Origin of the sequence: Halobacillus salinus (assembly GCF_004684905.1) — a bacterium.
GTDB lineage: Bacteria > Bacillota > Bacilli > Bacillales > Halobacillaceae > Halobacillus > Halobacillus salinus.
The window spans coordinates 288,358-378,093 of sequence record NZ_SRJC01000002.1 but is presented as its reverse complement, the minus strand read 5'-3'; the positions used below and the strand labels follow the sequence as shown (position 1 = coordinate 378,093).

The window sequence follows — 89,736 nt, the reverse complement described above, 5'->3', positions numbered from 1 at the left end:
TTAAGGAACTTTGTGGAGAATCTGTATCCAAATCCTTCGTTTCTTCCTTAACGGAGAAGCTTGATCCCATTGTGCGTCAGTGGGCGGAACGCCCTTTAAATACAGGATACTACCCCTATATTTTCGTTGATGCTCTTTATATTAAAGTCAGAGAACACCACAAAGTAGTGTCCAAAGCGATGTATATTGCGACAGCCATTAATACGAAACACGAACGAGAAGTATTAGGTATGAAAGTCGACCATGAAGAAAGCTATGAAGCTTGGAAGGAATTCTTTGAAAGACTAAAAGGAAGAGGTCTTCAATCGCCAAAACTTATTATATCCGACGCTCACTCCGGATTAAAAAAGGCGATTCAAAAGGAGTTCGTAGGTACCTCTTGGCAACGCTGCACGGTTCACTTCAAAAAGAACTTGATTCAATCCATGCCGAAAAAAGATATGGGAGAAGTGAAACGGGACTTGAAGAGAATCTTTGATTCAGTCTCTCCTGAAGACGCTAGAGAGTCCAAAGAAAAATTCATTACGCAATATAGTGATAATACTAAATTAGACAAAACCATCCGTAAATTAGAAGATGGATTTGATGATGCGATCCAGTACATGACAGAGCCGAAAGATTACCATGTGTACATTCGAAGTACGAATTCCTTAGAAAGATTAAACCAAGAAATCAGACGCCGAGAACGTGTGATTCGCATATTCCCTAACACCCAATCAGCCTTTCGTTTACTAGGGGCTGTACTGATGGATTACGCGGATATGTTAAAACTCAAACGACCTCTCTTCGTAAACAAGAAACCAGGTGGAAATTGATTTATCGGAGGAAAGGGCCCTTTCCTCCGATAAATCAAAACTATCTTCACAACGATATAGGTAATTTCATTGTGGATATCAATTTACACAAGATTGCGGACTTGACTTTCCGTTGCTGCTGAAACGTCGAAATCCCCGGCAGAATGCGACGAATGCGTCTTCCATTGCTGCTGAAACGTCGAAATACTCAGGTGAATGCGACGAACGCGACATCCATGGCCGTTCAAACGTCGGAATACCCGATTGAATGCGACGAACCCCCCTCCAATTAACCCTCAAACGTCGAAATACCTAGCCAATTTCGACGTTACGCCCACCTAAAATGCCTCAAACGTCGATAACGCCCCCCTACCATCATGTTTTATTTTTCCTCTACTTGGCTATACATTTTGTGAGAGTTCAATTTAAGGAGGAAGCCTCTTATGAAATCGTTGGAAAATGCCCTTAAGCATAGAGTAGGACTTGGCACAGCGCCCCTTGGGAATATGTTTCGTGACGTACCGGAAGAAGAAGCACGTGAAGTCATCCAAACCGCATGGGATCAAGGCGTGCGTTATTTTGATACGGCTCCGTTCTATGGTGCTGGACTCGCTGAGATGCGTGTAGGGAATGTGCTTTCCGCTTACAACCGGGATGATTATGTCTTGAGTACAAAGGTGGGGCGCTATATGGAAGAAGAGGCGGAAGACAAAGAAGGACTCTTCGAACATGGGCGTAACAATAAAGTCATTACCGATTACTCTGCTGATGCAACGAAGCGTTCCATCGAACAGAGTCTGGAACGTCTGCAGACGGACCGGCTTGATATCGTATTCGTCCACGACTTGTCTCCTGATTTTCATGGGGATGAATGGGTCGGTAAGTTTGAAGAAGCACGTACCGGTGCGTTCCGCGTCTTGTCCCAGCTTAGAGAAGAAGGCGTTATTAAAGGATGGGGACTTGGAGTCAATACGACGGAACCGATTGAGAATGCGATGAAGTTAGAGGAAAACCGCCCTGATATCAATTTATCTGCAACACAGTACACCTTACTTCAACATGAACATGCTCTGGAGCGGATGATGCCGATGGCAGAAGAGCAGGACGTGGATATTGTGATTGGAAGTCCTTACAATTCCGGTGCTCTATTCGGTGGCGATCACTTCAATTATGCGCCAGCTAGCTCTGAAATCATCGGACGTGTAAATCAGTTGAAAGAAATCGCTGATAAGTACGATGTTCATTTGAAAGCAGCGGCGCTACAATTTTCTACGGCTCACCCTGCGGTGAAGTCGGTAATTCCTGGCTCGACGAGACCGGATAGAATCAAAGAAGACCTTGAGATGATCCAGAAAGATATACCGAAAGAGTTTTGGGATGAGTTAATCAATCGAGGCTTTGTGTCTGCGTCAGCACCACTTCCTATATAAAAAAAGCGCGCTCCCTGCTATGGTAGGGAGCGCCTTTTTTATCAAATATTGATTAGAGGGAAGAGCTGGACTTCGATATCCTCTACATACGTTTTCTTGAAATGGCTTCTCTCACTTTTTTCGTCGCTTCTTGAGATTGCTCTTTGCGTTTCACACTATAATTCACAAAAAGAGAATCGATGATGGAGAGAGCTGCAATCCTTGAGGCAAGCGATTCTGAACGGTATTCCGTCTCCTGAGCTACGGTGTATAAGCTGACATCTACCAATTTAGTCAGCGGTGACTTGGCAAAGTTGGTGATGGCAATTGTTCTTGCTCCATTCTTCTTCGCTTCTTCCGCGATATCGAGCATATCTTTATTCGCCCCAGTGTGAGAGATAATAACGCACACATCTTTCTCTTGTAATTGGGTAGCCGTCATTAATTGGAGGTGGGAGTCCTGATAAGCGTGTGCTTCTACCCCTGTACGGATGAACTTATGTTGAGCATCCTGGGCGAGAACACCAGATCCGCCGCCTCCATAGAAGAAGATGCGCTTCGCTTCGACCAGATATTCCATCACCTTATCAATGGTCTCTCTGCTTTGAATCTCACGAGTGGACTCTAATGCTCTAATGTTTGCTTGAAAAATTTTTTCAGTGATTTCTAAATCATTATCCTCTGGAGTAATCGTCTCATGGATGTCTTCGATCGGGTTGGTCGTCTCTGATGCCAAAGCAATCTTCATTGCCTGAAAGCCTTTAAAGCCGAGCCGTTTACAGAATCTGAACACGGTGGCCTCTGCGATCGTGAGGTCATCTGCGATTTGGTTGATGGTGTAATGCACCATTTCTTCCCGGTTTTCAATGATATAATCAGCGATTAGCTTTTCCTTCTCGCTGAAATGATTATAGGATGAGCGGATACGACTAATGACATGTTTTGCTGGCGCTTCTATCATTCTTTTCCTCCTATTTTTTCATATATTTTAATTATAAACGAAAAAAAATTTTATGAAAGCGCTTGTAATAAAAAATAATTCTTGTATAATCGAAATTACAGAAAAATAATTTCATAGTTTTCCGACAAAAGGAGGCTGGTCGGTGGGAGTGAGCTTCATTGGACGAGCTAAGCAATGATCCGGTAGCTTGAATAAGAACACTCACGGACAAGACGTAAACACAGTTGTTGGTCATTATGATTTTTGAAAGCGTTTAACATGGGGAGCGAGAGAAAGTTCTTCGAAACGGTTTCCTAGGTCATGCTTTTGTGGAGTAGTAAAAATAATTAATAAAAGGAGTTTTAAAATGAAAAAGATTTTAGCACTTGTATGTTCTGTTCTATTAATCAGTGTACTTGCGGCATGTTCTGGGAACGATTCCGCATCCGGTAACAGCGGCGACGAAGAAAGCGGTTCCAACGGAGAGTCCAAAGTTATTAAAGCGGGAATCGGACTTAACCAAGATCACCCACAGTATAAAGGTCTACTGAAGTTTAAAGAGATTGTTGAAGAAAAGACAGATGGCGCCATTACGGTTGATACATACCACAGCGGTCAACTTGGTGATGACCGTTCGATGATGGAAGCTCTTCAACTAGGTACGCAGGAAGTCGTTATTCCATCTACTGCACCTGTTGCAAACTTTGTGAAAGAATTCAGCGTATTTGATATTCCATTCTTGTTCCCGAACGAAGAGGTAGCCGATAAAGTACTAGCTGGTGAAACGGCACAAGGATTATTGACTAAGCTTGAAGATCAGAACCTTGTTGGACTAGCTTACTGGGAAAATGGATTCCGTGATTTGACAAACAGTAAACGTGCAGTAGCTTCTATGGAAGACATGGAAGGTTTGAAGATCCGTACAATGGAAAACGACTTGCACCTTGATGCTTTCAAAAAGTTAGGCGCAAACCCGACTCCAATGGCATTCACTGAATTGTTCACAGCCTTGCAGCAAGGAACAGTAGACGGACAAGAAAACCCATATGCAACGATCTACTTGCAAAAGTTCTATGAAGTTCAAAACCATGTTTCCAACACTCACCATATTTACAGCCCATTCGTATTCATGATGAGTAAATCTTTCTATGATGGTTTGACAGAAGAACAACAAACGATTGTACGCGAAGCTGCTGTAGAAGCAGGGGAGCATGAGCGTAAGCTGAACCGTGAAGCGAACGCGAAGTATCTAGAAGATCTTCAAGAAGAAGGTATGACGTACACAGAAATCACTCCAGAAGCTCGTCAAGAAATGGTAGATGCTGTTCAACCAGTTATCGATGAATATAAGAGCAAAATTGGGGAAGATACTGTAGATGCGATCTACAAAGAAATTGAAGAAGCAAAATAAGTTTAGGAGCGTTGCGGGGATCACCCAGATCACCCGCAACGTCTTTCTACATAATAAGAGGAATTGCTGAGGTGACATTATGAACATCGTACGAGCGATAGATCGTAGACTTGAAGAAGTATTACTCGTCCTTTTTTCCAGTATTATGGTCAGCGTTATTTTTCTTCAAGTGGTGATGCGTGTATCAGGAAACTCTTTATCCTGGTCGGAGGAACTAGCCCGATATTGTTTCATTTGGCTTGTTTATATCGGAATCAGTTATGGCGTGAAGAAGCAGCGTCATATCAAGGTAGACGTCGGTCTTATGTTATTAAAAGGGAAAGGAAAGCTAGCCCTTGCTATTATTGCGAATCTATTATTCTTAGTATTCAGTCTCTACGTCGTGGTAAAGGGGTATGGCATTGCCAGTCAGTTGCTTAGCTTCGGACAGCAGTCGCCTGCTTTGCATATTCCGATGGGGCTGGTGTATTTAGCTACTCCGATTGGATTCGGTCTGACAACGATTCGTCTGATTCAGAACTTATACAAACAGTTTAATATGATGATAGGTAAACAGCCACTGGATGTGGAAAATGAACGAGAGCAATTGCACTCGCAGGAAGGAGAGGATCAATCATGACATCGTTAGTACTATTTGGATCGTTTGCTATCCTCTTACTTCTCAGTGTACCAATCGGAATTGCGTTAGGACTGGCTACGATGGTAACCATTTTCTACTCCGGAACTATCCCGATTGAATTCCTGATGAAAGAGCTCGTCACATCTGTCGATTCGTTCCCTCTGATGGCTGTCCCATTCTTCATCCTTGCCGGAGAGATTATGGGAAAAGGCGGCATATCCGAACGACTCTTTAATTTCGCCAATGCGCTTGTCGGGAATAAAACCGGTGGTTTCGCTATGGCGACGATTGTAACGTGTATGTTTTTCGCAGCGATTTCAGGATCTGGTCCTGCAACTGTTGCAGCTATTGGTGGAATTATGATCCCAGCCATGGTTAGACAAGGGTATGACAAAAAGTTTGCAACGGCAACCGTTGCCGCTGCAGGTTCTATTGGAGTCATTATTCCTCCGAGTATACCGATGGTCATTTATGGTGTTGTAGGCAGCGCATCCATCGGAGATATGTTTATAGCGGGAATCATCCCAGGGCTAATTGTTGGAGCTGCACTTATGATCTGGGCTTATCTTTATTCTAGAAAAAACAACTACAAAGGTTCCGGTGAAAAATCAACATTAGCTGATGTCGGAAAGACTTTCTGGGAGGCTAAATGGGCACTTGTCATCCCCGTCATCATTTTAGGTGGGATTTACGGAGGGATCTTTACTCCAACAGAAGCTGCTGTTATTGCGGTAGTGTATGGATTGATCGCCGGGCTCTTGCTATATCGTGAATTGAAAGTGAAGGACCTTCCGAAAGTATTGGCTGATTCTGCGCTAACAACCGCAACCGTATTGATCATTGTCGGTTCGGCCACAGCTTTCGGGCGACTACTTACTATTGAGCAAATTCCTGCTCAAGTCGCAAACTTCTTACTATCCATTTCTGATAATCAAATCGTAATTATTCTATTGATTACGCTATTATTGCTTGTAGTAGGTTGCTTCATGGATACGCTTGCTGCGATTATCATCTTGACACCAATCTTACTACCGATTGCTACAAATATCGGGTACGACCCTATTCACTTCGGAATCATCATGGTCGTCAACTTGGCGATTGGATTCATTACTCCACCACTCGGAGTAAACTTGTTTGTGGGATCTGGTATTTCTGGTCTCTCGATTGAGAAGCTCTCCAAAGCAATTATTCCGTACTTCCTTGCGATGATCTTTGCTTTATTGATGATCACCTTTATTCCTGAACTATCGCTATGGCTTATTAGCTTTACGGATTAAGGTTGTACGTTCGTTTGTCAGTGAATCCCTTGCTTCAGGCAAGGGGTTTTTCATTCCACTTGGTAAAGGAAAGGAATCATTATGGCTGTTTTTATTCAAGTCGTGTTTCCCGTTTTATTGATTTTTGGTGCGGGATTCGTCATTCAAAAAATTGCTAAACTAGATATCAAATCAATCTCAACAATCGCTTTATATGTGATGCTTCCATGCTTAGTATTTGAAACCTTTTACGAAGCGGACTTAGACGGAGAATACTTGACCATGATTGTATTCTCGGGTCTGCTGCTAGCGAGCATTTTGCTAATTAACAAAGTCGTAGCAAAAGTGAAAAAATATGATATGAGTATGGAAAGTGGACTAATCTTATCGACAGCTTTTATGAATTCTGGTAATTACGGTGCGCCGATTATTCTCTTTGCCTTCGGAGAGGAAGGTTTCGTGTATTCTGTGTCCTTCCTTGTGCTTCAGGCGATCATCATGAACTTTTTTGGTGTCTACTATGCCGCCAGAGGGAGTTCTGGTTTGAAGATGGCGGTTGCTGCTGTCCTGAAGATGCCACCGACTTACGCTGTATTGGTCGCATTAGTCATGAACGTTGCATCTGTCCCGATGCCGGAAAACTTAATGAATAGTGTCAGCCTGCTCGCTCAAGCCACGATTCCAATGGTGATGGTCGTACTTGGCATGCAGCTCGCTGATATTAAGTTGAAGCAGTTTGATTGGTCCAAGATTACCTATGCAACGAGTGTCAGGCTGATCGCCTCTCCACTTATCGCTTTTGGACTAACGCTTATTCTGCCAATGAGTCCGTTGATGGCGAGCGTGCTGATCGTTTCCGCTGCAATGCCGTCAGCAGCCACTACAACCATTTTTGCTGTCCAATTCAAGTCTAAGCCAGACCTTGTATCAAGCATCACGTTGGTGACGACGCTCTTCAGTGTCATTACCATCCCAATCCTGTTGTCCATATTCATTTAACCACGAGGAGGTAGAGTCATGGATGCTATTCGAAAAAATGTAACCGTGCATCTCGATGAGAAACAAACGATAATTGAACTGTCTGGTATCGTCCAACGTTACGATGCAGAGATTTTAATTAAAAAAGAAGTGCAAGGCAGCTGGTACGAAGTAAACCTTAAAAGTCTATTGGGGCTGATTAACCTTCAACTGCAAAACGGAGACGTGATCCTCTTAGAAAGTAAAGGGAAGGATCAGCAACAAGCCATAGAAGAAATCGAGTCATATTTCAGTAAGTAAGCCCGATACTCATAGAGCCCCCCACCTTATATAAGGTGGGGGGCTCTATTCTAGTATTTAATCATTCAAGTAACTGACTAATCGTCTCCATTGATAGTCCACAATGTTTATTTTCAGCAACCTTTTGAAGAGAAGAACAGTTGATAAAACAATAATGAAATAGAACACGACGTTCAGCATGAAAGCTGAACCGTCAATCTCACGGTATGCCCTTAGATCCATCGAGAACCGGTGAGGGAGAGGGGGATCGGATGTAGTTGCCCCCGTTGTAATGAATGTGATGGGCTCTCCATAGCGAAGCCCTTCTTCTCTTGCTGTCTCTAGAAACTCCTTGAATGCTTGGCGATCTTCTACATAAACACCACCAGTAATAGTGCTTCCGATATTGAGAAAGAAAGCTAGAATCAAGGACCATACGTATTTCTTCATAAAAACCTCTTTCTTGGGACAGATGTCACGTCCCCTTGTCCCGGTATCTTTAAAACATTCGCTCTTGTGAGGTCAAATACTCTTCATAGATCCGGTACAGAACTCCCATTCCTAGCATCGTCGCGAGCACCGAACTGCCTCCGTAACTGATCAAGAGAAGCGGAATACCGGTGATCGGCATGACGCCAATGGTCATACTGATATTTTGGAAGGCATGTACAGATAGCATGATCAAAAAGCCGAAGCAGAAGTAAGAGCCATAAGAATCAATCGAGCTCATCTGTAAGCCGAGCGTCATCATCCGGTAAATAAGATAGAAATAAACGAGAATCAGAAAGGAGCAACCGATAAACCCGAAGCTTTCTCCGACGATGGCGAATATGAAATCGGTCTGTGCTTCTGGGATGTACACTTGAAGGTCTCCGATCCCTTTTCCTAAAAGCTGTCCAGACCCGATCGCCGTTAGTGATTTCGATACTTGATAGCTCTCATCGCTTTGCTGCTCGCCACCTGAGAGCCACGTCTCTAACCGGTCGACCTGGTACTGGTCAATCGGAAGCGCAGTCGTTGCAAGTTCTGTATATTGGACAGCCGCAAACATCAGACCGGCAGCGACTCCGATAAATAGTAGCGCGGTCAAGGATATCAGCTTCCAGTTGATCCCTGAGAAAATGACGGTAGCGCCGAGAATGACGAGGTAGACGACAGACGTTCCGAAGTCCGGCTGCTGCATGATCAGGATGACGGGAATTGCGGTGACGGCTACTAGCTTGAATAGTAAGTATAGATCTGTCTTGAAGGTGTGTTTCTGGAATTTCTTTTTATGATTTACGATCGTAGCTGCTAAGTACATGATGGTCGTGATCTTGGTGAATTCAGAAGGCTGCAAAGAGAAGCCGGGAAGGGTGAACCAACTTTTGGCACCGTTCACTGGTTCTGCAATACTAGCAGGACTGACTAGTAGTACTGCTAGTAGAGCGATTCCGAATAAATAGGCTGGCAGACTCAGTTTATAAAGCTGATGCAGATCGAAAAATCGAATGCCAACCAGGATGGCAGTCCCGGCAGTAAACCAAACGGCTTGTTTGAAAGCGAAGCCGTCATGTCCTTGAGAGAGCTGTTCCATGTTGTACAGTGATGCGATGCTGATCCCCATGAAAAATAACAACACAAGAATCAGGTCTGTTGGGACGCGGCTGTTTGTCGTATCCATCATAAGTTCTCATTCCTTTATTACCCTTCAATCATCTTTACATAGGGAATTTCTTTGTTATCGACGATTGCTATGTAGAGGCGGGTATCCGTTTCATAGATTTTTGTGCCAACAGGTAGTTGACTGGCTGTAAAACTCTCAAACTCCTCTTCATCAGTACGCTGCTTTTTTATCTCTCCGAGCTGTTCTCCTAATGTGTATTCTAACCCCTCTGCCCATTGAGCTCCTTCTACATTGGAGTACACGACCCCGTCTATGACAAAGAAGTCTGCCTGCTCTTCTTTTGAAAAATCAGCGGGCGATGGATTTTCAGTAGCATTTGAATCTGGTGTAGTTTGTGGCTCAGTACCACAAGCTACGAGAAGAAAACATAAAAAAACGATAGAAATAAATCGAAAAAACATAGGGAATTCCCTCCAGTGTCTTTACAAGTATTCTACCAAAAATCGTAAATACCGACATCCAATTAAGGTTAATTTTGAGAGAAATGGTATAATCAGCAGGTGTAGAGAAAGGGGGGAGTATATGAAGCGATCACGAGCCTACTCGTTGTTGAAAAAGGGGCTTCCTTTTCTTACAATAGTCTTTCTAGTTTACGGGATTTATGTACATATGCAGTACCAACAACTGCACAACCGCCTCCATGACCAGAATCAAGATCGTCTAGGTATGGTGATTCATATTAGCGAAAACCTCACGGCAAACCTAGAAGAGTTCATCAAACTTCAAAACAACAGGGATCAACCTAAAGTGAAGGAAGATATGGATCAGGCTTGGAGAATGGTAATGGGTCAAAAAGAAAGTATAGATTCCAATTTAAATGGAATGATAGTCGGTCAAACGGACGAACAATCGAACTTGAACTTACTAAGACACAGCTTAGTGAATGTGAATAGAACGTTATTACATATGACAGAGAAGTTCCTCGAGCAGCAGTCGTATGCTCTGAAACAAGAAGAGAAAAAGGAACTGATTGCTGTCCTTAACGTCTACGAGCGAATGCAGGAATATAGAAATGATGAAGTCATCCATGTCTACCAACTGCTCCAGAGTATAAAAGGCCCTATCCATCAACTCGACCCTCATACTGCAGATATGCTAAAGGAAGTAGATCCGTAACGATACGGGGCTACTTCCTTCTTTGTTAGCCTTGCGCCTTCATCACTTTCGTACCTCCAATAAAATCATGAATCGCACGCTTATCCTCACGTATAGCAACCATGAAAATACTAACAATCAGCCCAATTCCGAAAGTAAATAAATACACGAGACCACCTATTACATATCGAAGAAGCATGTTGAAAATACCGACATCCTCTCCTGATTTCTTCACTATTCGAATACCAAGCGACTTTTTACCGACGGTGTATCCACTCCAAATAACTGGAAGGATCACGAAGTACAGTATGTTTAAGAGGTCCGTTACGTTAAAGCCTCTTGGATTCAATTCCCCGTGGACGAGATAAGTAATAATTCCGAATGAAATGGCTGTGATAATGCCATCAATGAAGGATGCGAAGAATCGATCCCAAAAACCTGCTGGATTTCTCAAATTGTCACCCCCTTATGTTTATATACGTCTGCAGGGTCTTATTGTTTCATCACAGTTAATTAGAAATAAAAAACCCTCCGCATATGCAGAGGGCTATAAAGTATTAGTTACGGATCATGTAGTCAAATGCTCCAAGAGAAGCATTCGCTCCATCACCCATAGAAATAATGATTTGGTTGTGCGGGTTGTCGGTACAGTCTCCTGCAGCGAACAAGCCAGGCACGTTCGTCGCATTCTTCTTATCAATGACGATTTCACCGATACGGTTTTTCTCAACCGTCTCATCCATCCACTCTGTGTTTGGAACAAGACCAATTTGGACGAAGACACCGTCAAGCTCAATGTGTTTCTCTTCTTCCGTTTCACGGTCGATATAAGTGAGACCGTTCACGTTTTGATCGCCTGTGATTTCCGTTGTCTGTGCATTTGTGTGCACGTTGACGTTTGGAAGGCTGTTCAAGCGATTTTGAAGGACTTCATCGGCTTTCAGTTCGGCACCGAATTCAAGAACTGTGACGTTCTTCACAATTCCGGCCAAGTCAATGGCTGCTTCCACACCTGAGTTACCGCCACCGATGACTGCAACGTCTTTGCCTTCGAATAGAGGGCCGTCACAGTGAGGGCAGTAGGCAACGCCGGCGTTTTTGAATTCTTCTTCGCCTGGTACGCCAAGTTGACGCCAACGGGCACCTGTGGAAACGATCACAGTCTTACTCTTCAGCGTGCCGCCATTGTCTAGTTCGATTTCGAACATATCGTTCTTCTCTAGGCGTTTCACGCGTTGAAGGTTCATGACATCGATCTCATAGTCCTTCACGTGCTCTTCCAAGTTGGCAACAAATTTCGGTCCTTCGGTCTGTTTGACACTGATGAAGTTCTCGATGCTCATCGTATCAAGGACCTGACCACCGAAACGCTCCGCTACAATCCCTGTACGGATACCTTTACGTGCGGAATAAATCGCTGCACTGGCACCAGCCGGGCCACCACCGATCACTAACACATCGTATGGTTCGCGGTTCGTGAACTCTTCTGGGTTAGGAGCCTCACTGATCTTGCCGACAATCTCAGCAAGCGTCATGCGGCCTCCGCCGAAGAATTCGCCGTTCAAGTAAACAGAAGGTACTGCCATGACATTGTTTTTCTCCGCTTCTTCTTTGAAAGCGGCACCGTCGATCATCGTGTGTGTGATGTTCGGGTTGAGGACACTCATCAAGTTCAGTGCTTGTACAACGTCTGGGCAGTTGTGACAGCTTAAGCTGACATACGTTTCAAAGTGGTACTCGCCATTAATATCTTTAATCTGGTCGATCATGCTTTGTTCTTCTTTAGGTGCACGTCCACTTGTTTGTAGCAGTGCAAGTACGAGGGAAGTGAACTCGTGACCTAAAGGAACACCAGCGAACGTGATGCCGGTATCTTCACCAGGGCGATTCACGCTGAAGCTTGGTGTACGTTTCAAGGTTGCATTCTCAACTTTGATGTTAGATGACATAGATGCTAGCTCATCTGTTAGAGCTAGCATCTCTTTAGAAACGTCGTCCTCGCCTGCACTGACTTTCAGAACAATGTCACCTTCCATCATCTGTAGATATTGGTTTAATTGCGCTTTAATTTGTGCATCAAGAACCATTTATAGACACTCCTTAAATTTTACCTACAAGATCAAGGCTTGGAGTTAGTGTGTCGTTGCCTTCTTCCCATTTCGCTGGGCAAACTTCACCTGGGTTTTGGCGAACGTATTGAGCTGCTTTGATCTTGTTGATGATTGTGCTTGCGTCACGACCGATTCCGCCAGCGTTGATTTCTACTGTCTGAACAACACCGTCTGGGTCGATGATGAATGTACCGCGATCAGCAAGACCAGACTCTTCGTCTAGTACATCGAAGTTACGGGAAATCTGCTGAGATGGGTCACCGATCATTGTGTATTCGATTTTGTTAATTTTCTCTGAGCTGTCGTGCCATCCTTTGTGTACGAAGTGAGTATCTGTTGAAACAGAGTAAACTTCTGCACCTAGTGCTTTAAGGTCTTCGTACTGCGCTTGAAGGTCTTCTAGTTCAGTTGGGCAAACGAATGAGAAGTCTGCTGGGTAGAAGCAAACAACGCTCCACTGACCTTTGAAGTTTTCGTCGCTTACGTCAACGAATTCACCATTCTTGAATGCTTTTGCTTGGAATTGCTCGACTTGTTTACCGATTAGAGACATAACAAAATTCCTCCTAATATGTTTTTGCTGCACAAAGCAGCTTATTTATAATAATTCTAATACGACAACTATTATTAAATAAAATGCGTTTTTTGTCAACTGCTACATAAAGTTGTCGAAAAATTACACGCAATACCTCTGTGGCAAAATTCCCACAATAGTTAGTATAAACCGTTTAGTACCTGTTTTAAACTTAAAAGGGTTCTCTTTTTCTCAGTTAGGGGATTGTTGCATCAAAAAAGGCTTGCCCTAGGCAAGTCCTTTTAGGTAGAGAGCGGTTGTTTTACAGTAGAAGGGTCCGACATGTAGCGGGCGATAATCCAAAGGTCAGCCTGACAATCCGGACGCCAGATACCGTCACAAAACCAATCCTCTTTTTTCTCATCATATAGAAGGAACGTTTTTCCCTCTTCATCTATCGCGGCTAAGTAAATAGTGCTGAATGTATGAAGGAAAAGGAAAGTGGCGGAGCACGCCGGCGAGAAGAACCGGAAGCCTTCCCGGACGATGATGTTCGACACCTCGCCATCAGGAGAATGTACCTCCACTTCTCTTTTGGTGAAAATGCGAAGTTGAAACTGCGGAAGATTCGCTTCAAGATTTCGACGCTTCTCTCCTGTCATGATTTTTAATAACTCGCCGATTTTTCTCAACGGCCTAGACAAACTCATTGTGTTTTCATATACCTGGTTTCCGGAAAGAACAACTGCGCCTCCAGCCCTTTCGGCAATCCACTGTAATTCACGGATAAATTCCTCGTTGGATTGATAGGGGGCACTTTTTTTATGTAATGAAAATTCAATCCAATCAGTCATGAAGGATTCGTCTGTATAAAGGAGGTAAACGTCCGTGTATTCATGATTCTCGACAATGCGAACCCGGTTCACCTGTCCGAAGGTAAGCTTAAGGTCCGGCGTTTCGATCAGCCGCTCCTCGTGATTGATTCGAATCGTGGCCTGCTTCGACTGCTCCATCCAAACCTTGTATCCATCCCTTGCCACATCCCGTTTCTGAACCGTTGATAAGCTGACAGCAACGAACGAAAACAGGAGGAGTCCAAGTGAGACGATAACAATAAATGCGATCAACAAGAATAGCCGCTCCTCTCGAAAAGGTAATTACATCCATTATAACAAATCGGCATGGAATTATAAGTAAACGTGATAGGGAGATGTATGTGTTTAGTATCGGAAATTCTCCTATAGATTCAATCAGGAACCTTGCTGATTGCTTGAAATAAAATGGTATTTCCTGTTTGATGAAGATATACAAACTTAAGGAGGCGTTGTTTTATGAAATGGGGTATTATGGGGGCCGCTAACATTGCGAAGAAAGCTTTGATTCCGGCTATGCAACGAGCGGAAGGTGCTGAAGTAGTAGCGATTGCAAGCTTGAGTGGCAAAGAGAAAGAGATAGCGGAAACGTTCGCTATACCGAATACATACGAAAGCTACGAAGCGTTACTCGCGGATTCAGAAATTGAAGCCGTCTACATTCCTTTACCGAACCATTTGCATAAAGAATGGACGATCAAAGCAGCCGAGGCTGGAAAGCACGTATTGTGTGAGAAGCCGGCAGCACTGAACAAGTCGGATGTGGAAGAGATGATTCAAGCGTGTGAAGATAACGGCGTCTTTTTCTTAGAAGCGTTCATGTATCAATTCCACCCGCAGCATAACCGGGTGAAGCAGTTAATAGAAGAGGGAGCCATCGGAGAGGTCGCGCAAATCCGTGCAAGTTTCTCTTTCTTATTTGATCGATCTAACTACAATATCCGCCTAGATAAAGAGAAAGGGGGCGGCTCTCTCTGGGATGTCGGGTGTTACGGGGTGCACTCTGCTTTGAACGTGATGGGTGAGAAGGTAGTCGATGTGAAAGTGACGAAGAAAGTGGATCCGAACTACGGTGTCGATACCACCGCAGCTGCCACCCTTCTCCTCGAAAGTGGTGTCATCGTACAAGTCGACTCAAGCTTTGATGCTACAATGCGAAATGAGTATGAAGTCATCGGGGCTGAAGGGGTCATCAAGGTCCATAACGCCTACCGACCAGACAAAGAAGACCACCAAGGGGAGATAACCCTTCTGAGTAGCAACGGAGAGCAGACCATCATAGAAGAAGGCGACCAATACAAGCTACAAGTAGAGACGTTTATGAAGGCTGTTCAGCAGGGCGGATCGCTGAAGGCTTATCATGAAGCAACGTTGCAATACTTGGATGTGATGGAACAGCTAGTGAACTAAATCTTACAGCCATAGTGCCTGCAGGTGCTATGGCTTTTTTATAGTTTGAGCGATAGTTTTGTCTTTTTCGTCGTTAACCCGTCCAATTTCGCCGATTGAAAAAAATCGATGCCTGATTTTCGGCTATGCGTTTTCCTTCTATGACTATAATAGAGATAACGAATCCGATTACTAGGAAGTGAAAAAAATGCTGACAGAACTGAAGTCGAGAGAATACTATCAAGCTTTACTGGAGAAAAAGAGCGAATATGAAGGAGTATTTTACGTCGGCGTGAAAACGACTGGGGTCTTTTGCAGGCCAACATGCCCAGCACGAAAGCCAAAGTTTGAGAACTGTACGTTTTTTCTAAATGCTGAGCAGGCGCTCCTTGCTTCGTTTCGTCCTTGTAAAAGATGCAAGCCGCTTTCCCATCCAAATCACGAAACAGGGCTAGTCCGTACACTTGTCGACGCGGTGGAAAAGGAACCGGAGAAAAGGTGGACCAATCAAGATCTCCAGGAATTTTCAATTGATCCATCTACAGCCCGTCGCCAATTCAAGAAACGGTTCGGGATGACGTTCGTTGAGTATGCGCGGGCAAGAAGGATGGGACTTGCGATGAAGCATATCCGATCCGGAAAGCCTGTCATCGATGCGCAGCTGTCTTCTGGCTATGAGTCGAGCAGCGGATTCCGAGATGCGTTTTCCCGCATCATGGGAGACGTGCCGACACAGTCAGAAGATCACCGTGTGCTCAAGGCTTCCTGGATCGATACGCCACTAGGGCCAATGGTGGCGATCGCGAATGAGGAGGCACTTCTCTTATTGGAGTTCGTGGACCGGCGAGGACTGGAGCGGGAAGTGGAACGTCTTCGTGAGAATAGGGAAGCAGCTATCATTCCTGGAGAATCGGAACCGATACGGATGATCAAGCGGGAACTGGAACTCTATTTTGTCGGTAAGCTTACGACATTCCAGACACCTGTCCAGTTCCTCGGTACACCGTTCCAAAAAAGTGTCTGGCATCAACTACAAGCCATTCCCTCTGGGGAGACGCGTTCGTATACGGATATGGCGAGGAAGATGGGTAATCCGCAGGCCGTTCGGGCAGTTGGCCGGGCTAATGGAATGAACCAATTAGCGATCATTGTTCCTTGTCACCGCATCATACAATCCGATGGTTCGCTCGGTGGTTATGGTGGTGGTATTGCCAGGAAAGAATGGTTACTTGCCCACGAAAAAAGGATATAAATGTAAGGGGGAGAGCGGGACCTTTCAGTAGGGTCCTGCTCTTTTTATCCATTTATCAGGGTGATTGTTACTATTGTTGAGAATTGAGAACGGTTACTTTAATTTTTTGATGCGTTTCTATTTTACAGCAAAAAAATATGTGCTAAACTCCAAAGATATGAATTCTTATACCATAAATTTTTAGACAATTCAAATCATTTTTACGTTTGGAGAGTGACATCATGAGTAATCAACAAGCTCTTATACAAGAACCGATGGCGATATTCGCTTATCTTATAGCGGTTGTCGGTGCCGTATTTATGCTTTCTACAGTGGATAAAAAGCCACTTCAAAAATTCTTCGGCTATTTACCGCCGCTGATCTGGATGTACTTCTTGCCGATGCTTTCAACAACGTTTGGAATCATCCCGCAAAGTTCAGACCTTTATGGCTTTATGGGGACGTATATTCTACCAGCAGGTTTACTATTGCTGATGATCAGTACCAACGTACCTGCGACATTCAAGCTCGGTGGTAAAGCTGTACTTGTATTCTTAGCTGGTACGCTAGGTGTAGTTGTAGGTGGTCCTGTTGCTTACGCACTGTTCCAGGGCGTTCTTCCGGATGAAGCGTGGCGCGGTGTAGGGGCACTAGCTGGTAGTTGGATTGGCGGATCCGCCAACTTAGGTGCCATGCAGGTTGCCTTCGATACACCAGATGATATTTTGAGCCCGATCATTTTGACAGATACAATCGTTGGTATCGGTTGGATGGGTGTCATGATTTCTCTTGCAGGCTTCCAGCAACGATTCAACAAGTGGAATAAAGCGGATAACTCTACAATCAAGCGCGTCAACGAAGAGATTGCGACAGACGTTCAGCGCAACGCGAAGCCGCTTCAGCTTCCACAGCTGTTCGGCATTCTGTCCATCGCTTTTGCAGGTTCTTTCTTAGTACGTGTTTTTGCGGACCTGTCCTTTATTCCGAAATCTGATGTGATGAACACGTCTACATGGACGTTCTTGATCATTACTGCTCTTGGTATTGCACTATCCTTCACGAAGGTTCGTAATCTAGAATACTACGGTGCTAGTAAAATCGGTTATGCTGGAATCTATCTATTCCTAGCGGCGATCGGTGCTCGTGCCAACTTGATGGATATTGTTGATGCACCTGAGTTTATCCTAATGGGTCTTGTATGGCTTGCGATTCACGTGTTGTTCCTATTTACAGCAGCACGCTTGCTTCGCGCACCACTGTTCTTTGTGGCCGTTGGTTCACAAGGTAACATCGGTGGGACAAGCTCTGCGCCGATTGTAGCGTCCGTCTTCCAGCCGGCCCTAGCGCCTGTTGGTCTATTGATGGGTATTCTCGGTAACGTTGTCGGAACGTATGCCGCGCTGATTTGTGGGCAATTAGCTCGGATGATAGCCGGTGGTTAAATTTGATGAATTTGAACTCCCTTTATACAAGGGAGTTCTTTTTTTTTGTTTTTAATAGAGAATGTCTACTCGTCTATTGGGATAATCGATGATCAGCTTACCTGCAGAAGCGCTGTCACTACCTAGAACGCCGTCCAATTTGAAAAACGTTGCGAAATCGGCGAGGGCTTCCCTGACGTCAAAGAGACGAATAGGGGTAGACGCAAGCAGGATGTCGAGTTGCTTTAGGCGTTGTACCTCTCGTTCTTTCATATCTCCCACTCCTCCAGCGTGAACGGTTTTTTTAGATAATTGGGTGGTAGGCAGCTTGGACAAAAGGGGTGGGCTGAAGTGACTTTTTCCCGCGCCTGTATCAAGGCCGAAGTAAAGGGGTGTTTCTTGTTCAGATGAAGCTTTCACAACCGGTGCTCCGCAGAAAAATAGATTCGCTGGCAGGTCTTTCGGATCTGATTTTTGAATGCACACGCTCCGGTTCTTATAATCGATTTCAAGATGAAGGTGTTGAATGACGTCCCAGCCAATGATTCCATCAATCTTCATCACTTCAGATGTCTTCGGAATTTCGAATTGAAGTAGTTGATCTTGCAATAGAAGAGTAGGCTGATGCTTCACGTGGACACCTTTAATATTAAGGGAGTCAACGATAGCTAGTTGGGAAGATACGCTCTGGTTAGAGGAGTTTTTTACATTCAACGCTTCGATGTCGAGAGTCGGTACCTGACAAAGCTGAGCTAAGGACCGAGAGAGGACGCTCATACCAGCCCCTGTATCTAGCCATAACGTTACCTTCGTCCCGTTTAGGATTACTTCGATAGTCGGAGAACCACTCTGACTCATTTTCATGGGGACAGAAACTTTCTCGTCAGGGAAAAAGAAAGAAGGTGCAGGTTGCTTTTGAAGGGTTTTTGCAATCGAACGATTAGTGAGGTCGATGGCTGGATGATCAAGCAAGTCCAAGGTTTGAAGAGTTTCAAAATCCCTGCCATTGAACAATAATTCGAATAACAAGACAACGGATTCATTTTTTATGTATGGATCTTCCGATTGAACTAATGTTTCGGTTAAAAGCTTTTTCACATCCTCATTTTTGCCCTGGGTAATGGAATCTAATGCAGAAACGAAAGGTACTAAATCATCAAATTGAAAATGTCTCCATGCTTCCATAATCAAGCCTCCTGTAATAATTTTCTTTATTATATTCCTAAAGGATAATAGTTCCAAGTTTAATGTTGTAGCGATTAGTGAATTTAGTAGCAAGGAGGTGTCGGCCATGTGGTGGAAACACCCATACTTTAAATACGTTGCTGCATCGATTTTAGCTCTCATCCTTGTCTTTTTCATGCGGGAACTACATATGATTACTCCACTCCTAACCGTGTTCAAAACGCTTTTTTACCCTATTTTGATTGCCGGTTTCTTATTCTATATTATCCGGCCGGTTGTGGATTGGATTGCTCGAGTATTCACGATTCCCGTTGTGGTCTCTGTTTCCATCGTGTTTGCGGTTATTGCTGCCATTTTGTCAGGGATCGGGTGGATGTTAGCTTCGACTATTCAAGATCAGGTTAACAACATGTCTAACATACCCGACCAACTAAAGAAGATGACAGACCAAGCACAGCAGGAAATGGAGAAAAAAGATATGGGAATGCTCTCTACTTATCGTATCGAGCAGGAAGTGACGCAGTATTTCAGTGATCTGGGACAGCGTTTCGGCACTCATATTACCGATATATTCACAACGGTCGCAGGAGCTGCCACGACAATGCTCATCATTCCGTTCTTGTTGTTCTTCTTCTTAAAAGATGGACGCAAACTGGTTCCACTCTTAACGAGAGGATTTACTGGTAAGAAAAATGAAGAAGCCCATATGCTGCTTGAGAAGCTGGATCGCACGCTTTCCAACTACATCATTGGACAGATGACGGTGGCATTCGTGGACGGTGTTTTAATGTATGTTGCTTACTTGATCATCGGTCTCGATTACGCGCTTTTACTTGCCTTTTTCGTAGTAGTGACTGCTGTCATTCCGTTCTTCGGTCCGATCATTGGGGTGGTCCCGGCTGTGATCGTGGCTCTCATTCAAGGGCCGATGATGGTTCTTTACGTACTGATAGCACTTATTATCGTTCAGCAATTGGAAGGCAATCTAGTTGCCCCTGTGGTTTTAGGGCAAAAGTTGAATGTGCATCCACTTACGATTATTTTATTGCTAGTCGTAGCGGCACCACTTGCAGGATTCATCGGAATGGTCATAGCAGTCCCGTTGTATTCCGTTACGAAAGTTCTTGTGAAGAGTGGCTACCGTTATTGGCGGTTAAAACACCAAGAAGAAACCACCTGATGTAATCATCAGGTGGTTTTGTAGTTATTGATAAAGGTTCCCTTGTGGATCAACATACACCGATTCAATGAAGGTGCGTTCGAACTCCTCTTTCTTGTATTTCCCTTTAATATCTATCGTCATGTTATAGACTCCATCACCGAGGTCGGGAAGTTTGTAGGAGCCGTTCTTCTTATTGACTTTAACTTTGGCCTGCTTGAGCTTGCCGTTCTTATAGTACTCAATGGTCATCGTTGTCTTCGCCTGCAGTTGCTGCGTTTTTAACTTGAACGCATCATTTTCAAGAGCCAGGTGAAGCGCGTCATTCAATCCACTCTGGAAGGTCGTATTTAACAAGTAATGCTCTTGCTCGTCAGAATCCGCTTCAATCGTCCATGTGCCGGCTTCGGGCTTTTCAACGGTAGCCGTATGATGGTACGCACCTTTGAAATAGCCGGATTCATCCGTATTGGTAGTGAATGTGCTTTTGACAGTTTTATCCGGTGAGATCAGCTTCAATTCGGTATCTGCCTGGTCGCTCATCCAGTCGAACGTAACAGACTGTGCTCCAGACTCGACTTCAATTGTTTCCGTTTCTTGTCCTGAGTACTGACCTCCGGAAACGTATTGATTCGCTTTTTTATCGGCCTTTTCCGTGCTCGCAGACCGCAATCCCTTGAAGGAGTATAGGTTTTCGTTTAAGTAGTTTTGGAAAAGGGAGAAGGTGCTGGATCCTTTTTTGATGGTGGTGTGGTTCCAGTCCCCGACAGCAAGTTCGGTTGCATAAGGCAGGCGTGAGCTTTTGACGGTAACGGCGCCGTCATTGCTTCCATAAGCTCTCAAATATAGGCCGCCCCAGTAGAGAGAGCTGCCGAAACTGCCCCATTTAGTGCCGCCAAAGGTGTAGATGGGAGTTGTATATAGGTTAGGTTGATTATCGGTTTGGGAGCGGAAGTACTCCATATAACCAGTTTGCAGGGAGTAAGTAGCGTCATTTTTGCTTCCAAGAATGCCAGCAAGCCAACCAGCCCAGCTGCTGTAGGCTAGGTCTGCTAATTGGGACCCGTGATGAGGAGTGGATAAGGTTATGACACGTTCGACATAAGGGTCTGCACCGTAGTGGACTAGAGCCGACTGGGTGTCGATTCCTCCTTTACTGTGTGCGACAATTACCACCTTTTCACCGAAATGCTGGTAGATATCTTGAATCCGATCTGCGAGTAGGGCACCGTTGTCCCACATGTTTTTCGTCGGGTACAAATCGATGAACGATGTCTCATATCCATTCTGAAATGCTGTGTTATACATATCGTTGTTTTCCCACCATGTGTTGGAGGCGCTGTTCAATCCGTGAACAAACAAAATTGGATGCTTAGAGGTGGCAACAGAAGCAGGGGTTTCTCCTAAGTACCATAAGCCTGGACTACCGGATGTCTCATTGTCTTTGATTGATCCAGCGTGACTGATGGAAGGTACAAGGAGGAAAAACAAAGTGAACAAAACAAACAACTTCTTCAATTGAATCATTCTCTGCAACTCCTTCATGATTTTTTAGGAAGTCGTGAAGTTAGTTCTTGTAGGGTCCCCACCAAGTATATCGGTATTTGTGACAGAATTAGTACGTTATTTGAAAAAACAGGAAGAAAGAACGGTAGGTTATATCACAATCTATGAATGCGCTTACATTTATGGTAAAATAGACGTGTAAGAAAGTTCCTAAAATCATAGGAGGGGATTCCCATGACCGTGAAAATACTCGTCGCTTATGATGGAAGTGAGTGGAGTCACAAGGCCCTGGAGGAAGTGAGGAATCAAGCGGTTAACGCCCCGGATAAAGAGGTTCATATCGTCCAAGTCGCAAATTCTGCCGGTCCCGTTACCTATGCAGCCGTCCAGAAAGAGATGGGAAAGGAATTAGCAGCGAGTCTTGAAGATAAAATGGAAGAGACCAAAAAAGAACTTACAGAAGAAAATTATACGGTGATCACCAAAGGCCTGGTAGGGGAGAAAAATGCCGGCGCCGCTATTTGTGAGTATGCAGAAGAGCACGGAATGGATTTAATCATTATCGGAAATCGCGGACTGGGTAGTGTGAAGCGTTTATTCTTAGGAAGCGTCAGTAACAGTGTTGTTCAGAATGCTACATGTCCCGTACTTGTTATGAAATAAATGAAAAGACAGGCTCATAAGCCTGTCTTTTTTTTATGAGTAGAAAGAAAAAAAGAGAAGTAGAGCGATCGGGAGAAGGGAAGGAGTTAAATCGAAAAAAATTTCATCATATTTTAAAAATAAAGAAAGGAATTTTTATTCTTTTGGAGAATGAGTATATATAGAGTGTATGTAAGCGCTCTACTATACAGAGAAAAGGGGATTTTCGAATGAGTTATGATTTGTTTAATCTAGATGGAAAAGTGGCAGCCGTTACAGGGTGTACCAGAGGGATTGGACGATCGGTAGCATTAGCATTAGCTGAAGCAGGAGCTGACATTGCGTTATTGCAGAGAAACCCTGATCAGGAAGATGTGAAGTCGGAGATAGAAAATTTAGGATCTAGATGTGAAGTCATTCCATGTGATTTGAATGAAAGCGAGGAAGTAAAGCAAGCTATTCCAGCTGTCGTAGAGCATTTTGGGAAAATCGATATTCTTGTTAATGCAGCAGGAATCCAGAGGCGATCTCCAGCGGTTGACTTCCCCGAGTCTGATTGGGATGAGGTAATAAATATAAATTTAAAAACAACGTGGACGTTATGCCAACAGGCTGGTCGTTATATGGTTCCGCAGAAAAGCGGTAAGATTATTAACTTTGCTTCCCTTCTTTCTTACCAAGGCGGAATCAATGTTCCAGCTTATGCGGCTTCAAAAGGTGGCGTTTCACAGCTGACGAAAGCATTATCCAATGAATGGGCACAACATCATGTTAATGTGAATACGATTGTTCCCGGTTATATTGCTACGGAAATGAATACTGCCTTGATTCATGATGAGAGCCGGAATCAACAAATTTTAGACCGCATTCCTGCTGGAGATTGGGGAAAGCCAGAAGATTTCAAAGGAACGGCCGTCTTTCTTGCTTCAGAAGCTTCCAACTATATTCATGGCCACCAATTAGCTGTTGATGGCGGCTGGTTAGGTAGATAAAAAACTTGATTCAAGCTCTTAGTGGCTAAAATAAGCCACTGACCTAATATGGGAATGAATGAAAACACCACCAAATGAAATTCTATTTTGGTGGTGTTTTTCTCTTATAGCAAAGAGTGCGATCCTAATTTTTATAATCAATCCCGCCTATTTCTTAACCAGTCCTCTTTGACTAACTTCATATTGATCGAGTCGATCCATTCACCTTCGAATTCGAGGTCATCTTTATCAACACTATTCTTTACGAAGCCAACTTTTTCATAGACTCTTTTTGCTCTCGGGTTGAAATCAAAGACGCTTAACGTAAGTTGCTGAAGGGAGGTGTTAGTAAACAAGTAGTCCACCATCAACTGTGTGGCTTCGGTACCTAATCCATTATCTCTTCCCCTTGGCCCTATTAAAATTCGGAAGTTCATGCTCTCCGTCTCCTGGTCATAGAGGTTGGCGACGGCTTCCCCTACGACGACATTGTGCTTGGCGTCTACAATAGCAAGATCCAAGCGATCTGTTTGCTCATTTCTTGTTATGTACCATTCTCTCACCAACTCTTTATCAAAATCGTCAGCGCTCCCGGTAAGCTTTAGCACTTCGGGATCCTGCAGGCACTCTTCGATAGCCGGAAGATCCTCTTCTTTGAAGGGACGCAGTATTGTTTTGTTTCCTTTTAGGACAGGTTTTCGGCTTAAATCTATCATGTTAATCACCCCGATCAGTAGTTGTTCTATATTATACCAGTGAGGGGGGGAGAGAGGGGGAGTGCTTTGTTGCATTGAGAAGCTGCTTCCATCAATAGAAGCCTCTTTAGCAACTTCCCTCCCTGTTAAGGATACAAGTCACCTTGTTACCCCTTGTTCAAATGCTGCAAGGTGGTTTAGAGAAGCATTCCGCAACTGGGTGAACACTACACGTGCATCGACGGGTAGTTCGTACATCAGAAACTTTTCGTACATGGCAATGTTATCAATCTCCCCTTGAACTCCCGCTGCGTAGGCATCTTTAACGGATCCTGGAGTTGTTACATAAGCAGCGGCGTCGTTTTCCGGCACGGGTACTTGATATCGGTTGAACAACGTTAATAAAGCATTGATATGTCGCTGTTCTGCCTGTTTGATTCTTTCAAACGTGCGAATGGATCCGAACGTATTTAAAATATCGTCATACCTAGCCTGTGCTAGGTACTCATCTTGCATGGCAAATGTCAGTGCTTCTGGAAAAGTTAGCGTATCGCTGCTCAAGGCTCCTTTTGCACCGTAACTCTGCGGTTCTGGCATGATTGGTCCCTCCTGGAGATTTTTCAATAGGCTATGCCCATTTTGCTTATCATGTGATTGATGGGGAGGGGGAGCGATCATAGATATATTTTGAATGCGCTTACTTTTCCACGTGGAACAATACGATTAAGGTTTACTTACTGCTCCGTCCATTTCCCCAATTTTGAAGGCTGTTAAAGGGGACCTTTCTATAATATCTCCGTTTAATTCTGTTAATGTTACGGTTATGTTTTCTTCCTTAATCCACTTTTTCAAATCCTTTTCTCGCACTTCTTGATTTAATTTCATATTGTTCCCCGTACAAAATAGTTCCTTGCTAGTTTCGGTTCTCTGAAGGACATTCCTGCTGTCGATGGTTTGATTGGAGGAGAGATCCAATAAAGCGGCTAACTTGCCTTCTACGGTAATATCAATGAGGAATGGTGGAATGGGTTCTTCGTTTGGAAGATTGCTTTTCATACAGACCTGTGGTGCAAGAAGCTGAAGCTCTTCTACATAAGCGACATGGCTTTTGTTTTTAACAACATGAACCCTTGCTTGGTTGGGGGAATGACAAGCAGATAAGAGAATTAGAGCTATGACACATAAAGTTAATCTCATACAATCATCCTTTTCTCCGAACTGATTCTAACTTCTCAATTTCTGAGTCGTTATCAAATACCTGTTTATATTTTCCATAAAGAGGTAAAAGTCAAACTGTAAAATGGAAAAAACAAGAATGAAGGAGTGGTATCATGGAACAAATGCATTCTGAGCAGGAAAAGACATATAGCCTACCTAGAATTGGAGAAAAAGCCCCTGCATTCTCGGCCCAGACGACGCAAGGGGAAATGTCGTTGAACGACTTTAAAGGGAAATGGTTCATCCTGTTTTCCCATCCGTCTGATTTCACACCAGTGTGTACGACGGAATTTGTTGCGTTTCAAGAAATATACAGCCAGTTGCGTGAGATGGACACCGAATTGATCGGGTTAAGTGTCGATAGCGTTCCATCTCACATTGCGTGGCTGAGAAATATTGAAGAAAACTTTGATACTACGATTGAATTTCCGGTGATTGCTGACTTGGATAAGGAAGTGGCAACCAAGTTCGGAATGATTATGCCTGAGAGCAATGGGACAGAAACTTCCCGTGCCGTGTTTGTCATCGATGATAAAGGAATTGTTCGTTCCGTCATTTACTATCCGCTGACCACGGGCAGGAATATGGATGAAATTGTCCGTCTCGTCGAAGCTTTGAAAACGACGGATGAACATGGCGTATCGACTCCAGCCAACTGGGAGAAAGGCGAGAAAGTGATTGCTTCTCCACCTAAAACGATGGAGAATGCGAAGGCACGCCTTGATGATTCGAACTATGATTGTGTGGACTGGTATTTCTGTAAAAAAGATTTGGATACTTAAGCGGTGAGCCCCTCTCAAAGTGAGGGGGGTTTTTGTTGTCAGCTTATTCAAAATGCTTGGACCGTAACGAGCAATTAAGTCCCTGTACTGTCTTCATCTTCTTTCTCTTGTTCTGATAATCTAGTTAAACCGGTCGACACCGCTTTAATGATCAGCAGATACATAACGACCAATGCGGTGTCTGCGATGTAGGAGATTAACCATGTAGTCGTAAAGGTTTCTTCGAGCGCCTGACCAGCCAAATACGCATTGAATACCGTCGTAGCGAAGTAGAGTACGTAATAGAAGGGTACGTAGGCAGCAAGGCGATTCCCAGCATCTTCGGTGGAAGATTTCTGTTTGAAAAGTTTTGCCATCCTGGCATAGATGTCCCATAACCCGTACAGGTTGTAAAAGGGGATAAGTACCTTGGCTAAGGCGCCGCCGGGAGTTGTAGGGTAAGCGTTATATAAGTCTTGTAAATCTTTATGTACTTTATAAATCCAGAAAAGAAAGATAATGCTGTAAGTGAACACCACAATGCTTAAAATAATCGAAAGGATCGAGTCATAAGATAAAAAGGCATCTTCCATTTCGGTAAACGGTACGAAAATAATATAAATAGGAATGTTTGTGGCAAGTAGTACGGTAAGTCCTATATCAAGCCAAAGAAATTTCTTTAAGACACTTCCAAGTTGTTTCGATCGTAATTCCAAGTCCATTTCTCCTTTAATTGAGTAGAATATTAGCGATGAAGCCGAATAACATCAATAATGCGAAGGTACCAAAAAGAAAGTAGCCGATGAATTTGATCGGCTTTGGTAGTCTGCCGCCCCTAGTTTTGGGATAACCTTCGATGTTTTGTTGGTGAGCGATCACATCATTGAACGGTTTGTTCTGGTTCCCGTGACTCATAAAATCCAGCACCTCCGTCTATGAGCTTGATAATACATATACGAATTTTAATTGCTTTACGTTTCAATCGATCTTTTTCCATAGGTTAATACTGTCCAAACAGGAATACAAAAAGGAGAATCGTGCCATTATAGAATAAAGGAGTGTGCGCACGATGACAGAAGAGCAAATGGAAGATGTGTTTGATACGTATGGACTTTCAAGTTTGTTCAGCCGATTCAAAACACCGTTATACGTGACAGGATTGCTTGATGAAGTAGAGGAAGATCGATTGGAGGATTTCTTCGATAATATTGAATTGTCATCGGATGTTCTGTTCGATGAGTTCCGGTTCTGGTTTCAATACTTTTCTGTTGCAGAGCGGTGAAAAGCGGGTTCTCTTGACTGTATAGTACACAAGAGAACCCGTCTTTCTTTTTTTGAAGAATTATCTTTAAGGTAACATCTTCCTTATCATTCTAATCTGCCCCCTATGGTTGATCTCATCTTCCAGCACATGGAACCAGATGAAGTGTTGATTGGCCTCATGACCATCCCAAATACATGTATCTTTTAACCAATTGTCATCTCGACTTTGGAATTCCTCGAGCGTCCTAGCCCTCACTTCTTCCAGTTCTTTAAGGTAGAAGTCCAGTGGGGCACCTTTGATTTCTTCTCTACCTTTTTGGCCAAGACTATACGCAGCGCCCCATTTCAATTCTTCCTCTTCATTGGGGCTTCGTCCATCAAAGAATTCAATTTGAAAGCCTTTTTCGACCGCGGCAATATGTAGTAAGAGGGCGCCAATGCAATTTCCATTTTCTATTGGTAGAAAGTCTAATTCTTGGGTGGATAGTCCGGCTACTGCTTCCAGTGTGGTTTGTCGCACATAGTTCATCTGTGTAACGAGTTGACCGATGTGTGGTGTATATCCTTTTATGGTCTCTACTTTAAATTCCACTTGATACACTTCCTCTTTGGTAGATATCCTGCTGTTAAAGCAGAGGTTATTTCTTATTGTCGATAAAGTAGCTTTTAATATCTTTCCAGTTGTCGACTCTCTTAAATTCTTCTACGTGTGAGTTATAGGGCGAGTTGAACAGTATTCCTTGCCCTTTGAATACCTCGAGATTTTTAGGATTGTCATCAATAAGGTAATCCGCATCCACAATGCTTTTATCTCCACAAAAAACGATATTCTGTTTGTTTAAAAAACTAAAATGTTTCTCCAACCATTGGTATTTAGCAGAAAAAGATGTTGGTAATTCCATTGCAGCTGTAACAATGAAAATATCATACTCTCGGTCTAATAATTCTAATACTTCTTGGCTGTCCTCCATTACGTCCAAGTCCCTAAAGAAGTCAGGTTCAGCCAACAGATCGAGAATTTCTTTTTCTAAATGCGGGCGTAATTCAGTTAAGTACCTGCCTTGTAAATCGTTTATTGATATATTGTCGTTATAACGTTGGTTAAACAGTTGCAAATGTTTTGGTAAGGGGGCGGCGATCACATCATCCATATCTACTGCAATTCGCTGCATAGAATCCTCCTTTCATTGAATCAACAGAGGCGTCGTCCTCTTTATCTCTAAGTTATGTATTCTTTTGTTTCTCGAGATCGACCCAAATAACAGCTCCCATAGGGTGCTTATAGGGGATGGGTTCTTCGTAGAGTTTCGGTTCCTCTAAAACCCAGGCATATGTCTTCTTATAGGGCAGTTCGCTCGAATATTCACTATCTATACCGTGAAATTCACGACTGACCTGGTACTCTTCTAGGCTCAATTCTTTACTGTCTTTTATGTTCACTTCGCCAAAGACCATACCGGAACCACTTTTTATTAAAGCAATTTTTCCTCGTTTTTTTGTATTGGATCCTCTGATTTCCCACGTTTTTCGGGCATTTAAAATCAGGTCGATCCAGGGAGATTTAATCAGTAAACCTTTCATACGGTTTCACCTCCTTAGTAAGATTCTTTTTCTTATAATTACTATGTTAAAGTGTAACATTTTTACAAATACATAGGGTCTGATAAAAGAAAAACGCTCAACCCTCTCCTTTTTCAGAAGAAAGTTGAACGTTCTCAGTAAGCTTAAACCCACGTATAGTCCTTACCCCAGCTATCCTTCGCCAATGTATGGATGGCATTCACGATGCTGTGATCTACTGCGTACGCATCGCCTTGCTCATACGGGTTGTAATGAAAAGCATACAATCGGGAAGTGAATTCATGGAATGGAAGCGAGCTCTCGCCTTCTTCCTCACCATTTCCTTGTACACTCGGCTCAATCGACTGTCCCCAGTTTTGGGAACCGTCGTTGTTTGGGTTGTAGAAGTACACTCTATACTCGTCTGTCGGGTCTTTCGCAATCCTTGTGATGGAAATGGCATGAAGTCCCAGTAACTTCCCGTGGACATTGGTAATGAAAATGCCAACAGGGTTCGGGTAAATCAATTCATAATCATCGTTATATTCTGGATGGTGGGTTGCGTAAAATAATTTCACGAAACCGGGATAATCAAGAACATATCCGGTCAATGGATCGAAAGCAGAGCTGAACCCTTTCTGGACCCAGTTCCCATAAAAGGCCGGGTTCACCCAGCGGTGACCGTCGTCCCCACGCAGGGCGACGCGTGTCATCATCTCGCTGTAGATCCGGTCTAGGTGTGGAACTAATACGAGTGAAACGGGATCGAGTTCCGTGTGCAGGTTCGGTGCTAGGCCACCCTGCAAGTTCTCCGAATGAATCGTTTGGCCTTCAAACATAATGTCGATATCACCGTCACGAGCAGCACGTGGAATGATTTCCAGTAGGAAACCAGGTGCGTGCTGAGCCCATAAACTGATGCCACGGGCTGCCTGACACGTTGGGTTGAATCCTTGGCCGACGCCGAGCGGCTGACCGAGTACTTGAATGGTTCCAGCCACCAGCAGACTGTTAGCCGTCAGTCCTTCACCGGCTTGCCCCGCTTGCTGTAAGTCCTTCCTTACATTCGGGCGGATATCGAGTTCGATCAGCCGTCTTAACCCTGGAGCGACAGGGGAGTGGGACAGCACTCCTCGCTCAAGCATGAGGGAAAGTCCATAGATTGCCTGTCTAGTAGCAGGAAAAATAGAAGCCCTGATAATCTGTTGGACGAGCTCTTGATTTTCCTCTAAATTCGCAAGCCCTTTACTATTCAGTGCCAGGGCATACGTAAGTAATCCAGGCATCCGCTTGCTTAAGAAACGGATCAAAGTCGCATGATGCGGTGCGACAAGTCCGGTCGTACGCATCGATTTAGCGAGCGAAACACTCTCTGATATCAAGTCATTACGCTCAAGCTCCTTCAGCTCGGCACGATACGTATTCAAATCTTTAAACTTATTGCTAAGCGGCGAAGGGCCTTCTAAAGCCGCGATGTATTTCTGTAGAGCTTGTTGATCTTCCGGGTCACTATCGGCATCTGTCATTTGCTTCGCCGTCTGAATCATCGATACGATCCGCTTGATCATGATCGGGCGCTGTGCCGTCAGACGATCGATTTCGTAAATCAGCGTTTTAACAAGTGCTTTTGATGATAAGTGACTAATGAGAAATTGAAACAGCTTTTGGGCTTTTTCACTATTTTCATTGTCTTCGATCCGTGTACTTTCGCTGGCATCAGGAAACAGGATATCCAAGTTCAGTACCATCACTTCATTTAGGAAATCCTCCGCCATTTCTTTGGAAACAGTGGGGTTAGTAGCTTTTCCTTCCGCAATTGCTAGCATGCGAAGTTCACTTAGTACTTCGATAATCATTGGGAGCCCTTTCGCTCGCAGTGATCCTGCAACAAGAGGGGGCTGCAACTTATCAGCTGATTCCCAAGGACCATCCTGGAAGACACCGGCTTGCTCGAAGCGTTCTGCATGACTGAAAAGGTGATCGAGACCGTCTTCCATTTCGATCAGACGATTAGCTTCCTGGTACACATCCGTCTGATATTTCGATTTCACAAAAGAGGCAGCCTGATCGAGGTCATCCAATGCTTTTTCAAAACGTTCAACAATCACACCTGTTGGTTGAGGCATGGGCTCTCTCCTTTATACATAGAAATCGTATTCTTCGTATTCCTTAAGCAGATATCTCATTTCTTCACTGTCTTCCCCGAAGAAAAAGATTGTCCCGTAGTGGTTACCGAAGCCGATTCGTTCCGCCACTTTACCTTGAGCAGGAGTGAAGAGGTCGTGTTTTTCGAAATAGGAGTTCTGCTCCAGCTCATCTGGTACTTCTAAGTCGTTCACGAAGTCTTTTTGCGGGTGCACCATTAAGCAACCTGCGTAGCCCTTGTAATCATAAGGGCTTGGGAAGAAGGCATCGAGCTCTTCTTGCGTCGTTTTCGGATCGCTGCAAAGGATCTGTGCTTCATACGCACTGAATCCGTAGGCACGCTCAATCAATTCGAAAATATGCCCGCCCGGTACACGAGCAGCGACTTCTCCGAAGTGAAGCGTTCCGTTTGGAGTAATGAAGTATTCAGGGTGGATGACACCGTATTCGATTTCAAAAGCGTCGACCAGCTGCTGGACAGCCTCTTCAATTAAAGGACGCTTTTCCCGCAGAGAAGGAGATGCCGGTACGAAATTGGAATACCCTAACCGGACGTATTCCGTCACGTTCAGAAACTGTACCTTACCCTTGTGAACGAAAGCCTCTACAGAGAATTCCTGTCCGTCTAAATGACTTTCCATTAAAAGTGGAAATGCGTTCTCTTCAATCAGGTCGATCTCATCGATTGTGCGGATAGCCATGTGACCGACCGATCCTGCTTTATCCAACGGTTTCACGTGGATTGGGTCCAATACGTCCCCGTCCACTTTCAACAAGGCGTCATTTACTCGTCTTAAGAACCTGACGACGTCTTCTTTATTATGTGCTTCTTCAAAAACACCGACTTTGATACCGGCGATTTGTGCTTTTCGTTTCATCATTCCTTTGTCTCGCAACAATAAGGAACGGTTGAAGATGCGCGGCTCTTTACGGAACCTTGCATTCAATGCACCTGCCCACTCTACACATTCTTCATATAATGGAATGGCCACTTCAACGCCGAGCGCATTCAATTTTTTATACAATTGATCAGAGCCTTCGTTCAGCTTATTGAAATCCCAGCCTACGAAGCGAATTTCGTGTTTCTCCGCGTATGATTCGAACTCAGGAGGACCGACAACAACAAATGGGCGCTCCATGCGCGCCGCAACTTCAATCGCCTGCAGGCTCCACCCAATAAGGGCTGTTAAATAGGGCTTCGTTTCCGGGTTCACTTCTTGTTGCCCTACAGACGTATTTACTTCCATTTGATCTAAATCCATTTTTAAATCTCTCCTTTAAAATGAATGTGGCAGGAGTGGTGCGTTCCTATTCTTAAAGTATCAAATACAGGAGAAAACTGTAAGTCTTAAATGTCCATTCGACAAAATATTTCAAAAATAATGAAGAATCGTGTGTATAATAGAGTGGTATTCCTAAATTAATAGATTGGAGTGTTACGTATGAGTTGGAAAAAGATGCTTGCTATTGTCGTCATTCTCATCGCAACGTTGTCCCCCACCACGATTTCTGCAGATGCCTCACCAGTTAAAGATCATAAGTATTCTCACAAAGTAATGCGCGGCATGATGCATGTCATGAAAAAAGAAGAGGGCTTGAGCAAATGTGAAGCGAAGGATCGAGTAGATTCCCTCACTCAAGTAGAGGCGATGGATTATTATTTGAAGAAGCTCGAACCTCATGTGGACGGGAGAGACGTCCAGTTTACGGTACGTTCCATCTACGGTATCAGCCTTCAAAAAGCGTCTGACCTCGATGCTGGAAAACAGGTAACGGGCTATCCTGACTACATCACCGAGGGCGTTGAAGCTTCGTTGAAGCACAAAGAGGTAGACGTGCTGGAACTGCCGAAAGTGAAAATTATGGACCTATACTTAAAGTCTGTTGATGGCGACCTGCCAGGTGCCGAGGTACGAGTGTTGATCAACGACATTTTCGGAATTAATTTAGATGGTATCTCGAGACTAGAGAAAGCGGGCATTTCTTTATGGTCCAAAGAACAGTGGATCATGCACAGTGACCACGATCTGTTTGAAGTTCGGACAGGCCGTACCGATGTGGATGTCTACATTGTGCCGACCGATTATTTCACCGAACAAACAGGAATGACGGAATTACCTGAAGATCTCCAAGAAAAGCTGAAGGCCATCGGGTATTGGTATAACGAGAACATCGATGCTTATTATTACGCAGAGCCGAACGGCAACTCAGTACCTGATCCGTTCAAAGGACAGACGCTCGGTACGTTAGCTCAATTCATTCAACAAGAGTATGCTGATTTATTAGAATAGTAAGGTCAGAGCCTCCACCCGGGAGGTTCTTTTTTTTGTTATAAAATATCTTTACTTCAAAGTAAGCATGAAAGTCTCGATTCTGTTCATACTTTGATATAGTAATAGTAGAGGTGACAGTATGAACGCGAAAGATATAATTCATAAGATGAAAACCCACAGTCCAGATGTACTGGGGCAGTCGTATTACCGGAACTATTCGATTTTACTTCCGTTTATTGAAAAAGAGGGCGAACTGCACCTTGTGTTCGAGGTGCGCTCTTTAAATATGCGCAGGCAGCCAGGTGAAGTCTGTTTTCCTGGTGGCAGAGTGGACGAAGAGGACCGGATGGAAAGAGACACCGCCGTGCGCGAGGCGATGGAGGAGCTCGGCATACGTAATCAGGAAATCACGGAAGTGCATCCGTTCGATTACATGGTTTCCCCGTTCGGTATGAAGGTTTCGACGTACGTCGGATTCATGGAGTGCTCTGAGGAAGAAATGGAGCCGAACCCTGCTGAAGTAGAGGAAGTGTTTACCGTCCCACTCTCCTTTTTCCTAAATACGAAGCCTGAGGCGCACTATGTCAGGATGAAAGTGGAACCAGAGGAAGGGTTCCCGTTCGAGTTGATTCCTGGTGGCGAGAACTACAACTGGCGAACGCAGCGTTTCCCTGAGTATTTTTATCAATACGGAGACAAAGTCATCTGGGGACTGACGGCCAGTGTGATCGTTCATTTTATTGATATGATTCAAAATTGAAGAACGAAAAGAGCTCAGAGGTGAGAACTCTGAGCTTTTTTTCGTTTAGGAAACGGGATGGACGAGTGACACGGCTTTGATCGTTGCGTTCGTGTGTGACGACATGATCTTACTTTTAGCCTCTGCGATCGAGGAAGCTTCTACTTCCTTGTAATGAACGACATCTGCAAAAATGTACTCAACGGAAAATAGAAACGTCTTCTCCTTTTCCAAACGACTCACTCCTATCACTCGAAGTTGTTCTCCATTATAGATTTACTATCCATATTTGTACATTATTTCCTCCCTAATATGAAAAGAATGTAAAGTTTATAAACAGAAAGTTCGAGTATTGAAAAGATCACGGAAAAAAAGAGGTATACATTTCTTTGTCTTGAATAATAGAAAGGCACGATATTTACATATCAAAGGAGTGTAGGAAAAATGAAGAAGATGTTCATGATGTTGTTTACGTTTGTATTCATCGTAACAGGAACGGCGAATGCGGCGGCTGCGCTGTCCGTTCAAGAGGCGATGAACCAGCCAGACGGTGCAAGTGTAACGGTAGGAGGCTACATAGTAGGGGTGCCTGTTTCCCAAAGCGATGTGCAGCAGAGCGGTTTTACGAGTGATTATGCGTTAGCTTTAGCTGATGATCCGAATGAAACGCAGATGAGCAATATGATTTTGGTCAAACTAGATTCGGCGTATCGCGGTGAGTACGGTCTGCAAAGCAACCCGGGCATGATGGGAGAAAACATTCAAGTAGACGGTGTCCGCGATCCTTACTTTGGCCATGAAGGGATCGAAAATGTCAGCTCGATCACAACCGTAACAGACGAGGGCAGTGGCGATGACGGTGGTACTTCTACGAGTGGTTACTATGCCAGTGCGAGCGGTTTGACTGGATCAAGCTTGAAAGCAGCACTGCATAACATTATTGATGACCATTCCGAGTTGTCTTACAGCCAAGTATGGGATGCGCTTCGTCACACAGATGAAGATCCTTACAACACGAATAACGTTGTCCTTCTGTATTCCGGCGACTCCATTTCGAAATACGAGAATGGTGGGTATGTGGACGAGTGGAACCGAGAGCACGTCTGGGCGAAATCCCACGGTGACTTCGGAACATCTCAAGGTGCCGGAACCGACCTTCACCACCTGCGCCCAACGGATGTCTCGATCAACTCCTCACGTGGAAACTTGGACTTTGATAACGGAGGTAGTGCGCTGGCGGAAGCTCCTAGCAACTACTATGATTCAGACTCTTGGGAACCACGTGACGAAGTAAAAGGAGACGTGGCACGCATGATCTTCTACATGGCGACTCGTTATGAAGGGGACGCTGGTGAAGTAGATTTAGAGATTGCTACGTACACAGGTACAAGTGGTGCGTTCTTAGGTAAACTGTCTACACTGAAACAATGGCACGAGATGGATCCTGTGAGTGATTTTGAACGGAACCGTAATGACATCATCTTCAGCGACTACCAAGGCAACCGCAACCCATATATCGACCACCCGGAATTTGTGGAATATATCTGGTAGAGCGGGGACGTTGGGGTGCTGGGGACAGGGACCTTGTCCCACTCTTTGAAGCCATAACAATAGCAACGAAAAAAAGGTACCCTTTTGGATGAAGGGTATCTTTTTGCTTTTGGGTGGGACAAAGTCCCTGTCCCCGCGTTTTATTCGACGAAGTGTGCTTGGGTGGTCTCACTTACGTCGGATAAGGGTGGGGAATTCTACGTACTGAAGTGGTGGGGAGGTAGTTTCGTCGAATAAGGCGGTCTATTTCGACGTAGTCGACTGTAAAGAAGTCTATAACGTCGAATATGCCACCTTATATCGACCAAAGAGAGGACTTCACACTCCGAAACGTCGAAATAGCCAGAGACTCCACCAAAGAAAAAGCCCAGGAGATGGGACCCCTGAGCCTGCTTTTCTATAACTTCTCATCCCGCTCCTCATCCGCAATCAGCGGACAAGTTGCGCAGCATTTTGCCTTATTGGCGTCATGCAGCATATATTTCATGCAGCAATGACGGCGGACGTAGGTTTCTTTTCCAGCATCCGATGTATAGTATCGGAACTTAAATTGGAGCGGGTTGCGGTAATTTTCGCGGAACAATTCGTTTGATGTAAGCCAGCGGAACAACTGATCAATGGTTTCCTTTTCCTCGGGGCGTTCCTTCAAAAGGGCACAGTAGCGCTGATGAAGATTATGGGACACGATCGAGCGCATATGGGTCGACTTGCAGCGCGACGTCTGGGCCACATTTTGAAACAATGGTTGGACGTGATCGATGATAAATGTCCGAACCAACTCTTTCTTCTTCTCGTCAGACACTTCATCCATTGGCAAGGCGGCTTCAGCCGGAACGATGTAGTTCATTCGGTTTTTCTCTTCGCACTCGATTCCAACGCGCGCTGGGTCTAGGTCGAGTATCACCCCGTGCACAACCATCATCTCGAAAAATCCCATCGCCAACACCGAATACATTTTTCCGAACAACAGGCCGGCTAGGGAGAAGCTGGGTGCCTCGATCCCTTTCTCCTGTCTCTTCAAAAGCTCTCTTAATGCAACGCGGTCTTGAATAAGATCGGCTACTCGATAGTCGATGCGTTCTTCGTACTCAGAACCAATATATATACGGTGGTCGTTTTTAATTTGTTCAAATGTCTGATTCATATTGAAAACTCCCACAAGATTAGTATTGATAACTATTATCAATTATAGAGGATATTCCGAAAACGGACAACTATGGACAGAATAAATCCATAACGGCGGTTCGTAAGCTAAATAAGGTTCTTTATTCCCTGATTATAATGGTTCTAATCAGGGAATAAGAAGACAACAGTGGTCGTGAATGAGGTGGAGAAGAGATGAAGGAAAAGGGAACATACCGACAAAAAGCTGAAAAAACGGTGCTCCACCAGCTCGTGCAAGCCTTAATTCGGGAAGAAGTTTTCCCGTGCGAATGGCGTTCTGAAGATACCATTCTACTCTATGCAAAAGAAACGATTACCATCCAATTAAGGCGCACGTACCTGCTTGGGCACCTCGATATAAAATCAATAACTATAGAAAATCAACCGGTAGCGACGATCGACTCATTGCTCGAAAGCACGGGGTTGGAACCTCGCTTTTCTGAGGAAATCAGGAACAGTGTTCATAATTACGCCCTCGCCTTAGAGAGTGCGTCGCTTCGTCGTGCCCATTTACCTGAAGCACCTGACGTCTTTGATTATGTTTACAAAAGACAAAAGCAAGAAGCAGCATTCAGTCCGCTCACGTTCTTGGAACAGTGGGTGATCCAAGGGCACACGATCCATCCGGGCTCAAGGACGAGAATGGGGCTGACCGATGAAGATGTAAAGACTTATGCTCCAGAATGGCAAGGTCAACCTAGAGTTATCCCGATTGCAGTGAGGGATGATTTCTTTCATAAAACAGGGGCGTCTCCGCGTGATAAATTGTTTGAGGAATATCCAGAAATCGAACATGCCTTTTATGAACGTGGGATCGACCCCGAGGAATATGAACTGATTCCTGTTCACCCTTGGCAGTGGAAGCATACGATTCAAGTGCATTATGAAGAAGCAATTAAACGAGGGGACATCATAGCGTTAGATCGGGTGGGAATCGATATGGCTGCCCTCATATCTTTCCGGACGTTAGCACCACTACACGGCCGGAAAAAGCATCATATTAAGACGGCTGTCAACGTACAAATGACGAGTGCTGTCCGAACCGTTTCGCCTGCTGCGACGAAAAACGGCCCGACGCTATCGAAGGTATTGCCGCGCGTTTTTAAAGAGATGCCACACCCTATCACCGTTATGAAAGAGACTGCAGGCATTCATTACGACAAAGGCGAACCTTTTTTACAGAAAAACTTATCCGCTATATTACGAGAGAATCCTGAGCGTACATTAGAAGTGGAGGAAGTTGCGATTCCTGCAGCTGTGTTAGTCGCGGATTCTCCTTTTACAGAACAACTCGTGATGGAGGACTTGATGAAGCATCAACAAACCACTGCTGCCCAGTTCATCAGGCAATATGCGAACGTCCTCCTGCCTGGGTTGCTCACTTTGATTACAAAATACGGCATCAGCATGGAAGCCCATTTGCAAAATGTCGTTGTCGTGTTTGAAGATGCAGTTCCGAAACGTGCGATTTTGCGGGATTATGGTGGTGTGCGTGTGATGAATGACCGCCTTCAGTCCTTTGCAAAAACCGAAATCGACCCGAGCACGAACCTATTGACCGAAGACCCGCAGGAACTGATTAATATTTTTTCCCACGCCCTTTTACACAACCACTTCGGGGAGATGATCGTGGCGCTCTCAAGAAAGCTGGATATCGACGAAGCGTCGCTATGGGAACCTGTAATTGATGTGGTCAGGGAGACGTACGAGGCGTTAAGGAAAGAAACGCCACACGCTGCGGAAGATGAGCAGTTGTTACTGGCTGAAACGTTGCCAATGAAATCACTTGTGAAAATGCGGCTTTCCGATCGATATACCGATAACATGTATGTTCAAATAAATAATCCCTTACGTTTGAAAAAGGAGGTGTCCGGCTGATGGTGATGCCACTGAAAACAAAAGAAATGACCGATCTTCTACCGGATGAGCGCGCCTGTTTGTGTTACTTGAGTAGTCACCACCCTCAAGACGTCCCAGAGTTCGTGAAGCAAATGGAGTACGGCCGCAAAGGAATTCTGCATAAACTGGCGTCCGCGATACTGAGGGAGGACATCGACAGTCTTTATTCCCGCACGCAAGCTATCGAAAATGTTTTCAGCGCCCCTTATTCTAAACAGCTTCAAAGCTACCCTTTGAAAGATAACAAAATGTACAAACTCGCCATGATGACTGATTATGCTGTTGTATTTCCCATTCTGAAGGAATACTCGTTCAGGCGGGTGGAGACAGGTGATGATATCCTTTACGTCGACGATTCAGGGGTGAGGCCGGTCGAAACGGCATCGGAGCTTGTGAGGCTTCTGTTCAAAGAAAGTGATTACCCGAATATCGAAGCATTTTGTGCTGAATTGGATAACGGGACGGCCAATCTAACGCTTGCACTGGCGAAGAACACGCTTTGGAAAAAGCCGTTTCACGCTGATAGTTCGCTTGATTATGTACAGAGGCAGCGGGCGTTGAATCCTATGTTTTCAGCGAGTCTTTTTTATGAACAACTTGTGCTGGAGGGTCATCACTTACATCCTGGTGCGAAGACTAAACTCGGCTTATCGATCGAAGACGTACTCCGGTACGCGCCAGAATTCCATCAGCCTTTTGATGTCCGTTTTGTAGCGGTGAAGAAATCGGAGCTTCTCACTACGCAAACGGCACCAATCTTACAAAATGATTTCCATGATAAATGGAAGCAGGCGCAAGAGGAATTGTTGGGAAAAGGGTACACGCCGGGCGAGTATGATGTACTCCCTGCTCACCCATGGCAATTTGAGCATGCTATCCCGGAAATTTACGAAGGAGAAATCGAAGCGGGTGAAGTCATCTTGCTGGACCACGTCCGTCTCCGAGCGGATGCGACATCATCGTTCCGAAGCGTCAGTCCACATGGGGAAGACACCCCGGTCTTGAAGCTTGCGGTCAACAGTCAAATGACATCGACCGTGCGTTCCATTTCTCCACAAACCGCTATGAATTCCACAGTCTTTACGGAAATGATGCGCACTATATTGACCGAAACACCATTGCCTGATTTTCAACCGTTGAATGAAACAAAAGGAGCGGCCTTCGACTCGGACGACGAACTCAAACGTCGTAACTTAACGATGCTCATTCGCGAAAGCATTGATGCCCATTTAGAAGGGGATGAAGTGGCAGTTGCAGGCATGGCCCTGTATGCACAATCTCCGATGAGTGGCAAAACCGTCTTGCAAGAGCTCGTTCAGGAGTCCGGCGCGTCGCCGCTATCCTTTTTTGAACGTTACATTCGTGTCGTCCTACCTGGGTATCTGACGCTGATGGTAAAGTACGGAGTCGCACTCGAAGGCCATTTGCAGAACAGCATTCCTGTCTTTAAGCATGGTCATCTTTCACGTTTCTTCTTCCGTGATTGGGGAGGAGCCCGCGTTTACAAGCCACGATTAGAGAAGCAAGGTCTCGAACCTTCCTTCTCAAAACGATCCGTCTCCGTTACCGAGAACCGAGCCGATATGCACAACAAATTGTATTACACCGTTTTCCAAAACCACCTCGGCGAAATTATCCGCCAACTTGCGGATAACGAGGCCGTTTTTTGGGGAAAAGTGAAAGAAGTCTGCGATGAGACGCTGGATAGGCTCGAACGGGAAGGGCTGCAGGAAGAAGTCGCGATCGATCGTGCCTTCTTGTATCAGCCTACCGTCATGCACAAGTCGCTCACCAAAATGCGACTAACCAATCAAAAAAGCTATCACTATACCGAAGTACCTAACCCGTTAGCATAGAAAGAGGAATCCGTTATGAATGCAGTAGAACACTACTTAAAACAACGACAATCAAGCGACCCAGTATGTGCATATGTTTATGATCTGCCAGCCCTCAAGGGACATGCGGAGAACCTGAAGTCTACTCTCCCCGAGGGAAGCCGTTTTTATTACGCTGTCAAAGCCAATTCCGACCAACCGATTCTCGAGACGCTCGAACCAATTGTGGACGGCTTTGAAGTCGCCTCTGCCGGTGAGATGAAAAAAGTAGAGAACGTATCAGAGAAGCCGATGATATTCGGTGGCCCGTCGAAAAAAGATTACGAAATCGAAGCGGCGTTAGAAGCGGATGTGGAATATTTGAACGTGGAAAGCTTCCATGAACTGCGCCGTCTGAATTGGGTCGCCGAACGAAAGGGCGTGACGGTGCCGATCCTCGTCCGCGTCAATTTAAGCGAGAACGTCAGCGAAAGTCACCTGCGTATGGCTGGAGTCCCTAGCCAATTCGGAATCGACGAACGCGATATCCCTCCGTTTCTGGAGGAAGCTACGGGGTATGAGAACATCCAGATTGCCGGATTCCACTTCCACGCCATGTCCAATAACTTAGACGCGGAGGCACATGTTGATTTTGCCAAGTTGTCTGTTGAAAAATCGACCGCTTGGCGCGAGCGATTCGCACTAGAGGCACCGATCGTTGACATCGGTGGTGGAATCGGAATCAATTACTGGAACCCTGAAGAACCGTTCGACTGGGAAACGCTCGCACAAGGGCTAGCGGAACTTCAATCGGACGACGTTCAGTTGATCATTGAAATCGGCCGCTTCATGACCGCAGCGTGCGGATCGTATGTCACGGAAGTGGTCGATGTGAAACGAAACCACGGACACAATTTCGCCGTGATCCGAGGTGGTACCCACCATCTCAGGCTGCCTGCTGCCTGGAAAATGAGCCACCCGTTTCGCGTAATTTCCACGGATGAGTGGACGTACCCTTTTTTACGACCAGGGGTGACGCGCGATGAAGTGACTATAGCAGGTGAGCTCTGTACCCCGAATGACGTGCTTGTCCGAGAGGAGTATGTGGAAGAGTTGCGAGCTGGCGATCTTGTTGTATTTGAATACGCAGGGGCTTACGCGTGGACCATCTCCCATCATGAGTTCTTGAGTCATCCTCAGCCGGAGATCGTGTATATTCGTTGAATGGATGGAAGGTGTGCGTGAAATGAATGAACTTTCCTATCAAATGAAACAACCGCCTTCGTGGTGGTTGTTTTTCTCTGCTTGAAAGAGGATTTAGCTGTTTTTTCTAGAATACTTACTATTGGAATAAAAAGGAGGAGTCATTTTGAGCATTTACATAGAAAAGCACGACTTGCAGCATACAGAACATATCAAAGCGAAACTAGACAGCTTTCTCAGTCACGATTTCCAATCGGTCGCTGACGTCGAATCATGGTTGAAAGATATATCCGATTTTTACGATGAGCTTCGCGAGGCTCTCGATGGTCACTATATAGACTTCCAGGCCCATAACGAGGATACAGAAGCGAAAGAGAAATTCGAGCATGACCAGAAAGAGATCGAGCCGCTGATCAAGGTCTACACGGCTAAGCTCGATCAAAAGTTGATGGATTCCCCATATAAAGAAGAGTTGGACGCTTCCAAGTATGAACGTCTACTTCGCAGCAAAGAGAACGCGCTGAACCTTTTCCGAGAAGAAAACGTAGCCCTCGAAATTAAAGAAGACGGGCTGGCAACGCAATACTTTGCGCTGACTGGTGGATTATCCGTCGACTGGAACGGGGAAGAAAAAACGATTCCAGAACTTTTCCCTTTATTAGAAGACCCGGACCGAGAAATTAGAAAGGCAGCTTTTGATAAAATCTTCATAGCTCTTGAGACGGTTGAAGACGATTTGCAGCAAATTATGAGTGAACTGATGGAATTGCGTAAGAAGAAAGCGGAGAACAGTGGTCTCGACAACTATCGTGATTACATGTTCAAGAAATATGAGCGTTTCGATTATACGCCTGAGGACTGTAAACAACTTGCTGCCTCAATCCGTGAGCATGTAGTTCCTGTTGCGAAAAAGCTGGATGAACAGAAGAAGCAGGAGCTAGGTGTCGAAACACTGAGACCATACGACGGAAAAGCTGTCCCAGCCGATCGTACACCACTAAAACCGTTCAGCAACCGCGACGAACTGGTTAGTAAAACGTCCAAAGCGCTTGGCAATTTGGATCCTAGGTTCCAGGAACTGATTGATGTGATGAATGAAAAAGGGATGCTCGACTTGGAAACGCGGAAGAACAAATCCCCAGGTGGGTTCTGCACGCCGCTGCCTGTATCGGAATTGTCGTTCATTTTCATGAATGCTTCCCAGACACACGATGATATGCTGACGCTGTTCCATGAGATGGGACACTGCATTCATAATGATCTTGATGGTCACTGGCCGCTTTCCTATGATCGTGACACACCAATGGAGTCATCGGAGCTTGCAAGTATGACGATGGAGCTGATTTCCATGGACCAGTGGGATCATTTTTACTCCACGAAAGAAATCAAACAAGCGAAGCTCGACGTCTTGCGTGGTATCGTCGGATTCCTGCCATCGGGTATTCGCGTCGATGAGTTCCAGCACTGGATGTACGAAAACCCGGATCATACGAAGGAAGAGCGGATGGAGAAGTTCAGTGAGATCTCACAAGAGCTATCCTCCGGTGTCGTAGACTGGAGCGGGTATGAAGACGCACGGAAGAAAGAATGGCTGTTTATCCTTCATATCTTTGAAGTACCATTCTATTACGTGGAATACGTGATCGCGCAACTCGGTGCTTTGCAAATGTACAAGCAGTACAAAGAAGACCCAGAGGGTACAATGGACCGCTACAAACAAGCGCTCTCGCTAGGGAATACGAAATCATTGTATGAGGTGTATGAAGCGGCCGGTATTCGCTTCGATTTCTCACCAGAAATGATTCAGGAATTGATGGTATTCATTCAAGCGGAGATTGCTGAACTGGAAGCGATGACGGTTTGATTATGTTTTAAGCAATAAAAAAAGAAGGGCTCAGAAGCTGGACGAGCCCTTCACCCATATTTTCCAACCTTGATAATTGTCCAGTTCCACAATATGTTCCACATCACCCAGTTGTTCCGTATCTCCTTTTACATATCCAACTGAATACCCGTCGCCTGACTCGAACATCGTTTTCACATCGGTCATGTCATCGGTAGGTTTCCTTAAGTTCACGACAGTGCCAAAAATCCACTCATTTTTCTCTTCATTAAAGGTAGTACTCCCCACCCAAATTTTCTCTTCTTTATTCGTTTCCTGTAAGAAAACAAGCGTAATATCATCTGATAGGGTGTATGTTTCAAAGATTTCGACCTGATCGAACGGACCATTGTTACGAACCACTTCCTCAGGAGTATTGACTCCGCCTTCCTGCGCTTGTATGCAACCCGATATCAAAACCAACGCAATGATCCAGCCAATGCCTCGTGAACAACGGATGAAGACCACTCCTCACATGGAAATATTTACAACCAACATAACACAAGAACAGTAGTAAAACACCCGAGTAAGAAAAACGGTTCATCTAGATTGAGAGTGTCGGTGTTGGAGAAACGATTCGCTTTCCGTGGGCGTCCGGTGAGTCTCCTCGTTCCCTCCGGTCTCTGTGGGGTCTCACTCTGTACTCTGGTCCCACAGGAGTCTACTCGTTTCTCCAACACCTCTATAAAAAAAGGACTGAACCGCTACCTTCCCTTTTAAATAGAGAATCGTTCTAACAAATAGACCCGCACCATACGTTTCTGTGTATGGTGCGGGTTAGACAATCTCTCCTACTATTATTAATGCTACAACGACTCTCGAATGACTTTTTTGTAATATTGAATAGATAACACTCCGAAAATGGAGTAGAACAACGCATACAGCCCCATGACGATCAACATCGGTGTCCATAGTTCAGTCCCGAAGATGAACCAGCCTGATTTTACAGCAAAATAGCTGTGCAGAAGTCCAACGGCGAGTGGAATACCGAAGTTGAAGAGTTGTTTCAAGCGGATCCCTTGCAACAAATCGTTTCTCGTATAGCCGATTTTTCGTAAAATGGTGTAATTCGAACGTTCATCCTCGCTTTCATCCATCTGCTTGAAGTAGAGGATACAGCCCGATGTAATCAAGAATGTGAGTCCTAGGAACCCGATGATAAATAGGGTCAGCCCTAGACTTTGTTTTTGGTCTGTCTCTTGTTTGATACGTGAGAATTGTGGAAGTTCTCCTTCTGGCAATTCTTCGAAGAGTTTGTTTGCTTCTGTAACCTTGCTTGAGTCTTCCATATTCACGGTTACTTGTAGAGAAGATGTCCACTGAAGCTCTGGGTCTTTGTTTTCATTGAGACGCTCGAACGTTTCTTGGTCGACAACGGCAGTGGGAAGTCCGCCACTTGTGAAGATATTACTCACATAATATTCATCCTGTGTACCGGTTAGCTGTTTCGTTCCGACTTCTTCAAAGGCGATCTCTCCCGTATTCTTCAACGACATGATTTGGCTCATCAAGTCATTGGTTCCGCTGAATACTGTCTCATCAGGTGCAACATCGATCTCTACATCTTCATCGCTGATGACGGTGGCAAGCATCTCATCAGGGTTAAAATTGAAGTCCCCTTCCGCTTGAACGATGTCCTTTACGTTGATGTTCGCCTTTACAATATCGATGTTGTTTCGTTCATACGCAATCCCGTTCTCTTCAAGCATTGCCGTGAACGTATCGGCAGGAGCTTTTTCAAGAAAAGCGAAGTCGCCTGCAACGCGCTGCATTGCTGTCTCTTCTGCGGAGTAGTACGTAATGTATGACAAAGAAAGTAGGCTGATCGCAAGAGCGGATACCGTTGTAATGACCGTCAGCATGAGGGCGTTGGACTTCATTCTAAACAGAATAGAAGAAAGGGACAACACTTCCCTGACATGTAAGTAGCCCGCTTTTTGTTTGCGAATCAGATTTCCTAAGAAGGAGACCGAGCCTTTGTAAAATAAATACGTGCCAAGAATTACAGTAGCTAGAATGAACAGCATAATACCGAAGAGAAGCTCGACTCGGACCATGTCCCCTCGGAACATGATCGAAGAGACATAGTAGCCGGTCCCGATCAGGACAAGGCCGAAGATTCCCATGATTGTTTCTATAACAGATACCCGTTTCCCTTCACTCTTCGATCGTACTTGAAAGAGGTCCAGGATGTTACGCTTCCTGATGTATAGCGCGTTCGAAAGCATGATCAGCCCGTATACGACACTGAAGAAGAGAATGGTCTGAAGCAGTGCTTTCATGGAAAAGGACAGCGTAGCGAGCCCTTCCTGCCCCGTCACATTCAGTAAGACCAGTTCCAGTAATCTCGATGTCAAAAAACCGAAGCCGATACCGACCACCATTGCACCGAAGTAAAGAAGGAAGTGTTCCATGCTTAGCACACGGAAGACTTGCCGCTTCGTCATGCCGATCAGCTGGAATAGACCGATTTCCTTGCTGCGTCGCTTAATGAAAATTCGGTTAGCATAGAGCAAAAACACGGTTACGATGACAGTCAGTACAATCGAAGCTAGCGTCAACCCGACACTGCCCGTCGTGGTTTCCTTGGCAGCGCCGGTATCAGGGGAACTGTTCATCGTAACAAATGCGAAGAATAGAGCCACGCTGAAGATGAGTGCAAATACATACAAGTAATAGTTGGACAAATTCTTCTTCAAGCTTTTCCAGATCAGTTGATTAAGCGTCATGATGAACGCCTCCGAGCACGCCCTGCGTCGTCATGATGTCCTTTAAGAACATTTCTCTCGTCTGGTCTCCTTTATGAAGCTGGGTGTACATCTGACCGTCCTTTATAAAAATGACGCGGGAAGAGTAACTCGCGGCTACAGGGTCGTGCGTTACCATGGCGATCGTCGCCTCGCGTTTTGAGTTCAAGTCACTTAATTTATTCAATAGATCAGAAGCTGATTTGGAATCAAGCGCTCCAGTCGGTTCATCGGCAAAGATGATACTCGGCTCATGGATGAACGCTCGGGCTGCCGAGGTACGTTGCTTCTGACCACCTGAGATTTCGCTCGGGTATTTGCCGGCGATGTCTTCAATTCCCAAGTCTTTCGCAATGCCCTCAAATTGCTTCTGCGCAGCCTTTTTGGACATCTTGGCAATGGATAGGGGAAGGAGTATATTCTCTTTCACCGTCAATGTATCGAGCAAATTGTATTCTTGAAAAATGAAGCCAAGGTGGTGCTTCCGGAACTCAGCTAGAGCTTTCTCTTTTTTTGCTGTAATCTCGGTGTCTCCGATCCGGATAGACCCCTGACTTACTTGGTCGATGGAGGAGAGGACATTCAGTAGCGTCGTTTTCCCGGAACCGGAAGCTCCCATGATGCTTACGAATTCTCCTTTTTCGATTGTTAAATCAATGCCTTTCAACACTTCTTGCTTCGTAAACTTATTGCCATAGCTTTTATGAATTTTGGTTGCTTCTAATAAACTCATTTCGATAACCCCTTACGTTTGATGGTAACTCCAGTATAGAAGGGTTTCCTTTCTGATTCCTTCGATTCAACGAACAAAACAGTAGAAGCATGTGACACTTTTGTCACATGCCTCTTAGTTGGGTGAATTCATTGGCTTTCGGGAACGTCAGTGAGGCGGTGGTACCCTCGCGCGGCTGGGACTCGATCTTCAAATCTACTTTTAACACTTTCGCTACTTTAGAAGCGAGGTAAAGCCCCATCCCTGTTGAGTGGGCATCATCGTGATGAACAGTCGACGTAAAGCCTTTTTCAAAAATACGGGGGAAGTCCTTGGGGTCAATTCCCCGTCCCTTATCGGATACATGCAACGTCACTTGGTCGTTCCGTATAGTCGATGAGATATGTAGGTCGGAGTGTTCGCTGTATTTCACGGCATTGGTAAGCAGTTGTCGGATCAAGAAGGTCACCCACTTAGCATCCGTCAGCACTTCCGTTTCCTTTAAGTTCAAATCGATTCCGACCCCTTTTTGCATACACCAGGATTGTAGCGTCTTGATCTCATTCAAGAGGAGCGGCTTCAAGTCGACCGTCTCTACATATAAATCGTTCTCCATAAAAGGCATTCGTTTCTGGTGAAGCTGCTGTTCCAAGAGCAGGTGGATCCTGAGCCATTCATATTTCAATGACTGTTTGAGACGGCTGTCTTCTACTTGTTGGATGATAAGGTTCATTGTAGTCAACGGAGTTTTGACTTCATGAATCCATGCCATCATTTCATCTTTTTCCTCTTCCGTCTCTTTCTGCAACTGGGAAGCTTTCCCTTTCAACCGTTGCAATTCCTCGGTCATTGTTTCTTCCACCACCTGCTCCATCGGGAGGGACGCCTCCGGAAGACTGGTGAGGTCAGTGTCTGAGGAGCGGTCCTTCAACTTACGGTAGAAGGCTGTCTCTATTTTGTAACGGATAGCAAGGAAGAGAAGGAAGGCAACCAATGTAATGACGCTGAAATAGAGCATAGACGAAAAGGCGAGTGTCTCGTCCAGAAATGCTAGAAGAAGACCCAGACCTTGCGCAGCTAGAAAGAATAAAATCCATGCGAACCGCTCGCGGAGAAACGCTCCAATCATGGGCTCACCTTCTCGATTGCTTTGTATCCTTGGCCGACTTTGGTTTCTATTGTATTTTCTAGACCGATCTCCCCCAGCCGCTTCCTCAAGCGGTTGACATTGACTGTGAGCGTATTGTCGCTTACAAAGCGCTCATCTTCCCACAGCCGTTCAATGAGGGATTCTCGGCTGACGACTTTATTCTTCTGTTCAATCAGCAGCTTCAGAATATAGATTTCATTCTTCGTCAGCTCAATCGTCCCATGGTCGTTTGTAAGGCGGTTCTGTTCCAAGTCGACTGTCGCGCCATTGAAGGTTTTCAGTTCAGCCGCTTCCGCGTTGTAGTCATACGCCCGGCGCAGCAGTGCTTGGATCTTGGCAACAAGTACATCGAAATGAAACGGCTTCTGGATGAAATCGTCTGCACCTAAATTCATCGACATCACCATGTCTGTCGGGTGATCCCGGGAGGATAGGAACAGAATCGGGACACTGGAATGTTCGCGGATTATGCGGCACCAGTGGAAGCCGTCATACTTTGGGAGTTGGATGTCGATGATGACAAGCTCCGGTTTCACCTCGGTAAAGACTTCCATAACGTGTTGGAAGTCATGGATGCCATGGACGGCATAAGACCACTGTTCGAGTCGGTCTGAGATTTGCTGATATAAGGTCACATCGTCTTCGATGATTAATATGTTGAACATTCTAGTCACCTCGCATTTTTCACTACCCAAATTATAGCAGACTAACAAAGGGTGAAACTTCATTCCAGAGAAGAGCGCTGACTATATGTATTTTGAAAATTTGGTCAAAACACTTTTCTTTTTCGTTCCACCCTCGTACAATGTAATATAAAACACAATAACGCTTTGCTTTGTTAAAGCGGAGCGTAGGAGGAGGAGTGGAGCGAATGAGTTCATCTACCATCACTATCGTTAAGAACGCCAATAAAAAGCCGAAGCCACAGTCTAAGGAGATCGCTTTCGGGCGCACCTTCACAGACCACATGTTTGTTATGGATTACGAAGCAGACAAAGGGTGGCATGAACCACGCATTGTACCTTATGAACCGCTGACGCTCGACCCGGCAGCAATGATCTTCCACTATGGCCAAACCGTATTCGAAGGGATGAAAGCATACCGTACGGAAGATGACCGTATTCTATTATTCCGTCCCGATCAAAATATTAAACGCTTGAACAAATCTAGCGAACGGTTAAGTATTCCGCAAGTGGACGAAGAGCGTGTCATGGAATATTTGATCGAGCTCATTCGTTTAGAGCAGGATTGGGTCCCAGATTTTGAAGGTACATCCTTGTACATTCGTCCATTTATCATCGGAACAGAACCAAGTCTTGCTGTCGCTCCATCAAAGACATATAAATTGATGGTCATTCTATCTCCGGTCGGACCTTACTTCAAAGGTGGTCTGAAGCCTGTTCAGATCAATGTGGAAAAACAGTTCACCCGTGCAGTGAAAGGCGGAACGGGCATGGCGAAGACGGCAGGTAACTATTCGTCCGCTTATCAGGCACAGGCAAAAGCGTATGAAGAAGGATTAGCGGATGTCTTGTGGTTAGATGGAATCGAGAAGCGTTATATCGAAGAAGTAGGCAGTATGAACATCTTCTTCAAGATTGACGGAGAAGTCGTTACACCGGCGCTTAGCGGCAGTATTTTGAAAGGGATCACTCGTATGTCGATCATCGAGCTGCTGCATAAGTGGGACATCCCTGTCACAGAGCGTAAAGTTTCAATCGATGAAATCTATCAAGCTTATCAAGACGGGAAGCTGGAGGAAGTGTTCGGAACCGGTACGGCAGCGGTCATATCTCCAGTAGGACAACTGAACTGGTCCGGTGAGAAGATGGATATCAACAACGGTGAAATCGGAGAACTATCGCAGAAATTGTACGATACAATCACAGGCATTCAGCGTGGTTCTGTTGAGGATACCGAGAACTGGACAATCGAAGTATAAAATAATCATAGAGTACGGTCGTGCTATGAATACAGTGTTATGTGGTCTGGAAAGTAAAGTGCTTCCCTTGGGAATATGTCGAAGCTCACCGAACGCCTGCGGAAAGCGGACCGTTTCTCCAACACCGTTCTTCTACACTTGGAAGAACCGAGGAGACTTTCTCTACACTCTGAAAAAGCCTTATCTCTATTTAGGAGATAAGGCTTTTTTCTAGGCGTTTTTTTCATCTTCTACGTCCATTAAGTAGGTGCGGTTCAGAAAAGCACCACGTTCTCTCTTTTTATGTTGGCGAATGTGCTCAAGTTCTTCGAAGGTGGCATGGTGTGTGTACGCAAGCGCATGTATGACCTCAAGCATGTCGGCGAGCTCCATTAACGCATCTTGATCATTATCTGTCTTTAAGTACTCTGCGCTTTCTTCTTGAAGCTTCTGGCGTAGCGACTCCACATACTCTCTATCTCCCAGAGTACGCGTGTTGAATGTTTTTCCGAGCGCTCCCATGATATCAGGGATCTTGTCTCGGACCAGCTTGTTATATTTCTTCATTGGAAACCAGCTCTCTTTCTACGAAAGTGCTGTTTCTATTCCCTATTTTGCAATAGTAAAAACATATAAATGCATGCCCAAATCCTCAGAGCCAACCTTCCTTTTGCAGGCGGGAGATGGCTTCGATCCGGTTGGTCACTTCTAATTTATCGAGGATAACGGAAATGTAATTCCGTACAGTTCCTGTTGTGATGAATAATTCTTTAGAGATCTCTTTCGTGTTCTTTCCCTCTGCCATCAAGCGCGCCACCTGTTTTTCGCGATCGGTCAGTGGGTTCGGATCTGTGAATGCCAAGTCGACGAGTTCCGGTGAAAAGATTCGCTGGCCATCCATGATCTTACGGATGGCAGTTGCCAGTTCTTCACTCGGGCTGTCTTTGAGGAGGTATCCACTTACCCCAGCATTTCGGGCGCGCTCAAAATAACCTGGACGTGCAAAGGTGGTGAGGATAATGACTTTGCAAGGGTCATGCCGGAGCGATTCTGCTGCGGTGAGACCATCTTGGACTGGCATCTCAATGTCCATAATGCACACGTCGGGATTGAGTTCTTTGACAAGCTTCACCGCTTCCTCGCCGTTGTGGGCTTGGCCAATGACTTCCATTCCTTCTTCTAAATCGAGTAATGCTCCTAATGCACCTAATAACATTCGCTGGTCTTCGGCAATGACGATCCGAATCATGAATAATCCTCCTTTTTGACGTTCTGAATGACATTCGGAACGTGCAGGGTGAGCTTCGTTCCATCCATACTCTGAATGTCCAGACTCCCATTTACAAACTCCAAGCGTTCCCGGATGCCTTGTAACCCATGGCCTTTGAACGGTTCGATGCTCTCAGGCATTCCCTTTCCATCATCTGCTATGGTAACGAGAATTTCATTCGTTTGTTGAACAATCGAGACTTGGCAGTGACTGGCATTGCTGTGCTTCACTACATTGGTCGCTGCTTCTTTCAGACACATACTAAGTACATTCTCAACGAGTAGAGGTGTGTTTTCTAGCACAGGGTTTCCTTCCTGTGTAAAGGACATTTCTGCTGCTTCGACAATTTGTTGGACACGGATCAGCTCGTCTTTGAGGCTCGTTCCGCGCATGTTCGATACCATCTCGCGTACTTCTTTTAAAGCGGTTCTTGCTGTCTGTTGAATATCGTGAATCTCGTTGACGGCTCTGGCTGGATCCTTGGGAACTAATTTTCCTGCGAGTTCCCCTTTCAAACCGATCATAGACAGCTTTTGTCCTAATGTATCGTGCAAATCGCGGGCGATCCGTTCTCGTTCTTCTAATACCATCAGTTGAGAAATTCGCTCATTCGCATTCTCAAGCTCCCCTTCGAGCTTCTGCTGCTGGTTGCGGTAACGTACCGTAAACGGAAGCAGGATGACCCCAATGATAGAGATGATGATAAACGGAAGCTGCGGGAACAGGGAATCGACTTCGGTAATGAAAGTGATGGTGATCGCTACGAGCGTTGTCGTCAAATGGACGATATATAGTGACAGAAACCCGCCGAAGTGCCTGATATTCCCTATATAGAACGCTAAGAACAGTGCGAAATAAATGTATCCGAATAAAATCGTCATGACTAGACTGATCGCCATCTCGACACTGACCCATAAATAGACCCAGCCGCTGGTCGAAACAAACGATAAACGGTAAGACAAGAAGAAAATCAGTGTCATCAGTATGCCGAAAGCAACCTCATACATGGAGGAGGAACGGAATATAAAAAGAAACGGTAAGAGGCAGAATATAATCCATACATAAATAGAAAGTCCGGTGTTCTTCGGAATAATGTGATACCACTTCTGCATCATTTTTCCTCCTTTACTGAATAGTTACATTATAGACTAAAAAACGGGTGCTCCGACATATGTTTTGAATTCCCTTTATACACATAAACAGCCTATCCCGGAGAATAGGCTGTTCGTTTATTTATCTTGTAAACTTGGTTGTTTGTTTTGTAAGAAGGAAAGGCGGTAGGTGCGAATTCTCGACTTCGCTTCCCTAAATGAAACAAACGTCTTGTTCTTCTGATCGTATAAGCGGAAACGGATCGACTCCAGGCTCGTTTTCAACGTGATCGTCGTTGCGTGCTTGAGTGGTGGCGTGTCTTCATGAGCTTTTTCTAAGAAATAGTTCGGAACACGCGGGCTCAGGTGGTGCACATGGTGAAAGCCGATGTTTCCTGAGATCCACTGCAGGACACGTGGAAGTTTGTAATAAGAACTTCCGTCGACCGCTGCTTTAACAAAGTCCCAATCGGATTCTTCTTCAAAGTAAGAGTCTTCAAATTGGTGTTGAACATAGAACAACCAAATTCCGAGTACGCCAGACACGTAAAGGATCGGTAGTTGAATGATAAGGAACGCTTTCCAACCGACAAGGCTGATGATCAGCGCATACAAGATGACGACACTGACATTTGTCACGTGTGTGTTCGTTTTCTCTTTTCCTTTCGCTCCTTTACGGTTGAAGCGGTTGGATACTAAGAACAGATACAATGGTCCGAATCCGAACATGACGATAGGGTTCCGGTAAAGTCGGTACAATAACCGGGTACGAAGAGAGGCTTGAGCATACTCTTCCACTGTCATAATCCAAATATCCCCTGTGCCGCGTTTATCGAGATTACCACTTGTGGCATGGTGAATCGAGTGGGCGCGCTTCCATTTTTCGAATGGGAAGAGGGTCAAGATTCCTGTAATGGTTCCGATCATCCGGTTTGCTTTCTTACTCTTTAAAAAGGATTGGTGTGTACAATCATGGAAAATAATGAACAACCTGACCACGAAACCGCCTGTGATAGTGGCGATTGCAAGGGTTAGCCAGACCGACCAAGACAGACTGATGTAAGCAAGTGTCCACAGCGCGATGAGTGGAACGACGGTATTGATGAGCTGCATTACGCCTGATTTTGTATCAGGTTTTGCATAGTTTGAAACACTTTTCTTTAGTTGTTTTGTTTTATCTGTATTCATTATACGACTCCTTCGCTAAGGTTCAGTATATCCCTATCATAGCCGAAGGGGAGCTAGGTTTATAAGACACAAACGTCAGGACTTGAATATGACACTTGTCATGGGTTGCTGGAGGAAGGTGGAAAATCAGCCTGAAGGCGGAACCGATTTCCATCTGCAGCAACTCGTTTGCCTTCATTCGGTAACGTAAACTGAAGTTAGACAAAACGAAGAAGGCGGGATGACAGTGGAAGCGAATCAAGTCATGGTAGCAGATAAGGAAACAACCTTATTTAGAAATCAACCTTTCCTATTATTATGGGGAGCAGCATTATTATCGAGTTTCGGAATTTCATTTTTCTTATTTGCAGAGAGTTGGTATGTCGTAAATGTATTAGGCTTAGAAGCATCTCTTGGTTTAATCTATGTAGCATCGAGTGTCCCTAGGCTGCTTTTCATGGTCATCAGTGGTACGGTAGCGGACCGGTTCAGTAAAACGAATATCATGTTCCTGTCGGTAATGGTCCGAGCGGTCCTCTTGGTAGGTCTTGTTGTCTGGTTCATAGCAGGTGGCATCACGTTATGGACGTTTGTTGTATTTGCCTTGTTATTTGGTGTATTGGACGCCTTCTTCTGGGCAGCAGAAAGCTCCGTTCTTCCAACCATCATTGATAAAGAACAATTGACGCGTGGGAATTCGATCATCCAGATGACCAATCAGACTTCCTTGATATTAGCACCGATGTTGGCAGGACTGCTTATTGCAGTAGGGAGCTATGAGATTGTTTTTGGCTGCACCGCACTAATGCTTTTTGTCGCAAGTTTGCTCATATATCTCATGCGTGCACCAAAAGCGAATGAAGGGCAAGAGGATGATCAGAAGTTCTGGGCTTCCTTTATAGAAGGATTCAACTATGTGAAACAATCCCGTACGCTTGTCTTGATGCTACTGACTACCGTGTTCTTGAATTTATTCCTTGTAGGTCCGTTGACGATGGGGTTACCTCTGTTCGTCAAAACAGTGTTAGAAGGCACAGCGATGGATTTCAGTTTATTAGAATCCGGCCTTGCTGCAGGAATGTTGGTAGGTTCGGTGGGGGTAGGAGTCTTAAACATTTCGAAGAATCGCGGAAAGGTGAGTATCATGGCGATCATATTCGGTGGATTAGCTTTTGCTGGTCTCAGTATGACAACAGTCATATGGATGAGTATGGTTATGCTTGGGTTGTTCGGAATTGCTTTGTCCTTCTCAAATATTCCGATTATCGCAGCCGTCCAAAGCTTAGTGGAAGACCGAATGCTTGGCCGGGTGATGGGTCTCTTATCTTTGTCCTCCATGGGGTTGATTCCAGTAAGCTATGCACTCACATCCATGGTGCTCGCTACTGGAGTAGCCATCCACCACATCATGCTGGCAGGAGCTTTGTTGGTCGTCGCTTATTCCGTCTTTGTGTTCCTTGCATTTAAAGATCTTCGTAAACTGCAATAAAAGCCCATTTATACTGATTCAACAAAGGCTGAGATCCCCGCGATATCAGCCTTTTTTCTGTCTATTGTGACAAAACTATAAATCGGAGGGGTTATCTTTGTGTTTTTGACACGTTGTATAAAAGGGCTTTCACTAGTTATAATTTTCTTAACAATTAAAAATTTCAATCATCCACCGAAGAAACCTCATGGTTCCTACAAGGATAGATGAAAGGGGTGTGATGATCTTGGAAGCCATTAGCAAAAACTTTTTCTTATACCTTTCTAATAATAAAGTGTTAGATCGCTTAGCCAAGCGTTTTGGTACGAACTTTGGGGCTGACAAGATTGTAGGGGGAGAGACGATCTCCCAGGCGATGCCGATAATTCAAAAGCTGAACCATGAGGGGTTGCACGTAACGGTGGACCACTTAGGAGAATTTGTCGCTTCGGAAGAGGAAGCGAGGCAACGGACTGAGGAATGTATGCATAGCATTCAAGCGATTGCTACGCACGGCGCTCAGTCAGAGGTATCTTTGAAACTCACTTCTCTCGGGCTGGATATTTCCCGGGACATAGTGATTGAGCACATGCACCGTATTTTGCAAGAAGCAGCTAAATACGACATCACTGTAACGATTGACATGGAAGACTCCTCGCGGTGCGGGCAGACACTCGACATTTACAAAGAGTTAAAAGCCCAATATCCGAATCTCGGAACTGTCGTTCAATCGTATTTGTATCGCTCAGACCAGGATTTAGATGAATTGAGTCCGCTTGATCCGTATTTGCGACTCGTCAAAGGGGCTTATAAGGAGTCGGGCAAAGTCGCCTTTCCTGAAAAACGTCTCGTTGATGACAACTTGAAGCATCTTATTAAGAAAAATCTCTTGAACGGTCATTATACAGCCATTGCAAGTCACGATGATGCGATCATCGATTTTACGAAGCAGCTGGTTCAGGAAAACAACATTCCGAATGACCGTTTTGAATTCCAAATGCTTTATGGTATGCGGAATGAAACGCAGGCACAGCTTGCGAAAGAAGGGTACAAAGTCCGCGTTTATCTGCCTTATGGCGAAGACTGGTACGGCTATTTCATGCGTCGTCTCGCCGAGCGTCCAGCGAACATCGCTTTTGCGCTAAGAGGTATTTTCAGTAAATAATCAAAGGAGGAATTATCATGGTACAACCTTATAAACACGAACCTTTCACGGATTTCACAATCGAGGAAAACAAACAAGCATTTGAGGAAGCACTCAAAAAAGTTGAAAAAGAGTTAGGGCAGCACCATGACCTTTTGATTAACGGAGAACGCGTCCGTACAGATGCGACGATCACATCAACAAACCCTGCTAACACGAAGCAAGTGGTTGGTACGGTTTCAAAAGCGAATTCTGAGCTGGCTGAACAAGCGATTCAAGCGGCATCTGATGCGTTTGACGGTTGGAGAAAATGGTCTGCTCGCGCTAGGTCTGAAATGCTGTTTCGTGCTGCTCACATCATCCGTCGTCGTAAGCACGAATTCTCAGCTTATCTCGTCTATGAAGTAGGTAAGCCGTGGAAAGAGGCGGATGCGGATACAGCAGAAGCGATCGATTTCCTTGAATACTACGGACGCCAAATGATTGAACTGAGTGAAGGAAAAGAAATCAACAGCCGTCCAGGCGAGCAGAACCGCTACGTCTATACATCAACAGGTGTGGCTGTCGTTATTCCACCTTGGAACCTTGCCTTTGCGATCATGGCCGGAACAGCTGTAGCCCCGCTTGTAACAGGAAGCACGGTTGTTATGAAGCCTGCTAGTAACAGCCCAGTGATTGCTGCGAAATTCATTGAAGTACTAGAAGAAGCTGGTCTACCGAAGGGTGCACTGAACTTTGTACCAGGAAGCGGTGGAGAAGTAGGGGATTACCTAGTTGATCATCCGAAAACAGCATTGATCTCCTTCACGGGTTCACGTGATGTAGGTACACGTATCCTGCAACGTGCATCTGTTGTACAGCCAGGTCAAAAGCACATCAAACAGGTAATCGCTGAAATGGGAGGTAAGGATACGGTTGTCGTTGATAAACAGTCCAACCTCGAAACGGCTGCGGATGCAATCATTGTTTCTGCCTTCGGATTCTCTGGTCAGAAATGTTCTTCCGGTTCACGCGTTGTGGCACACGAAGACATTTACGACGAACTGCTTGAGATGGTCAAAGAACGTACGGAGAAATTAACAGTTGGTAATGCATCAGAAGAGAACGTCTACATGGGTCCTGTCGTCGACCAAGGTGCTTACGACAAGATCATGAAGTACGTAGAGGTCGGTAAAGAAGAAGGCCGACTGATTACAGGTGGTAAAGGGGACGATTCCAAAGGCTACTTCGTCGAGCCGACGGTCTTTGCGGACTTGGCACCAGATTCCCGCATGCAGCAGGAAGAAATCTTCGGGCCAGTCGTTTGCTTCACGAAGGCTAAAGACTTTGATGAAGCGATCGAAATTGCCAACAATACAGAATACGGCTTAACAGGTGCCGTCATTTCTGATAACCGTCAGCACCTCGAAAAAGCGAAGCAAGATTTCCACGTCGGAAACCTTTACTTCAACCGTAGTTGCACAGGCGCAATCGTTGGCTACCAACCATTCGGTGGGTTCAAGATGTCCGGTACTGACTCCAAAGCCGGCGGTCCAGACTACCTTGCACTCCACATGCAAGCAAAAACAATCTCAGAAACATTCTAATCTGATAACTTAAAACCCTCCTTTCCTAAGGAGGGTTTTTTCATTGTGTCGATAAAGATCCCGCAGCGAGCAAAGCGAGTTGATTTCCAAATCACGAAACCCTATATTCTATAATCCCCCCCTCGCAACCATTTCATTTTGAAATCGAACCGTTCTCACACTGGCTCATCTATCCAGAAATGTGATCTATTCTTCCTAAATACAGCACATCTGCTATAATGGATTAAAATTCTTTTTGCTGGAAAGGGAAGAGTTCCGATGGACGCAAAACAAACCATCCTTCAAACCGAAAACATTCATAAAGCGACCGATTTGATTAGCGCAGAGCTCGGAAAGCCAGTCATTATTGAAAATAAAAACTTCGAGCTCGTATCTTACAGTTCTGCATTCGAAGATTTCGATCAGACCCAGCAGAAAACGATTCTCTCCAAAAAATGTCCCGTGTTCATTATAGATCGGTTGAAAAAAGAAGGAATCGTCCAGCAGTTGGATAACGGCTCGGATCCGATTCGTGTGCATCCGATCGAAGAACTCGGTTTTCATCAACGTGTGGTGATTGCTGCCAAGCACCTTGGCCACACAGTGGGGTACGTTTGGGTGCAGGAGTCTGATCAGTGGATGCAAGAAGAGCAACTGTCCTTACTTGAAGACGTATCGCTTCATATGGGGCAATTAATTCACCGTATGTACGAGAAAGTGAATGCGAAAGAAAACCGCAAAGAAGAGCTGTTATGGCAGCTTTTGCACCATGAGTACGGCAACGAAACCCAGCTTCGCCACGAAGCGTCGCTCGCGAACTTGACGTTGCCTAATCGATACTCTGTTGTTGTATTTTCCGTCACTGCACCGCAACATATTGATTTACTGGAGTACTTGCTCGAAATTGTTCATCGCTTTAAGCGCCACCGCTCGCTATACTTTCTGACTTCTGAATTCCAGATGGTACTAATCATGGAGGGAAGCGTATCAGAGCGGTTTTCTTCTAGGAATTTAGCGAGAGATTTCATTGAAGCGGTCAAGAACGAAATGAAAGAGGAGTCTTTCTATAATTTCCTTATAGGGGTAGGAAAGGAATACACAAGTCTTTATTACATGCGTAAAAGTTTCCTAGAAGCGCTTGAAGTCATTGAAACAGCGAACTTTATCAGCCCAAGACCAGAGACGATGCCTCGTGAATTCGCAAAACTGGGAATCTATCGTTACGTGGCAGCTCTATACGAGAAGAATAGTTCGGAAGACTACTACAGTGAAGATTTACTTTCTTTAATCAAAAACGATGCACAGAAACAGACCGATCTACTCCGTACGCTAGAGTTGTATTTAGCCAATAACGGCAAAGCGAAGCAGACGGCACAAGAAATGTTTATACATCCCAACACATTAAATTACCGAATCAAACAGATTCAGGAACTCACCAATATTGATTTTGCTGACTTTAACATGAAGGCGTACTTGTACACAGAACTATTGTTACTTAATAACGTAGATTCCTATTACCAACGATACAAAGCAGCGTCCTTATAAAAAAAGCCTTGTCTGCTAATTAGCAGACAAGGCTTTTTTCAGTGTATCGAGAATGAGTTGTCGTTTCTTCCATGTGTAGAAGAAACGGTCAGCTTTCTGCAGGGGTCCAGCGACCATCCCCGATTCTCCGATATCTTGATAAAGTAAGTGCAAACCTTTGTGCTTCCGGACCAAGAAAAGGATGGAGAATTGGTTCACGCTTATTAGAATATAGTTTTGTTCGCACTTCCTATTGCAAAGTGGGGTGGAAAACTACGAGACTCCTGTGGGATGAACGGGATAGTCGAGATCCCGCAGTGAGCAAAGCGAGCGAGGAAGCTCGACACTCGCCCACGGAAAGCGAGTTGTTTTCCGAACCACGAAACACTATATTTCATAACAAAACGAAACACTATACCTTTTCTTATGCACTGTATTCTTCTTTTGGATGAGAGTTCTTAATAAAGAACGCCATGATAAATCCGACTGCTGCAATGATTCCTGCAACGATGAAGGACACGTTCACACCGTGAATCAGACCTGTCACACCGTTTGAAGGGTTGGCCTGACTCGTCATTACAGAGACTAACAAGGCTGTCCCTACAGCACCAGATACTTGGCGCATCGTATTGTTCATCGCCGTTCCGTGTGGCATCAAATTAGAAGGCAATTGGTTCAAGCCTGCTGTCGTAACGGGCATCATTACCATCGAAATACCGAACATACGCACACAGTTTACAAGAGCGAGATAAGTGAAGGTGGTGGCTGCCGTCAAGTTTGTAAACATGAAGGTCGACACGACAAGTAAGCCGAGTCCGATAATCGCAAGCCACCTCGCTCCAAATTTATCGAACAATCTGCCGGTGATCGGATTCATGACACCCATCAGGAGGGCACCAGGAAGCAGCATAAGGCCGGATTCGAATGCAGTGAATCCGAGCATATTCTGCATGAAGATTGGAAGCACGACAGCTCCACCGATCATCGCCATGAACGTCACCATGCCAAGGGCTGTAGTAAGGGTGAAAATTTTATATTTGAAAATACGGAACTCGAGAATCGGCCGTTCGAGACGAAGCTGACGCAATATGAATGCCGTAAGCGTCACGGCGCCGACAATCATTGAGATCATAACAGAGGTGCTGCCCCAACCTTTATCCCCAGCTATACTAAATCCATAAAGCAGTCCGCCGAATCCGAAGGAAGATAAGATGATGGAGATTGGATCGACTTTCGGGAACGACTGCTTCGTTACGTTTTTTAAAATGAAATAAGCTACAATAATATCAAGAATCGCGATTGGGAGAATGACAAAGAATAGGCTTCTCCACGGGAATTGTTCTACAAGGTAACCAGATAACGTAGGTCCAATCGCCGGCGCGAAAGCAATGACGAGTCCGAACATTCCCATTGCAGATCCCCTTTTCTCTATAGGGAAAACAAGGAATAGGATCGTCTGCATAAGTGGTAGGATGATTCCGGCTCCGGAAGCTTGCAATACACGTCCTATCAGTAGGACCGGGAAGTTCACGGCAAGCCCGCAAACAAGGGTTCCGAAAGCGAATAAACCGATTGCGGTCAAGAACAACCCTCTGGTTGAGAATCGTTCAATCAAAAATGCTGTAATCGGAATCATAATTCCGTTAACGAGCATAAAGATGGATTGCAGCCATTGTGCCGTGCTGGCTTCCAAGTTCAAGTCTCTCATGATATGTGGAAGAGCCGTAGCCAGCAAGGTCTGGTTCAGAATAGCCACAAACGCACCTGAAATTAATACGATCATCAACGGGACGCGATTAATTTCTTGTGGGTTGGTTTGCTCTGACATGTTACATTCCTTCTTTCTTCTTTACTTAGGTCACTAAGTATTTAGTTTAACATAATGGGTCAAGAGGGTTGAGTGATATGCTTGCAGCCTTAGACAAACTAAAAAGCCTGGAGCATCCCCTCCAGACTTTTATTTTAATTCACTTAGGCTGTTTGATTTTTAGGTTTTTCTGTTTGATCAATCAACTTCGTTCCGACAAGGTCACCGGTTACATTCAATGCGGTCGCACCCATTCCGACGAACACGTCAACTGCTGTTAACAGTGCGACAGTTTCCATTGGAAGTCCGACTTGTGAGAAGACTGTTGCAATCATGATGATACCGGCACCTGGTACACCTGCTGTACCGACAGATGCGAGGACACCTACAAGTACGATTTGTAGAATTTCAGCAAGGCCAAGCGGTTGATTGATTACATTGGCGGCAAACACAGCAGATACCGCAATACGGATGGCTGCGCCGTCCATATTGATGGTGGCACCAAGCGGCAGGCTAAATCCGTATAAGCCTTTATTCAAATTCAAGTTCTTCGCTGCATTCAACGTTACAGGTAATGTTCCTGAACTACTCTGGGTAACGAATGCCGTAACGAGTGGTGTACGCGCTTCGCGCATAAAGGCACCTGGACGATTTTTCGTAACAGCAAGCAGTACCATGTAAAACCCAAGCTGAACGAGTAGAGCAATATAAAGTACACCGATGAAAGAGAAGAGCGATGATAATACATCTGCTCCTCGCGTTCCGATGATTTCTGCAATGATGGCGAATATACCAATCGGAACGTATTGAAGGATTCCCTTCATGACTGTCAGAGTCGCTTCGTTCAACCCTTCGATCACACGGTATAAGCTGTTGGCTTGTTTTTGATAAGCGTTAGTGGATCTTAGGTAAGAAATCGCAATACCGAATACAAAAGCTGTGAAAATAATGCCTAACAAGTTCATCTCTGTAAAGGCAGTCACGATATTATCTGGCACGATGTTGAGTAATACACTGGTTACACCAGGGTTATCTGGGACCTCTACACTCTCGTTTCCTTGTAGCGAAACGCCTGTGCCAGGGTTGAACAGGCTCGCAACCGACACGCCGACAAGGATGGCAAGTGCCGATGTACCGAGGTAATAAAGAAATACCTTACCACCCATTCTTCCAAGGTTGGAAATACCGGTCTGGTTGATTCCAACAATAAGAGTGAAAAGAATCAATGGAAGAATAACGAATTTCAATAGACGGAGTAATAAGTCTCCGAATGGCGCTAAGACCGTTGCTTGTTCTTGAAGAATCAATCCGGCTATAACACCTAATACAAGTGCAACGGTTATTTTTATGATTAAAGATGTTTTGAGATAAGATTGGAATAATCGTTTCAACGCTCTCATCCTCCTTTAGTTAAAGTGGTTAATGTTACTAATTCTGATAAAGATACTAGGAATACCGTACTCAATTTAAAGGATTCGAAGACTACTGTCAAAGAAGAAGCTTCGTTTGAAGCGATTTAGAAAAAGGAATGGTTGGTAAAAGGAGTGAGAAGGATGAAGAAAAGGCCTGTCGTCGCACTTACAGGGGCCAGTGGGTACATTGGCAGCCACCTTTTGGACAAAATAGCACCTTACGCTGACATAGTAGCATTATCACGCAACGGTAATCGCTTTGAGAATAGTGAACATGTAGAGTGGCGTTCTTGTGATCTTTTTTCCCTTTCAGATGCAGAACGCGCATTAGAAGGAGCAGACATAGCTGTTTATCTTGTCCATTCCATGGTTCCATCTGCGAAGCTGACCCAGGGTAGATTTGAGGACATGGATGCCATCTTAGCGGATAATTTTGCTCAGGCAGCCAGTAAACAAGGGGTTAAACGCATCATTTTCCTAAGCGGCACCATCCCTGATGAACAGAAAGGACTGTCCAGGCACTTACACAGCCGTCTGGAAGTCGAACATATTCTAGGAGCATACGGGGTGCCGGTTACAACGCTTCGGTCAGGCTTGATCGTCGGTCCAGAAGGGTCTTCCTTTCCTGTACTTGCAAAATTATTGAAGCGGGTTCCTTATCTTTGTTTACCCAGATGGATGAATACCAACACTCAACCCATCGCGTTGCAAGATGTTTTAAGTGCAATGGATAAGAGTATTCAAACTGCTAATCACCCAGCAGGTACTTTTGATTTAGGTGGACCGGAAGTTATGACTTATAAGCAAATGGTAAATCAGCTATCTGAAGTTATGGGCAAAAACCTGCCTATTCATCAAGTCCCTTGGATCCCCATGTGGGCTGTCAAATTCGCAGTCCGGTGTTTGACCCATGCACCTAAGCAATTGGTTTATCCTTTAATCGAGAGTCTGCGCCATCACATGGTTGCACGTGAAACATCCACCGATTTTATGGGAACAATACCTTTTAAAGAAGCCGCGAAGCAAGCTCTTAAGAACGGCGGTGTTTATCAGCCTTCACGTGCTAGTTCCTCTCCAAAGCCTAATGATGTGCGATCTGTGCAGCGTCTTCCAATTCCAGAAGGATGTAACACAGAAGAGGTTGCCTTAGAGTATGTGAAGTGGCTGGCGAGGACGCTGAACCCCTGGATCCGTACAACCGTAGATGAGCGGTGGCAGTGTGAAATTGGCTTGTTATTTCTGAAAAAGCCTCTTCTCGAAATGACGTATTCAGAAGAGAGAAGTACGGAAGACCGAGCGTTATACTACATTACGGGCGGTCTTTTGACGAACGAGAAGCTGAATAAGCGTGGGCGTTTCGAGTTCCGGAAAATCCCCGAAAAGCAACAAATCATTGCGGCGATTCACGACTATATGCCTTCTATACCTTGGCCCCTTTATCTTTTCACTCAAGCGCAAGTCCATTTAGTCATCATGTGGCTGTTCCGTCGTCATTTAGAGAACGTTTCCTTTTCCTCCTTCAAGAGTCCACAAATAACTCCGATAGTAAAGGAAAAAGAATGATGGAGAGTGGAATAGCATGTTGTTTAAAAAGAAACAAGAACGTACGCGTGCATCATTAGGAGAAGGGCAGAAAGGACGAATCAACCTGACTGAGGGTAGTGAGTTAGAGAAGCAGTTGAAGATGGTCGATCTTACCGAAACGGATCTCGCTGTTCTTCGTTCACTGAAGCCGGTAGTCGATCAACATATAGAGTCTATCGTCGGACAGTTTTATGCCAATCTGAATGTGGAAGATTCTCTTACGCAAATGATAAAAACGTATAGCTCTGTTGAAAAGCTGAAGGGCACCTTGAAAACACATATTAGTGAAATGTTTGCAGGCACCATTGACCAAGACTTCTTCGATCGCCGGGCAAAAATCGCTCATGTGCATTATCAGATTGGCTTACCACCTAAATGGTATATGTGCGCCTTTCAGGACTTAAACCTTTCTTTTATGAGGATTTTTTCTGTCGAGTTGTCTCTCCAAGAAGAGTTCCATAAAGCTATCGCTGCCACTACGAAAATCTTAAGTATTGAGCAGCAGATTGTGTTAGAGCTTTACGAGAAGGAGGCGGCAGTCAAACGAGAAGAGGAAATTGAGCGAAGAGAAATGGCCTATCAGACAATGGATCATATGTCAGCTGAAGTCGCTGCGGTTTCCCAACAAGCAAGCGCATCAACAGAGCAATTAACTGTCCAAACAGAGCAAATGGTGAAAGATTCGAGAAACGGAACTGTACTTGCTCAGCAGGTGGAACGTCAATCGAAAGAAGGGCAAGATAAGATAGAGGAACAGAAGAATCAGATGCACACGATTCAATCCAGTATTGAAGTGGTTTCTGGTGATGTGGAGAAATTACAAAAGGTATCAGAAGAAATAAACAAAATCGTCACCCTTGTTTCCTCCATTGCGGAACAAACGAATTTGTTGTCCCTGAATGCCTCGATTGAAGCTGCGAGAGCAGGGGAGCACGGTGCTGGGTTCACGGTTGTTGCGCAGGAGGTACGGAAACTTTCCGAACAGACACAGGAATCCGTTTCAGAAGTCTCAAGTCTCATATCGGAAACCAATAACCAGATCGACAACGTATCGACGAACGTACAAGAAATGAACGGAATGATTGAAAAGAGTACGGAAGGCATGGACCAAATCCAACACTTTTTCTCCGAGATTGTTTCTGCAACAAGTGAAAATGAGCAGATGAACATAGCTATAGAACAGAACTTGAACTCGTTCTCCGAGGCCATTACCCAAATCAACCAAGCGGTCGGAGAAGTCACGCAATCGACACAGAAACTGACCGACGTACGTACATAATTTTTCCCTTCTCGTACACATTAGAAGTGAGGTGACTTCTAATGAGCAAACAAGATAAGAAACCAGATCGTCAATTCAAGGAAAACAAAAATCATGGGGAAAAAAGAAACGGGCGCAAAGCGCAGTTTAAGAATTACAACGAGGAATATGGCGCGCCGCCGAATGAGTATGTAAACAAAGATGACTATTTTGGGAATCAGGAGAAAAAATAAAGGAGAGCGGTATACGCTCTCCTCTTTCTGTTGAGGAACCACTTCGGTTCCCCTAAGTTAGGAGAAAGGTGTTGGAGAAACGATTCGCTTTCCACCGGCGGTCGGTGAGCTTCCTCGACGGCTTTCGCAGTCTGCGGGATCTCACGCTGTCCTACGATCCGGTAGGAGTCTCATCGTTTCTCCAACACCTTGATAATACAAGAATGAACCTCTTCAGCTGATCACCTAAAAGGCAGTTGTAACCGTTCCTAGTTTTCCATAACCCTTTACCTAAGACACTAAAAAGGAGAGCGGGATGCGCTCTCCTTTTTGTCATATTAATGTCTTTGTTGTGCTGGGACTTCTACGACGTTATCTTCTGAAGGTGGTTGTGCTTCTGTTTCTGTTTCGGAAAGTTCTTCTTGTGCTTTTTCTCCTGCCTCTTGCAGTTCTGCGCCTGCTTCTTTGGCTGTGTCGACGACTTCTTCTGATTCTTCTTTGATTTCTTTTACTTTATCTTTGATCTCTTGTCCATGTTCGTTGTAAACACTTTGAACGGTTGTAACGACCTCGCTAGCGGCGGATACGAAACGACGTACTTTGGAAACAAAGGCATCTTTGGTTTCGGATGGGTTTTCCTTCGCTTCATGCGCATAGGAAGAAACGGAATCTTTCGTAGTTCTTGATTGTTCTTTCAGACGTCTTCTCTCTTCCGGATCTCTTAGCAGCACGAATGCTCCTCCAATAACGGCTCCTGCCAATATAGCGAATGGTAATTTATTTTTCTTTTGTTTCATTTTCTTTTCCCCTTTCCGTTGCTTGTTTTTCTGCTGTTACAGCAATTCTTCGTTTAGAAGCTTGTACAATCTCGTATTGTTCCTTCCCTTGCTTATAAAGATTTTCCTTTTTCTCACGGTAAGTACGGCGTAGTTGTGCGGGCTTATCTTTCCATTGATGAAGGACGCCCCCGGTAACAATGCCAGCCAACGCTCCACTGATCCAATCCCTTTTACTCATTTGTTTGACTCTTCATTTGGACTGTCTTTAGTGCACTTCGCTTTTGGACGAAGTAATACGTCAGCGCTAGTGCCCCGTAAATTCCTCTCCATCCTTCCTCGTTAACACGCTGTTCTCCTTCTCGAGTCGTGCTCTTCATAGAGTAGGTCATATCTACAAGAGAGGATGTCAGTTTGCGGGAGGATTCACCGATATCTCCAACGATATAGAAAAGAGGGCTGAGTGCACGTATCTTTTCATTTACATCTGCTAATGTGTCATTACTGTTATGCAGGACGTTTGAGGTTTCGCTCATTACGGAGTCTAACTGCCCAGGCAGTTGGTCGACGGTTTTGGTTACCCCTTTCAAAACGTTCGCTAAGTTATTTAAAGCTTTAATCAAGAAAATGGATACAATGGCGAAGGCAATGCCTATAATAAAAACTCCAATTCCTAACCAATCCATATTACGACCCCTTTCTTCCAGTCTGGGTTTTTTTCGTTTTCCATTTCAAGTAGAGTTCAATCGCTGCGTCGCCCCATTTCATAGCTTGGACGACCTTTTCATCTTTCTGATTGGAAGCATGGGCTACACTCTCTGCCATTCCTTGAAGAGATGTATTTACATTTCCGACTGTAGATCCGACATTGTTTACAGTTTCAACAAGTCCGTTCAGCGTCTGGGTTTTATGTTCAACATCTTCAGCAATTCGGTTGGTCTTTTTAAGTAGACTTTCTGATTCGCTCGTAATGCCTTGCATCTGTCCCTCTACTTTTTCAAGCGTGCTTGAAACGCTCGTCATCGTGCCGGAAGCGGCTTTCAATGTCTTGACGACATAGATTGCGATGAGTGCAAAGGAAAGTGCAATAATCAGTAGACTGATACCTGTTAAGGACACCGGGCTCACCCCTTTGTTTTGTTTCTATCGTTATACCACTAAATGATTTTGGTAAAACAATGTCAGTTTTTATGTTTTAACATGTAAAAATGTGGAACTTATATTTGTAAACGCTTACCTTTCCATTATTTTCACAATAGTCGTTGAAAGCCTGAAAATAAAGCAAAAATCGACAAAACTTTTCAGAATTTTTTCATAAATATAATTGTAAATCCCATGCTGAATATTTATGATTAAAGTAAGCATCTAGTTAAAGCAATTCAGGAGTTGGAAGGAGTGGTGGACAGAATGAATGATACGGCATTGGAACAAGATATTTATTTATTCCATGAAGGAAACCTTAGATATAGTTATCAGCTTCTCGGAGCACACCGCGATCGTCAAAATGGTGAAGAAGGAATACGTTTTGGAGTATGGGCACCAAATGCCGAACAAGTTAGTGTTGTTGGTCCATTCAATGATTGGGACGGAAGGAAACACCGGATGGAAAGAGTGAACGATGAAGGGTTATGGTTCGCATTTATTCCTGAGGTGGACAAAGGGATGATATATAAATATGAGATATTGACTCCTCATGGTCACTTGCGTCTCAAAGCGGACCCTTATGCTTTTTCGAGTGAGTTACGCCCCGATACCGCTTCGAAGGTTTATCCTCTTGATGACTATGAATGGAAAGACAAGGAATGGATGAAGGACAGGCAGTCAAGGAATATCTATGAATCTCCAATTTCTATCTACGAGGTTCACTTAGGTTCATGGAAATACATTGAACCTGAAGTGTTCTACAACTTCCGTGAATACGCCGATATGTTGATCCCTTATGTGAAAGAGATGGGTTATACACACATCGAGCTGCTTCCCATTATGGAACACCCTTTCGATCGCTCCTGGGGCTATCAAATTACCGGCTATTTCGCAGTTACCTCCCGTTACGGTACACCGGATGACTTCAAATATTTCGTCGACCAGTGCCACCAACAAGGCATAGGAGTCATTCTGGACTGGGTACCCGGCCACTTCTGTAAAGATGAACACGGATTGAGGCGCTTTGACGGAGAAGCACTCTATGAATATGCCAACCCAAGCAAAGCAGAAAAGACGCAGTGGGGAACCCTGACGTTCGACTTTGCTAGAAACGAAGTTCAGAGCTTTCTTATCTCCAACGCCATTTATTGGTTGAAAGAATACCACTTGGACGGACTTCGCGTAGATGCCGTAGCAAGTATGCTTTATTTAGACTTCGGCAAAGAAGACGGAGAGTGGGAATTGAACGAATACGGTGGCAGAGAGAACTTAGAAGCTGTTTCCTTTATCAAGAAAATGAATGAAGCCATTTTTGAGGAAGTGCCGAACTGTCTCATGATGGCGGAAGAATCTACTTCGTGGCCATTAGTAAGTTCTCCGACTTATATAGGGGGACTTGGCTTCAATTATAAATGGAATATGGGCTGGATGAATGACATGCTCAAATATATGGAAACAGACCCTATTCATAGGAAGTACCATCACAACTTAATTACTTTCTCGCTTTTCTATGCGTTCTCTGAAAACTTTGTATTGCCGATTTCTCATGATGAAGTCGTTCATGGTAAGAAATCGTTGTTAAATAAAATGCCGGGTGACTATTGGCAGAAGTTTGCTAATTTACGAGCGTTTCTAGCTTATATGTACGCCCACCCTGGTAAGAAACTCTTATTCATGGGAGGTGAATTCGGCCAATTCGATGAGTGGAAAGATTTAGAGGATTTGGACTGGGAATTGCTTGATTATGATTCTCATGCTGCAACGAAGCGCTATATGGAGCAGCTTCACCTTCTATATCGGGAGATGCCGTCGCTATGGGAACTTGATCATAAAGAAGAAGGGTTCTTCTGGATCGATGCCCAGAACTATGAACAAAGCATCGTTTCGTTTGTTCGAAATGGACGAACAAGCCAAGACCAGGTCATCGTCGTATGCAACTTCACTCCCGAAGTGTACCACGATTACAAAGTGGGAGTACCGAAACAAGGCTCATATAAAGAAGTATTCTCGAGTGATGCGGAACATTTCGGAGGGTCTGGACAAATCAATGGTGTTGGTTTAGACACAGTTCCTGTCCCTTGGCAAGGTCAAGATCAGCATATAACCATGACGATTCCCCCGCTCGGTGTGAGCTTCTTGAAACGAACTTCAGCAAATAAGGAGGAAGATCATGAAGAATAAAGAATGTGTTGCCATGCTATTAGCCGGAGGTCAAGGAACGAGGCTTAAGTCGTTGACAAAGCGAGTCGCGAAGCCTGCTGTTTACTTCGGAGGGAAGTACCGTATTATTGATTTCCCGCTCAGCAATTGTACAAACTCAGGCATTGATACGGTAGGCGTACTCACGCAATATGAACCACTTATTTTAAATGATTATATTGGAATCGGTTCCCCATGGGACTTAGATCGTAAATACGGTGGCGTTTCCGTCCTGCCTCCTTTTATGCAATCAGATGGCGGGGGCTGGTACACCGGAACAGCTAACGCCATTTACCGAAACCTGCAATTCTTGAACCAGTACGAACCGGAACACGTACTGATTCTATCTGGAGATCACATTTATAAAATGGATTACAGCGAAATGCTTGAGCATCACAAGGAATCTGGAGCGGACTGCACGATTTCTGTAATCGAAGTACCTTGGGAGGAAGCAAATCGTTTTGGAATTATGAATGCGAATGAACAAGGACGTATTACGGAGTTTGACGAAAAACCTGAACATCCGAAGAGTAATCTGGCGTCGATGGGTGTCTACATTTTCCGTGGGGATGTATTGAAACAATATTTGATAGAAGATGCGGAAAACGAAAACTCCTCGCACGACTTCGGGAAAGACATCATCCCGGCTCTTCTTAGAGATTATAAAAAAATGATGGCTTATCGTTTCGATGGCTACTGGAAAGACGTAGGAACGGTCGATAGCTTATGGGAAGCCAACATGGACCTGCTTAAGAAAGATCCGGATTTGAACTTGAATGACGGGGAATGGCGCATTTACTCCAAGAATCCGAACCAGCCACCTCAATACCTGGCACCGACCGCCAAGGTGAAGAATGCGCTGATTAACGAAGGATGCCGCATTCATGGAACGGTAGATACATCCATCATTTTCTACGGAGTACAGGTCAGCGATTCGTCTGTTGTGAAAGACTCGGTCATTATGCCGGATGTCAAAATCGGTAAGAACGTGACGATCAACCGGGCAATTATTTCAAAAGGAACCGTAATTGAAGATGGTGCGGTTATTGGAGACCCTACACCAGGCAGTGAAATAACTCTTGTTGCAGAAGAAGGCAGTGTACTTGCATCAAACTACGTAAATACCTAAGAGGGGGATATTATGGACCGTATTGCCGGAATTATCAACTTAGATCATGAACAGGATTTGTTGGATGAATTAACGTATTTCCGATGCGGAGCGGCTGTGCCGTTTGCAGGTCGTTATCGGATGATTGATTTCGCTGTTTCTAACATGGCGAATTCTAGAATTGAGTCAGTGGCTGTTTTTGCGAGGCGTAAGTACAGGTCACTAATGGACCACCTTGAACAAGGGAAAGCGTGGGACTTGGACCGAAAACGCGGTGGGATGTTCATTCTACCACCAGACTGGAATGACCCGACGGACATTTCGAAAGGGGACCTTCAGCATTTTCATAACAACTTGGATTTCCTTCACCGTGCATGGGCGGATTATATTCTAGTCTCAGGTTCACAGAACATCTGTAATATTGATTTCCAAGAAGTGTTGAAAGAGCATAAAGAGGTCGATGCAGATGTTACCGTTGTGTACAATCGTGTGGACGAATTGTACCCGGAATATCAGCTTGCTCATAAACTGGAAATCGATCAAAACAGTCGTGTGACAGGCATTCACAATGACCATAGCAGCATAAATGTATATATGGATATGTACTTGGTCAAGAAAGATCTGATGATCGAATTGATTGAGCAGTGTATTGCTCATGGAGGGAGCCACTTCTTCCTAGACGGCATTAAAGCGAAGCTTGCTGAGCTTCATATTCATGCATACGAATATGAAGGTACGCACGCCCTTGTTAATTCGGTGGAAAGTTATTATCGAAATAGCTGCAAACTGCTAGAGGCAGATCAGCATGACGGTTTATTTGGTAATGAAGCGCCTATTTTCACTAAGGTAAAAAACGAAGCACCGTCTAAATATTTGCCGTCATCAGAAGTGACCAATACATTAGTTGCTAATGGCTGCGTCATTGAAGGGCAAGTAGAGGATAGTATTTTGTTCCGTGGTGTGAAAATCGGAGAAGGTGCCATAATTAAGAACTCTATCATCATGCAGCGTTGTGAAATTGAGCCGAATGCTGTATTGGAGAATGTCATCTTGGATAAAGACTGTAAAATCTCTGCTGGACGTACGCTGATTGGTGCACCAGAGAAGCCGTTTGTTGTGCCGAAAAGAAAATCTATGTAAGTGGATAAAATGGGGCTGTCCGAACGATTTTTCTGGCAGTCCCTTTCATATAACAAAGGATAAGGAGTGTCCGAATAGAATGAAGGTATTGATGGTTGGTTCAGAATGTACGCCGTTTATTAAGACTGGTGGGCTTGCAGACGTATTGGGAACGCTTCCTCACGCGCTGAAAGAGCAAGGGGCAGATGTACGCGTTGTTCTACCGAAATACGAGACAATGGATGACCATTGGAAGTTGAATATGACACATCTTGAGGAGCTGGATGTTCCACTAGGGTGGCGGAACCAATATGCAGGGGTGGAATATATAGAGTACGAAGGCATTCCAGTATATTTTATAGATAACGAGTATTATTTCAAACGCTCGAATTTATATGGTTACGATGATGAAGCGGAACGCTTTGTCTTTTTTAATCGTGCAGTAATGGAAATGCTTGTTTCATGGGAGTGGACGCCTGATGTTTTGCATTGTCATGATTGGCAGACAGGATTGTTGCCGGTGTTCTTACATACCCACTACAAAGATGTAGAAAAACTGCATGGTATGAAAACCGTCTTTACGATCCATAATTTGAAGTACCAAGGAATTTACGCTCAAACTGTGTTACACGATTTGATGGACTTCGATGAGGGTATGATGAGAGAAGATGCACTCGAATTCTTTGGAAACATCAACTTCATGAAGGGTGCGTTGAATTACGCAGATTTCATTACAACGGTGAGTGAAACCTATGCTGAGGAGATTCAAACGCCATATTACGGGGAAAACCTTGATGGAGTACTTCGGAAGCGTTCCAACGAACTTGTAGGGATTGTGAATGGTATCGATGACCAAAACTATAATCCTATGAAAGATGAGGCGCTTGCTTTTCCTTATCGAAGTTCGTTGATCAAGAAAGCTCAGAACAAGATGTGGTTGCAAGAACAGCTCGGATTACCAGTGCGGAAGGATGTTCCGATGATTGGCATCGTTTCCAGATTGGTAGAACAGAAAGGGTTCGATTTGATCGGGCGTGTCATTGATGACCTTCTGTATCATGACGACGTACAGATGGTGGTGTTGGGAACAGGAGAATACCACTATGAGCAGATGCTTCAATGGGTTCAAGAACGTCACCCGGAGAAGATGTCTACCCATATTCGTTTCTCTGAACCTTTCTCTCGTCAAATCTACGCAGGCAGTGACTTGTTTTTGATGCCGTCACGTTTCGAACCTTGTGGCATCGGACAGCTGATTGCTCTTCGTTACTTATCTGCTCCGATCGTCAGAGAGACAGGCGGTCTTAAAGATACGGTGCAAGCCTACGAAGAAGATACGGGAGAGGGAAATGGGTTCACCTTTGCCAACTACAATGCTCATGACATGCTTTATACCATTCGCCGAGCGATTACACTCTATCAAGAACCTGCATCTTGGCAAAAGTTAATAAAAAACGTTTGCAAGAGTAAGTTCACTTGGAAGAACTCTGCTACTCAATATATGGATCTTTATCGAACGATGTTTGAGTAGTAGATACAATGGGAGGAAATCACATGGTGATGTTCAGTGACAAGAAGGAGTTTCAAGAGAAGTTCAAGAAGAAGCTGGAAACGCAGTTCGGTAAGACGTTGGAGACCGCTACAGAGTATGATGCATACCGGACACTCGGCTCGCTCGTACAAGACAAAATCAGCGAGAACTGGGTGAAGACCAAACGGGAGTATAGAGAGAATCAAAACAAGCAAGTGTACTATTTCTCTATGGAATTTCTGATGGGGCGTATGCTCGGTAATAACCTTCTGAATATGCAGCTTTTGCATCTCGTGAAGGAAGGGATGGAAGAGTTGGGGTTATCTTTATCTATGCTTGAGGAAAAAGAGAAGGATGCCGGTCTCGGAAATGGTGGACTTGGTCGTTTAGCTGCCTGCTTCTTAGATTCTCTCGCTTCTTTAGAATTAGCTGGACATGGTTATGGGATGCGCTATAAATATGGCATGTTCGACCAGCAAATCATTGATGGGAAACAGGTAGAACTGCCAGATGATTGGTTGAGTCAGCAGTTTTTATGGGAAGTACGCAGGCCGGAAGAAGCGTTAGAAGTTCGTTTTGGTGGACGCATCAATGCAGTAGAGAATGATGAAGGAGATCTTCATTTTGAGCATACCGGCTACGAACAAATTCGAGCAGTTCCTTACGATGTACCTGTCGTTGGATATAACAACGAAACGGTCAATACGCTAAGACTTTGGTCTGCAGAGCCTACTGTTGAAGATACCTTGAAAAAAGCAGAAATAGAGAGCCACTTTGGTCATTTTCTAGACCACAAGCGCTCCCTGGAAGCCATTTCTGAGTTTCTATATCCGGATGATTCAACAGAAGACGGGAAAAAGCTCCGCTTAAAACAGGAGTACTTCCTTGTATCGTCTGGGGTCCAATCTGTGGTTCGCTCCTTTGAACAGCTTGGGCTTCCTTGGTCCGCGTTCTCTGATAAAGTGGCAATCCACATTAACGACACCCACCCTGCTTTAGTCATACCAGAATTGATGAGAATCCTGATGGATGAGAAAGGTTTAGGATGGGAAGAAGCCTGGGATCTTACGCAGGCAACTGTTTCCTATACGAACCACACGACGCTTAGTGAAGCACTTGAATCTTGGCCGGTGGATATGGTGAGAAACTTACTTCCGCGTGTATTCATGATCATTGATGAGATTAACGAACGTTTCTGCCAAGGATTATGGAAGACATATCCTGGTGAATTCGACCGAATTGCGGATTTAGCTATTGTTGCAGATGGTCAAGTGAAGATGGCGCATTTAGCCATTGTTGGAAGTCATAGTGTAAATGGTGTTGCCAAATTACACACAGAAATCCTGAAGAAGCGGGAAATGAAGCGTTTCTACGATACATTCCCTGAACGGTTTAATAACAAGACGAATGGTATTACCCACCGTCGTTGGTTGATGCACGCAAACCCGTCCTTATCCAATCTTATAACAGAATCTATTGGTAATGAGTGGAGAGAAGATCCTAAACAGCTGAAGCGTCTCTTGGATAAGAAAGAAGACGTTGCGTTGCTGGATTCTCTGCACGATATTAAACAAGAAAACAAACGCTCTTTCTCCAATTGGGTGAAAGAAACCCAAGGTATCACCGTCGATCCTGATTCTATATATGATGTACAAATTAAACGCCTGCATGGTTACAAGCGTCAATTGATGAACGCACTTCATATTATGCATTTATATAATGAGTTAAAAGCTGACCCAACGCTTGATATCATGCCAAGGACGTTCTTCTTCGGAGCTAAGGCAGCATCAGGTTATCATTTTGCTAAGAAAGTCATTCAGTTGATCAACCGGATCGCGAATGTCGTTAATAATGATCCGGATGTGAATTCATATATTAAAGTTGTTTTCCTGCCGAACTATTCGGTATCACTTGCAGAGAAGATCATACCAGCAGCCAATGTAAGTGAACAGATTTCAACGGCAAGCAAAGAAGCGTCGGGTACAGGAAACATGAAGTTTATGATGAACGGGGCACTTACAGTAGGTACGATGGACGGAGCGAACGTGGAAATTCATGATTTCGTTGGAGATGACCACATTTATACCTTTGGATTAAGCTCTGAAGAAGTGTTGGAGTATTACCGTAATGGAGCTTATTCGTCTCGTGAAATATATGAACAGGATGAACGGGTCCGTAACACTTTGGATCAGTTGATTCACTATAGCCCGTTTTCTAAAGGGGAAACAGATTTTCAAGAGATTTATGATGCGCTCGTAACTTATAATGATGAATATTTCGTATTGAAGGACTTCGCAGATTACGTCCTCACACAGAAGAGAGTCAGTCAGGATTACCAACGTAAACGCCAGTGGAACCTGAAGAGCTTAGTGAACATCGCCCACTCAGGTGCCTTTTCAAGCGATCGAACGATCCAAGAATATGCTGGTGACATTTGGCATATTGAACGAGTTCAATCGTTAAAGTGATGTTTTAGGAGGCCTTTTCGTGAGACAAAAAGAGATGTACCATCACAGTTTCGAGGAATCCTACCGGGAGCCTTTCGGTGCAGCACCGAAGGGTTCCTCTGTTTCCTTAGCCATTGATATCCATGAACACTTTGATGTGACGCACGTCATTTTACATTATATCCTTGATCGGACAGATGAAGGTAGGGCGCTGGAAATGGACCTTTATAGTGAAGAACATCACTACAGTTCCTTTGAAGCAACACTTCATCTGCCGGAAGAGCCACAACTCGTATGGTATTACTTCGAAGTGATCTGTAGCGACCGCTCCCTTTTTTATGGACGTCATAACATTTTTGAGAGTGGAGAAGGGCGAGTCTATGATCACATTCCACCTTCATGGCAGATCACGGTCTACGACCCGGAGTATGGAACGCCGGAATGGTGGAAAAATGCAACGATGTATCAAATTTTTCCGGACCGCTTCTATAGCGCGGGGGAAATCGATTCATCGCAAGCACCGAAGTCGAGCTTGCTCCATGCTCATTGGGAAAATGACCCGATCTATATCCGGAATGAACGTGGGGAAGTAATCCGTTGGGACTTCTTCGGAGGTAATCTGAAAGGTATTACGGAGAAACTGGATTATATCGCCTCGCTTGGAGTTACGGTCATCTACTTGAACCCAATCTTCGAAGCGGAAAGTAACCACCGTTATGATACGGGAGATTACCATAAAGTCGATCCACTTCTCGGGACGAAAGAAGATTTAGAAACGCTCATTAAAGAAGCGAAAAAGAAGAAAATTGAAATCATGCTTGATGGAGTCTTCAGCCATACCGGAAGTAACAGTATTTACTTCAACAGAGAAGGGCAATACGAATCACTTGGGGCCTACCAGTCCAAAGAGTCTACTTACTACCCGTGGTACACGTTCCATAACTACCCAGATGATTATGATGCTTGGTGGGGAGTAGGGACATTGCCAACACTGAACAAAGAAAACCAAGATTATCAGAACTTTCTTGTACACAATAAAGATAGTGTAATCAAAACGTGGCAAAAGTCTGGTATAAACCATTGGCGTCTCGATGTCGCGGATGAACTGACAGATGATTTGATCAGCCAGATATACCGTCAGTTGAAGAAGCATGATAAATCCAGTGTGTTGCTCGGTGAGGTATGGGAAGATGCTTCGAATAAGACGGCGTATGGGAAACGACGTGACTACTTCTTAGGTGGAGTACTAGATTCTGTCATGAACTACCCGCTACGAAGAGTAATGCTGGACTTTATAAAAGGAGACATTGATGCACGCTACGTCCACCGCCGCCTCACTACGATTGCGGAACATTATCCTAGGGAATATTTCTACGCTTTGATGAATATGCTCTCAAGCCATGACGTCGAACGTATTGAAACGATGCTCGTGGAATTTCTTCCTAATGATTGGTCGGAGGAAACTAAGCAAGAGCAAGTGATCAGGCAAATCAAAGCGCTGAGCTTGTGGCTATATGCCTTTCCTGGAATACCTTCCTTGTATTACGGGGATGAAGCTGGAGTAACTGGTGGAGCTGACCCTGATAATCGCAAGCCGTACCCTTGGGGAAGAGAGAACGAGGAGCTCCTAAAATGGTACCGTAATATAGGGGAGTGGAGAAACACACATGCGGCAATGCGCACAGGTAACTGGACGTCACTTGAGTTGCATGAAGATGTGTACGGATTTGAACGTTGGATGATGAATGGAATGGATGCTTTCGGACAAAAAGCATCGGATGAACGGTTGATTTATTTGTTTAACCGTAATTTGGAGCAAAAACATCATGTAACGTTGCAAGTGAAAAAAGGAAAGTGGCAGAACCTTGAGAATAAGAAGCGTATCTTCCGGGCGAGAAATGGAGAGTTGAAGTTAGAACTCAAGCCTGGCGAATGTTTTTTATTGCGATTTATGAATTAACAAAAAAGGACTTGATCTATAGTGATCAGGTCCTTTTTTTGTTCCAAGTAATTCATCTCGGTTCTTAACATTGTAGAGAGGTGGTGATAGAGAAGCACTTCACGTTCTACTAGTGTGCGCTATGTACGTCCATTAAGAAGTATATAATTATTATCAACTCTTATATACCATTTCATGATTCGAGTCACCTATTCCTATATTCAGACTATAGATTATGAGATAAAAATTCACAAATGTTTAAAATCAACTTTAATTACAACTTGTTTAATTTGTTTGGTATGTGTATTATAGTTACTAAGTCCTATCAAATGGACTTTAAATACATAAGTGGTAATTAATTTATTTAAAAGGGGCGGGAATTATTGTTTGAATCTTTACAATCAAAAATGAATGGAAGCGTGATTTTGCCAGAACATCCTAACTATGAGGAATCACGGGCAATCTTTAATGCTGCCATCAAGAAACAGCCTTCGGCAATCGCGATATGCAAGGATGAATTAGATGTAGCAGAATCTGTTCAATTCGCTAATGTACATGGATTAGAGATCTCCATACGTGGTGGTGGCCACCATATTAGTGGAACCTCCTTGACGGAAGGCGGATTATTGATTGATTTGTCTGCCATGAAGCAAGTAGCAGTAGACGAAACTACCAAGGTTGCAAAAGTTGGAGGCGGCGCCTTGCTTTCTGATGTGGATTCAGAGACGCAGAAGTATGGACTTGCAGTACCGACGGGCACGGTATCGGAGACTGGTATCGGAGGATTGGCATTGTCTGGTGGACTCGGCTACTTGAGAGGTAAGTACGGGCTTTCCTGTGATAATATTCTAGCTGCTCAGGTAGTCACAGCTCATGGTGAAATTGTTCGTGCCAGTGCAGATGAACATGCTGATTTGTATTGGGCGATCCGCGGAGGTGGTGGCAACTTCGGTGTAGTAACCCAGTTTGAGTTCCAACTGTTCGAGGTTGGCCCGGAAGTTCTGGCGCTTGATGTTATGTATGACCTTCAAGATGCCGACAGTATTTATCGTCAACTAGACGAGTTTCAAAAAACGGCACCAGATGAAATCAGTTTGAACGTAACAGTGATGGATCTCCCGCCGTTACCAGATTTACCGGAATTTCTTCACTTCAAGCCAGTCCTGATACTTTCTGGAATGTATGAGGGAGAAGTTGATCATGGAGAAGAGGTCATTAAGCCACTACGCGAAATGGCAACACCAATTGTTGACCAGTCTGGGGTAGTCGCTTATACCGATTTACAGACGAAACTCGATGCAATGGTTCCTCAACAGGCGAACTTCAAAGGATCTTCACTGTTTTTCCAAGATCTATCCCCTGAAAGTTGGCAGGAGATTCTAGCGGAGAAAGAGAAGGCACCTGGACACCTTATGCTTCAGCTATGGGAGGTTCACGGGCAGATGAACCGCGTTCCGGCAGACGAGACGGCGTTTGCCACCCGCGATGCCCGCTATGCACTGCTCCTCGACATTATGTATGAAGATGAGAACGAAGAAGCCTGCCAAGAATGGATTAACGGCTTCTATCATCGATTCGCTCCTATATCTTACAACGGCGCAGCCTATTTAAATGGCATTGATCCGGATTCTGAGATCATTCAAAACAGCTATGCTGCTAACTATAAGCGCTTGGTTGAAATAAAGGAGAAGTACGACCCGGAGAACGTATTCCAAAGAAACCATAACATTCAGAGAGCTTCTGTCCACAGCGACTAAACAGAAGCTTGTAATCCTAACAGGCCTACACTCACAGGGAGTGTAGGCCTGTTTAATGAAAAAATTGTAAGAATGAAAGAATTCAATTTGCTTCTTTATGCTTAAATAGAAGCTGAAAAGGGGATAGAAAACTAGAAACATGCCTAGGGGGGAATGACTATTGTGAATAAAATAAAGGATTATGCTAAAGAAGTATTTGCTGAATTTCAGAAAGACAATATACCTTTACTCGGAGCGGCGCAAGCTTATTATTATCTTCTGGCCATAGTTCCCATGCTCATTCTGCTATTATCTATCCTTCCGTACTTAAATATTGAAGCGGAAGCTGCTATTAGTGCCATGGGGAATGTGTTGCCTCAAGGAACAGCAGAGGTCTTCCGGGAAAATATTATTAATATCGTAGAAAAACCTAAAGGTGGTCTACTTACTATAGGGATCTTAGGTACCATATGGTCAGCATCAAGCGGAATAAATGCCTTCATTCAATCGGCGAATCTTGCCTATCATGTGGAAGAGACGCGTTCATTCATTAAGGTGCGTCTCTTATCGATTGCTTTGACGATTGGAATGATTATAGCCATTGTAGTGGCGCTGGCACTTCCGGTGTTTGGAGATGTCATCATTGAATTCATTAACCGCGCTGTAAACCTCCCTTCTGAGACTATTATTTTGTTCCAATTATTACGTTGGGTGATCAGTGTTCTAGTGATGGGAGCTATTTTACTATCGCTCTATCGATTTGCACCGAACAAGTCGATCCCTTTCAAACATATCTGGCCAGGAGCGATTCTGACGGCCGTTCTGTGGCAGCTGATCTCTCTAGCTTTTTCCTTCTATGTAAGCAATTTCGGTAATTATTCCGCTACTTACGGTAGTTTAGGAGGGATTATCGTTCTCATGTTATGGTTCTTCTTGACGGGGATGATTCTTATGATCGGGGCGGAAGTGAATGTCATCCACCATCGTAAGCGAACGGAGGATAAACGAAAAACAGCTTGACTAGGGACCTTCTCTTTTTAAGGGAAGGTCTTTTGCATTTTCATTCACTTTTCTAGTTTTTTATACATAAATTTCGGTAATCTGGGTCTATTTGAGAAAAATTTTAAAAACTTAGGTCATTTTTGTTTGCGCTTACATCGTCTATATATAAGGTTTTGCTCATTTTTAGTTATCTGAAAACAACCACTAATAGCGCTCATCGTGCGTGATTCCTAGTTTTTTTCGTGATATACTAGTAAAAAACTGAAAAGACGGAATTTTTTAATTTTTGTATGCAACCTTTTATGAATAGACTGCTAGGGGGAATGATTATGCAAAAACATGGTTACCCGGTTCCTCAGGGATTGTATCATCCAGACAATGAGCACGAAGCTTGTGGAATAGGTGTACTAGCAAATATCGATGGAACAAAATCACATAGTATTGTGGAGAATGCGATCACCATTCTATGTAACTTAGAACACCGTGGAGGTCAGTCTGCTGATGTCAGTACAGGAGACGGCGCAGGTATTCTCACACAGATTCCACACCGATTCTTTCAAAACCAATGTGAAAAAGAAGATATAGAGCTTCCTGAAGAGGGGGAGTACGGTGTCGGTATGGTATTTTTACCAGAAGACCACGACACAAGAATGGAATGTAAGCGCCAATTCGAACGCATTGTCCAAGAAGAAGGACAGCAATTCTTAGGCTGGCGTACAGTCCCGATCAATGATTCCTTCGTCGGAGATGACGCGAAGAAGACGAAGCCGTTCATCCGTCAGGCTTTCATCGCTCCCTCTGACGATTTAAAAACCCAAATGGATTTAGAGCGTCGTTTATATATTATCCGCAAACGAGCGGAAGCGGAAATTTCCAATCAAGATGGGTATGATGACTTTTACATTTGCAGCTTGTCGACGTCAACGATCGTCTACAAAGGGATGTTGATTCCGGAACAGTTGGATTCTTTCTATATTGATTTGAATCACCCGGATTTCAAAACTGCCCTCGCTTTAGTGCACTCCCGTTTTAGTACGAATACCTTCCCGAGTTGGAAACGATCGCACCCGAACCGCTATACGATCCATAATGGCGAATTTAATACATTACGAGGCAACGTGAACTGGATGAGAGCAAGACAAGAGCTATGCTCATCTGAATACTTCAGCGATGAAGATTTAGAGAAACTTCTACCAGTCATTGATGACAATGGTAGTGACTCATCTATGTTCGATAACGCCTTCGAATTCTTGCACCTTTCCGGTCGTTCGTTGTCCCATACGGCTATGATGATGGTTCCAGAACCATGGTCGAACGACGAGACGATTCAGGAAGATAAGAAAAACTTCTATGAATACCATAGCTGCTTAATGGAACCGTGGGATGGTCCTGCAGCATTAGCTTATACAAACGGAAAACAAATCGGAGCTTGTCTGGATCGTAATGGTCTTAGACCTGCACGTTATTACGTAACGAAGGATGGCATGATTGTACTCGGATCCGAAGTTGGAGCCTTGGACATTTTTGCTGATGATATCTTGTATAAAGATCGCCTGCACCCAGGAAAGATGCTGCTAGTCGACCTGGAAGAAGGCAAAATCATTCCTGATGAAGAAATCAAACTGCAAATCGCTCGTGAACACCCTTATAAAGAGTGGATTGAAGAGAATAAATTCGATCTCGAAGACTTGCCGGAAGCAACAGAATCGTCCCAACCATCAGAAGATCTTGTAGAACAACAGTTGGCATTCGGTTACACAACAGAAGAGTTGAATCGTATCCTTATGCCGATGGTGACGGGGAAGAAAGACCCTGTTGGTTCGATGGGATATGACTCTCCACTTGCGGTCTTATCTAAGAAGCCGCAGTTGCTGTACAGTTACTTCAAGCAACTGTTTGCACAAGTAACCAACCCGCCGATCGATGCTATCCGTGAGAAATTGATCACGATGGTCGAGACAACGATCGGTGCAGAAGGGAACTTAGTGGATCCGAAGCCGGAGAGCTGCCGCCAAATCCGTCTGAATACGCCGATTCTGAAAGACGAAGAGTTAGAAAAGCTCCGTCAACAGACGATTGAAGGGTTTAAATCCGTGACGTTATCTGTTCTTTTTGATGCGCAGGAAAATCAACTGAAGCCTGCAATGGACCGTATTTGTGAAGAAGCGGACCAAGCGATTGAAAACGGGACGACTTTACTGATTTTGTCTGACCGTGGAGTGAATAACAATAAAGCGGCGATTCCTGCTTTGCTTGCCGTTTCTGGCCTTCACCATCACTTGATCCGCCAAGGTACAAGAACCAAAGTGAGTATCTTGATCGAATCTGGTGAAGCTCGTGAAGTACACCACTTTGCGACGCTACTTGGCTACGGGGCAGAAGGAATCAACCCGTACCTTGCATTTGAGACATTCCAAGACTTGATGAAGTCGGGAGATCTGGAAGTGGATTCCTATGAGGAAGCTGTTAATACGTATGTACAAGCAGCGACAGATGGCATTATCAAAGTGCTTTCTAAGATGGGGATTTCTACAATTCAAAGTTACCGAGGCGCTCAAATCTTTGAAGCGGTCGGTATCCATAAAGACGTTATCGATCAATACTTTACGCGTACCGCATCCCGTTTAGGCGGAATCGGATTAGATATTATTGAAAAAGAAGTGCTGATGCGTCACGAAGTAGCATTCCGTGAAAATCGTGGTGCGAATCGTACATTAGAGGCGGGAGATGACTTCCAATACCGTAAGAACGGAGAGGACCACCAGTACAACCCGCAAACGATTGCTACACTTCAGCACGCGTGCCGAAGCAACGACTATGACCTTTTCAAACAGTACTCTCAGATGCTGACAGATGAGAAGCAAAACTTGCAATCTCTAAGAGGGCTGCTGAAGTTCAAGAAACGTCCGTCCATTCCTGTAGAAGAAGTCGAGTCAATCGAAGACATCACTCGTCGCTTCAAGACAGGTGCGATGTCCTATGGTTCTATCAGTCAGGAAGCCCACGAAGCACTTGCTGTAGCGATGAACCGTATCGGCGGTCGAAGCAACTCTGGTGAAGGTGGGGAAGACCCGAACCGCTTTACTCCAGAAGAGAACGGAGACTCTAAGCGGAGTGCGATTAAACAGGTAGCATCTGGCCGCTTCGGTGTGTCTAGTCACTACCTCGTGAACGCGGATGAGATCCAAATCAAAGTTGCTCAAGGGGCGAAGCCGGGTGAAGGTGGACACCTTCCAGGTAAAAAAGTGTACCCATGGATTGCAGAGGTCCGTGGATCCACTCCAGGTGTAGAACTCATTTCACCACCACCTCACCACGATATTTACTCGATTGAGGACTTAGCAGAATTAATCTATAACTTGAAGAATGCGAACCCGAAAGCACGTGTCAGCGTGAAACTTGTTTCCGCTGTAGGTGTCGGGACGATTGCTGCTGGTGTAGCAAAAGGACGCGCTGATCTTGTCTTGATCAGTGGATATGACGGTGGAACAGGAGCTGCACCTCGTACAAGTATTAAGCATACGGGTCTACCTTGGGAAATTGGACTAGCCGAGACTCATCAAACACTCGTACTCGATCGTCTGCGTGACCGTATCGTGGTTGAAACGGACGGGAAGATGATGACAGGTAGAGACGTCGTAGTCGCATCTCTCCTAGGAGCGGAAGAATACGGATTCTCCACAGCACCCCTAGTCGTACTGGGCTGTGTCATGATGCGTGTCTGCCATCTGAATACATGTCCTGTCGGAGTTGCGACTCAAGACCCTGAGCTTCGTAAGAAATTCACAGGCGAAGCGGACCACTTAGAGAACTTCATGCGTTTCATCGCCCAAGAAGCGAGAGAGCTCATGGCAGAACTCGGATTCCGTACGATCAATGAAATGATCGGTCGTACCGATGTGTTAGAAGCTAACGACGCGGTTGATCACTGGAAAGCGAAAGGTGTTGACCTCTCCGCGTTGCTTTACCAACCAGACGTACCAGCAGATTACGGTCGCTTTGCTACGAAGAAGCAGGACCATGGCTTAGATAAGACGTTGGACGTGGAAGAGTTGGTTCCGCTATGTAAACGAGCGATAGAAACAGGAGAACCTGTGGAAAGCACAGGATCCATTCGAAATATCCATCGTGTTACAGGTACTATCCTTGGTAGCAAAATCACCAGTCGCTGGGGCGAGAAAGGTCTGCCTGAAGATACAATCAAGTTGAAATTCAAAGGATCAGCTGGCCAAAGCTTCGGTGCCTTTATTCCGAAGGGCATGACACTGCGCTTGATTGGTGATTCCAATGACTACGTCGGAAAAGGACTCTCTGGTGGAAAGATCATTGTACATCCTTCTCCGCGATCTTCCTTCAAGCCGGAAGAAAATACGATCATCGGTAACGTTGCGTTCTACGGCGCATCTTCCGGTGAAGCGTACATCAACGGACTAGCAGGTGAGCGTTTCTGCGTCCGTAACAGTGGAGCGAATGTGGTGGTAGAAGGTGTTGGAGACCACGGTTGTGAATACATGACAGGTGGTAAAGTCGTCGTGCTTGGAGGTACTGGACGTAACTTTGCTGCCGGTATGTCTGGCGGAGTCGCTTACGTATTGGATGAAAGCGGCCAGTCGTTCGAAACGAAATGTAACCAAGAGCTTGTCCACCTTCAAAAACTGACAGACAGAGAAGAAATTCAAGAGCTATATGACATGATCGATAAGCATGTTGATTATACAGAAAGCCCACTTGCGAAACGTATTCTGAATAACTGGAACGACTATGTACAGAAATTCGTCCGAGTCATTCCTCGCGACTATTTAGCGATGCAAGAGCGTATCGAGCGCTTGAAAGACAGTGGACTTGAGAAGTTTGATGCCGAAATGACGGCCTTTGAAGAGCGAAACAAACCGGTTGAAACCGTGAAATAAACATCGGGAGGAGCGATTGTATGGGAAAGTCGACTGGATTTATGGAATACGAACGTCAATCAATCAAAGAACGAGATCCGGCCCAGCGTATCAATGACTGGGAAGACTACACACTTCCCCTTTCGGATGAGGAAGTACAACAACAAGGGGCACGCTGCATGGACTGCGGCGTACCGACTTGTCATTCCGGAATGGAAATAGGTGGAGTGACGACGGGGTGTCCTGTCTATCACCTGATCCCAGAGTGGAACGACTTAGTCTACCGCGGACAATGGAAGGAAGCATTAGAGAAAGAACATGAAATGAACAACTTCCCGGAATTCACCGGTTTTGCTTGCCCGGCACCATGTGAAGGCGCATGCGTGCTAGGGATCAACGAACCGGCAGTAGCGATCCGCAGTGTCGAACGTTCGATTATTGAAAAAGGATTCGAAGAAGGTTGGGTGCAACCACAGCCACCGGAGATCCGCACAGGCAAACGAATCGCGGTAGTCGGTTCCGGTCCAGCGGGGCTTGCAGCAGCAGCTCAGTTGAACAAAGCGGGACATTCCGTAACGGTTTATGAGCGTAACGACCGTGTCGGTGGACTTTTGACATACGGCATTCCAGAAATGAAATTGCCTTATTCCGTTGTGGAGCGCCGCGTGAACATTTTGAAAGAAGAGGGCATCCGTTTCCAAACGAACACAGAAGTTGGTCGTGATTATCCGATCTCCCGTCTACAGGAAGAATATGAATCTGTCATTCTTTGTGGAGGGGCAACCGTTCCTCGTAACTTAGAAGTCGATGGACGCGGTCTTAAAGGAATCCACTATGCGATGGACTTCCTGCACTCCAACACGAAGAGCTTGCTGGACTCTGACCACCAGGACGGCGATTACATCAGTGCGAAGGACAAAAACGTAATCGTAATCGGTGGAGGAGACACAGGAACGGACTGTATGGCGACTTCCATGCGTCACGAATGTAAGAGCCTTGTTCAATTCGACATCTATGATAAAAAAGGCTCCACACGTGATAACGAAGTGAACCCATGGCCACAATATCCGGTCATCCACCGTGTCGAGTACGGCCAGAAGGAAGCGGAAGAGAAATTCAACAAAGACCCTCGTGCCTATGCGGTGATGACGAAGAAATTCGTAGGCGACGAAACGGGCCGCATCAAAGAAGTGCATACGATCGATGTAGCACTCTCTTACGATGATAAAGGCAACAAAGTCCGCACCGAAATTCCAGGAACGGAAAAAGTGTGGGAGGCTGATCTTGTATTACTTGCGATCGGTTTCCAAGGACCAGAACAAGACTTGATTGAAAAAATGGGCATCGAAACGACTGTCCGCTCCAACGTAGCAGCTCAGTACGGCAAATACACTACAAATCTTGACGGTGTATTCGCTGCGGGGGACATGCGCCGCGGACAAAGCCTGATTGTATGGGCCATCAACGAAGGGCGAGAAGTTGCTCGCGAATGTGATCGATATCTAATGGGAGAAACCCAGTTACCATAACTACGAAGACTCTTTGGACATGTGCCAAGGAGTCTTTTTTCGGGTGAAGGATAAGGAGGGAGCGAATGACCAGCGAGAAGGACCTGAAGGAAGATCTGAAGCGGGTGTATTTGTTGTCCTATGCCATCAGCCAGCATGAGCAAAAAGCAAAGAAAATTACAGCAAAGGTTTTTCACAACATCATAGATGAAGAAACCCCATCCCCCGTTGCTGTCTATCAACACACCATCCGGCTGTCGGTACATCATGAAATGTATAGAGATAATCCTTCCGAGCCTTTGTGGAGACTTCCTTGGTCGTACAGGGCGGAGCTTGTCTTGCGTTATAATTGCGGATTGAGTTTGGAGGAGATCGCCTCTGTAATGAAGGAACCGGTTGTACAAATGGAAGGAATTCTAATACGTGCAGAAGAACAGCTCCTAGAACAATTAGAAGGTGCGACCGTGGAAGAGGAAATGCAACGATGGGACAGGTATTGTGATGATAAGAAAGTCTTGGAACTGACAAAGAGATTTAATAAGAAGGTTAAGGGCACTGGTCGTCGAAAGAATATATACAGTGCTATCGGAGCGTTGATCCCGCTCTTTGTTCTCGTCTCCCAGTATTTTTCAGAATACCATGTAGAAGAAGAGCCGATACACGAAGTGATCTATGAAGAATTGTTGGACGAGGGGTACACAGATATCCAGGTAGGAAGCAATAAGGAACAAAAAGAAGTGAACATACGGGTCGTGGGTTCTACCGAAACTTACAAAAGGCTGCACCACCAGTTAAAAAGAACAGCGAATAAAATTTTAGATGCCGAGTCGTACGACGATTATGAAGTGGAAGTTGAATCTGTTGCCGTTGAGTTCAAGGTCTCAGGCGTAAATGATTGAAGTGTTATACTACGATTAAGGAGGATGAGGCATGAAACAAGCAATCGAATTACATAAAGATGAGATGTTGAAGGAGTTAATAGAATTTCTGAGGATTCCAAGCATTTCCGCTCTCACCGAGCATAAAGGCGACGTGCGTACAGGAGCAAACTGGGTCGCAGAATCCTTGAAAGGCATTGGGATGGAGCACGTCGAAGTTATCGAAACCGACGGCCACCCGATTGTTTACGGAGACTGGCTTCATGCAGCAGACAAGCCGACGATTTTGATATATGGACACTATGACGTGCAGCCTGCGGACCCATTAGACCTTTGGGAAACGCCACCGTTCGATCCAGTCATCCGAGATGATAAGATTTTCGCCCGCGGAGCAACCGATGATAAGGGGCAGGTATTCCTTCATATCAAAGCAGTAGAACTATTGATGAAGGAACATGGTACCCTTCCAGTGAACGTTAAGTTCTGTATCGAAGGGGAAGAGGAAGTGGCAAGTCCGAATCTTGTTCCTTTTATCGAACAAAATGAAGAGAAACTCGCCAATGACGCCGTTGTCATCAGCGATACTTCTTTTATTGAAAAAGGCCTCCCTGCCATTTGCACTTCCTTGCGTGGTGCGCTGGCAATGGAGCTGCAAGTGAAAACGGCGAACTCCGACTTGCACTCTGGCACCTATGGCGGCGGCGTGCCGAACTCAATCCATGCCCTCGTCCAGCTTCTTGATTCCATGCGACATGAGAATGGACAAGTCGCAGTCGAAGGCTTCTACAACGGAGTCCCGGAAGTGACAGAAGCGCTGCGAGAAGAAGTCAGCAAAGTTCCTTTTGATGAAGAAAAGGTGAAAAAAGACTTAGAACTAGATGCGCTTTATGGCGAAGAAGGATTCAGCTTCAATGAACGAGTCGGTATCCGTCCAACCCTTGAAATCAACGGCATTACAGGCGGCTTCCAAGGAGAAGGGTTGAAAACCATTGTTCCAAAAGAAGCAAGTGCTAAGATCAGCTGCCGTCTCGTTGGGGAGCAGGATCCAAATAAAGTATATGACGCTATTTTGCAACACATTGAAAAACACCAACCTACAGGGACGAACGTGTCGCTTGAGAAATTCATTCAGGCGAATCCTGTAGCCATTGATTCCAGTGACGAGATGATTCAAACCGCAGCCGACGCTTACGAACATGTTTATGGCGTGCGACCGCTTTTCCCGAAAGAAGGCGGATCGATTCCGATTGTGGAAGTATTCGGTCGTGTACTTAATTCACCTGTCGTGTTGATGGGCTTCGGACTGCCATCTGAAAACTTGCATGCCCCTAACGAACATTTCCATCTGGAGAATTTCGAAAAAGGGATCGAGACGATTGCGGATTACATGGTGCGATTAGGAAAATGACTGAAGGCAGCCAGAGTGTAAGTGCTCTGGCTGCTTTTTTGTTTTGGTTACTGAGTTGGTGGTTGTAATGCGCCGAATGGGATTGCGGTTGGGAAGGAAAGGTCGAATTAGGGTCAGTAATACGCCGAACGGGATTGCGGTTGGGGAGGAAAGGTCGAATTAGGGGCAGTAATGCGCCGAATGGGATTGCGATCGAGAAGGAAAGGTCGAACTAGACACAGTAATACGCCAAAGTGGTTTGCGATCGAGAAGGAACAGTCCAATTAGTGGCTGTAACACGCCAGAGAGAGCCCAACCCGCAATAGAACATCAATAGCACTCATTCATAATAGGCTCCTAGATTTTCCCCTTTCATAGTCATGTGAGCCTTCAATACCTTCTGAACCCTTTTAGTACTTCCTATACT

82 protein-coding genes and 1 pseudogene (1 of these 83 only partly in view) are annotated in these 89,736 nt (G+C 44.9%); 44 read left to right on the top strand and 39 right to left on the bottom strand.

Annotated elements, in window-relative coordinates:
• A partial coding sequence (locus E4663_RS12395; protein ID WP_135327851.1) for an IS256 family transposase occupies window positions 1-815 on the top strand: 815 nt, incomplete at its 5' end.
• Between the two features lie 422 nt (window positions 816-1,237).
• Entirely contained in the window at window positions 1,238-2,224 is a 987-nt protein-coding gene (locus tag E4663_RS12390; protein WP_135327850.1) for an aldo/keto reductase, read from the top strand.
• Window positions 2,225-2,306: 82 nt separating this feature from the next.
• On the opposite strand, the gene E4663_RS12385 is transcribed toward E4663_RS12390, so the two are convergent.
• On the bottom strand, window positions 2,307-3,164 hold the full coding sequence (locus E4663_RS12385; protein ID WP_135327849.1) for a MurR/RpiR family transcriptional regulator: 858 nt from the start codon (window positions 3,162-3,164) through the stop codon (window positions 2,307-2,309).
• A gap of 346 nt (window positions 3,165-3,510) precedes the next feature.
• Between E4663_RS12385 and E4663_RS12380 the strand changes: the two genes are divergently transcribed.
• The 5 genes from E4663_RS12380 (at window position 3,511) to E4663_RS12360 (ending at window position 7,707) form a co-directional block, all read left to right on the top strand.
• A complete protein-coding gene (locus E4663_RS12380) occupies window positions 3,511-4,554 on the top strand; it encodes a TRAP transporter substrate-binding protein (RefSeq protein ID WP_135327848.1) in 1,044 nt (347 codons plus the stop codon).
• Window positions 4,555-4,633: 79 nt separating this feature from the next.
• Complete coding sequence (locus tag E4663_RS12375; RefSeq protein ID WP_135327847.1) at window positions 4,634-5,173, top strand: TRAP transporter small permease; 540 nt, start codon at window positions 4,634-4,636, stop codon at window positions 5,171-5,173.
• Window positions 5,170-6,450, top strand: coding sequence for a TRAP transporter large permease (locus E4663_RS12370; RefSeq protein ID WP_135327846.1), 1,281 nt, complete (start codon window positions 5,170-5,172; stop codon window positions 6,448-6,450). The genes E4663_RS12375 and E4663_RS12370 overlap by 4 nt, the downstream gene beginning before the upstream one ends.
• Window positions 6,451-6,531: 81 nt before the next feature.
• Window positions 6,532-7,428, top strand: coding sequence for an AEC family transporter (locus E4663_RS12365; protein WP_135327845.1), 897 nt, complete (start codon window positions 6,532-6,534; stop codon window positions 7,426-7,428).
• Between the two features lie 18 nt (window positions 7,429-7,446).
• Window positions 7,447-7,707 (top strand): HPr family phosphocarrier protein, encoded by a 261-nt coding sequence (locus E4663_RS12360; RefSeq protein WP_079477588.1) that lies wholly within the window; start codon window positions 7,447-7,449, stop codon window positions 7,705-7,707.
• Between the two features lie 57 nt (window positions 7,708-7,764).
• On the opposite strand, the gene E4663_RS12355 is transcribed toward E4663_RS12360, so the two are convergent.
• Genes E4663_RS12355 through E4663_RS12345 form a run of 3 tightly spaced genes read right to left on the bottom strand, consistent with a single transcriptional unit; the run spans window position 7,765 to window position 9,753 of the window.
• Complete coding sequence (locus E4663_RS12355) at window positions 7,765-8,136, bottom strand: hypothetical protein (protein WP_135327844.1); 372 nt, start codon at window positions 8,134-8,136, stop codon at window positions 7,765-7,767.
• A gap of 49 nt (window positions 8,137-8,185) precedes the next feature.
• Window positions 8,186-9,349, bottom strand: a complete 1,164-nt coding sequence (locus E4663_RS12350; RefSeq protein ID WP_135327866.1) for an FtsW/RodA/SpoVE family cell cycle protein — start codon at window positions 9,347-9,349, stop codon at window positions 8,186-8,188.
• Window positions 9,350-9,369: 20 nt separating this feature from the next.
• Complete coding sequence (locus E4663_RS12345) at window positions 9,370-9,753, bottom strand: hypothetical protein (protein ID WP_135327843.1); 384 nt, start codon at window positions 9,751-9,753, stop codon at window positions 9,370-9,372.
• Between the two features lie 121 nt (window positions 9,754-9,874).
• Here E4663_RS12345 and E4663_RS12340 point away from each other — a divergent pair, with 121 nt between their 5' ends.
• Window positions 9,875-10,468, top strand: coding sequence for a hypothetical protein (locus E4663_RS12340; protein WP_135327842.1), 594 nt, complete (start codon window positions 9,875-9,877; stop codon window positions 10,466-10,468).
• A gap of 25 nt (window positions 10,469-10,493) precedes the next feature.
• On the opposite strand, the gene E4663_RS12335 is transcribed toward E4663_RS12340, so the two are convergent.
• The 4 genes from E4663_RS12335 to E4663_RS12320 form a co-directional block, all read right to left on the bottom strand.
• A complete protein-coding gene (locus E4663_RS12335; protein WP_135327841.1) occupies window positions 10,494-10,901 on the bottom strand; it encodes an RDD family protein in 408 nt (135 codons plus the stop codon).
• A 103-nt stretch (window positions 10,902-11,004) separates the two neighbouring features.
• Window positions 11,005-12,534, bottom strand: a complete 1,530-nt coding sequence (ahpF, locus tag E4663_RS12330; protein ID WP_135327840.1) for an alkyl hydroperoxide reductase subunit F — start codon at window positions 12,532-12,534, stop codon at window positions 11,005-11,007.
• 13 nt (window positions 12,535-12,547) lie between these two features.
• Window positions 12,548-13,111: an alkyl hydroperoxide reductase subunit C gene (gene ahpC, locus E4663_RS12325; RefSeq protein ID WP_079477601.1), complete on the bottom strand. Its 564-nt coding sequence runs from the start codon at window positions 13,109-13,111 to the stop codon at window positions 12,548-12,550.
• A gap of 263 nt (window positions 13,112-13,374) precedes the next feature.
• A complete protein-coding gene (locus E4663_RS12320; protein WP_135327839.1) occupies window positions 13,375-14,202 on the bottom strand; it encodes a hypothetical protein in 828 nt (275 codons plus the stop codon).
• 201 nt (window positions 14,203-14,403) lie between these two features.
• On the opposite strand from E4663_RS12320, the gene E4663_RS12315 reads away from it, so the two are divergent.
• From E4663_RS12315 to E4663_RS12305, 3 genes are all read left to right on the top strand, one after another.
• Window positions 14,404-15,354, top strand: coding sequence for a Gfo/Idh/MocA family protein (locus E4663_RS12315; protein WP_135327838.1), 951 nt, complete (start codon window positions 14,404-14,406; stop codon window positions 15,352-15,354).
• A gap of 187 nt (window positions 15,355-15,541) precedes the next feature.
• The gene (locus E4663_RS12310) at window positions 15,542-16,585 is read left to right on the top strand and encodes a bifunctional transcriptional activator/DNA repair enzyme AdaA (protein ID WP_135327837.1); all 1,044 of its coding nucleotides are present in this window, start codon (window positions 15,542-15,544) and stop codon (window positions 16,583-16,585) included.
• Between the two features lie 221 nt (window positions 16,586-16,806).
• On the top strand, window positions 16,807-18,006 hold the full coding sequence (locus E4663_RS12305) for a DUF819 family protein (RefSeq protein ID WP_079477605.1): 1,200 nt from the start codon (window positions 16,807-16,809) through the stop codon (window positions 18,004-18,006).
• A 51-nt stretch (window positions 18,007-18,057) separates the two neighbouring features.
• On the opposite strand, the gene E4663_RS12300 is transcribed toward E4663_RS12305, so the two are convergent.
• Window positions 18,058-19,170, bottom strand: a complete 1,113-nt coding sequence (locus E4663_RS12300; protein ID WP_158290489.1) for an aspartyl protease family protein — start codon at window positions 19,168-19,170, stop codon at window positions 18,058-18,060.
• A gap of 106 nt (window positions 19,171-19,276) precedes the next feature.
• Here E4663_RS12300 and E4663_RS12295 point away from each other — a divergent pair, with 106 nt between their 5' ends.
• Window positions 19,277-20,350: an AI-2E family transporter gene (locus tag E4663_RS12295; RefSeq protein ID WP_135327835.1), complete on the top strand. Its 1,074-nt coding sequence runs from the start codon at window positions 19,277-19,279 to the stop codon at window positions 20,348-20,350.
• Window positions 20,351-20,374: 24 nt separating this feature from the next.
• Here E4663_RS12295 and E4663_RS12290 read toward each other — a convergent pair whose 3' ends face one another.
• On the bottom strand, window positions 20,375-21,856 hold the full coding sequence (locus E4663_RS12290; protein WP_135327834.1) for a lipase family alpha/beta hydrolase: 1,482 nt from the start codon (window positions 21,854-21,856) through the stop codon (window positions 20,375-20,377).
• A 213-nt stretch (window positions 21,857-22,069) separates the two neighbouring features.
• Here E4663_RS12290 and E4663_RS12285 point away from each other — a divergent pair, with 213 nt between their 5' ends.
• Genes E4663_RS12285 through E4663_RS12280 form a run of 3 tightly spaced genes read left to right on the top strand, consistent with a single transcriptional unit; the run spans window position 22,070 to window position 23,469 of the window.
• Window positions 22,070-22,498 (top strand): universal stress protein, encoded by a 429-nt coding sequence (locus E4663_RS12285; protein WP_079477609.1) that lies wholly within the window; start codon window positions 22,070-22,072, stop codon window positions 22,496-22,498.
• A 35-nt stretch (window positions 22,499-22,533) separates the two neighbouring features.
• The gene (locus tag E4663_RS20270) at window positions 22,534-22,662 is read left to right on the top strand and encodes a hypothetical protein (RefSeq protein ID WP_277752114.1); all 129 of its coding nucleotides are present in this window, start codon (window positions 22,534-22,536) and stop codon (window positions 22,660-22,662) included.
• 45 nt (window positions 22,663-22,707) lie between these two features.
• The gene (locus E4663_RS12280; RefSeq protein ID WP_135327833.1) at window positions 22,708-23,469 is read left to right on the top strand and encodes an SDR family oxidoreductase; all 762 of its coding nucleotides are present in this window, start codon (window positions 22,708-22,710) and stop codon (window positions 23,467-23,469) included.
• A 137-nt stretch (window positions 23,470-23,606) separates the two neighbouring features.
• On the opposite strand, the gene E4663_RS12275 is transcribed toward E4663_RS12280, so the two are convergent.
• The 3 genes from E4663_RS12275 to E4663_RS12265 all read right to left on the bottom strand — a co-directional run bounded on the left by E4663_RS12275 (window position 23,607) and on the right by E4663_RS12265 (window position 25,340).
• Window positions 23,607-24,164: a GNAT family N-acetyltransferase gene (locus tag E4663_RS12275; protein ID WP_135327832.1), complete on the bottom strand. Its 558-nt coding sequence runs from the start codon at window positions 24,162-24,164 to the stop codon at window positions 23,607-23,609.
• A 138-nt stretch (window positions 24,165-24,302) separates the two neighbouring features.
• Window positions 24,303-24,740 carry a ferritin-like domain-containing protein gene (locus E4663_RS12270; protein WP_338323639.1) on the bottom strand — a complete coding sequence of 146 codons (438 nt, stop codon included), beginning with the start codon at window positions 24,738-24,740 and terminating at the stop codon, window positions 24,303-24,305.
• Window positions 24,741-24,866: 126 nt separating this feature from the next.
• Window positions 24,867-25,340 (bottom strand): hypothetical protein, encoded by a 474-nt coding sequence (locus E4663_RS12265; RefSeq protein WP_135327830.1) that lies wholly within the window; start codon window positions 25,338-25,340, stop codon window positions 24,867-24,869.
• A 134-nt stretch (window positions 25,341-25,474) separates the two neighbouring features.
• Here E4663_RS12265 and E4663_RS12260 point away from each other — a divergent pair, with 134 nt between their 5' ends.
• Window positions 25,475-26,143: a peroxiredoxin gene (locus E4663_RS12260; protein WP_079477613.1), complete on the top strand. Its 669-nt coding sequence runs from the start codon at window positions 25,475-25,477 to the stop codon at window positions 26,141-26,143.
• Between the two features lie 74 nt (window positions 26,144-26,217).
• On the opposite strand, the gene E4663_RS12255 is transcribed toward E4663_RS12260, so the two are convergent.
• Both E4663_RS12255 and E4663_RS12250 read right to left on the bottom strand, forming a co-directional pair.
• Window positions 26,218-26,838 (bottom strand): hypothetical protein, encoded by a 621-nt coding sequence (locus E4663_RS12255; RefSeq protein WP_135327829.1) that lies wholly within the window; start codon window positions 26,836-26,838, stop codon window positions 26,218-26,220.
• Between the two features lie 13 nt (window positions 26,839-26,851).
• The gene (locus E4663_RS12250) at window positions 26,852-27,037 is read right to left on the bottom strand and encodes a hypothetical protein (RefSeq protein ID WP_079477615.1); all 186 of its coding nucleotides are present in this window, start codon (window positions 27,035-27,037) and stop codon (window positions 26,852-26,854) included.
• Window positions 27,038-27,191: 154 nt separating this feature from the next.
• Between E4663_RS12250 and E4663_RS12245 the strand changes: the two genes are divergently transcribed.
• Window positions 27,192-27,404 carry a hypothetical protein gene (locus E4663_RS12245; RefSeq protein WP_135327828.1) on the top strand — a complete coding sequence of 71 codons (213 nt, stop codon included), beginning with the start codon at window positions 27,192-27,194 and terminating at the stop codon, window positions 27,402-27,404.
• A gap of 66 nt (window positions 27,405-27,470) precedes the next feature.
• Here E4663_RS12245 and E4663_RS12240 read toward each other — a convergent pair whose 3' ends face one another.
• From E4663_RS12240 to E4663_RS12220, 5 genes are all read right to left on the bottom strand, one after another.
• Window positions 27,471-27,977 (bottom strand): DinB family protein, encoded by a 507-nt coding sequence (locus E4663_RS12240; RefSeq protein WP_241657192.1) that lies wholly within the window; start codon window positions 27,975-27,977, stop codon window positions 27,471-27,473.
• A 46-nt stretch (window positions 27,978-28,023) separates the two neighbouring features.
• Window positions 28,024-28,557 (bottom strand): 5' nucleotidase, NT5C type, encoded by a 534-nt coding sequence (locus E4663_RS12235; protein ID WP_135327827.1) that lies wholly within the window; start codon window positions 28,555-28,557, stop codon window positions 28,024-28,026.
• Window positions 28,558-28,609: 52 nt separating this feature from the next.
• Complete coding sequence (locus tag E4663_RS12230) at window positions 28,610-28,966, bottom strand: ASCH domain-containing protein (RefSeq protein WP_135327826.1); 357 nt, start codon at window positions 28,964-28,966, stop codon at window positions 28,610-28,612.
• Between the two features lie 143 nt (window positions 28,967-29,109).
• Window positions 29,110-31,071, bottom strand: a complete 1,962-nt coding sequence (locus tag E4663_RS12225) for a hypothetical protein (RefSeq protein ID WP_135327825.1) — start codon at window positions 31,069-31,071, stop codon at window positions 29,110-29,112.
• A 12-nt stretch (window positions 31,072-31,083) separates the two neighbouring features.
• Complete coding sequence (locus tag E4663_RS12220; protein ID WP_135327824.1) at window positions 31,084-32,352, bottom strand: ATP-grasp domain-containing protein; 1,269 nt, start codon at window positions 32,350-32,352, stop codon at window positions 31,084-31,086.
• 180 nt (window positions 32,353-32,532) lie between these two features.
• On the opposite strand from E4663_RS12220, the gene E4663_RS12215 reads away from it, so the two are divergent.
• Both E4663_RS12215 and E4663_RS12210 read left to right on the top strand, forming a co-directional pair.
• Entirely contained in the window at window positions 32,533-33,381 is an 849-nt protein-coding gene (locus E4663_RS12215; RefSeq protein WP_135327823.1) for a hypothetical protein, read from the top strand.
• 121 nt (window positions 33,382-33,502) lie between these two features.
• Window positions 33,503-34,123: an NUDIX hydrolase gene (locus tag E4663_RS12210; RefSeq protein WP_135327822.1), complete on the top strand. Its 621-nt coding sequence runs from the start codon at window positions 33,503-33,505 to the stop codon at window positions 34,121-34,123.
• A 45-nt stretch (window positions 34,124-34,168) separates the two neighbouring features.
• On the opposite strand, the gene E4663_RS19985 is transcribed toward E4663_RS12210, so the two are convergent.
• On the bottom strand, window positions 34,169-34,336 hold the full coding sequence (locus E4663_RS19985; protein WP_168927347.1) for a hypothetical protein: 168 nt from the start codon (window positions 34,334-34,336) through the stop codon (window positions 34,169-34,171).
• A 210-nt stretch (window positions 34,337-34,546) separates the two neighbouring features.
• Between E4663_RS19985 and E4663_RS12205 the strand changes: the two genes are divergently transcribed.
• Complete coding sequence (locus tag E4663_RS12205) at window positions 34,547-35,653, top strand: endonuclease (RefSeq protein WP_135327821.1); 1,107 nt, start codon at window positions 34,547-34,549, stop codon at window positions 35,651-35,653.
• A 397-nt stretch (window positions 35,654-36,050) separates the two neighbouring features.
• Here E4663_RS12205 and E4663_RS12200 read toward each other — a convergent pair whose 3' ends face one another.
• Window positions 36,051-36,797 (bottom strand): hypothetical protein, encoded by a 747-nt coding sequence (locus E4663_RS12200; protein WP_135327820.1) that lies wholly within the window; start codon window positions 36,795-36,797, stop codon window positions 36,051-36,053.
• A 194-nt stretch (window positions 36,798-36,991) separates the two neighbouring features.
• Here E4663_RS12200 and E4663_RS12195 point away from each other — a divergent pair, with 194 nt between their 5' ends.
• The 4 genes from E4663_RS12195 (at window position 36,992) to E4663_RS12180 (ending at window position 43,597) form a co-directional block, all read left to right on the top strand.
• A complete protein-coding gene (locus tag E4663_RS12195; RefSeq protein ID WP_135327819.1) occupies window positions 36,992-38,695 on the top strand; it encodes an IucA/IucC family protein in 1,704 nt (567 codons plus the stop codon).
• A gap of 5 nt (window positions 38,696-38,700) precedes the next feature.
• Entirely contained in the window at window positions 38,701-40,572 is a 1,872-nt protein-coding gene (locus tag E4663_RS12190) for an IucA/IucC family protein (RefSeq protein WP_241657191.1), read from the top strand.
• 15 nt (window positions 40,573-40,587) lie between these two features.
• Entirely contained in the window at window positions 40,588-41,754 is a 1,167-nt protein-coding gene (locus tag E4663_RS12185) for a type III PLP-dependent enzyme (RefSeq protein WP_135327817.1), read from the top strand.
• A 142-nt stretch (window positions 41,755-41,896) separates the two neighbouring features.
• On the top strand, window positions 41,897-43,597 hold the full coding sequence (locus E4663_RS12180; protein ID WP_421803765.1) for a M3 family oligoendopeptidase: 1,701 nt from the start codon (window positions 41,897-41,899) through the stop codon (window positions 43,595-43,597).
• Window positions 43,598-43,627: 30 nt separating this feature from the next.
• Here E4663_RS12180 and E4663_RS12175 read toward each other — a convergent pair whose 3' ends face one another.
• The 5 genes from E4663_RS12175 to E4663_RS12155 form a co-directional block, all read right to left on the bottom strand.
• Window positions 43,628-43,978, bottom strand: a complete 351-nt coding sequence (locus E4663_RS12175; protein ID WP_206663489.1) for a hypothetical protein — start codon at window positions 43,976-43,978, stop codon at window positions 43,628-43,630.
• A 443-nt stretch (window positions 43,979-44,421) separates the two neighbouring features.
• Complete coding sequence (locus tag E4663_RS12170) at window positions 44,422-46,344, bottom strand: ABC transporter permease (protein WP_135327815.1); 1,923 nt, start codon at window positions 46,342-46,344, stop codon at window positions 44,422-44,424.
• Window positions 46,334-47,095 carry an ABC transporter ATP-binding protein gene (locus tag E4663_RS12165; RefSeq protein WP_079477635.1) on the bottom strand — a complete coding sequence of 254 codons (762 nt, stop codon included), beginning with the start codon at window positions 47,093-47,095 and terminating at the stop codon, window positions 46,334-46,336. The genes E4663_RS12170 and E4663_RS12165 overlap by 11 nt, the downstream gene beginning before the upstream one ends.
• A gap of 103 nt (window positions 47,096-47,198) precedes the next feature.
• Entirely contained in the window at window positions 47,199-48,203 is a 1,005-nt protein-coding gene (locus E4663_RS12160) for a sensor histidine kinase (protein ID WP_135327814.1), read from the bottom strand.
• Entirely contained in the window at window positions 48,200-48,889 is a 690-nt protein-coding gene (locus tag E4663_RS12155) for a response regulator transcription factor (protein ID WP_135327813.1), read from the bottom strand. The genes E4663_RS12160 and E4663_RS12155 overlap by 4 nt, the downstream gene beginning before the upstream one ends.
• 206 nt (window positions 48,890-49,095) lie before the next feature.
• Here E4663_RS12155 and E4663_RS12150 point away from each other — a divergent pair, with 206 nt between their 5' ends.
• Window positions 49,096-50,166 (top strand): branched-chain amino acid aminotransferase, encoded by a 1,071-nt coding sequence (locus E4663_RS12150; RefSeq protein WP_079477640.1) that lies wholly within the window; start codon window positions 49,096-49,098, stop codon window positions 50,164-50,166.
• 210 nt (window positions 50,167-50,376) lie between these two features.
• Here E4663_RS12150 and E4663_RS12145 read toward each other — a convergent pair whose 3' ends face one another.
• From E4663_RS12145 to desA, 4 genes are all read right to left on the bottom strand, one after another.
• Window positions 50,377-50,712, bottom strand: coding sequence for a nucleoside triphosphate pyrophosphohydrolase (locus E4663_RS12145; RefSeq protein WP_135327812.1), 336 nt, complete (start codon window positions 50,710-50,712; stop codon window positions 50,377-50,379).
• Between the two features lie 85 nt (window positions 50,713-50,797).
• On the bottom strand, window positions 50,798-51,394 hold the full coding sequence (locus E4663_RS12140; RefSeq protein ID WP_135327811.1) for a response regulator transcription factor: 597 nt from the start codon (window positions 51,392-51,394) through the stop codon (window positions 50,798-50,800).
• Entirely contained in the window at window positions 51,391-52,527 is a 1,137-nt protein-coding gene (locus tag E4663_RS12135; protein ID WP_135327810.1) for a sensor histidine kinase, read from the bottom strand. The genes E4663_RS12140 and E4663_RS12135 overlap by 4 nt, the downstream gene beginning before the upstream one ends.
• Before the next feature lie 117 nt (window positions 52,528-52,644).
• Complete coding sequence (gene desA / locus E4663_RS12130) at window positions 52,645-53,694, bottom strand: Delta(5) desaturase DesA (protein ID WP_135327809.1); 1,050 nt, start codon at window positions 53,692-53,694, stop codon at window positions 52,645-52,647.
• Window positions 53,695-53,920: 226 nt separating this feature from the next.
• Between desA and E4663_RS12125 the strand changes: the two genes are divergently transcribed.
• The 4 genes from E4663_RS12125 to E4663_RS12110 all read left to right on the top strand — a co-directional run bounded on the left by E4663_RS12125 (window position 53,921) and on the right by E4663_RS12110 (window position 59,395).
• Window positions 53,921-55,162 carry an MFS transporter gene (locus E4663_RS12125; RefSeq protein ID WP_241657189.1) on the top strand — a complete coding sequence of 414 codons (1,242 nt, stop codon included), beginning with the start codon at window positions 53,921-53,923 and terminating at the stop codon, window positions 55,160-55,162.
• Window positions 55,163-55,388: 226 nt separating this feature from the next.
• The gene (locus tag E4663_RS12120; protein WP_079478443.1) at window positions 55,389-56,306 is read left to right on the top strand and encodes a proline dehydrogenase family protein; all 918 of its coding nucleotides are present in this window, start codon (window positions 55,389-55,391) and stop codon (window positions 56,304-56,306) included.
• Between the two features lie 17 nt (window positions 56,307-56,323).
• Window positions 56,324-57,871, top strand: coding sequence for an L-glutamate gamma-semialdehyde dehydrogenase (pruA, locus tag E4663_RS12115; RefSeq protein WP_135327807.1), 1,548 nt, complete (start codon window positions 56,324-56,326; stop codon window positions 57,869-57,871).
• Between the two features lie 258 nt (window positions 57,872-58,129).
• Window positions 58,130-59,395 carry a PucR family transcriptional regulator gene (locus E4663_RS12110; protein WP_079477647.1) on the top strand — a complete coding sequence of 422 codons (1,266 nt, stop codon included), beginning with the start codon at window positions 58,130-58,132 and terminating at the stop codon, window positions 59,393-59,395.
• Window positions 59,396-59,410: 15 nt separating this feature from the next.
• Here the strand turns inward: E4663_RS12110 and E4663_RS12105 are convergent, their stop codons facing one another.
• The 3 genes from E4663_RS12105 to E4663_RS12095 form a co-directional block, all read right to left on the bottom strand.
• Window positions 59,411-59,593 (bottom strand): hypothetical protein, encoded by a 183-nt coding sequence (locus E4663_RS12105; RefSeq protein WP_079477648.1) that lies wholly within the window; start codon window positions 59,591-59,593, stop codon window positions 59,411-59,413.
• A 205-nt stretch (window positions 59,594-59,798) separates the two neighbouring features.
• Window positions 59,799-61,202 carry an MDR family MFS transporter gene (locus E4663_RS12100; RefSeq protein ID WP_135327806.1) on the bottom strand — a complete coding sequence of 468 codons (1,404 nt, stop codon included), beginning with the start codon at window positions 61,200-61,202 and terminating at the stop codon, window positions 59,799-59,801.
• Between the two features lie 143 nt (window positions 61,203-61,345).
• Window positions 61,346-62,572 carry a dicarboxylate/amino acid:cation symporter gene (locus E4663_RS12095; RefSeq protein ID WP_135327805.1) on the bottom strand — a complete coding sequence of 409 codons (1,227 nt, stop codon included), beginning with the start codon at window positions 62,570-62,572 and terminating at the stop codon, window positions 61,346-61,348.
• Window positions 62,573-62,734: 162 nt separating this feature from the next.
• Here E4663_RS12095 and E4663_RS12090 point away from each other — a divergent pair, with 162 nt between their 5' ends.
• The 3 genes from E4663_RS12090 to E4663_RS19980 are packed head-to-tail and all read left to right on the top strand — an operon-like array spanning window position 62,735 to window position 65,668.
• A complete protein-coding gene (locus tag E4663_RS12090; RefSeq protein WP_135327804.1) occupies window positions 62,735-64,156 on the top strand; it encodes an NAD(P)H-binding protein in 1,422 nt (473 codons plus the stop codon).
• 19 nt (window positions 64,157-64,175) lie between these two features.
• Window positions 64,176-65,456 carry a globin-coupled sensor protein gene (locus E4663_RS12085; RefSeq protein WP_158290488.1) on the top strand — a complete coding sequence of 427 codons (1,281 nt, stop codon included), beginning with the start codon at window positions 64,176-64,178 and terminating at the stop codon, window positions 65,454-65,456.
• A 41-nt stretch (window positions 65,457-65,497) separates the two neighbouring features.
• On the top strand, window positions 65,498-65,668 hold the full coding sequence (locus tag E4663_RS19980; RefSeq protein ID WP_168927346.1) for a hypothetical protein: 171 nt from the start codon (window positions 65,498-65,500) through the stop codon (window positions 65,666-65,668).
• 317 nt (window positions 65,669-65,985) lie between these two features.
• Here the strand turns inward: E4663_RS19980 and E4663_RS12080 are convergent, their stop codons facing one another.
• Genes E4663_RS12080 through E4663_RS12065 form a run of 4 tightly spaced genes read right to left on the bottom strand, consistent with a single transcriptional unit; the run spans window position 65,986 to window position 67,542 of the window.
• On the bottom strand, window positions 65,986-66,444 hold the full coding sequence (locus tag E4663_RS12080) for a YtxH domain-containing protein (RefSeq protein WP_135327802.1): 459 nt from the start codon (window positions 66,442-66,444) through the stop codon (window positions 65,986-65,988).
• A complete protein-coding gene (locus E4663_RS12075; protein WP_135327801.1) occupies window positions 66,425-66,664 on the bottom strand; it encodes a hypothetical protein in 240 nt (79 codons plus the stop codon). The genes E4663_RS12080 and E4663_RS12075 overlap by 20 nt, the downstream gene beginning before the upstream one ends.
• Window positions 66,657-67,109 carry a DUF948 domain-containing protein gene (locus tag E4663_RS12070; protein WP_135327800.1) on the bottom strand — a complete coding sequence of 151 codons (453 nt, stop codon included), beginning with the start codon at window positions 67,107-67,109 and terminating at the stop codon, window positions 66,657-66,659. The genes E4663_RS12075 and E4663_RS12070 overlap by 8 nt, the downstream gene beginning before the upstream one ends.
• Before the next feature lies 1 nt (window position 67,110).
• Window positions 67,111-67,542 (bottom strand): DUF948 domain-containing protein, encoded by a 432-nt coding sequence (locus E4663_RS12065; protein ID WP_135327799.1) that lies wholly within the window; start codon window positions 67,540-67,542, stop codon window positions 67,111-67,113.
• 288 nt (window positions 67,543-67,830) lie between these two features.
• On the opposite strand from E4663_RS12065, the gene glgB reads away from it, so the two are divergent.
• From glgB to E4663_RS12005, 12 genes are all read left to right on the top strand, one after another.
• Window positions 67,831-69,747 carry a 1,4-alpha-glucan branching protein GlgB gene (gene glgB, locus E4663_RS12060; protein WP_135327798.1) on the top strand — a complete coding sequence of 639 codons (1,917 nt, stop codon included), beginning with the start codon at window positions 67,831-67,833 and terminating at the stop codon, window positions 69,745-69,747.
• Window positions 69,737-70,894: a glucose-1-phosphate adenylyltransferase gene (locus tag E4663_RS12055; RefSeq protein WP_135327797.1), complete on the top strand. Its 1,158-nt coding sequence runs from the start codon at window positions 69,737-69,739 to the stop codon at window positions 70,892-70,894. The genes glgB and E4663_RS12055 overlap by 11 nt, the downstream gene beginning before the upstream one ends.
• Before the next feature lie 12 nt (window positions 70,895-70,906).
• Window positions 70,907-72,013 (top strand): glucose-1-phosphate adenylyltransferase subunit GlgD, encoded by a 1,107-nt coding sequence (gene glgD, locus E4663_RS12050; RefSeq protein WP_135327796.1) that lies wholly within the window; start codon window positions 70,907-70,909, stop codon window positions 72,011-72,013.
• Window positions 72,014-72,092: 79 nt separating this feature from the next.
• Window positions 72,093-73,523: a glycogen synthase GlgA gene (glgA, locus tag E4663_RS12045; RefSeq protein WP_135327795.1), complete on the top strand. Its 1,431-nt coding sequence runs from the start codon at window positions 72,093-72,095 to the stop codon at window positions 73,521-73,523.
• A 29-nt stretch (window positions 73,524-73,552) separates the two neighbouring features.
• A complete protein-coding gene (locus E4663_RS12040; protein ID WP_135327863.1) occupies window positions 73,553-75,991 on the top strand; it encodes a glycogen/starch/alpha-glucan phosphorylase in 2,439 nt (812 codons plus the stop codon).
• 19 nt (window positions 75,992-76,010) lie between these two features.
• Window positions 76,011-77,930, top strand: coding sequence for a glycoside hydrolase family 13 protein (locus E4663_RS12035; protein WP_079477661.1), 1,920 nt, complete (start codon window positions 76,011-76,013; stop codon window positions 77,928-77,930).
• A gap of 386 nt (window positions 77,931-78,316) precedes the next feature.
• A complete protein-coding gene (locus E4663_RS12030; RefSeq protein WP_241657188.1) occupies window positions 78,317-79,666 on the top strand; it encodes an FAD-binding oxidoreductase in 1,350 nt (449 codons plus the stop codon).
• 162 nt (window positions 79,667-79,828) lie between these two features.
• Entirely contained in the window at window positions 79,829-80,665 is an 837-nt protein-coding gene (locus E4663_RS12025) for a YihY/virulence factor BrkB family protein (RefSeq protein WP_079477663.1), read from the top strand.
• A 311-nt stretch (window positions 80,666-80,976) separates the two neighbouring features.
• Window positions 80,977-85,557 carry a glutamate synthase large subunit gene (gene gltB / locus E4663_RS12020; RefSeq protein ID WP_135327792.1) on the top strand — a complete coding sequence of 1,527 codons (4,581 nt, stop codon included), beginning with the start codon at window positions 80,977-80,979 and terminating at the stop codon, window positions 85,555-85,557.
• A 20-nt stretch (window positions 85,558-85,577) separates the two neighbouring features.
• Window positions 85,578-87,065: a glutamate synthase subunit beta gene (locus tag E4663_RS12015; RefSeq protein ID WP_079477665.1), complete on the top strand. Its 1,488-nt coding sequence runs from the start codon at window positions 85,578-85,580 to the stop codon at window positions 87,063-87,065.
• A gap of 65 nt (window positions 87,066-87,130) precedes the next feature.
• On the top strand, window positions 87,131-87,943 hold the full coding sequence (locus tag E4663_RS12010) for a hypothetical protein (RefSeq protein ID WP_135327791.1): 813 nt from the start codon (window positions 87,131-87,133) through the stop codon (window positions 87,941-87,943).
• Window positions 87,944-87,974: 31 nt separating this feature from the next.
• Complete coding sequence (locus tag E4663_RS12005; RefSeq protein ID WP_135327790.1) at window positions 87,975-89,330, top strand: dipeptidase; 1,356 nt, start codon at window positions 87,975-87,977, stop codon at window positions 89,328-89,330.
• A 319-nt stretch (window positions 89,331-89,649) separates the two neighbouring features.
• Here the strand turns inward: E4663_RS12005 and E4663_RS12000 are convergent.
• Window positions 89,650-89,736, bottom strand: a pseudogene (locus tag E4663_RS12000) (nuclease-related domain-containing protein); its annotated part runs 702 nt beyond the window's last position; the annotation flags it as partial.

Bases quoted from the DNA above. Each gene is read 5' to 3' on its own strand.
- E4663_RS12135 (WP_135327810.1), bottom strand. From the start codon at position 52,527: ATGCAGAAGTGGTATCACATTATTCCGAAGAACACCGGACTTTCTATT.
- E4663_RS12315 (WP_135327838.1), top strand. From the start codon at position 14,404: ATGAAATGGGGTATTATGGGGGCCGCTAACATTGCGAAGAAAGCTTTG.
- E4663_RS12370 (WP_135327846.1), top strand. From the start codon at position 5,170: ATGACATCGTTAGTACTATTTGGATCGTTTGCTATCCTCTTACTTCTC.
- E4663_RS12225 (WP_135327825.1), bottom strand. From the start codon at position 31,071: ATGCCTCAACCAACAGGTGTGATTGTTGAACGTTTTGAAAAAGCATTG.
- E4663_RS12260 (WP_079477613.1), top strand. From the start codon at position 25,475: ATGGAACAAATGCATTCTGAGCAGGAAAAGACATATAGCCTACCTAGA.
- E4663_RS12300 (WP_158290489.1), bottom strand. From the start codon at position 19,170: ATGGAAGCATGGAGACATTTTCAATTTGATGATTTAGTACCTTTCGTT.
- E4663_RS12385 (WP_135327849.1), bottom strand. From the start codon at position 3,164: ATGATAGAAGCGCCAGCAAAACATGTCATTAGTCGTATCCGCTCATCC.
- E4663_RS12040 (WP_135327863.1), top strand. From the start codon at position 73,553: ATGTTCAGTGACAAGAAGGAGTTTCAAGAGAAGTTCAAGAAGAAGCTG.
- E4663_RS12100 (WP_135327806.1), bottom strand. From the start codon at position 61,202: ATGTCAGAGCAAACCAACCCACAAGAAATTAATCGCGTCCCGTTGATG.
- E4663_RS12140 (WP_135327811.1), bottom strand. From the start codon at position 51,394: ATGATTCGGATCGTCATTGCCGAAGACCAGCGAATGTTATTAGGTGCA.
- pruA (WP_135327807.1), top strand. From the start codon at position 56,324: ATGGTACAACCTTATAAACACGAACCTTTCACGGATTTCACAATCGAG.
- E4663_RS12275 (WP_135327832.1), bottom strand. From the start codon at position 24,164: ATGATAGATTTAAGCCGAAAACCTGTCCTAAAAGGAAACAAAACAATA.
- E4663_RS12375 (WP_135327847.1), top strand. From the start codon at position 4,634: ATGAACATCGTACGAGCGATAGATCGTAGACTTGAAGAAGTATTACTC.
- E4663_RS19980 (WP_168927346.1), top strand. From the start codon at position 65,498: ATGAGCAAACAAGATAAGAAACCAGATCGTCAATTCAAGGAAAACAAA.
- E4663_RS12185 (WP_135327817.1), top strand. From the start codon at position 40,588: ATGAATGCAGTAGAACACTACTTAAAACAACGACAATCAAGCGACCCA.
- E4663_RS12380 (WP_135327848.1), top strand. From the start codon at position 3,511: ATGAAAAAGATTTTAGCACTTGTATGTTCTGTTCTATTAATCAGTGTA.
- E4663_RS12340 (WP_135327842.1), top strand. From the start codon at position 9,875: ATGAAGCGATCACGAGCCTACTCGTTGTTGAAAAAGGGGCTTCCTTTT.
- E4663_RS12055 (WP_135327797.1), top strand. From the start codon at position 69,737: ATGAAGAATAAAGAATGTGTTGCCATGCTATTAGCCGGAGGTCAAGGA.
- E4663_RS12070 (WP_135327800.1), bottom strand. From the start codon at position 67,109: ATGGATTGGTTAGGAATTGGAGTTTTTATTATAGGCATTGCCTTCGCC.
- E4663_RS12200 (WP_135327820.1), bottom strand. From the start codon at position 36,797: ATGAATCAGACATTTGAACAAATTAAAAACGACCACCGTATATATATT.
- E4663_RS12250 (WP_079477615.1), bottom strand. From the start codon at position 27,037: ATGAGTCACGGGAACCAGAACAAACCGTTCAATGATGTGATCGCTCAC.
- glgD (WP_135327796.1), top strand. From the start codon at position 70,907: ATGGACCGTATTGCCGGAATTATCAACTTAGATCATGAACAGGATTTG.
- E4663_RS12355 (WP_135327844.1), bottom strand. From the start codon at position 8,136: ATGAAGAAATACGTATGGTCCTTGATTCTAGCTTTCTTTCTCAATATC.
- glgB (WP_135327798.1), top strand. From the start codon at position 67,831: ATGAATGATACGGCATTGGAACAAGATATTTATTTATTCCATGAAGGA.
- E4663_RS12090 (WP_135327804.1), top strand. From the start codon at position 62,735: ATGAAGAAAAGGCCTGTCGTCGCACTTACAGGGGCCAGTGGGTACATT.
- E4663_RS12015 (WP_079477665.1), top strand. From the start codon at position 85,578: ATGGGAAAGTCGACTGGATTTATGGAATACGAACGTCAATCAATCAAA.
- E4663_RS12310 (WP_135327837.1), top strand. From the start codon at position 15,542: ATGCTGACAGAACTGAAGTCGAGAGAATACTATCAAGCTTTACTGGAG.
- E4663_RS12160 (WP_135327814.1), bottom strand. From the start codon at position 48,203: ATGATTGGAGCGTTTCTCCGCGAGCGGTTCGCATGGATTTTATTCTTT.
- ahpC (WP_079477601.1), bottom strand. From the start codon at position 13,111: ATGTCTCTAATCGGTAAACAAGTCGAGCAATTCCAAGCAAAAGCATTC.
- E4663_RS12030 (WP_241657188.1), top strand. From the start codon at position 78,317: ATGAATGGAAGCGTGATTTTGCCAGAACATCCTAACTATGAGGAATCA.
- gltB (WP_135327792.1), top strand. From the start codon at position 80,977: ATGCAAAAACATGGTTACCCGGTTCCTCAGGGATTGTATCATCCAGAC.
- E4663_RS12150 (WP_079477640.1), top strand. From the start codon at position 49,096: ATGAGTTCATCTACCATCACTATCGTTAAGAACGCCAATAAAAAGCCG.
- E4663_RS12365 (WP_135327845.1), top strand. From the start codon at position 6,532: ATGGCTGTTTTTATTCAAGTCGTGTTTCCCGTTTTATTGATTTTTGGT.
- E4663_RS12305 (WP_079477605.1), top strand. From the start codon at position 16,807: ATGAGTAATCAACAAGCTCTTATACAAGAACCGATGGCGATATTCGCT.
- E4663_RS12390 (WP_135327850.1), top strand. From the start codon at position 1,238: ATGAAATCGTTGGAAAATGCCCTTAAGCATAGAGTAGGACTTGGCACA.
- E4663_RS12360 (WP_079477588.1), top strand. From the start codon at position 7,447: ATGGATGCTATTCGAAAAAATGTAACCGTGCATCTCGATGAGAAACAA.
- E4663_RS12155 (WP_135327813.1), bottom strand. From the start codon at position 48,889: ATGTTCAACATATTAATCATCGAAGACGATGTGACCTTATATCAGCAA.
- E4663_RS12210 (WP_135327822.1), top strand. From the start codon at position 33,503: ATGAACGCGAAAGATATAATTCATAAGATGAAAACCCACAGTCCAGAT.
- E4663_RS12190 (WP_241657191.1), top strand. From the start codon at position 38,701: ATGCCACTGAAAACAAAAGAAATGACCGATCTTCTACCGGATGAGCGC.
- E4663_RS12235 (WP_135327827.1), bottom strand. From the start codon at position 28,557: ATGCAGCGAATTGCAGTAGATATGGATGATGTGATCGCCGCCCCCTTA.
- E4663_RS12270 (WP_338323639.1), bottom strand. From the start codon at position 24,740: ATGCCAGAACCGCAGAGTTACGGTGCAAAAGGAGCCTTGAGCAGCGAT.
- E4663_RS12170 (WP_135327815.1), bottom strand. From the start codon at position 46,344: ATGACGCTTAATCAACTGATCTGGAAAAGCTTGAAGAAGAATTTGTCC.
- E4663_RS12010 (WP_135327791.1), top strand. From the start codon at position 87,131: ATGACCAGCGAGAAGGACCTGAAGGAAGATCTGAAGCGGGTGTATTTG.
- glgA (WP_135327795.1), top strand. From the start codon at position 72,093: ATGAAGGTATTGATGGTTGGTTCAGAATGTACGCCGTTTATTAAGACT.
- E4663_RS12220 (WP_135327824.1), bottom strand. From the start codon at position 32,352: ATGGATTTAGATCAAATGGAAGTAAATACGTCTGTAGGGCAACAAGAA.
- ahpF (WP_135327840.1), bottom strand. From the start codon at position 12,534: ATGGTTCTTGATGCACAAATTAAAGCGCAATTAAACCAATATCTACAG.
- E4663_RS12295 (WP_135327835.1), top strand. From the start codon at position 19,277: ATGTGGTGGAAACACCCATACTTTAAATACGTTGCTGCATCGATTTTA.
- E4663_RS12230 (WP_135327826.1), bottom strand. From the start codon at position 28,966: ATGAAAGGTTTACTGATTAAATCTCCCTGGATCGACCTGATTTTAAAT.
- E4663_RS12265 (WP_135327830.1), bottom strand. From the start codon at position 25,340: ATGAGATTAACTTTATGTGTCATAGCTCTAATTCTCTTATCTGCTTGT.
- E4663_RS12350 (WP_135327866.1), bottom strand. From the start codon at position 9,349: ATGGATACGACAAACAGCCGCGTCCCAACAGACCTGATTCTTGTGTTG.
- E4663_RS12080 (WP_135327802.1), bottom strand. From the start codon at position 66,444: ATGAAACAAAAGAAAAATAAATTACCATTCGCTATATTGGCAGGAGCC.
- desA (WP_135327809.1), bottom strand. From the start codon at position 53,694: ATGAATACAGATAAAACAAAACAACTAAAGAAAAGTGTTTCAAACTAT.
- E4663_RS12165 (WP_079477635.1), bottom strand. From the start codon at position 47,095: ATGAGTTTATTAGAAGCAACCAAAATTCATAAAAGCTATGGCAATAAG.
- E4663_RS12195 (WP_135327819.1), top strand. From the start codon at position 36,992: ATGAAGGAAAAGGGAACATACCGACAAAAAGCTGAAAAAACGGTGCTC.
- E4663_RS20270 (WP_277752114.1), top strand. From the start codon at position 22,534: ATGAGTAGAAAGAAAAAAAGAGAAGTAGAGCGATCGGGAGAAGGGAAG.
- E4663_RS12145 (WP_135327812.1), bottom strand. From the start codon at position 50,712: ATGAAGAAATATAACAAGCTGGTCCGAGACAAGATCCCTGATATCATG.
- E4663_RS12005 (WP_135327790.1), top strand. From the start codon at position 87,975: ATGAAACAAGCAATCGAATTACATAAAGATGAGATGTTGAAGGAGTTA.
- E4663_RS12110 (WP_079477647.1), top strand. From the start codon at position 58,130: ATGGACGCAAAACAAACCATCCTTCAAACCGAAAACATTCATAAAGCG.
- E4663_RS12205 (WP_135327821.1), top strand. From the start codon at position 34,547: ATGAAGAAGATGTTCATGATGTTGTTTACGTTTGTATTCATCGTAACA.
- E4663_RS12290 (WP_135327834.1), bottom strand. From the start codon at position 21,856: ATGATTCAATTGAAGAAGTTGTTTGTTTTGTTCACTTTGTTTTTCCTC.
- E4663_RS12215 (WP_135327823.1), top strand. From the start codon at position 32,533: ATGAGTTGGAAAAAGATGCTTGCTATTGTCGTCATTCTCATCGCAACG.
- E4663_RS12345 (WP_135327843.1), bottom strand. From the start codon at position 9,753: ATGTTTTTTCGATTTATTTCTATCGTTTTTTTATGTTTTCTTCTCGTA.
- E4663_RS12245 (WP_135327828.1), top strand. From the start codon at position 27,192: ATGACAGAAGAGCAAATGGAAGATGTGTTTGATACGTATGGACTTTCA.
- E4663_RS12075 (WP_135327801.1), bottom strand. From the start codon at position 66,664: ATGAGTAAAAGGGATTGGATCAGTGGAGCGTTGGCTGGCATTGTTACC.
- E4663_RS12280 (WP_135327833.1), top strand. From the start codon at position 22,708: ATGAGTTATGATTTGTTTAATCTAGATGGAAAAGTGGCAGCCGTTACA.
- E4663_RS12285 (WP_079477609.1), top strand. From the start codon at position 22,070: ATGACCGTGAAAATACTCGTCGCTTATGATGGAAGTGAGTGGAGTCAC.